Source organism: Rossellomorea sp. NS-SX7 (assembly GCF_052828565.1).
Map to the genome: position 1 here is coordinate 55,001 of NZ_CM128249.1, position 115,343 is coordinate 170,343.

Genomic DNA, 115,343 nt, shown 5'->3' on the forward strand with positions numbered 1-115,343 from the left:
GTTATGAAGGGCGCACGGTGGATGCCTTGGCACTAGGAGCCGATGAAGGACGGGACTAACACCGATATGCTTCGGGGAGCTGTAAGTGAGCTTTGATCCGGAGATTTCCGAATGGGGGAACCCATTGTTCGTAATGGAACAATATCCATATTTGAATACATAGAGTATGGAAGGCAGACCCAGGGAACTGAAACATCTAAGTACCTGGAGGAAGAGAAAGCAAATGCGATTCCCTGAGTAGCGGCGAGCGAAACGGGATGTAGCCCAAACCAAGAGGCTTGCCTCTTGGGGTTGTAGGACACTCTATACGGAGTTACAAAGGAACGGAGTAGACGAAGAAGTCTGGAAAGGCTCGTCAAAGAAGGTAACAACCCTGTAGTTGAAACTTCGTTCCCTCTTGAGTGGATCCTGAGTACGGCGGGACACGTGAAATCCCGTCGGAAGCTGGGAGGACCATCTCCCAAGGCTAAATACTACCTAGTGACCGATAGTGAACCAGTACCGTGAGGGAAAGGTGAAAAGCACCCCGGAAGGGGAGTGAAAGAGAACCTGAAACCGTGTGCCTACAAGTAGTCAGAGCCCGTTAACGGGTGATGGCGTGCCTTTTGTAGAATGAACCGGCGAGTTACGATCCCATGCAAGGTTAAGTCGATGAGACGGAGCCGCAGCGAAAGCGAGTCTGAATAGGGCGAATGAGTATGTGGTCGTAGACCCGAAACCAGGTGATCTACCCATGTCCAGGATGAAGTCCAGGTAACACTGGATGGAGGTCCGAACCCACGCACGTTGAAAAGTGCGGGGATGAGGTGTGGGTAGCGGAGAAATTCCAATCGAACTTGGAGATAGCTGGTTCTCTCCGAAATAGCTTTAGGGCTAGCCTCATGTGTAAGAGTCTTGGAGGTAGAGCACTGTTTGGACTAGGGGCCCTCATCGGGTTACCGAATTCAGACAAACTCCGAATGCCAAAGACTTATCCATGGGAGTCAGACTGCGAGTGATAAGATCCGTAGTCGAAAGGGAAACAGCCCAGACCACCAGCTAAGGTCCCAAAGTATACGTTAAGTGGAAAAGGATGTGGAGTTGCTTAGACAACCAGGATGTTGGCTTAGAAGCAGCCACCATTTAAAGAGTGCGTAATAGCTCACTGGTCGAGTGACTCTGCGCCGAAAATGTACCGGGGCTAAACGTATCACCGAAGCTGTGGATTGACACCTCTAGGTGTCAGTGGTAGGAGAGCGTTCTAAGGACAGTGAAGTCAGACCGTAAGGACTGGTGGAGTGCTTAGAAGTGAGAATGCCGGTATGAGTAGCGAAAGATGGGTGAGAATCCCATCCACCGAATGCCTAAGGTTTCCTGAGGAAGGCTCGTCCGCTCAGGGTTAGTCGGGACCTAAGTCGAGGCCGATAGGCGTAGACGATGGACAACAGGTTGATATTCCTGTACCACCTCTTTTCCGTTTGAGCAATGGGGGGACGCAGGAGGATAGGGTAAGCGCACTGCGGATATGTGCGTCTAAGCAGTTAGGCTGATGATGAGGCAAATCCCATCATCGCGAAGGCTGAGCTGTGATAGCGAGCGAATTATAGTAGCGAAGTTCCTGATTCCACACTGCCAAGAAAAGCCTCTAGCGAGGAAAAAGGTGCCCGTACCGCAAACCGACACAGGTAGGCGAGGAGAGAATCCTAAGGTGAGCGAGAGAACTCTCGTTAAGGAACTCGGCAAAATGACCCCGTAACTTCGGGAGAAGGGGTGCTCTTTGAGGTGCATAGCCTCGAAGAGCCGCAGTGAATAGGCCCAGGCGACTGTTTAGCAAAAACACAGGTCTCTGCGAAGCCGTAAGGCGAAGTATAGGGGCTGACGCCTGCCCGGTGCTGGAAGGTTAAGAGGAGTGCTTAGCGCAAGCGAAGGTGCGAATCGAAGCCCCAGTAAACGGCGGCCGTAACTATAACGGTCCTAAGGTAGCGAAATTCCTTGTCGGGTAAGTTCCGACCCGCACGAAAGGCGTAACGATCTGGGCACTGTCTCAACGAGAGACTCGGTGAAATTATAGTACCTGTGAAGATGCAGGTTACCCGCGACAGGACGGAAAGACCCCGTGGAGCTTTACTGTAGCCTGATATTGAATTTTGGTACAGCTTGTACAGGATAGGTAGGAGCCTTGGAAACCGGAGCGCCAGCTTCGGTGGAGGCGTTGGTGGGATACTACCCTGGCTGTATTGAAATTCTAACCCGCGCCCCTTATCGGGGTGGGAGACAGTGTCAGGTGGGCAGTTTGACTGGGGCGGTCGCCTCCTAAAGAGTAACGGAGGCGCCCAAAGGTTCCCTCAGAATGGTTGGAAATCATTCGCAGAGTGTAAAGGCACAAGGGAGCTTGACTGCGAGACCTACAAGTCGAGCAGGGACGAAAGTCGGGCTTAGTGATCCGGTGGTTCCGCATGGAAGGGCCATCGCTCAACGGATAAAAGCTACCCCGGGGATAACAGGCTTATCTCCCCCAAGAGTCCACATCGACGGGGAGGTTTGGCACCTCGATGTCGGCTCATCGCATCCTGGGGCTGTAGTCGGTCCCAAGGGTTGGGCTGTTCGCCCATTAAAGCGGTACGCGAGCTGGGTTCAGAACGTCGTGAGACAGTTCGGTCCCTATCCGTCGTGGGCGCAGGAAATTTGAGAGGAGCTGTCCTTAGTACGAGAGGACCGGGATGGACGCACCGCTGGTGTACCAGTTGTCTTGCCAAAGGCATCGCTGGGTAGCTATGTGCGGAAGGGATAAGTGCTGAAAGCATCTAAGCATGAAGCCCCCCTCGAGATGAGATTTCCCATCACTTTATGTGAGTAAGATCCCTAGAAGATGACTAGGTAGATAGGTCAGAGGTGGAAGCATGGTGACATGTGGAGCTGACTGATACTAATCGATCGAGGACTTAACCACAAAGAGTCATTTTTAAATGAACACAAGCGGCAATACCGGTAATCTTGACATCAATCCTTTATCTAGTTTTGAAGGAACAACCCTTCAATTGAATATTCGTCTGGTGATTATGGCGAAGAGGTCACACCCGTTCCCATGCCGAACACGGAAGTTAAGCTCTTCAGCGCCGATGGTAGTTGGGGGCTCTCCCCCTGTGAGAGTAGGACGTCGCCAGGCAAATAGGAAAGAGCAGCTCTTAGGAGTTGCTTTTTTTGTTTGTGTTTTTGTTTGTGAAAGTAAAGGGTGGATTTCGGATAGGGAGTGGTTTTGAAAAATTAAGAGTAAGATTTGAAAAATTATCTGGTTTTTTGAAAAAATATGACCCGGAATTGAAAAAATAATCATCAGTTTTGAAAAAAGTCTCCTCATTGCCAAATGACACAACTTCGAACGATTCCCGAATCAGTGTATCTTCATCATTTCATTGAAAATCATCAAACTTTTCCCTTTTTAAACTCTTTAATTTGTCTCTTTTTAATAAAAACCCTCGTTCTTGAAAAAAAGCAAGTCATGTTTTTCTTAATATATTAGTATTTTATTCAAATTTCAAGAAATTGAATACAGGTTGGAGGCCATAACGGTTATTATCGAATATCGAGTTTATATCAGCGAAAACAACGAATGTATTATCGAAAATCTAACTTTTATCGCCGAAATTGAAAATCCTTTTTAAAACGCAATAGGATATGATCAACTCCGCATCCTTATTCTCGCAAACCAGCATTTATTATCAAAACCAAGACGTTTATTATCAAAAATCCCAAAATATTATCAAAACCGAAGCTTTTATTATCAAAAACCCAAATATATTATCAAAAACCTATTCCGCCTCATTATCCGGACGCCTGCCCCAATGTCTCCACCAACCAATTCAGAACCATCCATCATCGTAACCCCCGTACCTTATCCCGTTCCACACCAAACAAATAAGCCACCGGAACATAACCATTCCAGTGGCTTCTCATTTTCTAAGGATTAATAACGCCTAATCGTCAAACAGCCTTCAAATAATTCCACACCATATTCGTGAATTTGTGTGCGTGGGATTCATGATCTGTCTCATTGAATAATTGCTGAAAAGGTTTTAAGAGCGGTTTAAGGACACTTTTTCGGATGCGTTCTCGCTGCAGTTCGTTTGTGATGGCATCGAATAGGTCCTGCTGCTCCTCGTTGAATGAACAGTGCTTTTGAAGTCGGTCTGCAAGATCAAGAACATCAGATTTCGTCACAGTGCGTTTGTCTATGTTGGATTGCAGCAGGTCTATTGCAGAATGACTCAGCATCGACGTACCATTTTTCAACATGAACGGAATGATCAGTTCGATATATGACAGGACAACTTCGACCAGCCGCTCTAAGGGATAGGAGCTGTTCGTCACCTTCATGGTAAATAATAAATATTGAAGCATGCCATAAAACAGTACGGTACCCTCAAATGCAACTTCCCTGATTTCATCCCCCATGACTTCGATGAAACGGCTGGACAGCCATTCCATTTCAATCATCCGGTGCTGCATCACCAGTTTCTTCAGGTCAGCTTCATTTGAATACAAGATGGCCTCGAAAAGGACATTTAGATTCCGTTCTTTATTCAGCTTTATTATGATGGTGATTTGTTCGATCAAAACATTTCGGTCCTTTGCGTCCTTGCCGATTTGCATCGCGACTCTCTGCTGGCTAGCGTCATAACGCAAGTACTCTAGTATATCTGCAATACAATCATTTTTAGAAGAGAAATAATTATAGAACGTCCCTTTTGATATGTTTGCTTTTTCAATGATTTCCTGGATTGAAGTCTGCTGGAAACCTTTCTCTATAAATAATGATAATGCGATGTCTGCCACTTTTCTTTTTCGATTATTCATACCTTCCTCCAGTCTTCTCTCTATAGTGTAGTATAGTTTTCTTGGACTGGAAATACAATATTTTTATACTACCAGTATAAATGTGTTGATTTATTTGAACTATGGGTATAAAATAATTCGAGTGACAAAATAAATATTAAAAACATAAAGGGATGAGGGTATGGACTCAGCATTACAAGATAAAAAACCGCCATATTTAATGTTGGCGATTCTTTTCATTGGAGCTTTCGTCGCATTTTTAAATAACTCGTTATTAAATGTAGCTTTGCCATCGATTATGATGGATTTGGAAATAGCGGATTACTCAACGGTACAATGGCTTGCTACCGGCTATATGCTTGTGAGCGGGGTGTTGATCCCGGCATCGGCATTTTTGATCACGCGCTTTTCGAATCGTCATTTAGTCATTACTTCTCTCGCTATTTTCACATTGGGTACTGCATTGGCTGCCTTTGCACCGAATTTCGGTTTGCTGCTTACAGGACGCATGGTTCAGGCTGCAGGTTCCTCTGTCATGGGGCCGCTTCTGATGAACGTGATGTTAGTCAGCTTTCCACGTGAAAAGCGCGGAGCAGCGATGGGTGTCTTCGGGTTGGTCATGATCACTGCACCTGCGATTGGACCTACACTATCCGGATACATTGTAGAACATCACGACTGGCGTTTATTATTTGAAATGATATTGCCGCTGGCTGTCATGAGTTTATTATTGGCCATTTGGAAATTCAGAAATGTAATGGAACAAAACAAAGAGGCAACTCTTGATATGTTGTCACTTGTTCTTTCCTGCATCGGTTTTGGTGGGTTGTTATATGGATGCTCCACTGCAAGTTCCGACGGCTGGACGGATGTGATTGTACTATCCACATTGATAGTGGGAGGAATTGCACTAGCTGCATTCATCATCCGTCAATTCAAGATTGAAGAGCCGTTATTGGATCTGCAGGTGTATAAGTATCCGATGTTTGCACTGGCATCCGTGATTGCGATTGTCAATGCAGTCGCTATGTTCTCAGGAATGATTTTGACACCGGCATATGTTCAAAGTGTTCGAGGCATTTCACCATTGGATTCCGGACTGATGATGCTTCCGGGAGCGATCATCATGGGGATCATGTCGCCGATCACTGGTAAATTATTTGATCGATTCGGTCCGCGTCTTTTATCACTGACCGGCCTGGCCATTACAGCCATTTCAACTTACATGCTGGCTCATCTGCAATTGGATACCAGTTATGCACATATCATCATGATCTATACGCTGCGTTTATTCGGTATGTCGATGGTCATGATGCCGATCATGACGAATGGGTTGAATCAATTGCCTAATCGTTTGAATCCGCACGGAACGGCGGTTAATAATACAGCTCAACAAGTATCAGGGTCTATCGGTACAGCAATCCTGATCACGATCATGAACACTGTTGCCAAAACAGAGGGTGAAAGCTTGATGAGCGGTGTCGATCCTGCAACCTTAACGGAGGCATCGACGGCTGCTTTGACACAGCAATCGCTGCTGGCTGGGATTCAATATTCATTCTACGTAGCACTTGGAATCAATATTGTAGCATTGATCTTGGCGCTCTTCGTTAAACGCGTGGATACAAGTGAAGATGCAGTCAAAAAAATCGAAGGCCAACACAAGCCTGCATCCAAACCAGCAACAGTTTAATAAGTAAATGAAATGAGGTTCAACGACAGTGATGAGATTTCATCATAAAAGTCGTTGAACCTTTTTTAACATGCTCGATTAAAATTTGTTATTGTTTTAACTGGTTCCCGCTGTTGATTGGAGTGGAAGACGAAGACTCCTAACAGAAAAGCGGAAGGGCTTTGAATAGAGGCGGTTCGGCTTATGACATGTGCCTAAGCCCTGGAGCTGGACAGTTCCTCGTTCAATTCTAAAGCGAAGTCTTCCACGGAGATCAACAGCGGAGTTGAAAACAAAAAAATAGACAAAAGCTACAGCTAAGCTTTTGTCACCAAATAAAGAAATTTAGAATGAGCCTCATTTTATAAAGATTCTTACACGAAAGGAAGTGGCGTTTCCTTTCGACGAGGAGTGAAATCTTTATTCATAAGCAAGTCTAATGATAACCGGTCAAAAAGTGAAAACTATTAGAGTAAGATTAGAATTTGATGAGAAAATTCGCAGCAGGATTGAATAAAGTATGTTTTCTGCCTGCTGAATTAGGAAAAAACATTGATAGGAATGATTTTTCTAAAAATTGTCACTTACGGCACGGGGATTATTTTGCGTTGGATGGTTCAACTTTTATCATTTTTTTAGTAGAATTAATACTTAATTTGGGTATGTGTGGCAGAGGAGGAATGACGAATTGTTAGAAAATAGTGTAATGATGGTACTGATCATTTTAGTGATAAATATTGTGTACGTGTCGTTTTTCACGATACGGATGATTTTGACTCTTAAGGGCTATCGGTATTTTGCAGCATTCGTGAGTACGTTTGAGGTAGTCATTTATGTGGTCGGGCTTGGGCTTGTCCTGGACAACTTAAATGAAATACAGAACTTGATTGCGTATGCGGTCGGGTATGGTATAGGTGTCGTTGTCGGGATGAAGATTGAAGAGAAGCTTGCATTGGGGTATATTACGGTTAATGTGATCACCAAAGAATATGATAAATCCCTGCCTGATGAACTTCGTTCGAAAGGATATGGTGTGACGAACTGGGAAGCGAATGGCCTGGAAGGGAATCGGATGGCCCTTCAGATCCTGACTCCAAGGAAATACGAGATGAAGCTGTATGCGACGATTAAAGAGCTGGACCCTAAAGCGTTCATCATTGCGTATGAGCCAAAGACGATCCACGGCGGGTTCTGGGTGAAGACTGTCCGAAATATACGTAAAGGAAAAATCAAAGTATGAGCAAAAAAAAGCTGTTATTTGAAGTACAGGAACACGAATCAATCGGTGATTGTCTGGACCGTATGAAGGAAGCGGGGTATATGCCGGTCAGAAGGATGGAGAAGCCTGTTTTTGAAGAGAAAAAGGACGGAGGGAAAACGGATGTTGTCCCTGTAAGACAGACAATTGTGTTCGAAGGAAAGAAAATAGAAGAGTGAATTTGGTAAAAACCGAACATTAATTTTCAGACATTTAAAATCGTTCGATTATTCGTTGACAGTGCCGTGAAATAGCGGTATGATGAAGACAAATGAATCGAATACCCTCATATAATAATGGGAATATGGCCCGTAAGTTTCTACCTGGCTGCCGTAAACGGCCGGACTATGAGGGGAAGTGACTGTCTGGATACAGAATCGTCATTAGACCCTGGCTAAAAGGGCTGATTCTGTACGGTTAAAATACCCAGATCAATTGCTTTCTCTCATGTAGTAGAGATCAATTGATCTGGGTATTTTTTTGTGGGAAATTACTAGTGGAGGTGCCTGTGACGATGATATCGGTCATTATGGGAAGTACGTCAGATTGGGAAACGATGAAACACGCATGTGACATGCTGGAGGAGCTTGAAATTCCGTATGAAAAGCGGGTCGTATCGGCTCACAGAACACCTGATTATATGTTTGAATATGCGGAGTCTGCAAGGGATAAGGGAATAAAAGTCATCATTGCAGGAGCGGGCGGTGCGGCCCATCTCCCAGGTATGGTGGCGGCGAAAACGACACTGCCGGTCATTGGGGTCCCGGTCCAATCGAAGGCGCTGAATGGGATGGATTCACTCCTTTCCATCGTACAGATGCCAGGAGGGGTGCCGGTAGCAACGGTTGCCATTGGAAAAGCAGGAGCAACTAATGCAGGCCTTCTTGCAGCACAGATCCTTTCCATCGAGGATAAAGAATTGGCACTTACGCTTGAGAATAGACGGGAAGCCTTAAGGGAAAAAGTGTTGGAAAGCGGTGATGACCTTGTTTAAGAAAATGATTCTGCCGGGACAGACAATCGGGATCATCGGCGGCGGCCAGCTTGGCCGGATGATGGCTCTCGCAGCAAAGCATAACGGGTTCAGGATTGCCGTATTGGATCCCTCCCCGGAATCACCTTGTGCACAGGTGGCAGACTTGGTGATCACCGCTCCATTTGATCAGTATGAGGCGCTTGACCGCCTGGCTGATGCATCGGATGTGATTACATACGAGTTTGAGAATATCGATTACGAAGCATTGAAATGGCTTTCTGGCAGGGCTTATCTGCCTCAGGGAGCTGAACTGATCCGTATCACACAGGACCGCATCACAGAAAAGGAAGCCCTCACATTGGCTGGCGTCGAAGTGGCACCCTATGCTGTGATTAAACAGGAAGAAGACATCTATGATAATATAGAAAAGCTTGGCTATCCAGCGGTATTAAAGACATCGAGGGGCGGATATGACGGCAAAGGGCAGTTCGTGATCAGGAGAGTGGAAGAAGTAAGCGAAGCGGCTGTGCTTTTAGAAAATGGACCATGTGTCCTTGAGAAATGGATCCCTTTTGAAAAAGAGTTATCAGTGATCGTGACCAGGAATCCTGACGGACAGCAGACGCATTTTCCAGTAGTGGAAAATATCCATGTGGATAACATCCTGCATGAAACGATTGCTCCGGCTCGCATCGCTGATGACATTTCACGGAAAGCGGTTCATATGGCTGAGAAAATCAGCGAGACACTTGATCTGGTGGGGACGCTTGCCATTGAAATGTTCCTTGCGGAAGACGGGTCCATCTATATCAATGAATTGGCACCGAGACCGCATAATTCAGGGCATTACTCAATCGAAGCGTGCGATTCCTCTCAGTTCGCCCAGCATATCAAAGCAATTTGCAATTGGCCGCTTGTTCAGCCTTCCTTATTAAAGAACGCTGTGATGGTTAACCTATTAGGTGAGCATATAGAACCTATAATGAAAGCTATTCCAAATCAACCTGACTGGTTTGTTCATCTGTATGGCAAAGATGTGCCGAAGGTGAAAAGGAAGATGGGGCATGTCACGATTTTGACGGATGACGTTGAGGAGACGCTTTCGGCTGTGAACGATGCCGGGGTTTGGAAGGTGCAGGAAAAGATCGGAGGACGAATGAAATGATTGAACGTTATACACGCCCTGAAATGGGAGCGATTTGGACAGAGGAAAACAGGTTTCAGGCTTGGCTTGAAGTAGAAATACTGGCATGTGAAGCATGGGCTGAGATCGGCGATATTCCAAAAGAAGATGTTGCCAAGATTCGTGAAAACGCAGGTTTCGATGTCAATCGCATCAAAGAAATCGAAGAAGAGACTCGCCATGACGTTGTTGCTTTTACCAGAGCCGTTTCTGAAACGCTAGGAGAAGAAAGAAAATGGGTCCATTACGGACTGACATCGACAGACGTGGTCGACACGGCTCTTTCTTATCAACTGAAACAGGCGAATAAGATTATCCTGAATGATCTTGAACGATTCGTAGAGATTTTGAAAAATAAAGCGATCGAGCATAAGCATACGGTCATGATGGGGAGAACGCATGGTGTCCATGCTGAGCCGACGACTTTCGGTTTGAAGCTTGCCCTTTGGTATGAAGAGATGAAGCGTAACGTTGAGCGTTTCAAAGCGGCTGCGGATGGAGTGGAATTCGGTAAGATTTCCGGCGCGGTCGGAACATATGCAAATATCGATCCATTCGTTGAAAAGTATGTGTGTGAAAAGCTTGGCATCAAGCCGGCACCGGTTTCCACCCAGACGCTTCAGCGTGACCGCCACGCTCACTATATGGGCACACTTGCGCTGATTGCGACATCAATTGAGAAGTTTGCAGTGGAAGTGCGCGGACTTCAAAAGAGTGAAACGCGTGAAGTGGAAGAGTTCTTTGCAAAAGGTCAAAAAGGATCGTCTGCAATGCCTCATAAGCGCAACCCGATCGGTTCCGAGAACATGACGGGGATGGCGCGTGTGATCAGAGGGTACATGATGACCGCTTACGAAAATGTGCCATTATGGCATGAGCGTGATATCTCTCATTCTTCAGCAGAACGCGTGATTCTGCCGGATGCGACGATCGCCCTTAATTACATGCTGAACCGCTTCGGTAATATCGTGAAGAATTTGACGGTATTCCCTGAGAACATGAAGCGCAACATGGATCGTACGCTCGGGTTGATCTACTCGCAGCGCGTCCTTCTTGCCTTGATCGATAAAGGCATGGCGCGAGAGGAAGCATATGACACGGTGCAGCCGAAGGCAATGGAAGCATGGGAGAAACAGGTTCCGTTCCGTTCGCTGATCGAGGAAGAAGGTACGATCACATCCAAGCTTTCTCCAGCGGAAATCGATGACTGCTTCGATTACAACTACCACCTGCAGCATGTCGATACGATTTTTGAACGCTGTGGATTGGTGGAATAGGTACTTCGACAACTAGATAGGGAAGGGATTTTTTAGGGATCCCTCCTTTTTTTATCCTGATATAGACTGAAGATTGCCAATTTTGACATAACAGGGGGATTTCACATGGAAAAAGGGACGCTTTTATACGAAGGAAAAGCGAAGCAGATTTATTCCACCAGTGATGAAGAAGTCGTTTGGATTCAGTACAAGAATTCCGCCACTGCTTTTAACGGGGAGAAGAAAGCGGATATCGACGGCAAAGGGGTTTTAAATAATAAGATTTCGAGTCTGCTATTTTCAAAGCTTGCAGAAAAGGGCATCGAGAGTCATTTCATCAAGCAGCTGTCCGACCATGAACAGCTGGTGAAGCGGGTCGATATCATCCCTCTCGAAGTTGTAGTGAGGAATGTGATCGCGGGAAGTCTTTCCAAGCGCCTTGGCATTGAAGAAGGGACCGAGATGCCGAAGCCGGTCATCGAGTTCTATTATAAAAATGATGACCTTGGGGATCCGCTGATTACGGATGATCACATAGATTACTTGAAGATTGCTTCAAGGGAAGAACGTGACGTGTTAAGGGAGATGGCACTTCAAGTAAACGAAGTCCTTCAAGGAATCTTTAAAGATGCAGGTGTCATTTTAGTAGACTTCAAGCTTGAATTTGGTAAGGACCTTGACGGTAAGATCCTGCTCGGTGATGAAATTTCACCGGATACATGCCGCCTGTGGGACGCGGAGACGAAGCAAAAGCTTGATAAAGATGTGTTCAGAAGAGAGTTAGGCAGTTTAACAGAAGTATATTCAATCATATTAGAACGCTTAGGGGGAAATCATCTATGTACAAAGTAAAAGTTTACATCACATTAAGGGAAAGTGTATTGGATCCACAGGGAAGTGCTGTTAAACAGGCGCTGCATTCAATGGAGTTCAAGGCTGTTGAAGATGTGCGCGTCGGAAAGTATATGGAGCTTACTCTTCCGTCCACGGTCGAGAATGTCGAAGCTGCTGTTGAAGAAATGTGCCACCGCCTATTGGCAAACCCTGTCATCGAGGATTATCGATACGAGATCGAGGAGAGTGTGACTCAATGAAATTTGCGGTGATTGTATTTCCTGGTTCTAACTGTGACATTGATATGTATCATGCGATCAAGGATGAAATCGGAGAAGAAGTAGACTACGTTTGGCATGATGACCTTTCTCTTGAGAACTATGATGCCGTTCTGCTGCCTGGTGGATTCTCTTACGGGGATTACCTCCGCTCTGGAGCGATTGCACGCTTCTCAAACGTCATGAAAGAAGTCGTGAAAGCGGCAGAAGAAGGCAAGCCTGTATTGGGTGTCTGCAACGGGTTTCAGATTCTGCTGGAAACGGGATTATTGCCAGGGGCGATGCGCCGGAATGACAGCTTGAAGTTCATCTGCAAGACCGTTCCTCTAACGGTTGAGAACAATGAAACAATGTTTACAAGCAGCTATGAAAAAGGAGCGGAAATTCAAATTCCGATTGCTCATGGAGAAGGGAATTATTTCTGTGATGAAGACACGCTTGATAGCCTGAAGGAGAACAATCAGATTGTGTTCACCTACAGCGGGGAAAATCCGAACGGAAGCGTGGCGGATATTGCGGGAATCACGAATGAGCGCGGAAATGTCCTCGGGATGATGCCTCACCCGGAACGTGCGATGGACACTTTATTAGGTAGTGAAGACGGGAAGAAACTTTTTCAATCGATTGTCAAACACTGGAGGGAAAAACATGTCGTTAATGCTTGAACCAACCCCATCAAAGGTGAAAGAAGAACAGCTTTATCGTGAAATGGGATTAACAGACGAAGAATTTTCAATGGTGGAAAACATCCTGGGAAGAACACCTAACTACACGGAGACCGGACTTTTCTCGGTCATGTGGTCAGAACACTGCAGCTATAAAAATTCCAAGCCTGTCCTCAAGAAATTCCCGGTAACAGGCGAGCGTGTTCTTCAAGGACCTGGAGAAGGAGCTGGGATTGTTGATATTGGCGATGATCAGGCAGTGGTGTTCAAAATCGAAAGTCATAACCACCCTTCAGCGATTGAACCTTATCAAGGAGCGGCGACGGGTGTTGGGGGCATTATACGTGATGTATTCTCGATGGGAGCGAGACCTATTGCACTCCTCAACTCTTTACGCTTTGGAGAGCTGGATTCTCCTCGTGTTCAGTATCTATTTAAAGAAGTAGTCGCGGGAATCGCGGGCTACGGCAACTGCATCGGCATTCCGACGGTCGGAGGGGAAGTGCAATTCGATGCTTCGTACGAAGGCAACCCTCTCGTCAACGCAATGTGTGTCGGATTGATCGATCATAAGGATATTAAAAAAGGCCAGGCGCATGGTGTAGGAAACACGGTCATGTATGTGGGAGCGAAAACCGGCCGTGACGGAATCCATGGCGCAACATTTGCTTCAGAAGAATTGAACGAAGGTTCTGAAGAGAAACGCCCTGCCGTTCAGGTTGGAGATCCATTTATGGAGAAGCTTCTTTTGGAAGCGTGTATGGAGCTTGTCCAAAACGATGCGCTCGTCGGGATTCAGGATATGGGGGCGGCCGGCTTGACCAGCTCGTCTGCGGAGATGGCTTCTAAAGCTGGTTCCGGGATTGAAATGAATCTTGATCTTGTCCCTCAGCGTGAAAGAGGCATGACAGCCTATGAAATGATGCTTTCGGAATCACAGGAGCGCATGCTGATCGTCGTTGAAAAAGGCCGTGAGCAGGAGATTGTTGATCTATTTTCAAAGTATGACCTAGAAGCGGTTTCGATCGGGAAGGTGACCGATGACAAGCGACTTCGTCTTCTTCATAAAGGGGAAGTGGTTGCGGATGTACCTGTCGATGCCCTTGCCGAGGAAGCACCTGTTTACCATAAACCATCTAAGGAAGCGGCTTACTATAAGGAATTTCAAGCAATGGAAACTCCGGTGCCGCAAGTAGAAGATTATAAAGAAACGCTGCTTGCTTTATTGCAGCAGCCGACGATTGCGAGTAAAGAATGGGTGTATGACCAATACGATCATCAAGTCAGAACGAGCACGGTTGTCAGCCCAGGATCGGATGCAGCGGTCGTCCGTGTGCGCGGGACGAGAAAGGCGCTTGCTATGACGACGGATTGCAACTCTCGCTATCTCTACTTGGACCCTGAAGTCGGCGGGAAGATCGCAGTAGCGGAAGCAGCCCGTAATATTGTTTGTTCTGGTGGTATCCCGCTAGCGATCACTGACTGCCTGAACTTCGGTAATCCTGAAAAGCCTGAAATCTTCTGGCAGATCGAGAAGTCTGTGGACGGAATGAGTGAAGCGTGCCGTGAGCTTTCCACACCGGTCATCGGAGGAAACGTGTCGCTTTATAATGAATCGATGGGTACGGCTGTTTATCCGACACCTGTTGTAGGGATGGTTGGACTTGTGGAAGACCTTGATCATATTACGACCCAAAGCTTCAAGGAAGCAGGAGATCTTATTTATCTCATCGGAGAGACACGCGCTGAATTTGGAGGAAGTGAACTTCAGAAGTTGACGGAAGGAAAGATCTTCGGTCAGGCTCCAGCCATCGACTTGAAAGCTGAGCTTCGCCGTCAAATGCAGCTGCTGGAAGCCATTCAAAAAGGACTCGTTGCTTCTGCTCATGACATCGCAGAGGGTGGCCTTGCCGTTGCTCTTGCAGAGTCGACATTCGGTACAAGAGGATTGGGAGCGGAAATATTTGTGAACGGCGACTGCCATATTTCCGAATTGTTCAGTGAAACGCAATCACGCTTCCTGGTTTCTGTAAAACCAGAACATCGTGAAGAGTTTGAAAGACTGGTAGGAGAAGCAAAGACAGTCGGAGCGGTAAAAAAAGACGGAGAGATTACGATCGCATCCCGTCAAGGTGACATTCTTATACAGGCGACTGCTGATGAGCTGGAGTCAGCCTGGAGAGGAGCGATTCCATGCTTGCTGAAATCAAAGGCTTAAATGAAGAATGCGGCGTGTTCGGGATTTGGGGACACCCGAACGCCGCCCAAATCACATACTACGGCCTTCACAGTCTGCAGCATCGCGGACAGGAAGGCACCGGGATCGTCGTATCGGATGGGGATACGCTGCGCGGTCATAAAGGGGAAGGTCTTGTTACGGAGGTTTTCCAAGAAGGTTCGATTGAAAAGCTGACAGGGTACGGTGCAATCGGGCACGTTCGATATGCGACTGCCGGGGGCGGAGGATATGAAAATGTCCAGCCCCTCCTGTTCAACTCGCAAAGCGGCGGGCTTGCTCTTGCGCACAATGGAAACCTGGTCAATGCGAACGCCTTGAAGCATCAGCTTGAGGGACAGGGGAGTATTTTTCAAACAACCTCGGATACGGAAGTGTTGGCTCACTTGATTAAAAGAAGCGGTTATTATCAATTGAAGGACCGTGTCAAGAACGCGTTGACGATGTTAAAAGGGGCATATGCGTTTCTTGTCATGACAGAAACGGAGATGATGGTGGCACTGGATCCGCATGGACTGCGTCCGTTATCCCTTGCTAAACTTGGCGATGCATATTGTGTGGCATCTGAAACCTGCGCCTTTGATATCGTGGGCGCTGAATTCGTCCGTGATATCGAACCGGGGGAGCTTGTGATCATCAATGATGAGGGAATCACTTCGGAACGGTTCAGTTCTTCAAATGGAAATGCAATGTGCACGATGGAATATGTGTATTTCTCAAGACCGGACAGCAATATCCAGGGAGTCAATGTCCATTCAGCCCGTAAACGGATGGGGATGGAACTTGCATATGAAGCCCCGATCGAAGCGGATGTTGTGACAGGCGTGCCTGACTCAAGTATTTCAAGTGCGATCGGTTACGCGGAGGCATCTGGTATTCCTTATGAGATGGGACTCATTAAGAATCGTTATGTCGGACGTACGTTCATTCAACCTTCTCAATCACTGCGTGAACAGGGTGTGAAGATGAAGCTTTCACCGGTGAGAGGTGTAGTTGAAGGGAAGCGCGTCGTAATGGTGGATGACTCCATCGTCCGAGGTACAACGAGCAAGAGGATTGTCAGCATGTTGAAGGAAGCTGGAGCAAAGGAAGTACATGTATGCATCAGTTCCCCTCCTATTAAAAACCCATGCTTCTATGGAATTGATACGTCTACTCATGAAGAATTGATTGCGTCTTCTAATTCAGTGGAAGAAATGCGGGAAATCATCGGAGCGGACTCATTGACGTTTTTAAGTACAGAGGGTGTATTGAAAGCGATCGGGCGCAGCGATGCGTCGGAAAACCGCGGGCAGTGCCTTGCCTGTTTCACCGGGAAGTATCCGACGGAAATTTACCCGGATACACTTCATCCTCATGAAAAAGAGCTTGTGAAATAGGGGGAGATCGAGATGGCAAATGCGTATCGCCAGGCAGGCGTGGATATAGAAGCAGGATATGAATCGGTCGAACGGATCAAAAAGCATGTGAAACGGACGGCACGAGAAGGCGTACTAGGGCAGCTGGGAAGCTTCGGCGGTATGTTCGACCTATCACAGCTTGGTTTAAAAGAACCGGTCCTTGTGTCGGGGACGGATGGAGTCGGCACTAAACTGAAACTTGCGTTTATGGCAGATCGGCACGACACAATCGGCATCGACTGTGTTGCGATGTGCGTGAATGATATTGTCGTTCAAGGAGCTGAGCCGCTTTATTTCTTAGATTATATAGCGACCGGAAAGGCTCATCCGGCGAAGATAGAAGGTATTGTAAAAGGGATTGCGGACGGATGTGAAATGGCAGGCTGCGCACTGATCGGCGGCGAAACGGCCGAGATGCCGGGGATGTATACAGATGAAGAATATGATATCGCCGGATTTGCAGTGGGAGCGTGTGAAAAGAAAGAAATTGTAACAGGAGAGAACATTTCTGAAGGAAATATGTTAATCGGCCTGGGTTCGAGTGGTATACACAGTAATGGATACTCTTTAGTGCGTAAGATCTTTTTTGTAGATCATTCTTTCTCTTTAGAAGAATCTTTACCGGAATTGAAAACCACACTAAGGGAAGCGCTGCTTACACCGACCAGGATTTATGTGAAACCGGTACTGGCTGTTCTGAAACAGTATCGTATCAATGGAATGTCGCATATAACCGGCGGGGGATTCATCGAGAACATTCCACGGATGATGCCTGCTGGACTTGGTGCTGTCATCGAGGAGGGCAGCTGGGATGTACCGGATATATTCGCGGCCCTCAAGCAGTACGGAGGAATTCCTCAGGAAGAAATGTACAATATCTTCAATATGGGAATCGGTTTTGTGCTTGCAGTGGAAGAGAGTGACGCGGAAGACATTGTCGGATTCCTGAAAGAACAGGGTGAAGCGGCCTGCATCATCGGTAAGGTTTCTAAAGGTGAAGGAGTACAATTCGTACAAAAACCGAGTCAGTAATGGAGGCTTAGTCATGAGACAGATTGCCATTTTTGCCTCAGGAAGCGGAAGTAATTTTCAAGCATTGGTAGATGCTGTTCAAGCGGGTACGCTGAAGGCCAATATCAAGCTTTTGGTGTGTGACCAGCCTGGCGCCTTTGTCATCCACAGGGCGCAGTCGGCAGGCATCCCTGCTTTTGTATTCCGGGCAAAAGACTATGAAAACAAACAAGCATTTGAACGTGAAATTCTGCATCAGCTCGAACTTGCAGGAGTGGATTTTATCGTGCTGGCAGGCTATATGAGGCTGATCGGCCCTACACTCCTTGAAAGCTACGGGGGAAGAATTGTGAATATACACCCTTCTCTCCTGCCTGCTTTTCCTGGCAAAGATGCCATCGGACAGGCACTTGAAGCCGGAGTGAAAATCTCAGGGGTGACCGTTCATTATGTGGATGCTGGGATGGACACAGGGGAAATCATAGCTCAGGAGATCGTCCGCATCACAACAGGGGAAACGCGGCAGTCACTCCAGGAAAAAATTCAACATGTCGAACACTATCTATACCCGACAACCTTGAACCACCTCTTCCTTACCACAGGCTACTGATCGATAACGAAAATCATGTTGCTTTATCATGGTAGTGTGATAAAGTGGTGAGGGACGGGCCTTGAATGAGGCGGATAAATAGTGACTAGTCAGAGGAGGAGCCATATGAAGAAGAGAGCGTTAATCAGTGTTTCAGATAAAAGTGGAATCGTGGAATTCGCACAGGAATTAAAGGAATTGGGGTACGAAATCATTTCTACAGGGGGAACCAAACAGCTTCTCCTTCAACATGATGTTGAAGTCATGGGAGTGGAGGATGTAACAGGCTTCCCGGAAATCCTCGAAGGCCGTGTGAAGACACTTCACCCTTCCATTCATGGAGGACTGCTTGCGAAACGGGGCGAAGAATCCCACCGCAGGCAGCTTGAAGAACAAGGGATCGAAGGGATCGATCTTGTCTGCGTCAATCTATATCCTTTTCAGCAAACAATCGCTAAGCCGAACGTGAGCGTTGATGAAGCGATTGAGAATATCGATATCGGCGGACCGACGATGCTGCGTGCAGCGGCCAAGAACCACGCGTATGTGACGGTTGTCGTCGACGCACTTGACTACGATCAGGTCATTGCCGAATTAAAGCTGAACGGAGAAGTATCCCATGAAAACCGCCGGAAGCTTGCTGCGAAAGTGTTCCGCCATACAGCAGCGTATGACGCGCATATCGCAGGGTACTTGACAGAAGTATCGGGAGAAGAGAACCCTGAACGACTGACGATGACATATGAACTGAAACAAAGCTTGCGTTATGGGGAGAACCCTCACCAAAAGGCTTCTTTTTATCGTGCGCCGCTGGGATCTGAATTTTCAGTCGCGATGGCAAGGCAGCTGCATGGGAAAGAGCTTTCCTATAATAATATCAACGATGCAAATGCAGCACTGCAGATCGTAAAGGAATTCACTGAGCCGGCAGCCGTCGCTGTCAAGCATATGAACCCGTGCGGAGTCGGTGTGGGTGAAACCATTCATGAGGCATTCTCGAAAGCTTATGAAGCGGACTCGACTTCCATCTTTGGCGGCATCATCGCATTGAACCGCGTTGTGGACGCCGAGACGGCGAAGCAGCTTCATGAAATCTTCCTGGAGATCGTCATCGCACCATCTTTCAGTGATGAAGCGTTCGAGATCCTTTCTAGTAAAAAGAACATCCGGTTATTGACGGTTCCATTCGAATCGACAAATAAGCTGGAGGAGAAAATCACCACTGTCGAAGGCGGGCTACTCGTACAATCAGATGATACCTTCACACTGAAGGATGCAGATGTAAGAGTCGTCACCAAGCGAGAGCCTACAACTGAAGAATGGGCCAGCATGGAACTTGGCTGGAAGGTCGTTAAGCATGTGAAATCAAATGCGATCGTGCTGACCGATGCCCAGATGACCGTCGGGGTGGGAGCAGGACAGATGAACCGCGTCGGTGCAGCCAAGATTGCGATAGAGCAGGCGGGAGAAAGAGCAGTTGGATCCAGCATGGCTTCAGACGCTTTCTTCCCGATGGATGATACCGTGGAAGCGGCAGCCAAAGCCGGCGTCACAGCCATCATCCAGCCGGGTGGATCGATCCGTGATGAAGATTCAATCAAAAAAGCGGATGAATATGGAATAACAATGGTGTTTACCGGGGTTCGTCATTTTAAACATTAGGATTATTTAGTGGTGCCAGGCACGGATGGGGGTTTTTGTGCCAGGCACAAAAGGTGTAGTTTGTGCCAGGCACAGATTCGGGGTTTTGAGCCAGGCTTAATTTGGTCGAATTGAGCCAGACCCCTGCCGAATCCACCCGCTGAACTGCGGTGTACCAGATACATATATGAAGGTGTGTACCAGGTACAGGGCTCACAGAATGTACCAGGTACACCAACTCTCATTTGTACCAGGTACAACCACCACGATTTATACCAGGCACCATCCATCCAAACAACATTTCCATCCCCTCTTCCGCTCCAGCGGGAGAGGGGATCACTCATAATAAGGAGGCTTTTCTATGAAGGTACTTGTAATCGGGCGCGGCGGCCGTGAGCATGCCATCGCCAGGAAGCTGGCTGAGAGCGAAAGTGTATCAAAGGTATTCTGTGCACCGGGAAATCCGGGGATAGCGGAGGTCGCTGAATGCATCCCTGTACAAGAAACAGACTTTAACGCACTCATTTCCCTTGCGAAGGAGAAGGAAATAGACTACACGTTCGTCGGACCTGAAAATCCTTTGCTTGAGGGGATCGTAGATAAGTTTCAAGCAGAAGGGTTAAAGATATTCGGACCTTCAAAGGACGCAGCCATCATTGAAGGAAGCAAATCCTTTACAAAGGATCTGATGAAAAAATACGACATTCCGACAGCTGCATATGAAGTGTTTACAGACATTGAAGCGGCTTCCGCATATATCAAAAAAGCAGGGGCCCCGATCGTCATCAAAGCAGACGGACTGGCAGCAGGAAAAGGCGTGGTTGTTGCGCAGACTGAAGAAGAGGCACTGCAGGCGCTGGAAGAAATGCTCCTTGATAAAAAATTCGGGGACGCTTCTGTGAAAGTGGTCGTCGAAGAGTGCTTAGTAGGTGAAGAATTCTCCCTGATGGCGTTTGTGCAGGGAGAGAATGTGTATCCGATGGTCATCGCTCAGGATCATAAGCGTGCATTCGATGGAGATCAAGGTCCGAACACAGGAGGTATGGGTGCCTATTCACCGGTCCCTCATATTTCAGATGAGATCGTGAAAGAAGCCATATCAACCGTGCTTTACCCTACAGCAAAAGCGATGGTTAAGGAAAATCGTTCATTTACGGGTATTCTTTATGCGGGGCTCATGCTGACGACGGATGGTCCGAAGGTGATTGAATTCAATGCGCGTTTTGGCGATCCGGAAACTCAGGTGGTACTTCCGCGTTTGAAGTCTGATCTGGGGCTGATTATTAGAGATCTGCTGGAAGGTCAGGAGGTCAACCTGGAATGGAAGGAAGAAGCGGTTCTTGGAGTTGTGCTGGCTTCAGACGGATATCCTGATGGATATAAAAAAGGCATCAGCCTGCCTGATTTCCAAAATCTAAAGCAAGATACACTCATCTATCATGCCGGAACAGCCCGCAATGAAGAAGGGGAACTGGTGACAGACGGAGGCAGGGTACTCTTGGTAGCTGCAGAAGCAGACACAGTGGAAGCGGCCTATCAAACGGTTTATGAAGAATTAAACAAACTCGGATTGGAAGGTCTCTTTTACAGAAGGGATATCGGGAAAAAGGCTATCGAACACGTCTCTTCCTAGTTCTGCGGATATATACAAAAGCAATCGCAATGATTCCGCCGATCAGCGAAAACAACACGTAAGACATATCGGTCAAATATTCCCAAAACATAACACGCATCTCCTTTGAATGATAATGTAACACGTTAATGTGACGAGGGACGGGCCTTTATCTTGGTAAAGGACGTCCCTCTCTGATTAGATTTGTGTGAACCCCTGGTTATCGAAGTTGCTCGTTTTGCTCGATGATGTACCAAGGTCACCGTTCAGCGCTTCCTGGACTTCTTTATTGGTCAGCTCTTCCGGGTTGAAGTCGGCATCTTTTTTTGTTGAAGTTGATTCAGGTTTATTTTTATTGGAATCGAAGCTATCGAAGTTCCCACTTTCATTTTTCTTTTTGTCTGATTTCAACATGTCTTTCACATTGAACATGTCCATTGCTTTAAAGTTTCCTAAGCCTTTGAATTTCTTGTCTCCATCACTATCCCCGCTCCTATCAAAAAGGTCGGTAACAGGGCAGTACCGAAGGATTCCTTCGCCCACTTTCATGGCTCCGATCATCGCCATTACAAGGTACGAATCTCTCCATGGACGCTTAACAAGCTTGGATGTGGCCCAAGCGAGAATCGTGAAGCCCACCGTAATGCGGATTAAAGCATTGATGATCCCGATGTTTGATGATACTTTCATTTGTAAACTCCTCCTTAATAGAAAATTCACATAATTGTTGTAAACCTTTAATGCGTTAAAAGACAAAATATGTTAACATGAATGAAAGCCCTTTCTTTTTGAAAGAAACTCACAATTGTGAGTACGTCGGGCATAATTCAAAGGTTTTATCTGCCAACATACATGTAAAGAAAGACTAAATAAAACAGACAATACCATTCCACCAGAGGAGTGTTCGCCTTGGAACAGCGCTACAGATGGAAGAATAAACAACTGCGGGAACACGTACAGGTTCTCGACGGAGAGCGATCTCCAACCATCCTTTTGAAAAATGCAACATACCTGCATTCAACATTGAAGAAATGGGTGCAGGGTCATATCTGGGTGTACGAAGACCGTATCGTATACACTGGTGACCGGCTCCCGGATCTCATGGGGGAATGTGAGATTGTAGATTGCACATCACAATATCTTGTCCCCGGATATATAGAACCGCATGTGCATCCTTTTCAGCTTTATAATCCCCAATCTTTTTCCAAGTATGCATCCCAAACAGGTACAACTACATTTGTGAATGATAATCTCATGATGTTTTTGCAGCTGGATAAAAAGAAAGCGTTTTCTTTGTTGGGGGAATTTAATTCACTGCCATATTCAATGTTCTGGTGGACACGCTTTGATTCACAAACCGAAATGGCAAATGAAGATACCATATTCTCGAACGGAGAAGTGAAATCATGGCTGGAACATGAGGCGGTTGTACAGGGAGGGGAATTGACCGCCTGGCCGCGGCTCCTGGAAGGCGATGATCTTATTCTGCATTGGGTGCAGGAAGCCAAAAGAATGGGGAAAATCGTCGAGGGGCATCTCCCTGGAGCTTCTGATAAAACGATCGCCAAGCTCGGGCTGCTTGGAATCGACGGCGATCATGAATCGATGACAGGGGAAGATGTTTATAAGAGGCTGATTCAAGGCTTGACGGTAACACTACGTCACTCGTCCATCCGTCCAGATCTGCCAGTCCTTTTGGAAGGTCTTCAAGAAAAGGGAATTGAGAATTATGATTCCATCCTTTTGACAACAGATGGTTCCACACCTGCTTTCCATGAAGAAGGTGTCTTGAATGTGCTGATTAAAATGATCATCGATAAAGGCATTTCACCGGTCGAAGCATACAATATGGCCAGTTACAATGCCGCAAATTATTATAACCTTACACACCTGCACGGAATGATTGCCACCGGGAGAGTCGCCAACATAAATTTCCTGAGAAGTAAGGAGGATCCGACTCCGGTATCGGTGCTGTCCAAAGGAAAATGGGTGTTGAAAAACAATCAGCAGGTTGATCATGATGAGACGATCCATTGGGAGGAAAATGGCTTCAGTCCCCTTTCTCTGGAATGGGATGTAACGCATGACGATCTACAGTTTTCCATGCCTTTTGGAATCGAAATGGTCAATGATGTCATTACCAAGCCGTATTCAATCAATATTAATCCGTCCACTGATGAGCTTCCGACAGACCATGACCAATCTTTCCTGATGCTCCTGGACCGAAATGGAAAGTGGAGAATCAGCACAATGCTGAAAGGGTTCTCGGATAGAGTGAAGGGGTTTGCATCTTCCTACTCCAATACGGGGGACATAATCTTGATTGGAAAAAGCAAATCAGATATGATTGCTGCTTTTAATCGGATGAAAGAAATAGGCGGAGGCATCGTCCTGACTGAGAATGGCGAAGTGCTGCACGAAATTCCTCTCCCGCTGAGCGGCCTTCTTTCGAAAAAAGATATGCCGGAACTGATTGAAGAAGAGAAAATCATGAAAGCATTGTTGTCGGAACGAGGGTATAAATTTGCCGATCCCATTTACACACTGCTCTTCTTGCAATCGACTCACTTACCTTATATAAGGGTGACACAAAAAGGAATCTATGATGTAATGAAGAAAACGGTACTCTTTCCAACGATAATGCGTTAAAATATGAAAGTATACACAGAACATTTAGGGGTGTTACGTTTTTATGCTTAAAAAGCCACTTATTATTTTGCTAAGTGCACTGACCCTTGCAGCATGCAGTTCAGATAAAGAAGAATCAGGAAAGAATCCTGTGAAAGAAGAGAATGCTGCGCCCGTGGCGAAAGAAAATGTCGAGAATGTCATGAAGTTTCAATCACCTCTTACCGGTGAAGAATTGAAAGAAGAATCGACGGATCGTCCGGTTGCTGTCATGGTGAATAATCACCCGAAGGCAAGACCGCAGTCAGGTCTTTCCAAAGCGGATATTGTTTATGAAGTGCTGGCAGAAGGGGATGTGACAAGGTTCCTTGCCATCTTTCAAAGCAGGCAGCCTGAAAAAATCGGGCCGGTACGGAGTGCAAGGGATTATTATATCGATCTCGCAAAAGGATACGACAGCCTTTATATCGCCCACGGCTACAGTCCCGACGCAAAGGAGAAGCTGGACAACGGGGAAATCGATCACTTAAATGGCATCAGGTACGATGGTACGCTATTCAAGCGAGCTGAATTCCGGAAGGCTCCTCATAATTCATATATCACTTTTAAAAATATCCAAAAAGGCGCAGAAGAGAATGATTTCTCAATGGATACGCCCCCGCAATCGTTAAACTTTTTATCGAAGGAAGAATCGGTGACTGGAGAAAGCGCAAATTCAATCATGATTTCTTACTTTAATAACCCGCTGTTTGACGTCGTCTATGAATATAACCAGGACAAGGGCAAATATGAGCGTTACTCAAACGGAGAACAAACAATAGATTATGATACTGAAGATCCCGTGCTGCTCGAGAACATCCTGATTGCAGAAACACCTCACAGGATCATCGACAGTGCTGGCAGGCGCGATATCGACTTACAATCAGGCGGCAGCGCTTACCTCATACAGGATGGGAAACTCCGTGAAGTACAGTGGCAAAACGTAGAGGGAAGAATCCTTCCGTTTGAAAACGGCAAGCAGATCCCGCTGAGAAAAGGTGCTACTTGGATCAACATCATACCGAGCTCTCCTGGATTGTCAGGATCAGTCTCGTATCAAGAATAGAGAAGGAAAAGGAGACTATTTATGCAAATAAACAAACTAAGAGGGAAAGAACTGGATCAGCTTTTTAACGCCATTCTTTCTCTGCAGGATATGGAAGAATGCTATCGTTTCTTTGATGATTTATGTACAATCAATGAAATTCAGTCCCTTGCCCAAAGACTTGAAGTCGCCCGCATGCTTCAGGAAGGAAAAACGTACCATAAAATCGAAACTGAAACCGGAGCAAGCACCGCCACGATCTCCCGTGTCAAACGCTGCTTGAACTACGGAAACGATGCGTATCAGCTTGTTCTTGACCGTGTACACGATAAAGAGGAAAAATAATTGGTGAGCCGTTATCTTTAGGGATAGCGGTTTTTATTTTTGTCTTTCCATCAACCAAAATCAAATTTCAATTTTTAACAAAAGACGAGGTAATGCGACTCCCTTCTGCACATGATATAATACGTTAGATGGATGTATGAATGGAGGAACGATCAATGTATGATGTCCAAAAGTGGAGCCATGTGTTTAAGCTGGATCCCAATAAACACATAGATGATGAAGAGCTCGAAGCTGTATGCGAATCAGGGACGGATGCAATCATTGTAGGGGGAACGGACGGTGTAACCCTCGAAAAGGTTCTTGATTTGATGGCGCGTGTAAGACGCTATACAGTTCCTTGTATTCTGGAGGTTTCAAATTTGGAGTCGATTACTCCAGGGTTTGATCTGTACTTTATACCAATGGTGATGAACAGCTCGAATACCGACTGGGTTACGGGCCTTCACCATCAGGCGGTAAAGGAATATGGGGAAATTATGAATTGGGATGAAATCCTTGTTGAAGGTTATTGTATATTGAATAGTGAATGCAAAGCGGCGAAGGTGACAGAAGCGAATTCGGATCTGGCAAGCGAGGATGTCGCTGCATACGCCATGATGGCGGAGAAAATGTTTAACCTTCCGATTTTTTATATGGAGTACAGTGGTACATATGGGGACGTGGAGACAGTGAAGGAAGTTAAAGAGTCACTTGAGAAAACGACCCTATTCTATGGAGGCGGCATCGAAACACCTGAGCAGGCGAAGGAAATGGCCGATGTATCAGACGTGATTGTCGTTGGAAATATTGTATATGAAGATCTTAAAGAGGCTCTTAAGACAGTAAAAGCCGTCAAGGGATAAGATTACTGCTGGAGGTTCCATCCTCCTTGAGATATAATAGAAGAAAAATATAGAACGTATGTTCGTTATGGTGGTGAGAGTGTTATGCAATTTTTGACAGATCGATTATTGAATGGAATGAATCCGGAACAGGCAGAGGCTGTGAAGGCAACAGAGGGTCCACTATTGATCATGGCTGGTGCAGGATCCGGTAAGACAAGAGTGCTGACGCACCGGATTGCGTATCTTATGGTGGAAAAAGGAGTGAATCCTTACAATATCCTGGCGATTACTTTTACGAATAAAGCAGCCCGTGAGATGAAGGATCGTATCAATAACATCGTCGGCGGCGCATCTGAAAATATTTGGATTTCGACGTTCCACAGTATGTGTGTGCGTATCCTCCGACGGGACATCGACCGCATCGGGATGAACCGTAATTTTACGATTTTGGATTCGACGGATCAACAGTCCGTAATCAAATCCATTCTGAAAGATAAAAACATCGACCCAAAGAAATTCGATGCACGTTCCATCCTCGGGTCCATCAGTTCAGCGAAGAATGAACTGACCACTCCAGAAGAGTTCTCCAAAACAGCTGGCGGGTATTATGACCAGGTGGTATCTGATGTCTATACAGAATATCAGAAGCGTCTCCGCAAGAATCAGGCACTCGACTTCGATGACTTGATCATGACGACGATTCAGCTGTTTCAAAGGGTTCCGGAAGTCCTGGAATTCTATCAGCGTAAATTCCAATACATCCACGTGGATGAGTATCAGGATACGAACAGAGCTCAGTATATGCTCGTTAAATTACTCGCTTCACGCTTTCAGAACCTTTGCGTGGTGGGGGATTCCGATCAATCCATTTATCGCTGGCGCGGAGCGGATATTGCCAATATCCTTTCGTTTGAAAAAGATTACCCGCGTGCCAATGTCATTCTTCTTGAGCAGAATTACCGTTCGACGAAGCGTATTTTACAAGCAGCGAACGAAGTGATCCAAAAGAACTCAAACCGGAAACCGAAGAACCTGTGGACAGAGAATCACGAAGGGGAAAAGATTTCTTATTACAGGGCGGATTCCGAGCAAACGGAAGCTCAGTTTGTAACCGGCAAGATCAAGGAGATGGTGGATAGCGGGAAACGCAAATACTCTGACTTCGCCATCCTGTATCGTACGAATGCCCAGTCACGTGTAATGGAGGAAGTCCTTCTCAAATCGAATATTGAATACAGCATTGTCGGCGGCATCAAGTTCTACGACAGAAAAGAGATCAAGGATATCCTTGCTTATCTGCGTCTGATTGCCAATCCTGATGATGATATCAGCCTGCAGCGTGTGATCAATGTACCGAAACGAGGAGTCGGTGCGACCTCGGTTGATAAGATCGCACGTTACGCAGCGGATCATGACATTTCCATGTTCTCTGCACTGGAGGAAGCTGATTTTATCGGCCTGAGCCCGAAAATCACAAAAGCTGTGATTGAATTCAAAGAGATGATCAAAGGCTATACAGGAATGCAAGAGTACTTATCTGTTACCGAACTGGTAGAAGAAATCCTTGAAAAATCCGGCTACACCGATATGTTAAAGGCGGAAAAATCCATTGAGTCCCAGAGCAGACTGGAAAACTTGGATGAGTTCCTGTCTGTCACGAAAAGCTTTGAACAATCGAATGACGATAAGAGTCTTGTTGCATTCCTGACAGACCTGGCGCTCGTTGCCGATATCGATAAGCTGGATGATGATGATCAGCCGAAGGATTCGGTCATCCTGATGACCCTTCATGCCGCGAAAGGTCTTGAATTTCCTGTTGTATTCCTGATGGGGATGGAGGAAGGTGTATTCCCTCACAGCCGTTCACTGATGGAAGAAGACGAAATGGAAGAAGAACGCCGCCTTGCATATGTAGGGATCACGCGTGCAGAAGAAGAGCTTTATATGACTAATGCTCAAATGAGGACCCTGTTCGGTCAGACGAAAATGAACCCTGTATCAAGGTTCATCAGTGAAATCCCTGCCGACCTGCTTGATGATGTGATGGCTGAGAGCAAGAGCCAAAGCAAAAGTCCATTCTCTTCATTCGGCGGCAGATCAACCGGAAGCGGTCCTTCCCGTCCTGCCCCAAGGAAGCCTGTCACCCGTCCTGTCGTACAAAAGACAACCGCCGGCGAAGCGGTATCCTGGCAAGTAGGAGACAAGGCGTCCCACAAAAAATGGGGAACCGGTACCGTCGTAAGTGTCAAAGGCTCCGGAGACAGCGTCGAACTCGACATCGCCTTCCCAAGCCCAACAGGAATCAAACGCCTGTTGGCCAAGTTTGCACCGATAGAAAAAGCATAATAAAGCTTTATTAAAGGTATATTGTTAGGTTTTAAGGTGCTTCCAGCTGTTGATTGGAGTGGAAGACGAAGACTCCTGCGGGAGAAGTGGCCAATGTGAGACCCCGCAGGCGAAGCCGAGGAGGCTCACGGGTCACCCGCGGAAAGCGAAGTCTTCCACGGAAATCAACAGCGGCGTATAAGGGAGCAGTTTTAAAAGTTAAACAAACGTTTGATTAACAACAAAAAACGTCGATAAATCAACGATCACAGAGTTAAACACTTGTTTAATAAGCGTGAAGATAAGCAAGAAAGGGTTGTTAGAATGGATCAACAATCGGCTGAAAAACGTGTACAGGAACTGCATGAAATATTGAATCATTATAATTATGAATATCATGTCCTTGATAAACCTTCAGTGCCGGATTCCGAATATGATCAGCTGCTGCGGGAGCTGATCGATCTCGAGGATCAGTATCCTGATTTACAAACTGCCGACTCACCTTCTCAAAGAGTCGGGGGAACGGTGCTTGATGCATTTGAAAAGGTGGAGCACCGCAGTCAAATGCTGAGTTTGGGGAATGCATTCAATGAACAGGACCTCCGGGATTTTGACCGTCGTGTCCGTCAGGCAGTCGGGGACGATTTTTCCTATGTCTGTGAACTGAAGATTGACGGGCTGGCGGTTTCCCTTCGTTATGAAAAGGGAGTATTCGTTCAAGGTGCCACACGCGGGGATGGTTCGATCGGGGAGGATATTACATCCAACCTGAAGACGATCCGTTCGATCCCATTAAAGATCAAAGAACCTCTTTCGTTTGAAGTGCGCGGGGAAGCTTTCATGCCGAAGGGTTCGTTTGAAGCCTTGAATAAAGTGAAAGAGCAAAAAGGGGAAGAACCGTTCGCGAATCCGCGTAACGCAGCTGCAGGTTCATTGCGTCAGCTGGATCCTAAGATAGCCGCTTCACGAAATCTTGATATCTATCTGTATGCCCTGGCTGACATCGGTGATACAGGCATAGACTCTCATAGTGAAGGTCTAAATCAGTTGGACAAGCTTGGATTTAAGACCAACCCTGAACGAAAGCGCTGTGCTGACATAGAGGAAGTACTGGAATATGTGGAAAGCTGGACGGAAAGACGTCCGGATCTTTCGTATGATATCGATGGGATTGTCATCAAAGTAGATTCATTGGAGCAGCAGAAAGCACTTGGGACAACTGCGAAAAGTCCGCGATGGGCGATTGCTTTTAAGTTTCCTGCAGAAGAAGTGGTTACGGTCTTGAAAGAAATCGAACTGAGTGTAGGGCGCACCGGAGTGGTGACCCCAACGGCTATCCTTGAACCTGTAAGGGTTGCAGGTACAACCGTTCAGCGTGCTTCCCTGCACAACGAGGATCTCATCAGGGAAAAAGATATCAAAATCGGTGATCACGTAGTCATTAAAAAAGCAGGGGATATCATCCCTGAAGTGGTAAACGTCTTAGAGGAAAAAAGAACAGGCGATGAACAGGAATTCAATATGCCCACGCATTGTCCGGAATGTGAAAGTGAGCTTGTAAGGCTTGAGGGAGAGGTGGCACTTCGCTGTATCAATCCTAAGTGTCCTGCCCAAATCCGTGAAGGCCTCATTCACTTTGTCTCGAGAAATGCGATGAATATTGATGGGCTTGGTGAAAAGGTCATCAGTCAGCTGTTCAGGGAACAATTGATTGTAGATGTGGCAGATCTTTATAAATTGGAAAGGGACCAGCTTCTTCAGCTCGAGCGAATGGGTGAGAAATCGGTGGATAACCTTCTCCAGGCAATCGAGACTTCTAAAAAGAATTCACTGGAGAAATTACTGTTCGGTTTGGGGATCCGTCACGTAGGGGCGAAAGCAGCCAAGACCCTTGCCCAGGAATTCGGCTCAATGGATAAGTTGATGGAGGTTTCAAAAGAAGAACTGACCAACATCAATGAAATCGGTGAGAAAATGGCCGATGCAATCGTGGCTTATTTTGAAAATGATGAAGTGAAAGAGCTTGTCAAAGAGCTTAAAGATGTTGGAGTCAACTTGGAATATAAAGGTCCTAAACCTGTATCGGTAAGTGAATCGGATTCTTACTTTGCAGGGAAGACCATTGTGCTGACGGGGAAAATCGAACAATTGAGCCGTAACGAAGCGAAAGAGAAAATTGAAATGCTCGGCGGTAAAGTGACAGGGAGTGTAAGCAAGAAAACGGATCTTGTCATAGCCGGAGAAGACGCAGGCTCAAAGCTTGCAAAAGCAAACGAGCTCGATATAGAAGTTTGGGATGAGGATAAGCTGATGGAAGAACTTAACCGATAAGAGGTGTAGATAGTAATGAAAAAAAGGTTATCGGCAGCATTAACCGCCTTGTTGATACTTGGCGGCTGTGCGCCGACGTTTGAAAAGCAGGATCAAGTCGTTCAGGAAAATCAGGATAGTGAATCGAAGAAGGCGATCATTCCTAACTTTCAAATTTCAAACGATTATTATAAGACCATGCTTCCTTATGATACAAGTAAAACACGCGGGATCGTCGTGAATGACCTTGGCTCAAGATACGATATCAACGAAATAGAAAATGGTTTGCTGCGTGTTGCCCAAAAACGTTTTTCAACCAATGATTACTTTTTCAAAGAAGGACAGTTCTTAACCAAGAAGACGATCGACAGCTGGCTTCAGCGGAAATTCACAAGTGAACAGCTTGCCGAAAAAAAGCTGAAGGAAAGCGAAAACCTTGGGTTGAATCCAGTTCAAACACAAGGAAGCAATGCACCGATCTATTTAGCTCATATTGTTGAACATAATTATTTGATAAAGAAAGATGATGACAACAAAGTGCAGCTTGGAGGAGTGGTCATCGCCCTTTCATTGAATTCCGTCAATTATGAAACCAACCTCTCCACTGGAACGAGAACGGTCAAGAACATCAGCAATGAAGTTCTTAAGGAGCAGGGAGCAAAGATGGCTGATGAGGTGCTGAAAAGAATGCGTCAGAGAGAGGATCTTCGAAACATTCCCATCATGATCGCACTATACAAGCAAGCGCCAAAGCAGCAGGTGGTACCGGGCCAGTTTTTTGCCTATACAACAGTGGAAGCGGGATCCGGAACGATTCAAAATTGGGAAGGGATGAATGAGAAGTACTACATCTTCCCATCCCCGGAAGCAGCTTCGGATCATCCGGAAGATAATAAGATATTTCAGGACCTGAAGAAGGAAATAGAAGGGTATTTCCCTGTGTTCACAGGCGTAACCGGCGAAGCACTTTATCAGAATCAAAAGCTGACCGACTTGAACATGGAAGTAGCGCTCACCTTCAATGGTAAAACAGAAACAATCGGTTTTGCTCAATATCTATCCAATTTGATTGGAAAGAACATGCCCGAGAGCTGGAATGTGGAATTACGCATTAATTCTTCATACGGACCGGAGGCGCTGGTCGTGAAGAAAAAAGGAAGTAAAGAAACGTATTTGCACATATACGAATGATGGTGTCAGACCATCAAAAACCGGTCCTGTTCATAAACAGGACCGGTTTTTGTGTGCTTTACGGAATTACAGCGGTGTTCAAGATTCATATTAAATGACCTCATACATATTTTAAGTCTTTTGGTACAAACTAAAAGAGCTAACGTTAATTAAATTCCGGAATATGACACAGTTTTGTCAAAGAAGGCAATTTAATTTTATAAATTTTTATGAATGAATATAGCTATTTAAGCGCTTTCATAAAAATATATGCAAAATAAGTGAATAAAAATGCATGTAGGTCAATATATTCAGAAAATTTCGCATGTATTTTACTGAAATGTATGTTAGCATTAATAACGTTGTGAACTTGTTACGGAAACATCGCTTCGCAGAAGAAACTTTTTCAAACTTTTTTGAGTGAATAAGTTTACAACCTGTATGCATAGGGTAAAGGACTGTTGGACTTCATTTGAATAAGGTCTTTTAGCATGAATCAAAAGTCGGATTAAGCACCTGACAAACATCTATACAAATTTATCGAAAGGGGAATGCTAACAATACAATGGATATAGCTACTTTAGTCACGTTTATCGTATATTTAGTTGGTATGCTTGCAATTGGTATTATTTCTTACAGATTAACAAGTAACTTATCGGATTACGTTCTTGGAGGACGTAGTTTAGGACCGGGGGTAGCAGCATTGAGTGCTGGTGCATCCGATATGAGTTCATGGTTATTGCTTGGACTTCCTGGTCTCGCTTATGCAGTTGGATTAGGTTCCATTTGGTTGAGTATTGGGTTAGTAATTGGTGCTTATTTAAACTGGAGATTCGTTGCTTCAAGACTTCGCGCATACACGGAAGTTGCAGACGATTCAATCACGGTTCCTGATTACTTTGAAAATCGTTTCAAAGATGGATCTCGCCTGCTTCGTGTAATTTCAGCAGTGATCATCCTGGTATTCTTTACCTTCTATACATCGTCCGGTCTTGTGGGCGGAGCGTTATTATTCCAGGAAACGTTTGGAATGACTTACAACACAGCATTATGGATTGGTGCCATTGTAATCATCTCTTACACTTTCCTTGGAGGATTCTTGGCGGTAAGTTGGACTGACTTTGTTCAAGGGATTCTGATGTTCCTTGCATTGATCATTACTCCGATTGTTGCGATTGCAGAGCTTGGCGGCTGGAATGCGACTGTGGATGCTGTACGTTCAGTCGACCCTGCAAATCTTGATACAATGAATACGATGACAGTAATGGGTGTCATTTCATTACTTGCATGGGGTCTTGGTTACTTTGGCCAGCCTCACATCATCACACGCTTTATGGCATTGCGTTCAACAAAGGATGTACCGAAGGCACGCTGGATCGGTATGAGTTGGATGACGATTGCCATGATCGGGGCAGTCATTACCGGTTTCACTGGTATTGCCTACTTCGCAGATGCTCCACTGATTGCTGGAGATGTTGATAATTCCGAGAAAGTATTCATCTTCTTTACAGATGTCCTGTTCAACCCATGGGTATCAGGTATTCTTTTAGCGGCAATCCTGTCTGCTATCATGAGTACGATTGACTCCCAGCTGCTTGTATCTTCAAGTGCTCTAGCGGAAGATTTCTACAAAGCAATCATCCGTAAGAATGCTTCTGATAAAGAGCTTGTATGGGTAGGACGTATCGGAGTGCTTCTGATCGCATTCATCGCCATTCTGCTTGCAATGCAAGGGAACCCGGCAAATGGAGGCGGAACGAAGATCCTTGATCTTGTAAGTTATGCATGGGGTGGATTCGGTGCCGCATTCGGACCACTCATCCTTCTGTCTCTATACTGGAAAGGCATGACACGCAACGGTGCCCTTGCCGGTATGATCACAGGTGCGGTTACAGTCGTTGTGTGGAAGCAGCTGACAGTAGCAGAAGTGATTCCTTTCAGTCTTTATGAAATCGTTCCAGGATTCATCCTGGCTACGCTGGCAATCATCATCTTCAGTAAGGTTGGACCACAGCCAAGTGAAGAAATCAAAGCTGAATTTGATGAAGCTGTAGCAAAAGATATCGTAAAATAAATATGTAATGGCCTGCCATCATCGCTCGATACGCGATGGTGGCAGGCTTTTTTTGTGGTTAATGAAGTCTCTGCAAGGGTCTGCAAAATTTGTCGAAGGAAAAATAATAAAAAAAGGTTCCATCTCAAAACACTCTGTTATATAATACAAACAGGTTAAATAATCTGTATTATAACAAAGTGGATTTTGTTACATGCAACTAGGAGTTATATATACGGAAATCCACTGAAACGCTTGATATCAAAGCAAAAGAAGAGATTGAATCAAGTCGATGAAGAAACTCAGCTCTTAATAAAATGCTGTCATTGTGGACAGATTGGAGACTAGTTTCAGGGCCGGTGAACACGGCTGTTACAATACAGATTCATCGAACGATTTGACCTTGTATTTCACAGTATCTCATTTAGAAAAGAACCTTGATGAAAGATCATCACGAACACGCCTGAACATGTCAATCAACTTATCCAACACAGAAACCACTTCAAGAATTCCTCACCATTACCGGGTGCAGCATATGCAGACGGACACAACCTGTATCCAAACGCCAAAGCATACTTACGTTTTGACTAACCTACTAAAAATGAAAAGGGAGAGATATTCAATGACAAAAAACAGTGTGAAAGAACGCGCAAATGCATTACAGGAAAGCTGGGAACTGGACGAAAGATGGCGCGGAGTTACCAGACCTTATTCCGCAGAAGATGTTATCCGATTAAGAGGCTCCATTGATATCGAGCACACTTTAGCGAGACGCGGTTCTGAGAAGCTGTGGAATTTACTGCACGAAGAAGATTATATCAATGCTCTGGGAGCTTTAACGGGAAATCAAGCTGTCCAGCAAGTTAGAGCAGGGCTCAAGGCCATATACTTAAGCGGATGGCAGGTTGCTGCAGACGCCAATCTGTCTGGTCAGATGTATCCAGATCAAAGCTTGTATCCTGCAAACTCTGTCCCATCTGTTGTAAAGCGTATCAATCAGGCACTCCAACGTGCCGATCAGGTTCACTATGTGGAGGGAGACGAATCGATTGATTGGTTTGTTCCGATCGTCGCGGATGCAGAAGCAGGATTCGGCGGACAGCTGAACGTGTTCGAATTGATGAAAGGGATGATTGAATCGGGGGCATCTGCTGTTCACTTTGAAGATCAGCTTTCTTCGGAGAAAAAATGCGGTCACTTGGGCGGGAAAGTTCTGCTTCCTACTCAAACCTCTGTGAAGAATTTGATCTCAGCACGTCTTGCAGCGGATGTGATGGGCGTCCCTACGTTGATTGTTGCACGTACAGATGCCAATGCTGCGGATTTGATCACGAGTGATGTCGATTCATATGACGCTCCATTTATCACTGGTGATCGCACTCCTGAGGGCTTCTTCCGTACAAAGGCCGGCCTGGACCAGGCAATCGCGAGAGGCCTGGCTTATGCGCCATATGCTGACCTTGTATGGTGCGAAACATCAGAACCAAGCCTTGAGGAAGCGCGTCAATTTGCAGAAGCCATCCACAAGGAACACCCAGGGAAACTTCTCGCGTATAACTGTTCTCCATCCTTCAACTGGAAGAAGAAGCTTGATGATGAAACAATTGCGAAGTTCCAAATCGAGTTGGGCAAAATGGGCTATAAATTCCAATTTGTAACACTTGCGGGCTTCCATGCACTGAATCACAGCATGTTCGAACTGGCAAGAGGTTATAAAGATCGTGGAATGGCCGCTTACTCTGAGCTTCAGCAGGCGGAATTTGCGAGTGAAGTACACGGCTACTCTGCGACAAGACATCAGCGTGAGGTGGGAACCGGCTACTTCGATGAGGTATCCATGGTGATCTCAGGCGGTACTTCATCCACGACGGCTCTGAAAGGATCGACTGAAGCGGAACAATTTTAATTTTACAAAAATATAAAAAGATATACGCCCGTCCCTCGATGCTTTAAAGCGCTGAGGAACGGGCTTTTTATTTTAGAAAAAAGATTGGTAGTTAAAATTTAATAAATATACTATTGATTTTATGTTTATGCAGTCATATAATAAGACCTAATTTAAATCTATTGTGAGTGGTGAATGATTAATGAATGTTGGTATCGTTGGTTCTACTGGTTACGGTGGTGTCGAACTTCACCGCCTCCTGTCGAATCATCCCTCTATAGACACGTGTATTTTATATTCATCAACATTGAATGGAAATTCATATGTTGAACAATATCCCCATCTTATCGGCTTATCGAATGAAAGTGTGCGCGCCATCGAACTTGATGAAATGAAGCAGCTGGATGCCGTATTCCTGGCTGTGCCTGCGGGGATTTCCAAAGAGATGACAGCAAAGCTTTTGGGTGGTAAGGCAAAAATCATTGATCTTTCCGGCGACTTGCGATTGCAAGATCCAAAGGAATATGAGGAATGGTATAAGGGAGGAGCTGCTGACCTTTCCGTTTTAGGCAAAGCGGTATACGGGCTGACAGAATGCAATCAGGGTGCCATTAAAGAAGCTGACCTCATCGCTAACCCGGGCTGCTTCCCTACAGCGACCCTGTTGGCGCTCGCGCCGCTGGTCCAGCAAAAGCTACTGCATCCCGACTCATTGATTATCGATGCCAAGACGGGTCTATCGGGAGCCGGACGGAAGCCTTCGCTATCCAGTCATTTTTCTGAAACACAGGAAAATCTTCGGATCTACAAGGTTCATGAGCATCAGCATACCCCGGAGATCGAACAGCAGCTGAAACGTTGGAACCCTGAATCGACGCCTGTGACCTTTACGACTCACCTTATTCCTATGACGCGCGGCATCATGACAACCATCTATGGTGAACTTGTAAATGAACAAACGACAGAGGAGCTCAATGAGCTTTATCAAACCTTTTACAGCGCCAGTCCCTTTGTGAGGATCCGGCCAACTGGTCAATACCCAAGTACAAAGGAAGTGTTCGGCACTAACTTTTGCGATATTGCTATAAAAGTAGATTGTAGGACGGGCAGAGTGACAATCGTTTCCGTCATCGATAATTTGATCAAAGGCGCAGCCGGCCAGGCTGTACAAAATATGAACCTGATGTTCGGTCTGGAAGAAACGACCGGGCTTCGATTTTATCCAATCTATCCATAGGCTGCATTAAAAGGAGGAGAGAGAAATGAGTGTCATGGAGAAAAAAGAAGTTCAGAAGGTTGCAGGAGGGAGTATATTATCCCCTGAAGGCTTCAAAGCAGGCGGCATCCATATCGGCCTGCGCTATGAAAAGAAGGATTTTGGAGTGATTTACAGTGAAACTCCTGCCCAGAGTGCAGCGGTTTACACAAAAAGTCATTTTCAGGCAGCTCCTCTTAAAGTGACACAGGAAAGCATGGCAGCCGGCGGCATCCTCCAGGCAGTTGTGTGCAACAGTGCGATTGCCAATGCCTGCACCGGTGAACAGGGATTGAAAGATGCATTGAAAACAAGAGAGCTGGTTGCAGCGCGCTTCAGGCTGCCAGAGGAGTATGTTGCGGTTGCCTCGACAGGAGTGATCGGTGAATGCCTCCCGATGGAAAAAATGGAGCATGGATGCAGTGAAATTGCAGTCCACAGTGATTACAACAGTGCAAAATCGTTTCAGAAGGCGATCTTGACCACAGACACTGTTGAAAAGGCAAGCTGTGTCGAGGTAGTGATTGATGGGAACACCGTCACGATTGGTGGTGCTGCCAAGGGCTCTGGGATGATCCATCCGAATATGGGTACGATGCTCGGTTTTATCACGACGGATGCCAACATTTCCTCCCCTGTTTTACAAAGTGCGTTGAAGAAAGCGGTCAATACTTCCTTTAATCAAATAACTGTGGATGGTGAAACTTCTACGAATGATATGGTCATTGTGATGGCAAACGGAAGGGCTGAGAACAAGCCGTTGAATGAAAATCATCCTGATTGGGTTCATTTTCAGGAGGGGCTCACTCTTTTATGCGAAGACCTGGCAAAACAAATCGCCCGTGACGGGGAGGGTGCGACAAAGCTTATAGAGGTTGGGGTGAAAGGCGCCAATTCCACTGAAGATGCCAACATCATAGCCAAGAAAATAGTCGGATCGAATCTCGTCAAGACAGCCATTTACGGTGCTGATCCTAACTGGGGGAGAATCGTCGGTGCAATGGGTCACAGTGATGTAACCCTAGAGCCAGAAACATGTGACATTTACATTGGCGCGGAACTTGTCTTCTCGAATGGAACACCTCAGGCTTTCAATGAGCAGAGTGTAAGCGAATATATGAATAACGAAGAACATGTGGTCATCAACGTTCTTTTGCAGGATGGAGTTGGAGAAGGCAAAGCTTGGGGGTGCGATTTAACATATGACTATGTCAAAATCAATGCCAGCTATCGAACGTGAGATGCTCGTCATCAAACTGGGGGGAAGCATCCTTTACAGACTTTCCCCGCAATTTTTTGAAAGTCTGGCCGGAATGATGAAGGAGTACAACACGGTGATTGTGCATGGCGGCGGACCTGAAATTACGAATATGCTTGAAAAGCTGAATATAGAAACGACCTTTATTAACGGACAGCGCAAGACGACGGAACCGGTCTTGGAGGTGGCGGAAATGATCTTAAAAGGGAAAGTGAACAGCTACCTCACCAACCAATTGAATCATCATGGTTTGAAAGCGGTCGGGCTGTGCGGGTATGACGCCAATTTATTAAAAGCCGCTCTCATTGATGAAGAGTCACTTGGGTTGGTCGGTGAAATTGAAGAGGTGGAGAACGACTTGATAACGGGCATGACTTCAGCAGGGTATCTCCCGGTCATTGCGCCTCTTGCCGTTACAGCAGAAGGGACAAAAGTGAATGTGAATGCTGACCTTGCGGCTGCATCGATCGCGAAGGCGGCAGGGGCAGGGAAGCTTCTATACGTAACCGATGTACCCGGCGTCCTTCTGGAAGGCGAAATGATTCCGGAGGCAACAGCAGGAGAGGTCAATCATTTGATTGAGTCCGGTGTGATTTCGGGAGGGATGATTCCGAAGGTGAAATCAGCGCTATCCGTGTTATCGCCGAGCATGAAAGAAGTGATGATTGTCGGAGGGCAGCAGGCGATCTTCCAAGACGGAAACATTCTAGGTACAAAAATTACCGATAAAGGAGCGGTTGCAGCCTCATGAGTTGTTTATTCCCTACGTATAATCGATTGGATATAGAATTGGTTTCGGGTAAAGGGACCAAGGTGAAAGATTCAAATGGAAAGACGTACCTTGACTTTATTGCCGGCATTGCCGTCTGCAATCTCGGGCACTCCCCGGCGTCAGTCAAAAAGGCTGTGGAAGAACAGCTGGATAAACTATGGCATGTGTCCAATCTGTTTCAGATTTCCCTGCAGGAAGAAGCCGCCAAGCTTCTGGCAGGAGCCAGCGGATTGGATGCCGTCTTCTTTTGCAACAGCGGAGCGGAAGCAAACGAAGCCGCGATCAAATTGGCAAAGAAGCATACAGGAAAAACAAAGATTCTTACCTTCAGACAATCTTTCCACGGGCGTACGTTCGCAACCATGAGCGCGACCGGCCAGGAGAAGATCCACAGCGGATTCGGCCCGCTGGTTCCGGCTTTTGAATACTTGCCGTATAACGATGTTGAGGCGGTCAGGGAAATTGAAGCTGATGACATTGCTGGGATCATGCTGGAAGTGATTCAAGGGGAAGGCGGAGTGAACCCAGGGACTGAAACGTTTTTGAAAGAAGTGGAGAAAAAGTGCAGGGAACTGGGTGCCCTCTTGATCATCGATGAAGTGCAAACAGGGATCGGCCGTACAGGAGCACCTTTTGCCTATCAACACCACGGTTTACATCCCGATATTGTGACTGCCGCCAAAGGACTCGGAAGCGGCTTTCCGGTCGGAGCGATGATCGGCAGGGAAGAGCTCATTTCGACCTTTTCACCAGGCACCCACGGTTCCACGTTCGGAGGTAATCCCCTCGCGATGGCTGCGGTGAAAGCGACTCTCGAAACGATTATGGATGATTCTTTTTTATGTGAAGTGAAAAGGAAATCGAAATTATTCATCCAGTCTCTTAAAGATAAGTTGGAGTCACTCCCGCAAGTAAATGAAGTGAAGGGAGAAGGCTTCATGATCGGGATACAATTGGAGGGTGAAGCGAAGGAGTCCATTGAACGGCTGAGGGAAAACGGACTGCTGACACTGCCTGCGGGACCCGATGTCATCCGTCTGCTGCCTCCATTGACAGTTACGGAAACGGAACTTAAGGAAGCACTTACGATATTGGAACAGTCCATAAACCTGCAAGAGGCAGAAGCATCCCGCTAGATTTTTTTAATCAAGAATGTATAAAAATACCTAATTAATAATAAAAATTCATTCCAAGGAGGGATTGGTCATGACCGGCTACTTAAGTTTAGAAAACGGGACAGTTTTCAAAGGAGAACTGTGCTCGGTCCGCAAAAGCCCCGTTGCAGGAGAGATTGTCTTTTTTACAGGTATGACGGGCTATCAGGAGGTTCTCACTGATCCTTCCTATAAAGATCAAATCGTTGTCTTCACCTATCCGCTGATCGGACAGTACGGAATCAATGAGGGTGATTCAGAAAGTGCCGTGCCGCAGGTGAAAGGGGTGATCATGCTCCATTGTCCGGACGTTTATTCCCATTATCAAGCGACTTCTTCCCTTAAAGAGTATCTCCACAAATGGGAGATTCCTTATATGACCGGGGTCGATACCCGGCAGGTGGTCAAAACGATCAGGGAACTGGGGAGTCAGAATGCATGTATAAGCATGACACCTGAGATTCCTCCGTCTCATAAGCTTCAAGGCCAGATTGAACAAGTGGCCTCTGAAGAATTACACCATTATGGAAAGGGGGATATCCATGTTGCACTGCTTGATTTCGGGGTGAAAAAATCGATCATCACGAGTCTTGTAAAAATGAACTGCGCGGTCACTGTCGTCCCTTACGACCGCATCGGATTGCTTCAAACCTTGAAGGCTGATGCACTCGTCATTTCGAATGGTCCCGGGGACCCGAAAGAAATGGCAGATATTCTGCCGCAGCTGAAAGAGCATATTCTTTCACTGCCGACACTGGGGATCTGTCTCGGTCATCAATTGATTGCCCTTGCACTTGGGGGCAATACTCGAAAGCTCCTATTCGGGCACCGGGGAGCGAATCATCCAGTCATTGATCACGGAACGGGCCAGGTTTACCTGACCTCTCAAAACCACAACTATGTAGTAGAGGATGAAAGCTTGTATGGCACGAACCTCAAACCGCGGTTTTTCAACGTGAACGACGGTTCGGTAGAAGGGCTGCAGCATGAGACGAAACCGATTCTTTCCGTACAATTCCATCCCGAAGCAAGACCGGGTCCTGAGGATGCATCATACATCTTTGAAGAATTCTATCAATCCATCAAACAACCAGGGAGAGAGAAGATTTATGCCTAAAGATTCAAGTATACAGAAGGTCCTTGTGATAGGATCAGGTCCGATCATCATAGGGCAGGCAGCAGAATTCGATTACTCCGGTACCCAAGGCTGTCTGGCCCTTAAGGAAGAAGGGTATGAAGTGATCCTTGTGAACCATAATCCGGCTACCATCATGACCGACTCCGAAAATGCCGACAAGGTCTACTGTGAGCCCCTTACGGTTAAAACGGTCACTTCCATCATTGAAAAAGAGAGTCCTGATGGGCTGGTCGCCAATCTCGGCGGTCAGACGGCCCTCAACCTTGCAGTGGAGCTTCATGAAAAAGGGATACTGGAGAAATATGGCGTGAAGCTGCTCGGAACCTCGGTGGATTCCATCCAGAAGGGGGAAGACCGTGAAAAGTTCCGTACCCTTATGAACGAGCTGGGTCACCCTGTCGCAGAGAGTGAAATCGTGGAGGATCTTGAAGCTGCACTGGCTTTCGCGGAAAAGATCCCGCTTCCGATCATTGTCCGTCCTGCTTATACCTTAGGAGGCAGAGGCGGGGGAATCGCTTCAACAAAAGAGGAGTACGTCAAGTTTGTGCAAACCGGACTGAAAGCAAGTCCGATCAATCAGATCCTTGTGGAAAAAAGCATTGCCGGCTTCAAGGAGATCGAGTATGAAGTGATGAGAGATTCGAAAGGAAATTGTATATCGGTGTGTAACATGGAAAACTTCGACCCTGTAGGTGTCCACACGGGTGATTCCATTGTCGTGGCCCCATCCCAGACCCTTAGGGATCAGGAGTTTCATATGCTCCGTACAGCGGCTTTTGACATCATCAATGCGCTTGAGGTAGTGGGAGGCTGCAATATACAGTTTGCTTTAGACCCTGACAGCAACCAATACTATGTCATTGAAGTCAATCCGCGGGTCAGCCGCTCATCGGCACTCGCATCGAAGGCGACCGGCTACCCAATAGCGAAGGTCGCCGTCAAGCTTGCCATCGGCTTTACATTGAATGAAATCATCAATCCGCTGACGAGAACGACTTACGCGAGCTTTGAACCTGCCCTTGATTATGTCGTCGTCAAGTTTCCGCGCTGGCCGTTCGATAAGTTCCCGGAAGGAAATCGCCGACTCGGGACCAAAATGAAAGCGACCGGAGAAGTCATGGCCATCGAACGCACGTTGGAAGCGGCTTTTCAAAAAGCGATTCAATCCTTGGATGTTGGAGCAGAAGGCCTTTCACTTAAAGAAGAGATGTCTTCTTTTACAGACGAAGACTTGCTGGAGGCAATCGAAACGCCGACAGACCTTCGCTTCTTTCAGCTTGTTGAGCTAATGAGAAGAGGGTATGGAATGGAAGACCTTCATGCCAGAACAGAAATCGACTTTCTGTTCCTGTCCCTCTTGCAAAATCTTTTAGCAATCGAGGGAAAACTGAAAGAAGGTCCTTTAAATGAAGAGCTGTTGCTGCAGGCCAAGAAATGTAGATTCGAAGATTGTGAAATTGCGAGACTGTCATGCATTGATGAATATGAAGTCACCGCGTTGAGGAAGGCTCTTGGAATCAAACCAAGCTTTAAAATGGTCGATACATGCGCCGGCGAATTCGAAGCCATCACCAATTATGCATATTCCACCTACTACGGAGAAAATGAAATCCAGCCGCTCGAGGGAGGAAAGAAAGCGCTCATCATCGGGTCGGGCCCAATCAGAATCGGCCAGGGAGTGGAATTCGATTACAGCGCGGTTAAAGCGAACCAACGATTGCAGAAGCACGGATACAAAACGATCATCGTCAATAATAACCCTGAAACGGTCAGTACTGACTATGAAACAGCAGATCGCCTGTATTTCGAGCCGGTCACATTGGAGAGCGTCTTAGCGATCATTGAACATGAAGGAATCGATACCGTCCTGGTTCAATTCGGAGGGCAGACGGCATTGAATCTAGCACCGCTCTTGGAAGAGAGAGGGGTTAACCTTCTCGGAATCACCTCTGACACCATTGATGCTGCAGAAGACCGTGACCGATTCTATCAATTGCTTGATGAGCTATCGGTTCCCCGAGTGAAGGGGGATATCTGCCATAGTAAAACAGAGGCCCTTGAGGTAGCGGAGAATTTACACTTTCCGATTCTATGCCGTCCGTCTTATGTCATCGGCGGTAAAGGAATGGTGAAATTGGAAACCCTGAGTGAACTTCAGGCGTGGCTTCAAGGAGCAGATGACGACTACTTCCCGATTCTCGTGGATGAATTCAAAACGGGCGGAGAAGCTGAAATCGATCTGGTCGCAGATGGGGAAAACGCCTATATTCCAGGAATAATGGAACATATCGAACGAGCAGGTGTGCATTCAGGTGACAGCATGGCTATTTTCCCTGCCCAATCACTGTCTATAAAAGTAAAGAAAGCCATTGAAGAATATGCGGGAAAAGTGGTCTCTGCGCTGAATTATACAGGCATCATGAATATCCAGTTCCTTCTGCAGGGAGAAGAGGTATTTATCTTAGAAGTCAATCCGCGGGCCAGCCGGACTGTCCCGATCATCAGCAAGGTCATCGGTTTCTCATTGATCGATATGGCAACAGACCTTTTATGTGATGAAAACCTCACAATTGATTCGTTCATGGCACCTTCGGCTGATGAGTTGAAGATTGTGGCGGTTAAATATCCGGTATTCTCTTCTCATGCACTGCCTGAGCTTGACCATATCTTGGGAGCGAATATGAAATCGACCGGGGAAGGCATGTGTCTCGGGCGTACGGTCGAAGAAGCTCTGTTTAAGGTATTTGAACCTTGGCATGATCACATGCAGAGCGGAGGCACTATGTTCATTGATGGAGAGGTTGGCAATCTTCAAACCTATCAAACTTCGGGAGAAGCTGGATTTAGCGAGTGGGTGGATTCTCAATCTGCCGCAGTCTACTTCAATAACCAGGATAGTGAAGAAATGAAGAAGAAGCGCATACAAGCATTGGAAGCGGGAATCGCCGTCATCACGGAAAAAGAGACCCTGCTTGCTTTTATAAAGAGTATGGAGGCAGCCGATGTCGCTCCGATTCCATTGGCGAAACCTAAAATGATGCAAGGAGTGAAGTGAACATGACGAAATCAAATGCAGTCCTGTCCCCATTCAAGAAGATTTCACTAAAAGGAAGAGACTTACTGACGTGGCTGGACTACACAACAGAAGAGGTGCATGAGCTCCTGTCACTGGCAGAGCATCTGAAAAAGAACCCGGTCTCTAAGAAACTTGAAGGCAAAACCCTTGGAATGATCTTCGAGAAATCATCGACAAGAACCCGAGTATCCTTTGAAGCAGGCATGCTGCAGATGGGAGGGCATGCGATTTACTTGAACTCCCGTGATATCCAGCTTGGAAGAGGTGAGTCGATCGCTGATACAGCAAAAGTCCTTTCTTCATATCTGGATGCCATCATGATCCGTACATTTGAACATGAAAAGGTCGCCGAGCTCGCTGAACATGCAAGCGTGCCTGTCATCAACGGCTTATGCGATACCTATCATCCCTGTCAGGCGCTGGCGGACGTACTGACCATCTATGAATTGAAAGGTCAGCTCGCCGGATTGAAGGTTGTCTATATAGGGGACGGAAATAATGTCGCCCACTCCTTCATGATCCTTTGTGCCAAGCTTGGGATGGATGTCGTTGTTTCCTGTCCTAAAGGATATGAACCTGTTCAGGAAGTGATCGATGCCACTGTTGGACTGGCTAAAGCGAGCGGCGGAAGTTTTACACTCACTTATAATCCCGTGGAAGCCGCTGCTGGAGCAGATATCGTCTATACTGACGTCTGGGCCAGCATGGGTCAGGAAGAAGAGACGGCCGAACGCCTTCAGATATTTGAACCTTATCAGGTAAATGAAGAACTGCTGTCACATTCCTCGGACGATGTGAAATTCCTGCACTGCCTCCCTGCTCACCGCGGGGAAGAGGTGACAGCAGAAGTCATCGACGGAGGGAAGTCGGCTGTATTTCAGCAGGCGGAGAATCGACTGCATGTGCAGAAGGCGATTCTGTTGTCGGTGCTTTAAACATAATGAACAAACCGTTCCATTCGGTGGAGCGGTTTTTTTATGGAGTTATTTCTTAATGTGGCTCAGGTGTACATGTTATTTACTGTTATAATGGGTACATGTAATAATTTACCTGTTTGTGGAAGGGGGGATGAAAGTGATGGAACTCTTTTTATTCATGTTTTCAATTACTGCTGTCATCATACTATACCGTAAATCAGATAAAGAAGAGCCATACTTATTCTTGAAGCTTTTGGGATATACCATCCTTGGAGCATTCATGTTGGAAATAAACAGCGTGAAGCTTCCCCTTGGATTCGTTGTGTTCCTTTTGTTTTTTCGCGACATTCCAACCAATGCTTGGGGGAAAAAACGAGCGGCTTACCTGGGGCTTGCCATCTTTATGTTGTCCGTGATCATACCGTTTGTCGCGAAGGAATGGTATGAACGGCCGAGGACCGTGACGCTGCAGCAGACCAACTTTTACGAAGGCAGTCTGTTGGAAGAATGGAAGAATATCAAGAAGGAACTCGATGTGCAGAATGTGTATGGGGTAAAGTTGACCAATTTTAGAGTGGTCATCGATAAACAAGGGAATTATGAACGATTGGATTTATCGATGATCGATGAATCTCACCCATATACTGTCTTTTATTGGATACGTCTTTCAGAGGACGGAGAAGCGGTGAAGGTGAAAAGAAGCAGATACGAAGCGGAACAATGGAGAACATCACCTCATACAGAGGTTGATTTTGTCTTGACACAATTTGATCTCATAACAGAATCAATGTTGAAAGATGACCGTATGAACTACTATGAGTTGAACTCGGATGGACAACGAATGGGCTATGCCGTAAGGGACCGGGAGAACTTCCGAGTCGACACCGCAGGGAAAAAGGAACTTCAAAACAGCGAGCTTCCGGTTGATGGAATCGTAGTCGATGTATGCGGAACGGATGGAGCCATCGATGAACACGGGACGATTTTCGAATGTGATAAGAATGAACATTATCTCTTTGATGTGATGGAACGGGAAGTGGAATTGAATTCAGGGACCGTTCTGGAAGCTGCAAGGAAGATTTCTCCGCAGATAGACCAGTGGCTGACGGAACACGTCGGAGAGTATATTGGAAGTGAAAAAGATGGAGAGTTCATTCTGAGGATGGATGGCAAGGAAAAGCCGGTATCTGAACAGGAATATATAAAAGCATTAAAAGAAACACCGGTTGTCGAAGTCAAAGAAGAAGGCGAAAATAAGTGGAATGTGAAGGTAGAGAACCCTTATGGGGAGGCACCTCATGTGATGGAATTTGAATTAATAAGGGAAGGGCCGGAAGTTTTGGGGCTTCAATTCCGGTAATGAGGATCGATTGTTTTGGTGAGGAAAAAGCCGGCTGGAATTTTGTGTGCGGAAATCAACAGCTGCGAATATATGAGTCTGCAAAAAAAGTTCCTGCATGCCTCAGCCCGTTTCGTTTGTCTGTAAGTGTTTGCATAAGAGAAAATGGGAGAGAATAAGGAAAGCGAAACAATTGAGCGGACGCTGTCATATAGTGTAGGGAAAATCAGCATAAACTCGGAGGTGCCGGAAGTGAGTAAGCCAACGATTGATGATTACTTGGAAAATGGGATGTACGGTCAGAAACAGACGAAACCTGATGAACGGCGGAAATTTCTGGGGAGCTTGCGGGAACGGATCGTCATTGCCCTGACGCAGAATCAGGTGAGGGAGAAGAAGGTTTACCAGGAGGTCGAGCAAAGCCTCAAGGAACACTCGGGTGCCAAGCTTCTCTTGAATGGAAATATGAACTATAACTATCTTACGAAGTATATTAAACTTGCCAATCAGCATGGGGTATCCTTCTCTATGGTGACGAATAAAGAATCCCAAACCGATATCGGGCTGCTGCTTGCATACGACCACGCAATCAATAAAGACGAGATTTATGTCAAAAAGCAGTCAGATAAACCGGTTACTAAAGCTAAACCCAAAAAGAAGAACCTGTTTTCTTCTATTAAAGATAAGCTCTTTTAATGAAGAAATGTTCTAAACCGTTCCGCTGTCATGTTAGGATGAGCATGTGGTGGGGCGGTTTTTTATTAATGGAAGTATAAAAAACTGCCGCTTTAAAAAAGAAACCTATTCACAAACCCCAATCCAACAGTCATTCATGAACCTGCTCCTCCATCATGTTTACCTGCTGCAATCCACTTCATCCAGTCCTCGCCTATTGCTTTAACACCGCGAATTTTGGTATTATCAATAGTATTGTTAGTGTTCGAAATTATATGGAGGTGAAGAGGATGTCTAGAATTTCTGAAGATCAGGTGAAGCATGTTGCGCACCTTGCACGACTAGCCATCACGGAGGACGAAGCGAAAAAGTTTACAAGTCAATTAGATGCGATTATCGGGTTTGCCGAGCAGCTGAATGAATTAGATACAGAGAATGTGGAAGCGACAAGCCATGTTCTTGATATGAAGAATGTTATGCGTGAAGATAAGCCGGTAGAAGGGCTTCCGCGTGAAGAAGTGTTGAAGAACGCACCAGACAAACAGGATGGACAAGTACGCGTTCCATCGATTTTGGACTAAGGAGGGCAACTAATGTCATTATTTGATCATACATTATCAGAGCTTCATGAACTTTTACATAAAAAAGAAGTGTCTGTTTCAGATCTTGTCGACGAATCATACAAGCGAATCGATTCTGTCGAAGATAAAGTTAAAGCATTTCTAACTTTGGATGAAGAAAATGCACGTGCGAAAGCGAAAGAAATGGATGCTAAGCTTGGGACGGATGAATCGAAAGGTCTTCTTTTCGGAATGCCGATCGGAATCAAGGATAATATCGTCACAAAAGGTCTTCGTACGACATGTGCTAGTAAGATCCTTGAAAATTTCAACCCAATCTATGATGCAACGGTCATCAACAAATTACATAGTGCCGATACAATCACAATCGGAAAATTGAATATGGATGAGTTTGCCATGGGTTCATCGACTGAAAACTCAGGCTTCCAGAAAACAAGCAATCCTTGGAATCTTGAAACGGTTCCTGGCGGATCTTCAGGTGGTTCTGCAGCTGCGGTTGCGGCTGGGGAAGTTCCATTTTCACTTGGTTCCGATACAGGCGGATCAATCCGTCAGCCGGCATCGTTCACGGGTACTGTAGGTTTGAAACCTACTTACGGACGTGTATCTCGTTTCGGACTTGTGGCATTTGCATCTTCACTTGATCAAATCGGACCGATCACACGCAACGTAGAAGACAATGCTTATTTATTGCAGGCAATTGCAGGTCTTGATCCGAACGATTCCACTTCAGCGAACGTTGAAGTACCTAACTATGCAGAAGCATTGACGGGCGATATCAAAGGTCTGAAAATCGCTGTACCGAAGGAGTACCTGGGCGAAGGTGTAGGCGAAGAAGCTCGCCAATCTGTTCTTGCTTCTCTTAAAGTATTGGAGAGCCTCGGAGCAACTTGGGAAGAAGTTTCACTTCCGCACTCCAAATATGGCGTATCCACTTATTACCTATTGGCATCTTCTGAAGCGTCTGCAAACCTTGCGCGTTTTGACGGTGTCCGCTACGGCTACCGCTCGCCGAACGCCGACAATCTTCTTGATCTTTACAAGAAGACGCGTGCCGAAGGTTTCGGTGACGAGGTAAAGCGCCGTATCATGCTTGGTACGTTCGCACTCAGCTCGGGTTATTATGATGCTTATTATAAAAAAGCACAGCAGGCCCGCACGCTGATCAAGAAAGACTTTGAAGATGTATTTGCAAAATATGATGTCATTGTTGGACCGACAACACCTACTCCTGCGTTCAAAATCGGTGAAAAGATCGATGATCCACTTACAATGTACGCAAATGATATCCTGACGATCCCGGTTAACCTTGCAGGTGTACCAGGAATTTCTGTTCCAAACGGTTTCTCTTCAAACGGACTCCCGCTTGGACTGCAAATCATCGGGAAGCACTTTGATGAAAGCACAATCTACCGCGTAGCACATGCATTCGAGCAGGCTACAGACTTTCATAAGAAAAAACCACAACTGTAAGGGGTGAAATCAATGAACTTTGAACCAGTAATCGGACTAGAAGTCCACGTAGAATTAAAGACCGACAGTAAAATGTTCTCGCCTGCTCCGAACCACTTCGGTGCAGAGCCGAACACCAATACAAACGTGATCGACCTTGGATATCCTGGCGTACTTCCGGTGGTGAACAAGCGTGCCATCGAATTCGGTATGAAAGCGGCCATGGCATTGAACTGTGAAATCGCACAGGATACGAAGTTTGACCGTAAGAACTATTTCTACCCGGATAACCCGAAAGCATACCAAATTTCTCAATTCGACAAGCCGATCGGTGAAAACGGCTGGATCGAGATCGAAGTGAATGGCGAGAAGAAACGCATCGGCATCACCCGCCTTCACCTTGAGGAGGATGCAGGTAAGCTGACGCACTCAGGCGACGGTTATTCCCTTGTCGACTACAACCGTCAGGGAACTCCTCTGATCGAGATCGTTTCAGAGCCGGACATCCGCACGCCGGAAGAAGCGTATGCGTATCTTGAAAAACTGAAATCCATCATCCAATACACAGGTGTTTCCGACTGTAAGATGGAAGAAGGATCCCTGCGCTGTGACGCGAACATTTCCCTTCGTCCAATCGGACAGGAGAAGTTCGGTACGAAGGCTGAGCTTAAGAACTTAAACTCCTTCAACTTTGTTAAAAAAGGGTTGGAATACGAAATCGTACGTCAGGAAAAAGTCCTTTTATCCGGCGGGCTGATCCAACAGGAAACACTCCGTTTCGACGAATCGACAGGTAAAACGATCCTGATGCGCGTTAAAGAAGGATCGGATGATTACCGTTACTTCCCAGAGCCTGATCTTTTGAACCTGCACATCGACCAAGAGTGGATGGACCGTATCCGCGCGGAAATCCCTGAACTTCCTGATGCGCGTAAACAGCGCTATGTGGAAGAATTGGGACTGCCTGCATACGATGCGATGGTACTGACATTAACAAAAGAAATGTCCGATTTCTTCGAAGAAACGGTAAGTGAAGGGGCAGAAGCGAAGCTGGCATCCAACTGGCTGATGGGTGAAGTATCGGCTTACATGAACGCACAGCAAAAGGAACTTCATGATCTTAAACTGACTCCTGCAGGTCTTGCCGGCATGATTCAGCTGATCGAAAAAGGAACGATTTCTTCCAAGATTGCCAAGAAGGTATTCAAAGAGCTTGTTGAAAACGGTGGAGATCCTGAACAGATCGTAAAAGATAAAGGTCTTGTTCAAATCTCTGACGAAGGAGCCCTTCTGAAGATCGTCACTGAAACACTGGATAACAATCCACAATCGATCGAAGACTTCAAAAACGGTAAAGACCGTGCGATCGGATTCCTGGTCGGTCAAATCATGAAAGCAACCAAAGGGCAGGCGAACCCGCCGCTCGTAAACAAACTGCTTCAACAGGAAATTCAAAAACGCTAAATTTCATCATTTCAAGGCCCGTCCCTCGCTGCTTTAAAGCGGCAGAGAGGCGGGTCTTTTTTGTGTGGAATTAGATGGAAATTATAAAAGAGTGGTAAAAACACTCTTCGTTTTATTCAAATTTTCCTAAAATGGGTACTTTTAAGGGTTTTTATGTAGGTATTTAGGCACAGAGTTGAGAAAGTTAATAAACGGGTATTTAGACTCATTCGGTGGATGGCGGGCTTGTACTATAGTTTTATCTACAGTTTGAAAAGTTAGAAAATTCTTAAAAAGAGGTGTTGTAATTGAAGAAAAAAGTCGTAGCATTAAGTTTAACAGCAGGTTTGATGATGGGGCCGGTATTCTCAGCGGATGCATTGGGTGCTCCTGACCTGAGCCAGAAAGTGAATTTCAATGAAAAAATCGGGGCTCCGCAATTCATTTCAGGGAAGCTGACGAAGCCTTCTGCCAACTCGCCTGAAAAAATCGTAATGGATTATTTCAATCAAAAACAGGACGTGTTCAAGTTCAAGGGAGATGCGAATCTTTCTTTCAAAGTGGTAGAAAAGAAGAAAGATAATCTTGGATATACATATCTTCGCGTTCAGCAAATGTATAAAGGGACTCCTGTATATGGTGCCGTATTGACAGCCCATGTAAACAAGGAGGGAGTATTAACTGCGGTATCCGGTGCACCGGTTCCGAATCTTGCAGATAAGAAAACTCTTAAAGCAGCGAAAAACGTATCGAAGCAAGATGCGGTAACGGCGGGTGAAAAAGACCTGGTCGCAGAGCTTGGAAGTGAGCCGTCTTATGAATATGCGCCTAAATCAAAATCCGTTATCTATGTAAAAGATGGAAGTGCCCATCAAGCCTATCTTGTAAACTATAATTTCCTGGATCCAAAGCCGGGCAACTGGAATTACTTCATTGATGCGGCGAGCGGAGAGATCTTGGATAAAGTAAATGAGATTCATGAAGCAAACGGAAAAGCCGGTAAACCGGGCGGACCGGGTGCAGTCGGATCTGATACGGTCGGCTCCGGAACAGGGGTACTTGGTGACACGAAGTCATTAAATACGTATCTTTCATCCTCCACATATTATTTACAGGATAATACGAGAGGAGGCGGGGTCTTTACGTATGATGCCAGTAACCGCCAGCGTTTACCGGGATCCCTTTGGGCAGATGCCGACAACCAGTTCCATGCAAGCTATGATGCAGCGGCAGTCGATGCTCATTACTATGCAGGTCAAACATATGATTATTATTTAGATACTCATAACCGTAACAGCTATGATGGCAACGGTGCGGCTTTGGAATCCACGGTCCACTACGGAAGAAGCTACAATAACGCATTCTGGAACGGCCAGCAAATGGTATACGGTGATGGGGACGGCTCGACATTCGCTCCACTATCTGGAGGCCTTGACGTCGTGGCGCATGAATTGACTCATGCCGTGACAGATACAACGGCGGATCTAATCTATCAAAACGAGTCTGGAGCGATCAATGAATCGATGTCGGATATATTTGGAACGCTGCTTGAATACCATACAGGTAATAATCCAGATTGGGAGATCGGGGAAGATATTTACACACCGGGACAAAGCGGGGATGCACTGCGCTCCATGTCAGATCCAACGAAATACAATGATCCGGATCACTATTCCGTAAGATATACCGGCACAGGCGATAATGGCGGTGTCCATATCAACAGCGGTATCGGAAACAAAGCGGCTTATCTATTGAGCCAGGGAGGCACTCACTATGGCGTGAGTGTGACGGGTATCGGAACAGATAAAGTTGGTGACATCTACTACCGTGCATTGACTCAATACCTGACTCCATCTTCTACATTCAGCCAGCTTCGTTCAGCTGCAGTCCAATCGGCGACTGACCTTTACGGTTCTGGAAGTGCTGAAGTGGCAAGTGTAAATGTTGCATTTGATGCAGTCGGTGTTTATTAATCCATTGTTTGTTTAGTTGAGAGGAGGGCTTCGGCTCTCCTTTTATGTTTGTGGAAGGATAATCTAAATCACATCGCTTATCCCTGCATCCTATACCGGGCAAAAATAAAAACCAAGTACAATATACTTGGCGTGCGAATTCACCTATTCAGTTCAACCCATGACGGACGGAATAAACAATCAGAAAATCTTCCAAACTCATCTCAAAACAGCACCTGGTTATGCCTGTTTCCTGCCTTTTTCCAAGATCTTTTTTGCCATTCGATAGTACATATCTGCTTCTGCCTTTGAATCAGCGCTTTTTAGCTGCATCATATAGTTTTGGAATCGAAGTTTGTCGACAGACGAGACTTTCATCACAATTTTTCTCATTTTGGCTCTCCTTTGGTGGACAAATTTGCGTCCAATTATCTATTCTGAATATTCTGTAAATAATATATAATAATAGTAAATGATTCCAGAGGGTGGATAGAATGTCCTTAATTGAAGTGATCTTGTTGCCAATGTTGATGGGCGGTATCGGGGGCTTAGGACATATTCTGATTTTCAAAAATGGTCATTTCACCTTTCCAAGAAAGTTTATCGATGACCAGGGTGAGAAGCACTACCTTTTTGGCTCAACCAAGGATATTATCATAGGCGTTCTAGCAGGTTACCTCTCTGTACTTCCAGTCATTGACACGATCCCGATGTGGTATACGATTTACATTAGTTTATTATCCGGAATCGGGGGAAGTTCCGTCATTACCAGAAAAATTGAACAGAATTTAGCTAACACGAAAGCATCCTATATCCAAGAGCTATCACAATATCAGCTCGAATTGACCTCTAAGGGAGGATCTTCAAATCACAATGAGGTGAAACCTGTTGGCAAAGTGGAAGAAAAAGAGAATCAAGGTTGAACTGCCGCCTGAAGATTATGAGAAAGCGAATCTTTATATGAAAAGACTGAAGGAGGCGGACAGTGTAATCGAGCTGAACTACTACTATAAAAAAGTGGCAGAGATAATAGAGAGTTCCAGACATTTTGAAGATGGTTCAATTGAAAAATAATCCTATAACCATATACATTAACCAAAAAGAAGAGGATTAAACTGACTTTTGAGTCAGCTTTTTTTGTGAGAGTATGTTTTTCGTTTTTCTGTAAAGAACGTAGATTCTATAAGGACAATAGTTTAAAAACACCCTATTCCCCACTGGATCTTTCTTAGAATAGCCTAACGGCTATTCTTTTTTTATTGTATCAGCTATCATTTAGTGTTGATTCATATGGAGTGAATACGGGGAGATGACTGCTTTATCGTGGACATTTACATGTCAGCCGTTAAAGCACCTAACTTAATTTTATTGATTAAGTGATCTTTCAAGAGAACTGCTTTCTTATATTATATTCCTACAGGCATATTCGTACAATTGAAATTTTTAAAGATATCTCACACGGAAATCAACAGCGATGTTCAGCTAAAGGAATCAGCGTAAATAGATATTACTTGTGGAATTAAGTAAACATGAATAAGATATAGAGAGAAAATGAGAAAGAGTATGTGTTATTTTTATAGATATGCACCTTGAGGAGGAGTATAAATGAACTTGCAAGATTGGTTCGACAAAGGGATGTCACCAAGTGAATATTTAGAATATATGAAAACTCACAAAGAAAATACATTGTCTATCTTAAATAAATTTACGATTCCCGGCGAAGACAAAGAGGTACTGGCAGCCCTTGCCGGTCAATCTCTACGTGTAATCGTGCTCACGGAAGATTGGTGCGGCGATGCAATGCTGAATATTCCAATCCTGCTGAAGGTCGCTGAAGAGGCTGAAATGGATGTGAAGATGATTCTCCGCGATCAGAATTTGGAACTCATGGATCAATACCTCACCAACGGTACATCAAGGGCGATCCCGATCTTTATATTCATTGATGAGCATGGTGAAGAGAAGACTGTATGGGGTCCGAGAGCACCCATGGTGAAAAAAATCGTCGATGATGAGAGAGCGAAATTGCCGCCGAAGGATCATGAACAATTTCCAGAGAAGCAAAAAGAAATGATTGAACGCTTAACAGCCCAATACATCAAGGATAAAAACATCTGGGACGAAGTTTATGAAAGTCTTAAGACAACCCTGGTTCAGAAAGTATTGATGTAAAAAGAAGCACAAAAGCCGAGGAGAACCTGTTCTCCCGGCTTTTTTTCTGGAAGGACATCTGAACGCTTCAATTCCTCATGAAGAAACAGGAAGAATTATTTATGCTTTTATTAAGCCTGTGGGTTCCCGTTATAATAGGTATGGTATAAAGTGCCCTGCTGGTTGGAACTTTTTCCCGGTTCACGAAAGACGTAATTCACGGTACTATGGTATAGGATGAGGAGTTGAAGCATCATGATTCACCAAAAAACAAATACGATTGTCATTGAATCACTGGATAAATTTCCCCATAAAATTCACATTAAATTGGGAGACATCCTTCGTGAAAGAGGATTGACACAAGGTGATTTACATCGCTTGACAGGTTTACGGGTAGCGACGATCAATGAACTAGTTAATTTCAAGAAAAAATCATTAACAGTTGCTCACCTTGTTTCTATAATGATCGCTCTTCGCATCACCGATATTCGTGATCTTATTGAAATCGAATTCGATGAAGAGGTACAAGCCTACTTTAAAGATGAAAACGAGCGAATGAAGAACGGGTTCACTCCAGACCTGACGAAAACAGCAGAGACGAACGTAAAGCGCATCGCAGCTGGAGTCAAAAACTAAATCACCAACATATTTCAAGGCCATCTCTAATGGGCCTTTTTTTCTTGTCTTCTTATTGAGGGACGGTCCTTTATCGCGCTAAAGGCCCGTCCCTCACTGCATTAAAGTAAAAGTGAAGATGACATGAAAACGTAACGTGATTTGGAAGGAATTTGGTTTATGATAGGAGAAGAAGTATGAAAGGCAGGATACCGTAGTTTTTGGTTGAATCCATACCTTTACGGGATTATCATAATATACATAGCTTGGAGTAGAAAGAGTGATAGGATGAACGCTGTAGAAAAGTACGTTAACTACTTGAACATGGAAGTTGAGCAGCCTACGATAAATTATTTACAACGATTGATTCAACAGCATCTTATTCGAATCCCATATGAAACCTTCAGTAAATTTTATTATTTCTCAAAAGGGGGCTCCTATGTCCCTTCTCTTGAAGATTTTACAGAACATTTGTATTCAAAGGGCTGGGGAGGAACATGCTTCACCCTGAATATCAATTTCGGAAGGCTTTTAAAAGAATTAGGCTTCGATTGCCGATTTGTAAGGGTGAAGCCGGGGCATCTTGGCCTGATGATCAAGATTGATGGCAAAAACCTGTACGTAGATGTTGGTTACGGTTCACCCATCATGAAACCGGTTGATCTGGAATCCAGACATAAACATCTTCTGCACGGGTTCGGTGAAGAAATCATCTTCACTCAACGAGATCAGTATGAGTTCGAGGTGGATCGCCGTTCAAATGGAAAATCCTTCGTGAAGAAACTGATCGAGTGGGTGCCGCTTGAAGAAGAAGATCTACTAAAGGATATTGAAGCATCCTATGAGGATACAGATGATAATATCACGATGAGACGCATCACAGCCGTGCGTTTTCAGGGAAATCAATGCTATTTTCTCCGCAACCATACGCTGAAGGTCATGACATACCGCAACATCCGTGAATATCAAATGAAGGACCTGGACAAGTGGAGAGAAATGATTCAGGAAGTATATCATTTCGACGGCAGTTCCCTTCAGGACTCCCTGCAATTCCTTGAACACCGCAATATCAAGCTGTTTTCATAAGCCACCTTGAATGATCCGTTCATTCACGGTGGCTTTTTTGTTGTTTTGGGGACATACTTTCCTTCCTAAGGACTACTCTAATCACGGTTTAAGTATCATAAAAATAAAGAGAAGGACTCCCAATGAGGAGGCAAGATAGAATCGTCGATAAATGCTTATCAGTGCAGTTTGAATCTCTTCTGGCGGAGCACCTGTGAGCTCAAGATTTTCTGGACGCTCGAGCCATTCATTCACTTTTTTCGTCGGAGGCGTGATAAAGCCGATTACGATGATTTGAATGAGAATATAGAGAATCAAGGAGCCAAGCAGCCAAATTTGAGTGAATGAGCCGTAATCTCCCACTAGAACAAGGGCGATTCCTGTCAAGACAGCAATACTTCCGCCTATTTTGGGGAAGAATTCTAATAACTTGCTGTATTTCATCGCGATGCGCAGTTCACCTACATCCTTATCCGGCCTCGTCAAAAGGTGCGCGAAGAACGTGGGGCCGACACCGATGATGGCAGAAAGCACGTGAATCAGAATCAATACCTTCATAAATGACCTCCATTACTAGATATTATGCAATCTCTTATTAGTACGATAGTTGGAGAGTTTTTATGAAAGACTCTTTTCTAAAAGATGCGGATCGGGAGGTTAAAATGCTCACAGACTGCCAGCGCAAAGCGAAGTCTTGCACGGGAACGGGCAGCGGTGGATTTCGCATCAGTTACTCGAGGTACTCATAAAGTCATAAAACCTTCTTTATTTTCCTATATTTTTATTAGATTTTTTTCCGGAAAAGAGTTATGATATGGAGCGGTAGATGCTAAGTATGAATGACGGCATCTATTTGTTATTTTATAAAGCAGGACGCAGCACAGCGTTATTGCAAGTGAAGACTTATTTTTATATGATGTTAAAAGATGGAATTTGAACATAATCTCCGAGATCAGGCAATTTAAAATAAAGATTAGGATGATGGGGTATGAAACGCGCAAGAATTATATATAATCCTACTTCAGGCCGGGAGCTCTTTAAAAAGCATCTTGCCGAGGTATTAATTAAACTGGAACAGGCTGGTTACGAAACATCTGTTCACGCTACGATCTGTGAAGGCGATGCGACGGAAGCCGCCCGAATCGCTGTTGAACGTAAATACGATATCGTCGTCGCTGCAGGCGGGGACGGGACGTTGAATGAAGTGGTAAATGGCCTGGCAGAACAGGAATACCGTCCGAAACTTGGAATCGTGCCGATGGGAACGACCAATGATTTTGCAAGGGCACTCCATATTCCGAGAGACATCGGACAGGCAATCGATGTCATCACAAAAGGTGAAACCATTCCTGTGGACATCGGACGCATGAATGACCGTTATTTCATCAATATTGCCGGCGGCGGCCGAATCACTGAGCTGACATATGAGGTCCCAAGCAAACTCAAGACCATGATCGGACAGCTTGCTTATTATTTAAAAGGCATTGAAATGCTGCCATCCATCAAGCCGACAGATGTCAGGATCGAGTATGATGGAAAGCTCTTTGAAGGAGAAGCGATGTTGTTCTTGATCGGACTCACCAATTCGGTCGGCGGCTTTGAGAAGCTCGCACCGGATGCGTCCATCAACGACGGTTTGTTCTCACTATTGATCCTGAAGAAAACGAATCTCGCTGAATTTATCCGCATTGCTTCACTTGCTGTGCGGGGTGAGCACGTGAAAGACCCGAACGTCATTTACACGCAGGCGAACCGGATCAAGATTCAAGCCAAAGAAAAAGTGCAGCTGAACGTGGACGGTGAACTCGGAGGCGTCCTTCCTGCAGAATTTGAAAACTTATACCGCCACCTTGACGTATTTGTCCCTCTGGACAAGATCCGTCCAGAGGATAAGGCGCTTTAATTGTTTGTGAAAAGGAATGCCCATAATGATTGCGGCGTTCCTTTTTTTGTGTGCTGGTAATTTGTTTGATTTCATATGGGCTGGTGTAAAATTTTGGTAAGTGACGGAATTAATTTTAAAACTCGAAGATTATCGGGTGAAACTGGAAGATTTCCAGTGGAAACTAAAAGATTATCGTGGAAAACTCGAAGATTATCACCCAAAAACGAAAGAATCAAGACCAAAGTCAGCATCACAATCCACTGCCGGGTCAAAAAAACGGCCTCCCGGTACGCATCCGGGAGGCGGTTTTCATCAAATTTCTATCGAACCAATATAAACACTAAAAATGCCAGCGGGAATCCAACCAGAAAGCCCCACCCGATCTGCTGTTTATGGCGGAAGGGCACCATTCTGACGATGAATGAAAGGATATGTGCGATAATCACAAATACAAATGCCCATATCAGCTGACCGACAACAAATACGAATAAATAAGACAGTACAGATTGTTTGTTTAATACAAGTGATATCCCGAACCCAAAAGTCAGGGTTAGAAAGGTGAGCCCCATCAAGATATAAGGGAGCCACCAGCGGCGTGATTTTAATGCGAAAAGCACACCGAGAAACACATTCCCTACCAGGATCAGGTTTACTAAGATGTCTGGATTCATATGATCAACCTTCTTTTTTTATTGTTCTTTTTTAAACTTTATTTTAAGAAAAATATGCGTGCGGGCTTGCCGGTCCATAGATCGTTCAACCCGTAGAAACCGTGAGTAAAAGCAACATTTACAAAAAGGTCCACGTTCCCTTTATCCTTACCCATTTCACTTCAAACAAGGTAAGTTTTTACATTATCCACGGCTTCTTTCTCTTAAAATATCTTTCTATACTAGCAACTCTCTACAATCCATTTCAAGCGATAACATGAAGCTTCCAGAAATAGTTAGGAGTGATTGTTTCCCTGAGACCACCGTTGTGTTAAAGTGAGAAAAAAAGAATGTCGGAAAGCAATAGTCAAGGGAGGAGTGGATTTCATGTATATCGTACATTCAACATTCGTCGTTCCGGATGATAAGGCGGAAGAAGTCATATCAATCTATCATTCACGTTCCGGGCTGGTGGATGAAGCAGAGGGGTTTCAGCGATTCCTGCTGCTTCAAAATGAAAAGAAGCCCGGCGAAATCACCGTCCATATGGAGTGGGATACGAAGGAGCATTTCATGACATGGATACAAAGTGAGGACTACAAGCGGATTCATGAGCTTGAAAAAAAGTATCCTGATCAGGAACTCGCATCGATCATCCCATCGATTGATAAATATAAGGTGGTGGCTTACTGATGGAAAATAAGTATAAGTCTGTGATTGAACGTGCGGTTATGAAACTTTATGAACGCTATCCTGAACTGCAGGAAAGATTCGGGGAAATGGGAAAGCAGAAATGTTATGAAGATAATGTCCACCATTTTAATTACCTCCAAACGACAGCTGCGGCAGGGGATGAAAAGGTCTTTATCGACTATGCACTATGGCTGAATAATGTGTTGATCAGCAGAGGCATGAAATCCGATCATCTGATCGATAACTTTGTATGCATCCTTGAAGCCTTGGAAGAGAGTGACAGCGAGGAAGCCGACAGTTTTCAGGATTATCTGAATGCCGGTATCAGGGCCATCCGTGAGAATGATTTGGCACAGCAGCTGCAAAAAGGATAAATGGGAAAAAACATCGAAAACGGAATGTGTTCGGTGTTTTCTTTTTTTAAAATAAGTAATCTCGAGAATTGTCCAGCTTCAGGGCTAAGAGGTACATGTCACAAGTCAAACCGGCCATGAAGGCAAAGAGCGCCTTCGTGCCTGATTCGCCTTATATCACCCGCCTCCGCTTTAAGATGGATTTCAACATGTATATCCCATTATGGTACAATCAGTAGAGTCTTAAATAGGAATCAGAAAAGGAAGATCACTATGAGTAAAAAAGCACCTGTTCAAAAGAATGATTATATAGATGACGCTTATTTCGAGGATTTGACGCATGACGGCAACGGAGTGACGAAGGTAGACGGTTATCCCTTATTCGTTCCCGATGCCCTCCCCGGTGAAGAAGGCAAGGTGAAGGTCGTAAAACCAAGCAAGGGCTACGGGTTTGGCCGATTGGTGGAACGAACGAAGGAAAGTCCATATCGCCAGGAGCCGCCTTGCCCGATTTACAAGGAATGCGGAGGCTGCCAGATCCAGCATATGACGTATGAAGGCCAGCTGCAGGCGAAAGAGAAGAATGTCCGCGACGTGATGCAGCGTATCGGTAAACTTCATGACGTCAAGGTCCATGAAGTGCTTGGGATGGAGGAGCCGTGGCGCTACCGGAATAAGGCACAGGTACCGGTCGGGGAAAAAGACGGCCGATTTGTGGCAGGTTTCTATCAGAAGCGCAGCCATGAAATCATCGATATGGATAAATGCATCATTCAATATGAAAAAAATGATGAAGTGATCCAGCATGTAAAAAACATCTGCCAAGAGCTCGGTATCTCTCCATACGAAGAAAAGAAACATAAAGGGACACTCCGCCATATCATGACCCGCACAGCGTACACGACAGGTGAGGTCATGGTCGTTCTTGTGACGAGAACAAATGAGCTTCCTCATAAGGATAAAATTGTTGAAGAACTCGTCAAGAACATTGAAGGGTTGAAGTCCATCGTCCATAATGTGAACGGTAAAAAGACGAATGTGATCATGGGTGACACGACCCGCGCTTTATGGGGGGAGGAAGTCATTCACGATATGATCGGCGAAGTGAAGTTCGCGATTTCTGCACGATCCTTTTATCAAGTCAACCCTGAACAGACGAAGGTATTGTATGAGAAAGCGTTGGAGTATGCTGATCTGGGAGGAGAAGAAACGGTGATCGACGCGTATTGCGGAATCGGCACCATCTCGCTCTTCCTTGCCCAAAAAGCGAAGAAAGTGTACGGCGTTGAAATCGTTCCGCAGGCGATTTCGGATGCCAAACAGAATGCCGCACTAAACAATATGACAAACGTTGAATTCAAAGCAGGTCCTGCTGAAGTCGTCATACCGGATTGGTACGAAGAAGGAATCAGCGCGGATGTACTCGTCGTCGACCCGCCGAGGAAAGGATGCGATGAAGCACTTCTTAACACCATTTTAGCCATGAAGCCAAAGAAAGTTGTCTATGTATCCTGCAACCCTGCAACCCTGGCGCGCGACCTTCGTATCCTCGAAGACGGCGGCTATAAAACAACGGAAATCCAGCCGGTGGACATGTTCCCGCAGACGATGCACTGTGAGGCAGTCGCGAAAATTGAGCTGGTTCAATAAATCATAGTCGAGGCGAAGCATATGTATCTCACCATTACAGAAACAGCAGAGTACTTGTCCCTGCCCGAATCATATATAGAAGCAATGATCCATGAGAATAAAATAAGGGCGGTCCATGATGGAGAACAATATTTGATCTATCGCGAACAATTCAACCAGCACCTCGCGCAAATGGAAAAAGCAAAGAAACAGCTGGCCGAATATCTGAGCGAGCCGATTCCGGAAGATCCGGACGTGAAGGATGAGGATTGATAATCAGTATTAATCCAACAATAGAAGAAAACCAATTGAAAGTTAGTTTTACGGTTTGGAAAAGGTATCTTTTAGTCGGATAAAAGTGGAAAAGGTATTGTAGAGACTGGTTCCACTTAAAAATATTGAGGCAGGAGCCAGGAAAAACAGGATCAATTTAAGGAATTGCGCCGGAATTAGGATTATTGCGCCAGTTTTTAAATTATTGAGCCACTTGTCGAATTTTCTCTAACGGCAACAAAATCAGAACCCACCCAAAATAACCAGAACAGGAGAATCCCATGAACGGACAGCAGCGAGCAAATATCAAACCGGGACTTCAAGTTGAAATCGTCCTGAAAAAAGACCAGCGCAGCGGTAAGCTGACACAGGGAGTCGTGAAAGACATACTGACGAACTCGGCCAATCATCCTCACGGAATCAAAGTGAGACTCCAAGACGGTCAAGTTGGAAGAGTGAAAAACATACTATCATAAAAAAAGAAGGATGGTCCTTTAGTCAATTAAAGGAGCATCCTTCTTTTTTTGCATCCAAGTACAATCACATTAAAAGCCCCAAACTCCCTGAAGAGTTTGGGGCTCCGACACAACTCCTATTTAAAACAGCTTCGGCAATTCATTTATCATCGTATAAACACCCATATAAGACATGGCAACTACAATGAGAAGGCCGAATACAGTCATCCAGATCGGATGTTTGTAGTCTCCGACGATTTTTTTCTTGTGTGCTGCCAGAAGCATGACGCCAAGTGCGATCGGGAGGATCAATCCGTTCAAAGCACCGACAAGGATCATGACGGCAACAGGTTTTCCGATCGAAATAAATACGATTGTCGATATGACGATGAATCCGATGATCAGCCACTTATGGTATTTTTCCAACACCGGGCTGAATGTGCGGATGAAGGAAACGGAGGTGTATGCTGCACCGACTACGGATGTAACGGCCGCAGACCACATGACGATTCCGAACATTTTATAACCGATGTTTCCGGCAGCAAGATTGAAGACGGATGCCGGAGGGTTTGAAGGGTCGATTTGCAGACCCTGTGCGACGATTCCAAGTGAAGCAAGGAATAAAAAGATACGCATGAGCGACGCGATCCCGATGGCAGAAACAGAGCTCTTCGTAATTTCTGGAAGTGCTTTTTTTCCGGTGATGCCTGCTTCCAGTAACCGGTGTCCGCCCGCGAATGTGATGTAGCCGCCGACCGTACCGCCTACAAGCGTGATGATAGCCATGAAGTCAATCGAATCCGGCATGAATGTTTTCGTGACCGCTTCTCCCACAGGAGGACTTGAAGTGAACATCACATAAAGCGTAAGCAGGATCATTAAAAATCCGAGAATCTGTGCAAACTTGTCCATCAATCTGCCTGCTTCTTTAAAAAGGAAGATTCCGACAGCGACAAGGCCGCTGAAAAGAGCCCCCATCTCGGGAGAAACCCCGAATAAGACATTTGTTCCTAGACCGGCTCCGGCGATGTTTCCGATATTAAATGCGAGACCGCCGGCGACGATTAGAAATGCTAAGAAATATCCCAGTCCGGGCAGGATGTCATTGGCGATGTCCTGTGCCCTTTTTTCAGATATGGCGATGATCCTCCAAATATTTAACTGAGCACCGATATCAATAATGATGGAAATGAGGATGACAAACCCGAAGCTTGCCGCCAATTGTTCCGTGAAGACAGTCGTCTGGGTCAGGAACCCCGGCCCGATTGCCGAGGTGGCCATTAAAAAGGCTGCGCCCAGAAGCACGCTGATATTTGATTTTTTCATGTGTTTCTCTCCTTTGCTGTAGGTTCTAAGGTCGTCTATTTAATTTTCAATGCAATCCCTTGCTTCAGATGGCGCAGCTGCTTTTCCAAGTCTACAAGGAGCTTCTGTGCCTCCTCAAGGGTTATGCGTGTAAAGGAAAGCTCTTCACCCGGTTTGGTCTGGGCGATAAGAGGGAGGTCGATTGAAGCGATCTGACCAATACGTGGATATCCTCCCGTTGTTTGCCTGTCTGCTAAAAGAATAATAGGATTGCCATCCGAAGGCACCTGAATGGTTCCAAAGGCCACTGCTTCGGAAATCATATTGCGGTCTTGCTCAAGGGCAAGCGGTGCCCCATCCAATCGATAGCCCATGCGGTCTGATTGCGGGGATACCTTGAATGGTTCTTTAAAGAACGCCTTTCTGCTTTCTTCCGTGAAAAGATCGTACTCCGGTCCTTCCACCACTCTTATAGCCTTTTGAGGCTGATGTATGGAAATGAACTCGGAGGATATCGACCAGTCGATTTCCGTATATGGCCTGTCCTCCAAATAAGGAGTCAAATACTCCACCATGTCTTTGGAATCCTCAAGAAGCTCACCAGAATGAAGCATATCTCCTTCTTTTAAGCCGCGGCCGTCACAGCCGCCGATTTCTGCCCGCAAATAGGTGGAACGGCTGTTCATGACTGCTGGTACATCGACCCCGCCTGCAATGGCAAGGTAAGAACGTGCGCCGCTTTTGCATCTCCCGAATTTTAAGGTTGAGCCCTTCTTAACGAGAACGGATTGCCATAATGGAACAGGCTGTCCGTCTATGGAAGGGGACAAGTCGCCTCCGCAAATGGAAATGAGCGAGGTCTCCTGAAATTGGAGTACCGGCCCGGTCAGGGTCATCTCAATCACTGCATTGTTCTCATCATTCCCCACAAGCCAGTTGGAAATTCGGTGCGCAATCGGGTCCATACTGCCGCTGACGATGACGCCGTATCGTTGAAATCCATATCTTCCGAGGTCCTGTACGGTAGAAAGGAGGCCAGGTTTTACAACTTTTATCATGCTTTTCCCTCCATTTCTTTAAATTCATTTTCTGAAATCGGAACGAATTTAATGTGGTCTCCTGCTTGAAGAAGACTGGGGGTATCTTCATCCGGCTGGAATAATGAAAGGGGGGTCCGGCCGATGAGCTGCCATCCTCCAGGTGTTTCAATCGGGTAAACGCCTGTCTGATTACCGGCTATTCCCACCGAACCTGCCGGGATTTTCAATCGCGGTGAGTTTCTTCTTGGCGTGGCTAAATCGGGATCCAAACCTCCCACATAAGGGAAGCCCGGGGCAAATCCGATCATATATACAAGATAGTCACCTTTTGTATGCTTGGAAATGACCTCTTCCATCGTAAGCCCATGGATGTGTGCCACCTCTTCTAAATCAGGGCCGTATTCTCCCCCGTAGCATACAGGGATTTCTATGACTCTGGCAGAAGCAGAAACATGTTCGAAGTCGTCAGAAAGTAAATCTGATAAGATGGAACATACTCCCTCGTAAGGAAGTTCGGCATTTCTTTCCTGTAAAACGGTCATCGGATCATAATAAAGGGTGACCGTCGTAAAAGCTGGAATTAGATCGACGAGCCACTTTTGAGGATTTTTTTCTAAAAATGATGTCACTTTCTTTACTTTTTCGTGAGTGTCAATTTCAATTGCATCTCCCAATTGAATGACGACTGCACTGTCACCTAATGGACGCAAAGAGTAGTTCAAGTTGTTTCCTCCTTATTGGCAAATGTATATTTATGTCAATTTATAAATAAAAATTCAAATATAAATAGCATGTGTAATTTTTCTGAACTTTTGGTCATGTTGTCTATTATAGTATAAATCGAGAACTTTTCAACGCGGGTTTTCTTATAGATAAGTAATTCATGAGGATCAGAATGTATATCATAAGTCAGGTCAGGTGCATACAGACTGATCATTTTGGCATATTTCACATGGAACCGGGAAGAAATCGGGATTGAATTTTTTGTAAGAAAATAGCAGGAATCTCTGAGCCGAAATCATATATCTTTTACCTGGAATGTGCTATTATTTAGTAATTCGAAATAAATTTGGGCTATTCCCGAGAATAGATGAATAATAGAAAGGGGGATTTCCTGTGACGAAAATAAAAGAACCTCTATGGACAAGGTCTTTTATCATGTTAATGGTAGGAAATCTTTTTGTATTTATGTCGTTTCAAATGCTGATCCCGACATTGCCTCCATATATAAAGTCCCTTGGTGCGTCAGGCCTGGAAATAGGTCTGGTAACAACTTTGTTTTCCATCGGAGCTGTATTGAGCAGGCCGTTCATCGGTTTCATGCTGGAGTACAAGGACCGTAAACCACTGGTCGTCATCGGAGTGGTGTCATTGCTTCTTATCACGGTGGTCTATCCATTGTCCTCCATTGTCGTGATCTTCCTGCTGTTCCGGTTTGTACACGGGCTTGCCTGGGGATGGTCAACAACCGTCAATGGTACCGCTGCAGTGGATGTCGTACCGAAATCCCGCCTCGGTGAAGGGATGGGCTATTACGGATTGTCGATCACCATCGGAATGATCATCGCTCCCAGTCTTGGAATCTATTTATTCCAGGTGACCACATTCACGAATCTGATCATCACGTCCAGTGTCCTTGGGGCGATTGCCATCATCCTGCTGGCACTCGTTCGTTATCAGACACCGGAAATCGTGAAAGAAACAAAGAAGGAGGACCTGAAGTTCTCTTACGTGGGTTCACTGATTGAAAAATCAAGCTGGTTTCCTGCGTTCATCACCATCATGGTCACATTCGGATACGGATCTATCGTCACGTTCATCGTGATCTTCGGGGAAGAACGCGGAATACAGCATATCTTCTTGTTTTATTTGTTCAATGCCATCATGGCCTCCCTGTCAAGACCGGTAGCCGGGAAGTGGTTTGACGACCACGGGCCAAAAGGACTTGTCCTTTTCTGTATCTCGATCACATTTGTCGGTATGTGGGCCTTATCCTTTGCTCATTCCGATGCTCTGATCATCGTCTTCTCGGGCATTCTGTTCGGAGTAGGCTTTGGTTCACTGATCCCGACCCTTCAATCATGGACATTGTCCATGACCCCGGATAACCGAAGGGGAGTGGCGAACGGAATGTTCTTCTCGTCCATTGACCTTGGTATCGGATTAAGCGGCCTCGTATTCGGTGTACTGGCGCAGTTTGTAGAAATCGGAATCCTGTTCCAAATCTCAAGCTTCTTCCTGCTCCTTGCATTTGTAGTGGCAGTAATGGAAGGACGGAAGCAGCAAAAGCGGAGACGGCTTGGTCAGGCCCGACAAGCATAAGATGAATGGGTCGTGAAGGCGTTCTTTGCCTTCTCGGCCCATTTAGCTTATGACCTCGAGGGGCTAGGCGCTGGAGCTGGATGAGACAAAAGCGGAGACGGCTTGGTCAGGCCCGACAAGCATAAGGCGAGCCGGCAAAAAAGGCGCACTATGCCTTTTATGCCGGCTTGACTTATGACCTCGAGGTCCTAGCCGTCGGAGCTGGATGAGACAAAAGCGGAGACGGCTTGGTCAGGCCCGACAAGCATAAATTCAACTCTATAGTTTACACCTCCAAAAAAGGTGGTAAATATTTAGGACTATCTATTCTCCATAAGGGTGTAGCCTTTTGGTAATGGATAGTCCTTTCTTGTGTAATGAATGTAAGTCGAACGAATCACGGCAAAAAGAATCAATTAGAAAATGAAAACGAAATGAAATTTTATCCTTGTGAAATTCTGATAGAATGATAGCCATAGACTAGTCTGTGAGTCCCTTTTTAAAGAGGGGTCACATATAACGGAGGACATTATGATAGAAGAAAAGTTATTGATGGAGAAGTCATTTTATGAAACTTTTTTAATAGAAAATGAATCAACCCTTCATCCTATAGAAGTGCTGGGTGCAGCATTTGTGGAAGAGCAGCAGAATGAGCCATATGATTTATCGTACATCCGCTATGCGCAGGGGGAGGTTTATTTTCACAGCAAAGATTTTGAAGCGGCTATTTTTAAATGGGAGAGCATCTTGAATGAGCTCGAGCCCTGGGCTAAGAAAAATATTGCCGATTCCTACTATGCCCTCGGCATGCTTTCTTCCGCGGAGGATGTGTACACCGGTATCTCAACGGAAGATACCGTGCTGACGATGGAGATTTCCCTTCAGCTGTTCCACCTTTACATAGAGAGAAACAAGCTGAAGTCAGCGTACCGCATCATTGAGAAGGCGCTGAATATCGATCCGGACTATCCGCTTGTAGCCCAGCTTGCCAAATCCTTCTACGAAGAACAGCAGGACTATAAGAACGCTGTCGGGCTTGGTGTGAAAGAGTCGATCAGGACCGGGGATCAGGTGTGGTTCCGTTCCCTGCTGGAGTATGCAGAAATGGGCTATACATCTGAATTCACGCCGAACTATTTTTACGATGTGTTGATCACCGTTTATGAGAAGGATCGCCAGTTATTCAGAGAGCTGGTGCAGAGCTTATGGGAGTCGTACAGAGTTGTGCCTGCCACTCATATTGAATGGATGACCACGGTGAATACCATCTTTGAATATGTGGAAACAGAGCCAGGTGAACGCTGGGAGGATATCTCATCCCAATTCCAGAATGCCTATCTTCATTTCCTTGAAAAAGGCTATCTTGTAAAAGAAATTGAAGGCATCATGCCGGATCTCTTGACCAACTGGCTGAAAATCAGTAAACAGGAGCAGCCGCTCTTTGCGTCTGCGGCTGTGATGGCATGGAATGATGTATTTTCCTATTCCATTGACCCAGTGATTGTCGAAGAGGCGGAGAACCTGCTTCTTCAAGGAGAATATCCGGCATTCAAAATGGAAGAGACGATTCTTCTTTTAAATAAAATTATTGACTGGTCAGAGAAAAATGAGGCACCTGTTTCCTATAAATCCAGGTGGATCGCTGAACAGCTCTTGGACACAAGCCAGCAGTATCTTGTGGTTGCAGGCAGCGAATCCAGCGGCAAATCGTCCTTTGTGCACTCCGTACTTGGTGAGAGTGTGGGAGAGGCTGAACATTCGACCGTTGTATACAGGTACCATCGTGATCAGGTAGAGGTAACGGAGGTCCATGACCGCGGTGCAGAGAAAGTGGAGAGTATTGCAGACTTTGAAGAGCTGATGGAAAGGGAAGCATTTGTGGAGTACAAACTGCCATCTGAATTCCTTCAGAAAAATGGCAGTGCGTTGATCGACGTTCAGGCGAACAGCCAGGGACTGAAAGACCTCACGTCATTCTATCCTGCTGCCGATGGACTTCTTTACGTACTGAATGCAGATTCGCCTTTCAATGCTGAAGATCGCAAGACACTGAGAGCGTTAAAGGAAATCGGCCAGCCCGTAAATGTTCATTTCCTGCTGAACAAAATGGATAAGATCGATCATGCCGGACGTTCTGAAGAAATCATCGACTCAGTCCAGGTGAAAGCCAGAGAATGGTTCCCGGATGCTGAAGTCCTCCCGTATTCATCGCTTGAAGCGGTACATCTTCAGCAAAGCGGAGTGGAAGCTTTCTTGAAAAATCATTACTTCCTTAACCCGGGCACGCTGAAATCCGAGCGAAGAGTAAAGCTTTTCTACCTGGTTAGAAAAACGTTGAAGGACTTGTTCGCTCAGCGAAAGAATCAGGAACACGAGTTAAAAGATACAATCGAGAAAAATAAAGATATCCTTGTCCGCTTAAACGGCTTCCATACCTACTTGGAAGATATGCAGAATGACAAGACAAAAGCGATAAAAGATTCGTTCCGTAAAAAGAAAGAAGAGATGAAAAAAGAAGTGCAGAAGAAAATCCCTCAAATATTGAGTGGATGCTCAGAGCTGATTACGGAAGAAAGTGACTTCAGACAAATACACACTGAATTAAACGAAGCCATGAACGAAAGAATCCAAACGTATATTCAAGAAGACCTCATGCCTCGCTACGTGGTTTTATTAGAAAATTGGCTTCAGTCCTCCAGGCAGGAACTGCAGGATGGGCAGGACTACCTAAATGAGATGAGCGGAACCTTTAATGAACTATTCGGTAAAGATCGGGTCGTCCTCGAGTGTGACTTCCAGGTGATCGATGACTGGAGAAGGGATGTAGGCAGGATGGGAAGCAGGGCACAAATCGATAAGGAAAATATCCTTCTCAGATTCAAGCCTGGTCAATTCCTGTTGAAGAGTGCCGGCAAACTGTTCGGAGGCATCCCTCAGAACAAGAATCTGCTTTATAGCCAGTACAAACGATATTTGGAAAACGAGGATTACTCCGAAACTGCCGCGTCCGTCGTGAACAAGTTCTTCGTTCAATTCGACTTGTTTGAGAAATCTTTGGATCAGGATGTGAAATCCTTCTTTGCAGAGCCATTCAATCAGCTCGATCTTACGATAAAAGAGACGGAAGCAGAAGTTGCTGCAGATGAAGAAACGTTGAAGAAAATGAAGGAACATCCGGAACGCTATTTCGATCCGATTACGCTGTTTGAAGTGAAACTGCTTCACGATGAGTATAGGATGCAGGCTGGAGCCGGAAGTACGCGTCCGTCGTACTGATAAAAATGGGATAAGAGCCGATTCACTTTGGGTGAATCGGCTTTTTTATTGTTTCAGGCTCTTGTAGAGAGAGAAGTTGGGTATGGTGTTGATTGGATAATATTGGTAAGTGACGGAATTATTCCTGAAACTCGAAGATTATCCCGCGGAACTCGAAGATTACTGCCCGAAATTGAAAGAAAAAGTCCAGTTTGCGAAAGATTACAGTACAAAACTAAAAGATTAACGCCAATTAACGCCGATCAGTGCCGATTAACACGCTGATCAACGCCGATCAACGCCGATCAACCCCGAAAACCAATATAAAAAAACCCCGGAGCAGCCATCGCTCCGGGGTCACGCCACAATTCATCGAATCAAGCGGACTTCTTCAATAATATATTCAGCTGCTTCCTCGCCCGGTGATACCGGGTTTTGACCGTGGCAGGATTAAGATTAAGCCTTCGGGCAATTTCCTTATCGCTGAGACCTTGGATCGCCTTTAATCGGAGGACTTCCTGCTGCGTCGCAGGAAGCATCCCGATTCTTTCTTCAATCTCTTCTTCCAAAAGGTGAAAGTCCACCTCCGATTCTACCATTCTGGCTGCACATGAGATGAATGGAGAATCATAGGTTTCCTGATCGTCGACCAGTTCCTCCCTGCGCTTCGATTCCTTTCGGATGAAGTCAATGGCTGTCCGGTTGGCGATCGATGAAAGCCACCCCTGGATCTTTCTGAAGTCAATCAGGGTATCCCATTTCCGGTAGGCTTTCATGAACGTTTCCTGGACGATGTCTTCTGAAAGCTGCGCGTCCTTCGTCAATTTATAGGCGATGTGATAGATCAGTCGATTAAATTGAATATACACATCTTCGAATGACGGAGATTCAATGTGAATGAGTTTGGCACTCAATGGATATCACCTCAATTCTTTCTTCATACATTATTCAAAAGCTTGCTTTACAAAGGAAGGTGCGTCTTCTTGGGTCAGCCCCATTACCTCGACATGTGACTGCCCTTTGTATTTGATACCCACTAAATATGGATTTCTCTGTCTGTCGTAGCTGAGGTTCTCCAGTGTTTCATTCAGCTTTTCTTTTTCATTTATCTCCAGACCCGTTCCCTGTTCCTTCAGGGCAGGGAAGATGTCGCCGGGATAATCTGCTTTCATCAATTCACGGGTATGTTCTTTTTTATCGATGACATAGATCCAATCGATATCATCGGCTGTCACTTTTATTTTCTCCAGGTAGCCTTTATCGCGAAGCCATTGTTCAAATTCATCATACGTATTGCGTACGCTGATGCCTGTTCTCTGGTTATTGGATATCAGAACTTCAACGGAGAACGTACTCAGCCTGTTCTGATCTTCGAAGCTCTCATTGTAAATTTCCTTCTTTAATAGATCGATCGCCTCTTTGATCTCTTCCGGATCGACAATGGTGACGGTCTTTCCAGCGGTATATTCCTGGTGAAGCGTCAACTTATCGATCTTCTGTTCATCGATGTGGAAAATGTCGTTCGTCGCTTCTTTGTATTCCCTGGTTTCGTATAAAGCCGAGTAGTACTCTTCAAGATCACCTTGCTCGATTTCATAGCTTCGGACAAGTGTGCTTCCGTCTTCTAATTTATAGTAAAAGAAGGCAGGCATTCTGTCGTATCCCGTTGACGTTTCCCCTTTTTCAATGATGGCTTGGTGCAGATTCCGGACAGCTTTGATCGAATCTTCTTCTTTCAGCATCGGATCGCGCTTTATCTCGTGGGCGAATCCGTCCTCGCTGATGGTGCCTGTCATTGAATCATTGTTGAATAAGTCATAATAGCTGTAGCCGACATAGGCTTCCTTGATAATGTTTGCTTCTGGCACTTTCTTTTCATACTGAAAGAGGTCGAATTGAAACAGGAGGGAAGCGGCGCCAATCACCAGCAGATAAACAACGTATCCTTTCCAGTGGTGAAAGACTCTCCAGTGCTTTTGTAAAATCATTTCGGCTACATAATAACCAAAAAGTGCTCCAACGACGTATCCGAACCACATCCAATATCCCTGTCCCTGCACTTCAGTGAAGTACATTCCGCCGACAAGCATAGTGCAAAAGGTCACACTGTATTTAAAAATCGGCTGAAGCAGCTTGAATGTAATCGGCTGCGATGCTGTTTCAATCTTTCTATTTTTATAGAGAGCCAGAGCAAGAAAATAGAAGAGAATCGTCAGTATGGCATAGATCAACGCATCCCATCCTGAAATCATCTTATTTTCAAGCATGGCGGCTTTGACGATCGGGGAGTACTCTTCAATCTTGATTGTGTAATAGTAATCCGTCGGAAACCCGAACAAGAGCTGCTTCAGGCTGAAGGTAACCAATAAGAACATTCCTGCCGGCAATAACAGGATGATGTAGGTCAGCACACCTTGAACTGCTGAAAGGCCAGTGACCATGGCGATGAACGTTCCACTCAAGAAGAAGAGGAAGGACATCAGCAGTGTAATCCCTGCCCACACAAAGATGTCTGCTGCATCAATGTAAAGATTCAGATCAGTAATCCAATAGAGTACTAGAAGAAAGATCGTATTAAGTACGATTGGAATCAGCAGGATTCCGAGTCCGGTCAGCAAAGCGTGATGGAAAATCTTATCCCGTTTGATCGGCAGACTGTGAATGAAATCGGCCGGCTGTTTAACGTGCAAGTAGCGGAATAGAAACACTGCCAGCAAAACCGGTATGAGGAACAGCAGCCCCATTTGAATCGGATATTGCATTTTGAAAAGATTTTCATAGATATTGTTGTAGTATGTGAGATTGGGATTCGTCAATTTTCCCAGGATATCAATCGGAAGTGCAAACAAGAGCCCGATAAAATAAACGATTCCCAGCCAGCCTACACTCCGCAGGCTTTGCATGATCAGTTCCTTATTAATCCAAGATGTTCTGGATGGCATATCCAACATCCCCCATTTCATAGATAAAGATTTCTTCCAGTGTCAGCGGCAGTAAGTCGAAAATGACAGGATGATAGGAACGGATATGGCGTTCGACATCTTCATGTTCACCGCGCACGATGCATAACAGCACACTGCCCCTTGTTTCTTTATGAAGGACGTCCATTTTGTTGAAGAGTCCGTCGGGTACGTCCCCTTTAAACGCGAGTTGAATCTTATGGATGCCTGATTTCAGGTCATCGAGTTCCTTTTCGAGCAGGAACCTGCCCTGATGCAGGATGGCGATGTGATCGCAGATATCCTCGACTTCCCGCAGATTGTGGGATGAGATCAGAATCGTCATGTCCCTTTCTGCGACTTCTGTAATCAGCACATTCTTTAATTTTTTCCTGACAACGGGATCAAGTCCGTCAATCGGTTCGTCCAGCACAAGTACCTCGGGCTTTGCTGATAAGGCCAGTATAAACGAGGCTTGACGCTGCACCCCTTTTGAGTACTTATGAAGCTTTTTGTTCGGGTCGATTTCAAACAATGCCGTGAGCTGATGATAATTTTCCTCGTCCCAGCGGCTGTAGGTATTCTTATAGAATTGAGCCATCTGCTTCAATGTATAATGAGTGAAAAAGAATGGCTGGTCTGGAAGGAAGACGACTTTCTCTTTGATTCCGGTCATTTCAAAAACCGGATCTCCATCAAGTGTGATTTCTCCTTGATCTGCCTTTAAAATCCCTGCAATCGTGCGCAGCAAGGTGGTCTTGCCTGCCCCGTTCGAACCAAGAAGGCCGTAGATGGATCCTTTCTGGATGGAAAACGATATATTATGAATAATTTCTGTTCTGTCAAACGCTTTACTTACGCCTTTAATTTCTATCATCAGCTTGATTCCCCCCAACTGATGCCTCGATTTCAACAATCATTTCTTTTAAATCTTCAGCGGTTATCCCCAAATAAAGAGCCTCTGATAAAAGTTTTGATAATTCTTCTTTCACTTTCATGATTTTCTCCGCATTTTGAATGTGACTTGAAGGATTGACAAAGCTACCTCTCCCTTTCACTGAATAGATATATCCTTGAGATTCAAGTTCTCTATAAGCTTTCTGGATCGTGTTTGGATTGATCGTCAGCTGCTGAGCCAATGTCCGTACGGAAGGCAACTGCTCATCAGGCTTCAGCACTTCATTGATCATCAGTTCTTTCAGCTTTTCCACCAACTGTTCGTAAATGGGCTTCCGACTTCTTAAATCAAGTTCAAACATATCCACCCTCCCAACTGTATACAGTGTACTATGTGTCTTAATACAGTTAAAGTATATAACATGTTCTTCCATTTTAGAAGAGCTTTTTGGAAAAAATTTTATGATTTTTTTTAACGCCGCTGATTTCGTTGCAAGACTTCGCTTTCCGCAGGCGGTCGAGTGGGTCAATCAACTTCATTCTCTACACGAATGTTCACACCCTTTGCTGCTTGGGGGCCGTCAAATAGTATATGAAGGTTCATCTTCCAAATAAGGTAATTTATGTTAGCATTATTACTAACTATACAGAAAAGAGGGGGACATCATGGAGGAGAATAATCAGCCGATTTTATCGATTAAAGACCTTAATAAGAGCTACGGGGCAAAAAATGTTTTGAGAGGAATCAATTTAGATATTTATAAGGGTCAAATCATTGGATACATAGGGCCGAACGGAGCGGGTAAGAGTACGACCGTGAAGATCATCCTTGGCCTTGAAGAAGGGTACTCCGGTCAGGTGCAGCTATTTGGAAAGGATATATCGACCCAATCGGCTGCGTATAAAAAGAGAATTGGTTATGTGCCTGAAATGGCCGACCTTTATGATAACTTAACGGCAGAAGAGTATTTGACGTTCATTGGTGAACTGTATGGGTCCGGCACGGAAGCGGCGGGGACAAAGGCGGAGAAATTGATGGATCTCTTCGGATTGACGGAAGTCTATCATTCTCGCATTGCATCTTATTCCAAGGGGATGAAACAGAAGATCCTGATCATATCGAGTCTTCTTCATAATCCTGATATCCTCTTTTTTGATGAGCCGATCAACGGGCTCGATGCAAATTCGGTCATGGTCTTTAAGGAGCTTCTCGCTCAATTGGCCGCTCAGGGAAAAACGATCTTCTATTCATCCCACATCATGGATGTCGTAGAAAAGATCAGCAGCAGAATCGTTCTTTTGCATAATGGAATGATAGTGGCGGATGGCAGTTTCGAAGAATTGAAGAATACGAACAGTGAAGGGACGCTGGAAGAAATCTTCAACCAATTGACAGGTTTCAATGAGCATAAGGAAACGGCACAGAAAATCGTGTCGGTTGTTGAAGGGGTGTAGGGGATGAAGGAATTTCGCACACTGCTTTTCCTGGATTGGTTCCGGGTCATTTTTGAAAAAATGGGGTTCGATTACCGGATTCTTCGGAGAATCCTGCAAGTGAAATTCACAATGGATCAGCGCAGGGTCCCTACCGTATTTCAGCAGCAGGGCAAGAAAGCGAAAGAATCAAAAGATGAAAATCGTTTTATAAAGTCGCTTTGGATCTATGCGCTCTTTGGCTTGTTTATCATCCCGTTTGTTTTAACGGGGGAAGAGTATATTTTTCAGGTGAGCATCACGTTTGCTGTCATCATGTTCATCATCATGACTTCGATGATTTCCGATTTTTCGGTCGTCATCCTGGATTTAAGAGATAACTCGATCCTTTTCACAAAACCGGTGGAGAAAAAGACCATCAGTCTGGCGAGAACCATTCACGTTTGTGTGTACCTGTTTTTCCTGACAGGGGCACTTACAGCGATTCCGCTTGCAGTGGCACTGATCAACCAGGGATTCTGGTTCTTCCTGTTGTTTCTGACCGGGATTGTCCTGACAGATATCATCATTGTCGTATTCACGGCCTTACTCTATTACCTGATCTTAAAATACTTTGATGGTGAAAAATTAAAGGACATCATCAACTATGTTCAAATCGGTCTGTCAATTGGCTTGGCAGTGGGATATCAGGTCGTTGCCAGGTCCTTCGAGTTTGTTGATCTTCAGGTAGTTTTCACACCGCAGTGGTGGCAGGTGTTCTTTCCGCCTATGTGGTTCGGCGCCTTATTTGAATGGGTCTTGAACGGGGAAGGCGGGAGACTCATCGTCCTGATGTCATGGCTAGCGATTCTCATGCCATTCATCGCGTTAGCTGTCTATGTCAAAATCCTTCCTTCCTTTGAACGGAACCTTCAAAAGCTCAATTCACATGCGGGAAAGAAAAGGAAGGCATCGGGCAGATTGGGGAAGCGCATTACGAACCTAATCTGCTATAGCAGGGAAGAACGTGCCTTTTATCAGTTTGCTCAGTATATGATGAAGAATGAACGGGACTTTAAGTTGAAAGTGTACCCTGGACTCGGTTTTGCCATCATTCTGCCGTTCATCTTTATCTTCAATCAATTGATGGTCACTTCCTTTGAAGAATTGCCTTCAAGCATGGTGTACCTATCCATATATGCAAGTCTGATCGTCATCCCGACAGTCGTCATGCAGCTTGGCTATTCCGGGAAGTATAAGGGAGCATGGATTTATAGAGTGGCACCATTAGAAAGTCATGTCCCGATTTATAAAGGGACGCTGAAAGCGTTCCTTGCGAAGCTGTTCCTGCCGCTTTATGCAGTCTTAGGTGCATGCTTTCTGTTCCTCTTTGGGATGAAAATGCTGCCGGAACTGATGGTTGTGCTTGTCAGTGCGTTTATCTACACCGTCATCTGTTTTAAATTATTGAATGACGGCCTACCTTTTTCCGAAAGCTTTGACGGGGTGAAGCAAAGCGATGGCTGGAAGGTCCTGCCGTTTTATATCATCATCGGTGCATTTATCGGTTTGCACTTCTTATCACTGAAGGTCAATTATGGGGTTTATGGCTACCTGGTCATGCTGATCATCGTGAACCTTATTGTTTGGAGAGTTTCATTCAGGGATTAAATCCAATAAACCAAATTCTTCTAATCAAAGCTATAATTGAAAAATAACGATCTAAAGGAGTCAATTATGAAAATTGGACTGGTCCGTCATTTTAAAGTGAAGAGGGGATATCCGAATTCAATCGTGTCATCAGAGGAATTAATGCAATGGGTGGAAGAATACGAGGCTTCTGATGTGGAGGAGAATGAGGTGGATCTTAGCGGGGGCGAGTGGAAATCCTGTTATTCCAGTGATATAAGCAGAGCTCAAGTGACGGCTCGAAAGGTGTTTGATGGGAACATCATCTTCCAGGAAGAGTTAAGGGAGATACCTTTATCGCCGCTCTTTCCATCCCGTATGAAGCTTCCGTTGTTCATTCATTTAATGGCCATCCGTTTGGCGTGGTGGTTCAATCATCCATCCCAGTCAGTAAGCAAAAGGGATGTGCTCAACAAGATTGAAAGAATCGTAGACAGGGTCATCTCAGAGAATCAGGACGTGCTGATTGTCGGGCATGGCGGGGTGATGATGTTTATGAGGAAGGAATTGATCAGGCGCGGGTTTTCGGGTCCTTCTTTCAAGAGGCCTGAAAATGGGAAGGTGTACATTTTTGAAGCAGAAAAAGGATGATCCCGTGTATCATCCTTTCCTCAGTCTTCTGTAATGAAATGTCAGTTCTGTACCAATAATAAAATCTTTCCTTCATCAAGTTTTTCCTCGTACTGATCGGCTTCCTCTTTTGAAAAGCCCATTTCCTGTAACTGATTGCGGAGTTCGTCTCCTTTGCTGAGGATCATGTTTCCTACAGCCGTACCGACCCCTGTTTCCTTCATGCCGATTTCATTGGCATCGGCATTGTCGGCTACGCGCTCTGTACGATCATCATCATGTGATAACACATACAGATTCTTTTTGTCTATGCCTTGAGAAGATAACTTTTCCACTTCTGAAATTAATTCCTTATCATTATAGAATTCTCTGACAGTCGGTTTCATGTGAATCTCCTCCAATATCGTTTTCTAATACAGTCGTTCTTTTCCCGTTATATGAAAAATTAAACATAAAGGATTCTTGGAGGGAGAAACGGGAATACATAACATTATAAGCACTTGCAGAATAGGAAAGGGGATTGAAAGTGAAAGAACACCATACTCTGGAAGCTATTAAACATACGATTGAAGAAGAAAGAATGGTTCTCTTATATATCTCAAGGCCAAATTGTTCGGTGTGCCATGCTTTACTGCCCCAAGTAGAGGAAGTCTTGAAAAAGTATCCCGGCGTTTCGGCCGTTCACGCGGATGCCGATGAAATACCTGCAATCGCGGGAGAGTACTCGATTTTTACGGTACCCGTAATCATCGTCTTTGTAGAAGGGAAAGAAATGATGAGGAAAGCACGATTCGTCCCGATCGATGAATTGAACAGCGGATTGTCAAGACTGGTTACGATGCTTGAGGATTAAACAAACGTTTGATTAAGAACTCTGAAGGCTTATGGTGAAAGGGTTTTTAGAGTTAAACGATTGTTTAAAAGGCTGCAGGATAACATCGATTTGGGACGAAAGCTGTCATCTTGGCAGCTCTTTTTGGCGGGCAGAAAATAATAGGGAAGAGAGTGTTGGCATATATACCACGATCATGGCGGCTGATGGAGTGCAGGATTTATACCTGATTAGTAAAAATATTTGAAAAAACTCTTTTAAAAAAAAGCTCTTTTGTCATGTCCTAGTGAATAGGTATATAATAGAGATAATATACGGAATATTCTGATTGATATCCGGGAAAGGAGAGGAATTGATGCTGAGGCTGTCCAGAGCAAGTAAAGTAATCATTTCGATCGCCGCCATTATACTATTTATTGCCGCCAATCAGATTACGACTGTTCAACACCTTACTGCACGCGCTGCCACAAAGCTGTATGTAGGCTGGAAGTACAACCATCTGGATCTCAAATACGAGGACGTGGAGTTTTCTCCGCAATTCGGGGATTACTCTGTTGCTTACAAAGATAAAGAAGGCAGAGTCTATGGTTTCATGGTTGCCCCCAAGTCAATGCCGGTCATCATCCTGCACGACCCGCTTAATGAAAGTCCCTGATCCGTCACCTTCAATTTCATGCCCGCAATTCTTTTACTATCTTACATTTTCGTGTATAATATGTTCTGAAATGATAATTTAATAAACGTGACCACAAGGGGAGCGATAAGCTGAGATTGAACGGCACTGCCTGTTCTGACCCTTTGAACCTGTTAGTTAGTACTAGCGTAGGAATGTGGAAGATAGATAGGATCACTATGTCTATTTGAATTTGCTGACTCTCCCTTATGGTTTCGTTTACAAAAAAAGGGGAGATTTTTTTATGAAATCTTTACGTTTAGTAGTATTGATTGAAGCTGCATTGATGGCCGCTTTTGCGATTATCCTTGATTTGCTTCCGTCGATCGATCTGTCACCGAGTATCTCGATTTCGTTCTCGATGGTGCCGATTTTCATTTTGGCGTTCCGCAGAGGATTTAAAGCAAGCCTATTGGCCGGATTTGTGTGGGGAGTGCTGCAAGTAGCGCTCGGCAATGCATGGATCGTCACGCCAGTACAAATGATCATCGAGTACTTTATTGCATTTACCTTCATTGGATTTGCAGGTCTCTTTGTTCAACGCATCCAGCAATCATTGCGTTCCGAGAATAAAACCAAACTGTATATATGGATTGTCGTGGCAACGGTTGCCGGAAGTTTTGCCCGTTATTTCTGGCATTTCATCGCGGGCTTCATCTTCTTCAAAGAGTATGCTCCGGAAGGCATGTCGCCGGTTCTATTCTCACTTTTTGCAAACGGGGTAACGATGCTCGGTTCCGCATTATTATGTTCGGTCGTTCTGGTTCCTTTAATTGCGACTGCCCCACGGTTAGTCAGGCAGGGTGTTTCAGTAGGGAATGACCAGCGGAAAGCTTCATGATTATATAAAATAAGCCGATTCCTCCGGGAGTCGGTTTTTTTGTGGGGAAAAATGGATGTGAATTCAGTTGATGCAGATTGTCATTGTAAAAGAGGGACGATGGGAATGCGATATTTGTGGGAATTTGAAGAATGGCAGATATACTGAGAATTTGGCAGATAAAATAAATAAACGGCAGATAAAAATAAAAAATGGACGATAAATCGAAATATCGGCAGATAAATCAAAAAAATGGCAGATAAAATTAAGGTCGGGGCGATTAACTATCCAGGCCCACCTACACCAACGCTCTTATCCACCCCCCGCATAGGTCAAACAATCGCTCATATCCCCTCAACCATCCACAAATCAAAATTAATTCCCACTCCTCATTGCTTACAGGCACGTTTTTCCTATAAACTAGACCTATTCAAAAAACGATAGTACGGAGAGGTTCAAATGGAAGCTAAAATGATACGAAGGTATGACATAATGGAAGTTTGCCTATTGGCCGGTAAGATCATGCTCCAGAGCGGGGCAGAGACGTATCGGGTGGAGGATACGATGATGAGGATAGCGGCTTCCTATGGCATTAAAGAATCGCACAGCTATGTGACGCCGACAGGGATCATCTTTTCCATCGAAACAGATGAACCGACGAAGACCAAGTTGATCCGCATCAATGAGCGGTCGACGGATCTTGAGAAGGTCACACTGGTGAACGGCATTTCAAGGAAAATCAGCCAGGGCCAATATAGCCTGGAGGAGGCATACAGTGAGCTTGAAAAGCTCGAGGAAGCGGATCACTCTTATCCCTTTTTGATTCAAGTGCTTGCTGCGTCGATAGCGAGCGGATGTTTTCTCATTATGTTCCTGGGCATCTGGGAGGATTTCATACCCGCCTTTATTACAGGCGGAATCGGGTATATGAGTGTGGTTTATTTACATCGCCTCGTTCCGATCAAATTCTTTGCTGAGTTCCTTGCGTCTTTCATCATCGGAATCCTGTCGTTCGGCTTTGTGTATTTCGGAGCCGGGCAGGAGCTGGATAAAATCATCATTGGTTCTGTCATGCCGCTCGTCCCTGGACTGCTCATTACAAACGCTGTCCGCGACCTGATGGCGGGTCACCTGGTTTCGGGATTGTCAAAAGGAGCGGAAGCATTTTTGACTGCTTTTGCAATCGGGACCGGCATCGCGGTTGTATTTACCCTGATTTAAAGCTGTTTACCAATAGATTTTACTTTAATGACAATAAGGGCGCACACGTGCTCTTTTCGAACTGGACCTTAATCCGGCAGCCAACGGGATATACTTATGCAAAATTATAAATGTAAAGGAGTGAATAGGGAGTGTTGATCATTGAACATTTAATTACCAGCTTCATCGCTGCGGCTGCATTCGGCATCATTTTTAATGCTCCGAAAGGGTCCCTATTCAAATGCGGGATTGTCGGGATGCTGGGGTGGATCATCTATATGATCATGTTTTTAAATGAAACGGATGCCGTGCTCGCCACTTTACTGGCATCTTTTGTCGTAGCGGTCATCAGCCAGATTTTTGCCAAAATGTACAAAACGCCGGTCATCATCTTCAGTGTAGCGGGGATCATTCCGCTCGTGCCCGGCGGCCTTGCCTACGATGCCATGAGGAACTTTGTACAGAACGACTATAACGCAGCAATCAACCTGGCAGCGAAAGCGTTCATGATCTCAGGATCCATCGCTGTCGGGCTCATCTTCTCAGAAGTCATCAATCAAATCATACGCAATGCGAGACTCAATGCGAGTGCACGCCGAATGAGATAAATGGAAAAGACAGATCCAGAAGACGGGATCTGTCTTTTTTGTGCGGGCAAGGACTCGTCTCCTTTTATGAGAAGTCTGTAACTTTCTTCCATCCCATCCGTCTAATGTGAAAATAGACCAAAAAAGGTGGGTCAAACCTATGAAAAAGCGTCTCATTATCCTTGCAGGAATTGTGTTGTGTGCTGCTTTCGGACTGTTTCTATATCTGCAGAAACCGGTAGTCATGGCAGAGGGAAGTCTGGACGGCAAGCTTATTGTGATGAATGAAAACACATGGAATCTTCAATTTTCTGAGCCGGTCAGAGAGAGTACGGTCAATAACAAGACTGTCGTTGTGAAAGATTCAGATGGTCATCCAGTGGAAGTCTCCTTCGAACTTAGCGACGATCGTAAAACACTGTTTGTTCATCCTCCTGCCGGCGGGTATCCGGAAGAACCCAGGCATTTTACGATTTCCATCAATTCCGGTGTCAAAACGAATCTGGGGTTCGCCTATGGAGGGGATACGAAGTTGACCTTTGCCGTCACAGAAGATATCCCTTCCATTGCCTCTAAGGAAGAGTTGACCCGCTATTTTCAAACCATCATAAAGAGACAGAAATTAGAGCAGAAACATGCAGAATTCAGCCTATTTGGGAACAGCGAAGCTGAATCAACAGAAGATAAAGCCGCATCAGGTGGTGCAGAAGGCTCCGGGTATTCGGAGACAAACAATCAGGTCCATGGTGTAGATGAAGGAGATATCGTCAAAACGGATGGGACCTATATGTACCAAGTGGTGAATCAGAAGCTTGTCATTTCACAAGCTGTTCCGGCCGACAAAATGAACATTGTCTCCCAAGTGACATTTGAAGAAAACGTCCAGCCCCAGCATTTATTCTTAGAAAAAGACAAGGTAGTGGTCATCGGGAACAGCTGGTCACATGAAGCGGTAGAAGCTGCTGAAAAAATCATGCCGCGCCCGATAAATGGCTCCACAGTCGCAATGATTTATGACATCTCCAATAAAGAGAAGCCTTCGCTTGTAAGAAAGGCGGCCGTAGAAGGGCATTATATGACCTCCCGAAAAATAGAAGGCACCCTTTATTTTGTATCCAATTTATATCCAGATTATTGGCTTGCTGACAAGACCCCTGATATAGACTTGAGGCCAAGGGTGATGGACAGTCTGGAAGGGGAAGAAGCCAAAGCGGTTTCGGCAGGCAGCATCAAGTTTTTTCCACAGTCGCCGCAGCCGAATTTCACCTTGATCGCAGCGCTCGACATAAATAATCCAAAAGCTGAATTTAACGTCCAGACGTATTTAGGGAGCGGAAATGGACTTTACATGTCAAAAGACAATTTATATATAGCCGTAGAGAAGATAAAAGACCCAACTAGATGGGAAGTAGCAAGTACGGAAGTGTATAAGTTTGGAGTGAAGGACTCACATATCAAGTATAAGGCCTCGGGGGAAGTGCCGGGAAGGATACTGAATCAGTTTTCCATGGATGAGCATGAAGGATATTTCCGGATCGCAACGACTGATGGCGAGGTGTGGAATGACGATAAACCTTCATCGAACGCACTCTATATCTTGGACGAAAACATGAAGAAAACGGGTGAAGTCACGAACCTTGCGAAAGGGGAAAGGATCTATTCGGTGAGATTCATGGGTGATAAAGCGTATATTGTCACTTTCAAACAAGTGGATCCCTTGTTTGTCATCGACACAGCTGATCCGGAACAGCCGAAGGTACTTGGAGAATTAAAAATCCCGGGATTCAGTACGTACCTCCATCCAATCGATGAAAACCATTTAATAGGGTTCGGGTTCGATACCAAAATCATGGATGACGGGAAATCCTTTAACGGGGAACCCCGGATCATCAGGAGTGGTATGAAGATATCATTATTTGATATTACTGATTTTCATCATCCTAAGGAAGCGGATACTGAAATCATCGGCGGGACGGGAACCCATTCTTATCTGCTGGAAGACCATAAAGCGTTATTCCATGAACCTTCACGCCATTTATATGGATTCCCAATTTCGGTTTACCATGACAAAGAGGGAAGTGAGTATGAACAGGTATTCGATTATCAAGGGGCACTTCTTTATGAGATAACCCCTGAGAAAGGGATTGAACGAAAGGCGAAGCTGGCAGAAGACGATCAGGGCCAAAAAGACATCTATGAAAACTGGGAGGATAACATTCAGCGCCTTCTCTATATAAATGATTATGTATACACTTTATCCAATAGTAAAATTGACGCGTATTCATTGGATGATTTTAAAAAGGAAAGTTCATTGCTTATTCAGTGATTCATTCTTAGTAAAGCCTTCAAATAATTGATTTGGAGGCTTTCTCTATGTGATGAACGGAATCATATGCCATAAACCCTGTAAAACGTTTCACGTGGAACCTTGCCGCCTAACCGCCACCCAACCTTTCTCCGGCAAGCATACCAACAAATCACTTAAATCATTTCACCCCAAAAAGAAGTCACTTAACTACCGCCCATCATAAAAAAGCGATATCATTATACATATATACATATGATAAAGAACGACGGCGTGAGGGGTGTGTTTCTTTGAGGGTTTTTGGTTTTTTAAAGCCTTACCGGCTGGCGATGGGGATTGCTTGGACGTTGATGCTTGTGGAGCTCACGGTAGAGCTTTTGAATCCTTTATTCATGGCGAAAATCATTGATCAGGGGATCATGAAGGGAGATTTGGATGTGGTTCTCCTTTGGGGCGGAATCATGGTGGGAATGTCCTTTCTTTCTTTTATTTCCGGTATCACGAATTCTTTTTTTGCTGCCCATACGAGCCAGGGGTTCGGTTATGACGTTCGGGAAAGTCTATATAAGAAAATCCAGTCGTTTTCGTTTGCCAGTTTTAATAAGCTGCCGGCTTCGTCACTCATCACAAGGATGACGAATGACGTGAGACAGCTGCAGAATACGATTTTCATGAGCTTGAGGATCATGTTGAGGGCTCCCTTGCTTGTGATCGGATCCACGATCATGGCGTTGATTGTGAATGTGAAGCTTGCGCTGGTGTTGATCATTGTGATCCCGATTCTGTGGATGTTTTTATTATGGGTGCTTAAGCGAGGCTGGAGTTTATTTGAAAAGGTGCAGAAACGCCTTGACCGGGTGAATGAAGTGATGAAAGAAAATCTTTCGGGCATCCGGTTGATCAAGGCCTATACAAGAGGAGAGTATGAAGAAAAACGATTTCATGGCGCCAATGAAGAACTGAAGGACAAAACGGTGAGCGCACTGAGGTTTATGGAAATCATCATGCCCCTGTTGATGCTCGTGATGAACCTGGCCGTATTGATCGTACTTTGGTCGGGGAGTATAGAGGTGACTGCCGGCGGTGCCCAAGTGGGTGAAGTCGTAGCGATCGTGACCTATGCGACGAGGATTTCGTCCGTGTTTTCCATCTTTTCATTTATCATCACAAGTTTTTCAAGAGCCCGTGCTTCGGCCGATCGTGTCGAAGAGGTGCTCAATACGGAAGTCGATTTAAAAGATGGAGCTGAAGCCGAGCCTGAAAACAAAGTCAACAGAGGGGAAATAACGTTTGACGGTGTCTCTTTTCAATACCCGGAAACAAGGGGCAGGGTTCTTCAAGATGTCTCTTTTCACGTGAAAGCAGGAGAGACAATTTCTGTTTTAGGGGCGACTGGTTCAGGGAAGTCCACTTTATTTCAGCTGATTCCGAGACTCTATGACACAACGGAAGGACAAATAAAGATAGACGGTCATTCCGTACGGTCGATCACTCTCGAGAACTTGAGAAAAGCAATCGGGTATGTTCCTCAGGAGGCGATCCTGTTTTCGGGGTCAGTGAGGGAAAACCTTTTATGGGGAAAAGAAGAAGCTTCTGAAGAGGATATGATCCAAGCGGCGAAGGATGCTCAAATCCATGACACCATTGAACATTTGAAGGATGGCTATGACACAGTGCTTGGTCAAAAGGGAGTAAACCTTTCCGGAGGCCAGAAACAGAGGCTGTCGATTGCAAGGGCACTGATCAGGAGACCGAAAATACTGCTTCTGGACGACAGCACCAGTGCACTGGATTTGAAAACGGAAGCGAAACTGCTCGATGCAATCAAGAAGTATGAATGTACGGTCATCATCATTACACAAAAAATCAGCACATCGATGGAATCGGATACCATCCTGCTGCTGGAGGATGGAGTGGTCATCGGGAACGGATCCCATGAAACCCTTCTGAATGAGTCACCTTTATATCAACGGATTTACCAATCTCAATTCGGGGAGGTGTATCATGTCTAGGCATGTCAGGAAGAAACTTGGAAAGGACGACAAGGCAAGGGATACACAAAGTACACTGAAGAGATTATGGACGTATCTTTCAAAAATGAAAGGCTTGCTCTATCTGGTCATCATGATGGTCCTCATCAGTTCTGCGGCATCGCTTCTCGGTCCATTCTTAGTAGGTATGGCGATCGATGAATACATTGTCACGAAAGAAGCCTCAGGGATCATCGGGCTTCTCGGGGGCCTGGTCGTTGTTTATATCCTACACTCGATATCCGTCTGGTATCAGAACTATTGGATGATCGGAGTTGCGCAGGACACCGTCTACCGCTTGAGGAAAGACTTGTTCCACAGGCTGCACCTTCTGTCGATCCCCTTTTTTGATAAGAGAAAGCATGGGGAGCTGATGAGCAGGGTCACCAATGATATCGATAATGTCAGTAATACCTTGAACAGTTCATTCATCCAGATCATCTCCAGTGTCCTGACGCTCGTTGGGACGGCTGCGGTCATGCTGTGGCTGAGTCCACTCCTGACTTTGATTACCCTGACGATTGTCCCGCTGATGGTGCTTGGCATGAAGTGGATCACGAAAAGGACGGGTCCGTTGTTCAAACAATATCAGCATCATATCGGCGAGTTGAATGGTTATATCGAAGAAACGATATCCGGACATAGCATCATTAAAACATTCTCGCGTGAAGAGACTGCGATAGAAGAATTCCAGGGAAAAAATAAAAAATTACGTACGGCAGCCTATTGGGCCGATACGTATTCCGGGTTCATCCCGAAATTGATGAATATGTTGAACAATCTCAGCTTTGCAGTGATAGCCGGTGTCGGCGGGATCTTTGCACTCAATGACATGGTCACCATAGGGGTGATTGTCATTTTCGCAGAATATGCCCGGCAGTTTACACGACCGCTCAATGAACTTGCCAATCAATACAATACATTGTTATCCGCCATTGCAGGGGCTGAACGTGTATTCCTAATCATTGATGAAGAGGAAGAAGCGAAGGATGAAGGGAAGGCAAAAGAAATAAAGGCATTGAACGGAAAAATTGACTTTCAGAAAGTATCCTTTTCCTACGGGAAAAGTGATTCGACTCTTCAGGATGTCTCTTTTTCAATCAGTCCCGGGGAAACAGTGGCGCTTGTCGGTCCGACCGGTGCAGGGAAGACGACGATTACGAATTTATTGTCGCGTTTTTATGAACTGGACGAAGGAAGGATTTTGATAGACGGACAGGATATCGGGACCATTACGCGTAAAAGCCTCCGGCGGCAGTTGGGATTTGTGCTTCAGGATACCTTCCTCTTTCAGGGCAGCATCCTGGAGAATATCCGTTATGGAAGGCTTACTGCAACCGACGAAGAAGTGATTGAGGCAGCCAAGTTGGCCAATGCCCATTCCTTTATCGGGAAATTGCCACAGGGTTATGAAACCGTACTTAGGCAGGATGGCAGCGGAATCAGTCAGGGACAGAAACAACTATTATCGATTGCGCGCGCCATCCTTTCCGATCCATCCATCTTGATCCTGGATGAAGCGACCTCTAGCATCGACACAATCACCGAACTGAAGATCCAAGATGCTCTGAAACATTTAATGGAGGACCGTACGTCTGTTGTGGTCGCCCACAGGCTCAATACGATCCGTCAGGCTGATCAAATACTTGTTCTGGATCAGGGGAAAATCATCGAAAAAGGCACACATGAAGAACTCCTGAAGCAGAAAGGCTTTTATCACGGGCTCTATCACAGTCAACTGAAGGAAAGTGGATAAAAAGAAGGCCCGCCCTTCACTGCTTTAACGCAGCGAGGGACGGGCCTTCGCATATAATGGACAAAGCCCCCAAAAGCGTCGGCGCTTTTGAGGGCTTTTAACTAGTGTGAGGGGCCGACCATCCTGTCAGTACTCCCTCTATAATGCCTTTTATCGGACAAGGCATGCTAGTAACTTGCAACATCACAAGTAATATATTTATTTTCCTTAAACGTATTCAGATAATAAACAGCCGCGGGCAATTCCTTGAGTCGTTTGATGAACCTAAACGACGTAAGCCCTACCTCTCTTACATCCTTACGGCTCCGAAGCCGATCCAGTGTGAATAAGTTACATATCAAAACAGAATAGAATTACAGATTATCTGCTCTAATCGTTTTAATTATGTCACAAGTTAACAATGATTAAATATATCATGAAGAATTTTATTTGTCAACTTTATAATTCAAGTGTGTGTGGCGACCCTTCGTCGTCATTCATCAGCCGGATCGTATCAGGCGTAATTTTCAGCACGATATAATCTGGATCATCTTTGCCGTCAAACCATTTCTCCATATGATCATTCCACAGTTTTTCCTTATATTCCCTGGATTCTTCGATCGATGCTTTCCCCTGGATTTCTACGAACGTATCCCCATACCCTTCACCTTCGTACCCGAGAAGGATGTGGACATTCGGATTATCAGCGATTTCTTCTGTTTTATGGGTTTCTTTGCTTGTAGGCGTAAAAAGAGTCAGATCATCATTGAAAAAGGTCATATAGCGGGAATGAGGTTTGTTCCCTTTCACTGTTGCGAGCGTCCCCACCTTGCTTTCCTCTAGAACCTTTAAAATTTGCTGCTTTAGTTCTGTCTGGGTCATCCTTGCCATCTCCTTATTCTGGTATAACCATACTATTCCTTAACAAAAGTAGAAATAAACATATGGATGTGTAAAGTTGGAGCGTGCTTGGGTATAAAGGAATTAAAAGGATGACGCCCGTCCCAGACTGCATGAACGCTTCACAGCAGCGAGGTGCGGGCCTCTCGAAAAGGATGATGAATATGCTGCCGGAAGATTTGGTTGAACGCTGCAAAAAAAGGATGGAGCCCTATCATTGCGAAGGATTCGTATATGGAAGAGGCCCCAGGAATCCAGAAATCATGATTGTGGGGGAAGCCCCGGGTGAGACTGAAATACATAATGGCATCCCGTTCAGCGGAAGGGCGGGGAAGGTATTGAATGAGTTTTTTGATTACCTCGGGGTCTCAAGAGAAGATATTTATTTTACGTCGTCAGTCAGGAGCAGACCTTACAAAATCGTTCCAAAAAAAGCCGGGCCGAATGGGGAGATCATTGAAAAGAAATACAATCGTGCGCCTAATATGAAGGAGCAGATTGCCCACGCGCCCATTATCGATTATGAAATCCGGCATATTAACCCAAAGCAGATCGTGACACTGGGAAACATAGGCCTTCAACGATTATTAGGTAAAAAATATACGATTTCAGAAATACACGGCAGGCTGATCCAATCACCCGTCAGGCAGCTGAAGGATATGGAAACGAATGAATGGACGCTGAGTGAAAAGGAATACTCCATTTTTCCGACCTTTCATCCCGCGTCCATCTTTTATAATCGATCCCTGCTTGAAAAGGTTTATGAAGATTTGGATGAGCTGAAGGAAATCTTGAAAAGAAAGAATAAAGGGCTTAAACCATAAAAACGGTTTAGCCCTTTTTCATTGGCCGCTTCAGCCGACAGGTACTTCGAATAACTAATAAGTCTGTCACTTCTTATTCAAATTCTCCTGAGCCATCCTCACTAATTCCTTAACCATATTACCGCCCATCCTGCCGCCGATCTTTCCGGCTTGTTCAGATGTCAGTTTCCCATTATACCCTTTATCAAGCGGGATTCCCTGTTCCCTTGCAGCTTCAAACTTTGCTTCTTTTGGATCATTCACTCCGGAAACCCTTGCTTTCAGCTGGTCCATTGCTTCACGGGCTTCTGGTACTAAAAGTTTTCGTCTCGACATATTCACTCCTCCTTTTTATCTTTAGGTTGCCCCAAAAATTTTTTTATACAGGCCGGGTCTTGTCAAATAAGGATTTTTACGTATAACGGCTTTTCCACGGATAAAAAAAGATTGTCTAATTTGTGTCAAATAAAATATAATTCTTAATAGTTAGATAATTTTTAGGAGAAAAGGGGGAAACACTGTGGAAGAATTTGTAGGCAAATTGGTGGGCATTCTCTGGTCACCCGTCATGATTTACTTTTGTTTAGGTGTAGGTCTTTTATTTTCTATCTTAACAAGGTTTTTACAGGTGCGACTCATTAAGGACATGGTAGTGCAGATGTTCAGGGGGAGCAGCTCTAAATCAGGGGTATCCTCATTCCAGTCCCTGGCACTTTCGCTGTCAGGCCGTGTAGGAACGGGGAATATCGCAGGAACAGCAACTGCCATCGCGTTCGGTGGACCGGGTGCGGTATTCTGGATGTGGACCATCGCATTTATCGGGGCGAGCAGTGCCTTTATCGAATCAACCCTGGCACAGATTTACAAAGTAAAGCAAGATGGCGAGTACCGAGGGGGGCCGGCTTATTATATCGAAAAAGGGATCGGCTGGAAATGGTATGCGGTATTATTCTCGTTGGCCACTCTGCTTGCAATCGGTGTGTTAATGCCGGGGATTCAATCGAATTCCATCGCGCTTGGGCTTGAGAATGCATTTGGTCTCAATACGTCTGTGACAGGTATCGGACTAGTGGTTCTTCTTGCCGTGATCATCTTCGGGGGAGTCAAGAGAATTGCCGGAGTAGCTTCCTATGTCGTTCCTTTCATGGCAATTGCGTATATCCTTTTGGCTTTAGTAATCGTTGGGATGAACATTGGAGAGATTCCTGCTGTCATTTCACTTATTTTCAGCAGCGCATTTGGTGCCGACGCAGCATTCGGTGGAATCATCGGAAGCGCGATTGCTTGGGGTGTAAAACGTGGGGTTTACTCCAACGAAGCTGGTCAAGGTACAGGACCTCACCATGCAGCGGCAGCTGAAGTTTCCCACCCTGCGAAACAAGGTTTGGTGCAGGCATCTTCGGTTTATATTGATACGTTGCTAGTATGTTCTGCTACGGCATTCATGATTCTATTCACTGGTGCTTACAATGTAGAAAAACCTGATGGAACACCGATCGTTACGAACTTGGAAGGTGTGGAGGCGGGTCCTGCTTATACACAGGCTGCGATTGAATCGGTCATTCCGGGATTCGGTGCTGGATTCGTAGCAGTTGCCTTATTCTTCTTTGCTTTTACAACGATCATGGCGTACTACTATATGGCTGAAACCAATGTGGCGTATTTATTAAAAGGCAAGAACGCCAAACCGGCCATTTTCGTGCTTAAATTTGTCCTGCTTGGAGTCACGTTCTACGGAGCTGTCAAAGAAGCTGCTCTTGCCTGGGCTCTTGGGGACATCGGTCTTGGAATCATGGTATGGCTGAACTTGATTGCCATCCTGATCCTTGCTAAACCTGCTCTTCTTGCTCTGAAAGATTACGAAGAACAGAAGAAACAGGGTCTTGATCCAGTCTTCAACTCCACAAAACTTGGTATCAAAAACGCTGAGTATTGGGAACAGGAATATAAAGTAGAAAAAGAAGAAAGTGCTTCTTAAATAAGGAAAAGAACCTGCTGCATGCTATTCGACGCAGCAGGTTTTTTGTGTATAAAAACAATCCAGTCGGTCTCTATGCGAAAAACAGCATACATAAGAATGGTTTTAAGGAAGAATAAACGATAGATAACATAATAATATCGGAATGAATCTTAATCTATTCTGATTGGTTTAGTCGGACAAAATCTTTGAGTCGTAAAAAAAGATTGATTATCATAGAAGTAAGTGACTGTTGATCGAAGGAGGATCCAAATGGATTTATATGAACCATATCTTCAAAATGAACGTCAGCGGAAATTGCTTGAATCAACAGGGAAGCTCGCAGATTCGTTCTCAAAACGTGCTGAAAGGTTTGATCGGGAAGAAGCGTTCCCTTTTGAAAATTTCTCTGATTTAAAGAAAGCGGGTTATGTGTCATTATCTGTACCGAAGGAATATGGGGGGGAAGAGATCAGCTTGTATGAACTTGTGATGCTTCAGGAGAGACTGGCCACAGGTGATGCAGCGACTTCACTATCGATTGGATGGCATTTAGGCGGGTTGATGGAACTTACAGAAAATCGTCCATGGAAGGAAGAAGAATTCAAAAGCCTCTGCACCAAAATCGTGGAAGATCATGCGCTGTTGAACCGGGCGGCAACAGAACCGGCTACAGGAAGCCCGACACGCGGAGGACTCCCTGAAACAAAAGCAGTGAAATCCGGTGAGGGATGGGTATTAACAGGCCGTAAAACATTCACTTCGATGGCTAAAGCGTTGGATTATTCTTTAGTATCGGCACGGATAGGGGATTCAGGAGAGAAGGGATTCTTTTTGGTTGACCATTCCCTGGAGGGAGTAACGATTGAAGAGACGTGGGATACCATTTCGATGAAAGGGACCGGGAGTGATGACCTCGTCCTTCATGATGTCTCTCTTCCTGCCAGGGCCTTAGTCGAACGTGACAGCGACAAAGCTGACACCGTGGATGAACTTCCAAAAGCCTGGCTCCTGCATATTCCCGCCTGCTATATTGGTGTGGCGATTGCCGCCAGGAATGAAGCCATCCGATTCGCTAAGGAGTATTCACCTAACAGCCTGCCGGGGCCAATAAAGGATGTTCCAGAGGTCCAAAGGAAAATCGGAGAAATCGAATTGGAGCTTTTTAAAGCAAGGCAGATTCTTTACTCAACTGCCGATCGATGGGTGAAAGAACCGGATAAACGGGCAGGAATGGCAGCGGAACTGGCTTCTGTAAAGCATATCGTAACGAACAGCGCTTTTCAGATTGTGGACACTGCCATGAGGATCGTCGGTGCAAGAAGTCTGTTCAGGTCAAACCCGATGCAGCGTTACTACCGGGATGTGAGAGCCGGCCTCCATAATCCCCCGATGGATGACATGGTCATATCCATGCTTGCAGGGAGAGCGTTAAAAGAATAAGTAATACGAAGAAAAGGCTCGCTTGGGGGAGAAAGAACCCTAGCGAGCCTTTTACGTTTGTAATGTTTTTTCCAGGACGTTTTCATGCTGCTTATCAAGTACATGCAGTTCATTTAATTCTTCTAACAAATCATGAATTGATAGCAGTTCGTAAAGCAAAACAGTCTCGCATGAAAAATGATGCCTAATTGATTGGAAGGGCTTGCTGTGCAGGTCATCGTGTTCTTCCCAGAATTCTTGAAGCAGATCCTTCATCAGGATGAAATGCCCCTCCTGCATGTCGTAAGAAGGATGATGCAGGATGGCCTTAAGAGACTGAACAGCCTGAAGAATCTTATCCTTCTCTTGTTGAGTGAAAGATTCGTTTTGGACCGGGAGATAAATGAGATTACCGATATGAAAATGGATTTGCCTCAAAAGGTTGAGCTTCTTGAATTGATAATGGTGGTTCCGCAGCTCTTTGCGGCTTGAGCGGTGAAGCTTCATTTCCTCTTTCTCATACTCACAAAGGATATTCGTTTTATCAATTTCACGCGTGATGTCATTAAAGATCAATTTCGTTTCACGATGTAAAGAGTGGCTATGAAGGACTTCAATTCCTCTTTTTTCTAATAAATTGCCTGTCTTCACATATAAGTCATGGATATTCCTGCTGATTATCGGGGAATATTTCGGTGGCAAGATCCAGAGATTCACCAAGGTGGAAACAATCAGCCCCAAACTGGTCGTTCCGAGTCTAGTGAAGAATGTTGCTATGTAATGGTCATGAATCGTCGGAATCATGGCGATTCCAGTCAACGTGGCAACAAGTATTCCGGCATCCAGACGCAGCTTATGACAGGTTATGATCGTCAGAATCGCAACGAGAGCGTACGTAATTGCGTGATCTCCCAGTAAAGGAGAGATGATTACAGCAAATAAGGCACCGAGTGCAGATGCAGGAAATCGTATAAACGCTTTTTTAATTGAATCGGCTGCAGTCGGCTCTATTGTCACAATGGCCGTAATGACTGCAAACATGGCCGGCCAATTTAACAGTTCGCAGACAAAAGCCGTCAGAAAAACCGCGATCCCGGTCTTAGCGATCCTTCCACCCGCAAACCTGAACTTTTTAAGGAAATTCATAGACTACTACCCTTTCTGGAAAATATCTCTTTTTTACATTATAAAGAAAATGAATGGGAAAAGAAAAACGGTTGAAAAAATATACGGTAGGAAACCTGAGTGACCTGAGTGGAGTAAGGCATCGGAAGTGTTGAGCGGAATACGGCTGCGGTGTTCAATAGTGCCAAACCAAAAAAGAACTGCTCTCAAGGAACAGTTCTTATATATGAAATTATCTAAGAGGTAACGGCCGTAATGAAACACGGATCGTCCGGGGCATTAAATTTTGATTCTGAGCCTCTTTCAAAAACCTGAACATTTGTTTCCCGGCAACAGAGTTTGCCGAGTGAATTGTAATGGAATCAGCGAACAATTGATGTTTAACCATGTAATGTACAAGCATGAGTCCATTTCTCGTTTTGCATTCCAAGTCATGATCCAATGAAAGATGAGAGATAGCATATCTCTCGAGCAGGTCGATACATTCATCAATGTCTTTCGCTAGAATGTAACCTTGGGGACAGTGTCGATAATCATCTAAAAACACATTTACTGTCATCATTATTCTACTTTCGTTGATTTGACTTACCTTCACCCTAACAGACTATTGGGGAATCTTATATAGGTACAAAGTACTATTGGATGTGCAATGTTATTGTACAAGTATGATAAATGACTTGTATACGCTCAAGAATCTGTTGAAGTCTGAGCACATACATACTTTTAATAGAAACCATGAACCACCGGCACCGACCCATTTCACTTATTCTCCAGCAGGTCCAAAAGAAGGTCGGGACGGTCCGTTATGATTCCGTCAGCACCAGCATGAATCAATCGTTTCATCGTTTGTTGATCATTCACTGTCCAATAATGAACAGGTAGATTTAAGCGATGAGCACCGTCGATCAGCCGCGGATCCGTTAAGTCAACTTCTCCTTTTAGCAGCGGCAGCTGAAATGCGTCAACTTTCGGTTTGTAAAGATTCCTTAAGAAAAGCTTGTGCAGAATAACAAATTTCTTCACCTCTTGTGTTCCGCCCTGGACAGCAACACGACCTTCAGATCGTTTCAGGAAACGATCGATGATGGTCTGATCGAAAGATGCGATGAGGATGTTATTCTCCATACCATATTCCTCAATCAGTTCCATCAATTCATTAATGATTTCATCCAATCTTTCACGCGGATTGTCATCTTTGATTTCGATGTTTATTTTCATTTGAGGAAAACGCTGAAATACTTCTTCAAGCGTAGGGATATAAACACCCCGTCCCCGATATGGATATTCCCCGCCGGCATCCTGAAACGCATAGCCTGCGTCTAACCGCTGCAGTTCCTTTAATGAGTAATCAGCCACATATCCCGTCCCGTCCGTAGTGGCATCAACCGTAGGATCATGAATGGTCACCAGATGTCCGTCCCTGGTGATATGTATATCTGTTTCAATTACATCAACGCCAAGATCTTCAGCATTTTGAAAGGCTTCAATTGTATTACCCGGCGCCAGAAGCTTGCCTCCTTGGTGGGCAATCACAAGCGGTTTGTTTTGTCCGTTTTCAAAGAATGGATGGGGTTGTCCCTGGTCTGGCGGCAGGAAGTAGGCAAGGCTGAAGAAAGCTCCTGTAAAAAGGATAAGTGAAATCAACAATAATGGTTTGGTCCGCTTTGGTTGGGAGTGGCTGGGTTTAAGGTAGTTCATTGACAGTCATCCTTTATCAGAGTAGTTCGGGTGAATTCTTCTTCCTTAATATGTATTATGCGAGGGGACAGGACATGAATGGTTTTCGGATTAATTTTTTCACTCTGTTAAACAGAGTAGGTGACGTCCACTTTTTCGCGTAAAAGAACGGTCACCGCAGAACATTCCTAAATGAAAGTGAGAGAATGATAAGTAATTGTGACTATTCTAAGGAGTTTTTTCTCTTTGGAGTAAAATAATTACTTTTAAGAGAAACTTTTATTGTTTTTAAGCGTAATATATATTACTCTATAAAGTAAGGAGGCGCTTTCATATGCAAGATAATTTATCATTGAATGTTTCATTGCTTCGCCGCCGGGTCCCTAATTTGACCACTGCCGCAAAAGCAGTAGGCCTGAGACCCGCAACAGTTTCAAATCTTTGTACCGGTAAAATATCGGTCGGACGCGCAGAAGTGAGAACGTTGGTCACTTTGGCTAATCTCGCCAATTGTTCTCTGGATGAATTAATTATTCAAGGAGGAAGATTACGTATGATTGAAACGGGAATTAAATCAATTGATTTATTTGCTCCAATAGTGAAAGGCGGAATCAACGGGTTTGTTGCAAGAGCACAGGTCGGCCAATTGGTCGTATTGGCGGAAATCACTCAAAATTTAAAAGAAAAGGGTTTCGAAACCATCTTGCTGACACCGGATCAGGAATTCATAGGGTTGAGTGATCTTGAAGGCTTTGTGGATGCGAAGGTGCATTCAATCGAGGATGCATTCGCTGAAGTTTCTTTAAGGGATGAAAAAGAAAAGGTCATATTACAGGTGGACCGCTCATTTGTGGTTTCCGGAGATCTCTATGAAATGAGAGAGCGATTTGAAGCGGGGGGCTTCCCTGATATAACCACGATATTATTCGATCCGAGCGGGACGGCAGTGGATGAAGATGATCCTTATGGCCCTCTGGATACGATGTGTTATTTCGATATCGACTTGGCAAGCCGCGGAATCTATCCCGCAATCCATCCAGTTCAGTCCACCTCTTTATTAGTGGAGGAAGAAAGTCTGGAAGATAGCCATACGTCTGCAAATCGCAAAGCGAAAAAACTGCTGAGGCGCTATAAAGAGATTCGGGTCTTATTAAATTCTCTCGGAAAAGATAAAATACCTGAAGCGGATCTTGAGCTTTACACCATTGGGGAAAGACTAGAAGCGTATCTCAGTCAGCCGTTTCATGTTGCAGAAGAATTCACACGCCTCAAAGGGGAACGGGTTTCCGTACAGGACAGCATTAAAGATATCGAAAAAATCCTTTCTGGGGATTACAACCACTTAAAACCAGCCGAATTAAAGTTTAAGGGTAAAGTAAGCTGATAACTTAAAAGGTAGGGGACTATTCTTTCGATAGACAAAGATAGTCCCTGTTTAAACGCCCTGGAAAGGCGTTTTTTTTGCTCATTTGTAATAGGAACAAGCTCCTAAGGAAACGACTTTTTCATTTATATGTCGACAAAAAAGAGGATTACCATCGGCGAATGTCGTATGAGTATAGTACTGATTCTAAATAATTGTTCCTGGGAGTTTAATCAATGATTATTGAGAAATTATTACTGCATGTATTGATTATTTTAGCTCCAATATTGATTCAGACCTCTTTATTAGAACAACATCGATTAGGGAAGTCACCTGTTTTTATCGGGATTCTGCATGGTATTGCAGCTTTTACTTGTATGATTTTTGCCTATGAAAGTTTTGGTCTGTTTTGGGATTTTCGCTATATCCCTTTGGTTTTGTCCATGCTTTATGGCGGGAGGAAATCAGGCCTGATCGTCATTGTATTTATATTGGCAGCAAGGATCCTCAACGGCGGGGATGCCCTCTTGTTTGGCTTTGTCAGTGTATTTTTAGCCGGGATCCTGCCTTTTCTCATATCAAATAAATTCTGGACCTATCCCCCGAAGAAAAGAATCTCCTTTGCTGTACTCCTCGGGTTCTGGCCAGCCTTTGTCATGCTTGGAATCCTGATAACATTTGCACTTATGCGCGGGGTGCCGATGACCGGGAATACCGAAATGTTGACCTATGTCCTGATATTCGGCGGAATCCAGGTCCTGGGCGTGGGGCTGGCCGCGCGCTTGAATGAATGGATGATCGAAAAAAGTATGATGAGAGAAGAAATCATAAAATCAGAAAAACTTAACACAATCGGGGAACTGGCTGCATCGATTGCGCATGAAGTGAGAAATCCATTAACAGTCGTAAAAGGGTTCCTTCAGTTAATGAAAAAGCAGGTAAAAGGCGACCATCATGAATACCTTACCATCGTGCTTGGTGAACTTGGAAGGGCAGAAGAAATCATCAATGATTACCTGAACTTTGCGAAACCTGAGTTTGAAAAAGTGGAAAAGGTAAATGTACGTGAGGTCCTGGCTGATGTGACGATGTTGATGAATGCATATGCGCTAAAAGATGGTGTCTTCCTAGAAGGCAGCTTTAAAGAAAATGGTTATATACATACTGATCGAAACAAACTTAAACAGGCGTTTGTAAATGTCATCAAAAACGCGATTGAAGCTACACCCGCCCAGGGCAGGGTCAATGTAAGCATGGAAGTGAAGAGAGGTCGGGGCATCATTACCATCCAAGACACTGGTATAGGGATGACAAAGGATGAACTTTCCCGTATTGGAACCCTTTTTTATACTACGAAAGCTCGTGGAACGGGCCTGGGGACAAGTGTGTTCAAAAGAATCATCGAGGCATTGGACGGAGACGTGCACTACGATAGTAAAGTCAATGAAGGTACTTGCGTCACCATTCACCTGCCAATCCAGAAAGAAACGTCGGATGAAGGATTACAAGAGAATGTGATGTAGGGGAAAACACTTAGAGGGGCTAGGTGTTTTTTTATGTTTTATGAAGGCGGGTTTATGATCGTCCAGCTCCGGCGGCTTAGAGGCTCGAGGTCATAAGATGGGAATACCAAAAAGGCAAAAAGCGCCTTTCCGGTATTCCCACCTTATGCTTGTCGGGTCTGGTCGAGCCGCCTCCGCTTTTAAGAAGCCCATTTACCGTACATATGTTCCATGATAGGATAGAAGAAATGAATGATGAATCCGAGGGTGCAGGCGACGATGACGGTTCCGATGCCGACCGCTCCATGAAAGACCATGGCAAGTGTGATGGCTATTGCCTCGTTGAGCAGACGGGCATTGCGAAGGTTGAGGCCAAAGCGCATGTGAATCGCGATCATGAACGTATCCATCGGGCTTGAGGGGAGTTTGGCCTGCATATAAATGGCGATGCCGATGCCGAGGATCAATATACCTGTGATGACGAAAGAAAGCTGCTGGATGAAGCTGGTGGGCTCCAGGTGTAAAAGGCCGTTCGTAATCCAGAAGTCCACCATCATCCCGATGATGAATATGGATAAAGCCGCCAGCCATTGAATCCGTTCTCTCAGTAATATCGCATTGATGACGATGAGTATGCAGCCATTAATGAAGATGCATGTCCCGATACTGAGATGAAATAAGTAAGACTCCCCTACGGCCAGTGCATCCCATGGAGCTGCTCCCAGGTTTCCTTTAATGATGAGAGAGACTCCGAAAGAAAGACATATGAGTCCGATGCAGTAAAAGGCGAATCTTACTTTCATTCTATTATCCTCCGTTCGATTCAGAAATTAGTCTACTATCAACGATATGAGTTGTCCCAACAAGTTAGAAGTATTTTTTAGTGAAGGTCGTGGTGAGACTTTGTGGAAAAAGTGAAGGTGTCTGTCAGGGAACTGGTTGAATTCGTTTATAAAGAAGGAAGCATCGACTTGAAATTCCAAGCCCGTTCTTCGATGACGATCGGAACGAGGCTGCATCAGCTCTTGCAAAAAGGTTATAAAGAGGGGGATGAAAAAGAGGTATTCCTGAAGGGGGAAATCGTATCCGGGGAAATCTCATTCGTCTTGGAAGGACGCTGCGACGGGATTCTATATGATGATGAGAACGTAAAGATTGATGAAATCAAATCCACTGCAAAAAACCTGTCTGATATCGATAAAGGTGCGCGTGTTCACTGGGCCCAGGCTGAGTGCTATGCTTATCTGCTGGCAAAAGAGAAAAAACTGGACTTCATCGATGTGCAGCTGACTTATATTCAAATTGACACAGAACAAGTGAAGGTTCTTGAAAAAACGTACTCCATCATAGACCTGGAAGACATCGTACGAAGCACACTTCTTGCCTTTACCCCTTTTGCCAAGGTGATCCTGAAAAATCGAAAAGAATTCCAGGATAGCATTTCTAAAGTTTCATTCCCGTACCCGTCTTTCAGAAAAGGGCAGAAGCAGCTTGCCGGTGCGGTCTATAAAACCATCACCGAAGAAAAATCACTTTATGCGAATGCACCTACCGGCACTGGAAAGACCATATCCACCCTTTTTCCGGCGTTGAAAGGAATGAGAGGTGAAGGTCCGGAGAAGTGGTTCTATCTTACGGCAAAAACGATCACGAGAACGGTGGCTGAGGAGACATTGGGGCTGCTCGAAGAACAAGGTCTCCATCAAACCTCGGTCACGATCACGGCAAAAGATAAAATCTGTTTCAAAGACGAAACCAACTGTCAAAAAGAGTATTGTGAGTATGCAAATGGCTATTATGATCGTATTAACGGGGCCCTTATCGATATCCTCAGCCATGAAACAGTTATGACCCGGGAGGTTATCGAACGATATGCAGTGAAACATAGGGTATGTCCCTTCGAATTTTCGATTGACCTCTCCTATTTAGTCGACGGAGTGATCTGCGATTATAACTATGTCTTCGACCCGAAAGTCTCCTTAAAGAGATTAGGTGAGGAAAGCAAAAAAAAGACGGTGTTATTGATTGATGAAGCGCATAATCTGGTCAACAGGGGAAGAGAGATGTTTTCAGCTTCATTAACCAAATCCTCTTTCCTGGAGGTGAAAAATCTTCAAGGAGCGCATGATGCTCTAAAAAAGAGCATCAACGCTGTTAACAAGCATTTCCTTTCAATGAAAAAAGAAATGACTGGCCAAGGGGAATGGAAAACAGAAAATAATCAGGAACTTACAGCGGTAATTGAAGCTTTTGTAGAAACCGCCGAGAAATGTCTGGGTGAGCAGGGGCAAGAGTGGTCACAGAGCTTCCTGCAATTATATTTTGATTCCCTGCACTTTGTCCGAATATCCAGGCTCTACTCAGACGAGCACCGATTCGTCCTTGATTCATCCGGAAAGGAATTGACTGTGAGACTCTTTTGCATCGATCCTTCCAGGTTGTTAGCCGGTGTGACGAAGCCCTATCATTCCTCCATCTTCTTTTCAGCCACCCTGCATCCATTTTCGTATTACTACCAGCAGTTGGGAGGAAGTGAAGGGGACTATCGATTCCTGATTCCTTCCCCTTTCGAAAAAGAACAATGGAAGGTGGAAGTCCAACCTATATCCACTCGTTTCAAGGATAGAGCACGGACATTGCCGCGGATCGTCCAATCGATTGCCGATGCTTTCACAAATAATCCAGGTCATTTCCTTGTGTTCTTTTCTTCATACGCTTATATGAGGGAAGCATATGATGAGTTGATGGAGCATTCACTGGAAGCCGATTATCTCATACAGGAAGCGAATATGAAGGAAGAAGAAAGAGAAGCATTTCTCCAATGCTTTCAGGCTGATGCGGAAAGACGTGTGCTTGGACTGGCCGTGTTGGGAGGGATTTTTTCTGAAGGGATCGATTTGAAAGGAGACCGATTGAATGGTGTCGTCATAGTCGGTGTCGGACTGCCGCAACCGGGATTGGAACAGGAAATGATGAAAGAATTCTACGAAGAGAACGGTAAGAATGGGTTTGATTATGCGTATGTATATCCTGGTCTGAACAAGGTGTTTCAATCAGGTGGAAGGCTGATCCGCTCAGAAGGCGATACAGGTGTTTTACGATTGATAGATGACCGATATTTAACTCAGAAGTATAGAGCGCTGCTGCCTGATGAATGGACGCCATTTAACGTCATAAAGTAAAACAAATATAAAAAAGACCGCTCATAGCGGTCTTTTTTAGGTTAGTTGAAAGAAGGATCTTTTAACAGACGGTCGAATTCCTCAAGGTGATGCGTTTCATCCGCAATCATGTCCTCTAGCTTGATGACAAGCTCAGTCAATCCAAGTTCATCAGCCTGTTCTTTACGTTTTTTATAGCGTTCGATTGTATCTGCTTCCGCTTTACGGCCTTCTTCAAGCATTTCCTTCACGTCGTCTGTCTGCTTGACAGGGGCAGGAGTCGTTGTTGGCTCTCCGCCTAACGTTTTTATTTTTTCTGCTAAGTATAAAGCGTGCCCCTGCTCATCAGGAATTTCCTCTTCGAAGAAAGGCTTCAATATTTGACGATATAAACCGCTGACTACCGCAGCGTAGTTAGTATACAGAATAACTGCCGCATATTCATTTGCTAAATCTTCATTTAAACCATCGATTAATTCTTTTTTCTTTGCATCCATTATGTTACCACCCTTTTGATTAGTTGTTTATATAGACTATTTACCCACGTGAGCTTGTGAGTAAACATATCCAATTGGATTTGAACACTCTTCGTTATTTTGTCTTGAATGAGCGTTTCTAAACATGTTTGGTTTAATATCTTAGAACGTTCCTTTCCGCTGCAGGCATTTGCTTTCCGCGGGGAGGAAGTCGAGCCTCCTCGTCGCTGGCGCTCCTGCGGGGTCTCGACCTTTCCTCTATTTCCCGTCGGAGTCAAACACCTTCTGCTCCAATCCACTCTGGGCTTTATGTCAGTGCCGAGAACAATCATTCAATTTTCCTCCAATAAATATCTAGTTTTAATTAATGAAATATTTCCTCTGGATAATGAACCTAGCTATCCAATAAAGGTCTTGTCCAGCAACAGCGGCAATATTAACGCAAAAAATCTTCAGAAGTTTGATGAATATCTTTTTCGCGGAAGGAAAATCCTAATGTTAGAAATATGAAAGCGGAGGCGGGCGTCCGCCGGAGCTTGATAAAAATTGGAGGTAGTTTGAGATGGGAAGAAGAATTGGTGTTGAAGAATCATTACAAAATGTTGTTCAGGCATTACGTGAAAAAGGACATGATGTTGTAGAGCTTAAGCAGGAAACAGATGCACAAGGGTGTGACTGCTGCGTTGTAACAGGAATCGACTCAAACGTGATGGGCATCCAGAATGCAGCCACACAAGGGTCTGTCATCGAAGCAAGCGGACTAAGCGCGGATGAAGTATGTCAGCAGGTTGAAAGCAGACTTCAATAGTTCTACGAATAATGATAATTCTTACAACAAACAGGACCGCCAACCGGCGGTCCTGTTTTGGGGTTCAAGAAATTTCACTTCGAAGATTGTCCAGCTGCAGGGCTTAGAGGCACATGTCATAAGCCAAACCGGCCAAGAAGGCAAAGAACGCCTTCCAGTCCGGTTCGTCTTATGCCACCCGCCTCTGAACGAAGCCCTTCCGCCTTTCTATTGTCCAGCTCCGGCGGCTAGCCCCTCGAGGTCATAAGCTAAATGGTTCAAGAAGGCAAAAAACGCCTTCCCGGCCCATTCATCTTATGCTTGTCGGGGCTGGGTAAGCCGCCTCTGCTTTTCTTATCCAATATGAGCCAAGGGCTGATTCCGTATATGTTCCTTCAAGAGGTCAGGGGCGGTCAAATACAGCAGGCCGTTCCCTTCAAGCGTTTTTGGAAAGTTCAGTGGAACGGTCCTTTTTATCAGCTGGGCATATATTTCTGATTCAGATAAGTCCCGTGCAAAGGACTCCTGCTCAAACTGTTTGATAAGGGCAAGGGCACCGGACACGTGTGGAGCTGCCATGGATGTTCCGCTGAGCTTGGCGAATTTGTCACCAGGGATGGTGGATAATATTTTTTCACCGGGTGCAACCAGGTCTACTTCGTTGTTCGAATTGGTGAAGTAGGAAGAATTTCTTTGAAGGTCGATCGAACCGACTGAGATGACCTCATTATAAGAGGCAGGATATGAGAATTCGTCTGTCGAGCTGTTGGAATCTCCTTCATTTCCAGCTGCACATACGACTAAAATGTTGGCATCGACAGCTCTTTGGATCACTTTATGCAAAGGTTCATAATCGGAAGGTCCTCCTAGTGACATGGAGATGATATCTGCGCCTTGGTCGATTGCGTACTGGATGCCGTTAACAATCCAATCGTATTTCCCGCTTCCACGGCTTCCTGCCAGGACCTTTATGACAAGCAGCTCAGCAAGAGGAGCGACGCCGATCACGCCCTGACCATCTTCATTCGCAGCGATCGTACCTGCCACATGCGTTCCGTGACCGCTGTAGTCTGTCACATTATCCTCTGCACCTCCGTCATCATCCGTGAAATTTCGATAACCTTTTACCTTGCCTTTCAGGTCCGGATGGTTTACATCACAACCTGTATCAAGAACCGCAACCGTTATTCCATTTCCTTTATAACCATTTTTCCATAGGCTTGGAGCTTGGATTAAATCAATGCCTTTGGGAATTTCATTCGTATCAGCCACCATTTCATCCATGAAATATGGAATTAACCTGATTTCACCTTGCATATCAATCCCTCCTGAAAATGGTATTTTACATTGAGGAAAAATCTGAAGTTTCAGAAAATATAACATTTTTCGGACGAGATTTCCAGTGTATTTTGTAATAGGAAAATTAAACCATCGGTTGTTTCGTATGGATATACCCTGCTGATCCCAAAAATTTAAACAAACGTTTGTTTAATTCTGAAACGGTTGATACCAATGGCCCGGAGGAGTTTAAACAAACGTTTGAATGAATTGGTATGAACGTCTATTTTCTTTCATAAAGTGGTTATGAAGGACACAGTGAAGGAGGAGGCACGATGAATTATTACCAATACGGCTATCCTGCCTATTCATACTATCCTTATAGAAATATGCCAGCGATGGCTTATGCCATGATCCAGGGAGGACCGCTCGCTCCCAAGTTGAACGGATATGTCTTCTTTCGGGAAGTCCCGAATGGAGTAGAAGTATTCATAGAGGTGCATGGGCTTCCGCAGTATCAAAAGGGAAGCGGGGATAAAAAGCCTGTCGGGCCGCATGGATTTCACCTTCATGAAAAAGGAGTATGTGAAGTCGGAGATAAGGAAGAACCTTTTCAATCTGCAGGCGGGCATTGGAATCCAGATAATCAGCCGCACGGCAATCACGCGGGCGATTTTCCGGTCCTGTTCTCCAACGACGGCTACACCAAAATGTCTTTCTTTACGAACAGATTCAAAGTGGAGGATGTCATCGGGAAGGGAGTCATCATCCATCAGAATCCAGATGATTATAGATCCCAGCCTTCCGGAGATGCGGGGAAGCGGCTGGCTTGCGGTGTGATCATGAAGTATGGGATGTAAATGAAAAACGCGGACCTCTCAGATGGAGGTCCGCGTTTTCTTTCTACAAGATTCCAAGCACATCAAGCATGACGGCAATGATCAATATCGGAGCGATGAAACGGATGAGGAAATACCATGTTTCAAATAATCCTCTCTTTAATCCGCTCCCGCGCTTCAGCTCTTCAAAAAGAGCCGTCTTCTTCATCTTGATCGGGATGAATAAGGCTATAAGCAGGGAACCGATCGGCAGCAGTACATTGCTCACTGTAAAATCAGCCAAATCGAAAATCGTTTTTCCGAAAATGATGACATCGCCGAGTACCCCATAAGATAATGCAGAAGGAACACCGAAAGCGAAAATAGCCAGTCCGATGATCCACGACCATTTCTTGCGTCGTGCAGGATCCCCTTTTGAAATGACGGAAACGATGATTTCCAGCATCGAAAAGGCGGATGTCAGAGCTGCAAACAAGAACAATATTAGAAATGCGATAAAGAACAGCATTCCGAATGGCAGCTGATTAAAGATGGTCGGCAGAACATTGAATAATAGGACAGGCCCTGCACCAGGCTCAAGTCCGAATGAGAACACTGCCGGAAAAACGGCAAGTCCAGCCAGAAGAACGATAAAGATGTTCATCGCTACAATGGAGCCGGCTGAGCGGGGAAGGCTTTGATCCTTCGGCAGGTAAGAGCTGTAGGTCACCATGACCGAAACCCCGACGCTCAGTGTGAAAAAGGATTGTCCCATCGCTTCCAATATCGTTTGCGATGTTACTTTTGAAAAATCGGGCTCAAGCAGGAATATGATCCCTTCCATTGCGCCGTCAAGTGTCACTGCCCTGAGGACAAGAATGATGAATAGCACAAAAAGTGCAGGCATCATGATTTTACTTGCCCGTTCGATTCCCTCCTGAACCCCTTTGGCAACGACAAGGATCGTCATCAGGATAAAGAGGAATTGAAAAAATACGCTCAAGCCCGGATTTGAAATCGTAGCTCCGAAAAGCTCTCCGTATTGCTCGGAGGTGAGTCCGCTCATCTGACCTGTCACCGCTTTGTATAAATAAACGACGATCCACCCTCCAACGACACTGTAGAAGGATAAAAGGATGAAGGATGTAATCATCCCAAGTATGCCCACCCAGTGCCATTTGGTGCCGGGGGCTATTTTTTTGTACGAATCAACCGCATTGCTTTGGGCTGTCCGCCCGATCGAGAATTCTGCAAGCAGTAATGGAAGTCCGAGTAGTAAAGTAAATAGAATAAAGATCAGGAAAAATGCTCCGCCTCCATTTTGACCTGCGGTATAAGGGAATTTCCAGATGGCCCCCAGTCCGATTGCAGAACCGGCTGCTGCCAGGATAAAACCAAGTTTTGATGACCATTGTTCACGTTGACTCATATTCAATCTCCTTTCTGTTTGTATTTTTTCCGCTTTAAACATAAAAAAATCGCCCCTACAATTTGTAGGGACGATTGAATATCGCGGTACCACCCTAGTTATGAGAAAATGTTCTCACCACTCGAATAAAATAACGGCTGCGCCGTCTTTTGATCACGTCAAAAGAAGCTCCAGAATCGAAATTCGCTAAAGCATTTATGTACCGATTCGCACCATCCATCGGCTCTCTTAAACAGGGAAATGTTCGCTACTAGTTTCCTTCAAAGCTTGTTCAATATTAGGTTATTCAAGTTTTATCATGAAACGAAACGACTTGTCAATAAATTTCGAAAATACAAATATTGTATTCTTTCGGTGAAACGCTTGCAAAACCAGTCATCACGTAAATTGTTTCCGTTCACTTTCTCTTGTAAAATAAAAAGAATGAGTAAGAAAATATGAACGGAAAAGGTGTTTGTAATGAAACATATCATTGTCATCGGCGCTGGCATTCTCGGCGCATCAACAGCCTATCATCTCAGTAAAAAAGGGGCAAGGGTTACACTCATAGACAGACAGGACCGCGGTCAGGCAACAGAAGCGGCAGCAGGTATCGTATGTCCATGGCTGTCCCAAAGGCGAAATAAGGTGTGGTACCGCCTTGTAAAAGGCGGAGCGAAGTACTATCCTCAATTGATAGAAGAGTTGGAAGCACTTGGTGAAACCGAAACCGGTTATCGGCGGGTAGGGGCCATCAGCCTTCACACCGACGATCAGAAGCTCGACAAGATGATTGAACGAGCGGTGAAGCGGCGAGGGGATGCTCCTGAAATGGGAGACATAACGAAGTTGACTGCAGCGGAAACGAAAGAACGATTTCCTCTTCTGGCAGAAGATTTTGCATCTGTACATGTCAGCGGAGCGGCAAGGGTGGACGGAAGGGCCCTGCGAAATGCTCTTATAAGCGCTGCTGAAAAAAATGGCGCGGACTTCCGATACGGAGATGCCAAAATCTTAGTGGCAAATGACCTTGTAACCGGAGTGAGGATAGGAGAAGAAATCATTCAATCCGATACAGTCATCGTCACGGCAGGGGTTTGGGCGAAGGAATTGTTCAGGGAGGCGGGCATTGATTTTAAAGTGTCTTCACAAAAAGCACAGATCCTTCACTTGGAAGTGCCGCAGGCGGACAGCAGCCAGTGGCCGGTTGTCATACCGCCTGGCAGCCAATACCTTCTTGGCTTTCCCGGCGGAAAAGTGGTTGCAGGAGCTACCCATGAAGATGAAGCAGGCTTTGACTTCAGGGTGACAGCCGGAGGTGTATATGAAGTCCTCCACAAAGCGATCGAAGTCGCCCCGGGCATCGAAAACAGTACGGTTGCAGAGACAAGAGTGGGCTTCCGTCCGTTCACTCCAGGGTTCCTGCCTGTATTCGGAGCGGTCCCGGGCCTCGACGGGGCATTCACTGCCAACGGCCTCGGGGCTTCCGGCTTGACGGCAGGGCCGTATCTTGGCTCCGAACTTGCCAAGCTGGTGATGGGGGAAGAAACGGAACTTGACCCTTCAGATTATTGTGTAGCGGATGCCATTGGATGATCCGACAATCACATTGTGCAAGTAACGATTTTCCTCTATCTTCTATAAGCCATGACCTTTATAATAGAGAGAGTGTGTGTTAAGAAAACCATTAGTTTATATAGAAAAGGTGTAATCATATATGAGTTTATTATCTGTTAAGAACCTGACCCACGGTTTCGGTGACCGTGCAATTTTCAACGATGTCTCTTTCCGCTTGCTGAAGGGGGAGCACATCGGCTTAATCGGGGCAAATGGTGAAGGGAAATCAACCTTCATGAACATCATCACGGGTAAGCTAGAGCCGGATGAAGGAAAAGTGGAATGGGCAAAGCGCATCCGCATCGGTTATCTTGATCAGCATGCCCAGCTGAAGCAGGGTATGACGATCCGTGATGTATTGAAGACGGCGTTTCAGTACCTGTTTGACATGGAAGCTGAAATGAACGAACTATTTGGAAAAATGGGGGATGCGTCCCCGGAAGAGCTTGAAGAACTGCTTGAGGAGACGGGCACCCTTCAAGACGCATTGACGAATAATGACTTCTATATCATCGATGCGAAGGTGGAAGAAATCGGGCGCGGGCTTGGCCTCGATGATATCGGTTTGGACAAGGATGTCCACGACTTGAGCGGAGGACAAAGAACAAAGGTCCTGCTGGCTAAGCTTTTACTCGAAAAGCCGGACATTTTACTTCTGGATGAGCCGACCAACTACCTTGATGAACAGCATATCGAATGGTTGAAGAGATATCTTCAGGAATATGAAAATGCGTTTATCCTGATCTCGCATGATATCCCATTCTTGAATAGCGTCATCAATCTGATCTACCATATGGAAAATCAGGAATTGAACCGCTATGCCGGGGATTACCACGAATTCAAAAAAGTCCACGAGATGAAGAAGCAGCAGCTTGAAGCCGCTTATAAAAAGCAGCAGCAGGAAATGAAGGATCTGAAGGATTTCGTGGCGCGCAACAAAGCACGGGTCTCCACACGTAACATGGCCATGTCCCGTCAGAAAAAACTGGATAAAATGGACGTCATCGAATTGGCAGCCGAAAAGCCGAAGCCTGAATTCAATTTCAAAATGGCGAGAACGGCCGGCCGTGTCATTTTTGAAACGAAGGACCTTGTCATCGGCTATGATACACCGCTTTCTAAGCCGCTCAATTTAAAAATGGAACGCGGACAGAAGATTGCCCTATCAGGTGCAAACGGAATCGGGAAGACAACCTTACTAAGAAGTATTTTAGGAGAAATCCGTCCGATCTCGGGTTCAGTCGAACTAGGGGATTACCTGCATATCGGCTACTTCGAACAGGAAATCAAAACCCAGAACTACAACACCTGTATCGAGGAAGTGTGGAATGAGTTCCCGTCCTTCAATCAGGCTGAAGTGCGTGCGGCCCTTGCAAAATGCGGCCTGACGACAAAGCACATCGAAAGCAAGGTCGAAGTGCTGAGCGGCGGGGAAAAAGCGAAGGTCCGCCTATGTAAGTTGATGAATAAAGAAAGCAACGTTCTCGTCTTTGACGAGCCGACCAACCATCTGGACGTCGAAGCGAAAGAAGAGTTGAAGCGCGCGTTGAAGGAATACAAAGGCACTGTTCTATTGATCAGCCACGAACCTGAATTTTATAATGATGTGGCGACTGAAGTGTGGAACTGTGAATCTTGGACGACGAAATTGTTTTAATAATATATGTAAAGTGCTCCCTTTGAGAAGGGGGCACTTTTTGTTATGGAGAAGAGGAGGGAGTGCCGGATTTTGTCGGGAAATCAGTAGTTCGCCCTTATTTTTCAGATGTCGCACATATATCAGCAACATCCCAAGAATCAGTTCAATCGACAACATCATTTAATCCTAGGTTGACTCTTAACCGGCTCAGCATGTTGTGTGTTTTAAATTTTCTGAAAATATATTGACAATTTCCCGTAAAGACGTTATCTTTTGAGTAGTTGAATATAACACATATTTTAATATACGGTTAAATAACGTTATATAAATATAGATTTATATAATGCTGATGTAAAAGGGGGCATAGATATTGATTTTGCATGAGATTGAAACCGCAAGTCGAGATCAAATGGAAAGCCTTCAACTAGAACGACTTCAAAAAACAGCCAGCTTAGTTTACCACTCCGTACCTTTTTACCGAAATCACTTCGAACAAAGAAACCTGCATCCAGACGATATCCGATCTTTAGAAGACTTAAAAATGTTACCGCTTACAACAAAGAAGGACTTGCGTGATCACTATCCATTTGGAATGTTCGCAGTGGAGCAGGAGGAGATGGTGAGAGTCCACGCTTCTTCCGGTACGAGCGGTAAGCCTACGGTCGTCGGCTACACCCAAAACGACATTGATATGTGGGGGGATATTGTAGCCAGGGCAATCGCGATGGCTGGAGGAAAACCAGGAAGCGTATTACACAATGCATATGGATATGGATTGTTCACCGGTGGACTTGGTCTTCACTACGGCAGTGAAAAACTCGGGATGATCACTGTGCCTGTATCGGGCGGCAATATCGATAGACAGATCACCCTGATTGAGGACTTTAAGCCTTCCGTTATATGCGGAACGCCTTCTTATGTGCTGAACCTGGCAGAGACGATTGAAGCCCAGGGTAAAGACCCGGCTTCACTTTCATTAGAGGTTGGGATTTTCGGTGCAGAACCGTGGTCCAATAAGATGAAGCAGACACTCGAGGAGATCCTTGGTATAAAAGCCTGCGATATTTATGGATTGAGCGAAGTAATCGGTCCCGGTGTTGGCATGGAATGCCCTGAAGCGCAGGACGGGCTTCATATAGCAGAGGATCATTTTCTTGTGGAAGTCATTCATCCCGACACTTTGGAACAGGTGCCTGATGGGGAAACGGGTGAACTGGTATTTACCAGCTTGACGAAAGAAGCGTTCCCGATCATCCGGTACAGGACGGGTGACATTGCTTCGATTCAGCATGGCACATGCTCTTGCGGCAGAACGACCGTCAAGATGTCGAGAGTGAAGGGACGGGCGGACGACATGCTGATCATCAGGGGTGTGAATGTTTTCCCTTCAGAAATGGAGCATCATCTCCTTGAGCTGAAAGAACTCGCTCCACATTATCAGGTGCACCTAAAGAAAAAGGGAGCCCTGGATACAGTAGAGCTTCAAGTTGAAATCAGTTCGGATTTCTTCGCCGGAATTTCGGGTAATATCGAGCATGATAAAGTCCGTGAATTAACATCGAAAGTAAAAAGGGTAATGAAGAACGGATGCCTTGTATCCATGGATGTAAACGTCAGGGCGCCCAAGGAAATACCGCGATCGGAAGGAAAGGCCATTCGAATCGTCGATCTTCGGGAAGAAGCGATTCTCCCATAAAAAATTTTGTCCAATAAACCTATTACATGTTAGTCAATCTTCGTGAAAACAGTGTGATAAAGGAGGCAGTGCAATGAGTCTGCAGATGACAGAAGAAGAGCATATGGCACGCTTTATGAAGAAAATCGAAAATGATGAAAAGATCGAGGCCGATGATTGGATGCCGGATGAATATCGGAATGCGTTGATCAAATTGATTTCGATGCACGGGATCAGTGAAATCATGGGTGCGCTCCCGGAAAAGGAATGGGTCCCGAAAGCCCCATCCCTTCGCAGGAAACTCGGCATCATGGCCAAGGTTCAAGATGAGATGGGCCATGGCCAGCTCCTGCTCCGCGTGGCAGAAGACCTGATGAAGCCTTATGGAAAAACAAGGGAACATATCATGAGGGATTTATTTTCAGGAGATTTGAAGTTTCATAATGTTTTCCACATGGAAGCCCCGACATGGGGGGATGCAGGATTGATCGGCTGGCTCGTGGATGGTGCTGCCATCATCTCGCAGACAAATATGCTGGGGGCATCGTATGGTCCTTATGCACGTGCACTGAAAAGGATCTGTGCGGAAGAAGTCTTCCACGCACAGCATGGTGAAGCGATCATCATGGCACTCGCAGAAGGAACAGATGAGCAAAAAGCTCTCGTACAGGATGCAATCAACCGTTGGTGGGAAGCACTTCTGATGTTTTTCGGACCGGCTGATGCAAAAACAACCGGCTCCTCGAAACAGGATATCACCATTAAATATAAAATCAGGACCAAAACAAATGAACAGCTCCGTCAGGACTTCTTCACCAAATATGTACCGCGGATGCTGTCTTTGGGACTCACGCTTCCTGATGAGACCATGTATTACGACGAAGAACAGGAGCTTTGGGTCTATAAACAGCCAGATTGGAGCCGCTTCAAAGAAATCATCCGCAATAACGGACCGAAATCAAAGGAACGCCTTCGCCTCCGGGAATTATCCTATGACAACAATGCCTGGGTACGCGAAGCACTGAGTCCAAGCGGGAGAGTCAGTTAGAAGGGAATGAGGGAGATGTCTGACAAGGGCCAGAATTTTTATCAGGAGTTTGAAGTGTTCAGCAAACGGTCGGACGGGGCGCCGATGCAGCATCAATTCAGTCTGCTTGCCCCGAATCATGAATTGGCGATGGTGATGGCTCAGGAGAATTTCATGAGGAGGGAACCGGTAGCGGATGTTTGGGTCGTAAAACGGTCGGATCTCAGAATGATGACGCCTGAAGAGAGAGAAAGTGTGAAGCGTCTGGATAATAAGGATTACCGGAATGCAAAAGGATATGGCTACCTTAAGAAAAAGTGGCGGCAATATGAACAGGAAATGCTTGATGAGAAAGAAATCATGTCCTGGGGAGAGTTGGTGAAAAAGAAATGATCGTGAAAAGTCCTGATGACATCCCGAATAAAGAGTATAAAGAAACATTGTTGAACCTGCTCTATCAGCTGGCGGATGATGATTTCATCCTTGCGTATCGCGGTTCTGAGTGGCTGGGACTTGCCCCCCACATTGAGGAAGACGTTGCATTCTCTTCCATAAATCAGGACACGATGGGCCACGCCACCATGTATTATCAACTGCTTGAAGAGCTTGGCGAAGGCAGTCAGGATTCACTTGCTCATGCCCGTCCGTCAAATCAAAGAAGAAACGCGATTCTTTTGGAGGAAGTGAATGGACCGGGAGATTATTTGACAGAACCCCGATACGATTGGGCTTTTGCCGTGGTCAGGCACTATTTTTACAGTGTTGCGAAAAAGGTACGCATCGATTCATTGAAAAACTCTTCATACGAACCATTGGCACAGCTCGCCATCAAGATTAATACGGAACTATACTATCATCTGCTTCACTGGAAGACGTGGTTCCTGCAGCTGGTAATCGCCGGCGGGGAAGCTGCAGTCCGTATGAGGGAAGCGATAGAAAGAGTGCTCGATGAATTCCAGGGTGTTCTTACATTGGGTCCGGCAGGCAAAGAAATGGCCGTCATGGGGCTGATTGAAGGAGAAGAGAATCTCATAAAGCGCTGGGAACTTTCCCTGCAGCCAGTCTTCCAATCTGCGAATCTGGCATTTCCTCCGAAAACAGGCATGAAAAAAGGTGATGGCCGCAAAGGAGAGCATACAGCAGACCTGGATCAAGCATTGTCTACTCTTAGTGAAGTATACAACTCAGATCCAGCAGCAACCTGGTAAAGGATGATCAGAAATGACAGAAACGGTTTGGAATGTCCTTCACTCTGTGAAGGATCCAGAAATTGATTCAATAAGTATCGTAGATTTGGGAATGGTGAATAGAATTATAGAGGGAGAAGGACGGGTCACGATTGAATTGCTTCCTACATTCATGGGCTGTCCCGCACTCGACATCATTAAATCGAATGTGTTGAAAGCATGTAAAGAGCAGTTGGGAACAGGGGAAGTGGATGTGAAATTCGTATATACCACACCCTGGACGTCCAGCCGGTTAACGGAAAAAGGCCGAGAAAGCCTCAAGGAATTCGGCATCGCGCCGCCGCCGAGGGACTTCACCGGAGAAGAAGACTGGCAGATTCACTGCCCATACTGTGATTCTCCATACACATCAATGGAGAACCTCTTCGGCCCAACCGCCTGCAGGAGCATCCTCTACTGCAAGCAATGCAAAAACCCGTTCGAGGCAATGAAGCCTATATCTACCATGGTGTAAGAAAAGCGGAGGCGGCGTATTCAGCTCATAAAAAAGTTTGGTTAAGCTGAATTTTTAACCGGATCCAGCAGTTGATTGGAGTGGAAGACGTAGACTCCTGCGGGAGAAGTGGCCAATGTGAGACCCCGCAGGCGAAGCCGAGGAGGCTCACGGGTCACCCGCGGAAAGCGAAGTCTTCCACGGAAATCAACTGCGGTATTGAAAATTCCAACTAAAAAACAAAATTTAAGGAGAGATTCCAAATGGTAAAACTAATCGCATTATACAAACACCCTGAAAACAAGGAGCAATTCGACGAGCACTACTTCAACACCCATGCCCCGATCACAGCGAAAATCCCGGGCCTGAAAGAAATGAAGGTTACAAGAATCACAGGTTCGCCAATGGGCGGAGAAGGCAAGTACTACTTAATGTGTGAGATGTACTATGAAAGCCATGAAGCACTGAAAGCAGGACTCAAATCAGATGAAGGAAAAGCTTCAGGGAAAGACCTGATGGGCTTTGCTGCTGAACTGGTCACACTCATGATTGGTGAAGAAGTGAATGAGTAAGCACGAATACATTGTGGTCAGCGAAAGGGACGGGCTC

General features: G+C 45.3%; 101 protein-coding genes, 2 rRNA genes, 2 riboswitches and 1 other annotated feature (2 of these 106 running past the window's edge). Of the genes, 80 read left to right on the forward strand and 23 right to left on the reverse strand.

Translation table 11 applies throughout. The features are described 5' to 3' along the window. Together ACUXV2_RS00280 and rrf are read left to right on the forward strand one after the other, a co-directional pair. Nucleotides 1-2,929: ribosomal RNA gene (locus tag ACUXV2_RS00280) — 23S ribosomal RNA — on the forward strand (it extends 6 nt beyond the left edge of the window). 99 nt (nucleotides 2,930-3,028) lie between these two features. After that, nucleotides 3,029-3,145, forward strand: a 5S ribosomal RNA gene (gene rrf / locus ACUXV2_RS00285). 815 nt (nucleotides 3,146-3,960) lie between these two features. Here the strand turns inward: rrf and ACUXV2_RS00290 are convergent. Next, nucleotides 3,961-4,833 (reverse strand): TetR/AcrR family transcriptional regulator, encoded by an 873-nt coding sequence (locus tag ACUXV2_RS00290; protein WP_446245078.1) that lies wholly within the window; start codon nucleotides 4,831-4,833, stop codon nucleotides 3,961-3,963. Between the two features lie 160 nt (nucleotides 4,834-4,993). On the opposite strand from ACUXV2_RS00290, the gene ACUXV2_RS00295 reads away from it, so the two are divergent. From ACUXV2_RS00295 to purD, 15 genes are all read left to right on the forward strand, one after another. Continuing rightward, nucleotides 4,994-6,505, forward strand: a complete 1,512-nt coding sequence (locus ACUXV2_RS00295) for a DHA2 family efflux MFS transporter permease subunit (protein WP_446245079.1) — start codon at nucleotides 4,994-4,996, stop codon at nucleotides 6,503-6,505. A gap of 688 nt (nucleotides 6,506-7,193) precedes the next feature. Then, nucleotides 7,194-7,724, forward strand: a complete 531-nt coding sequence (locus ACUXV2_RS00300) for a DUF2179 domain-containing protein (RefSeq protein WP_446246970.1) — start codon at nucleotides 7,194-7,196, stop codon at nucleotides 7,722-7,724. Beyond that, complete coding sequence (locus tag ACUXV2_RS00305; RefSeq protein WP_446245080.1) at nucleotides 7,721-7,921, forward strand: NETI motif-containing protein; 201 nt, start codon at nucleotides 7,721-7,723, stop codon at nucleotides 7,919-7,921. Before ACUXV2_RS00300 ends, ACUXV2_RS00305 begins: the two co-directional genes overlap by 4 nt. Nucleotides 7,922-8,008: 87 nt before the next feature. Beyond that, nucleotides 8,009-8,110, forward strand: a riboswitch (purine riboswitch). Nucleotides 8,111-8,256: 146 nt separating this feature from the next. Further along, a complete protein-coding gene (purE, locus tag ACUXV2_RS00310; protein ID WP_446246971.1) occupies nucleotides 8,257-8,736 on the forward strand; it encodes a 5-(carboxyamino)imidazole ribonucleotide mutase in 480 nt (159 codons plus the stop codon). Further along, the gene (purK, locus tag ACUXV2_RS00315; protein ID WP_446245081.1) at nucleotides 8,723-9,883 is read left to right on the forward strand and encodes a 5-(carboxyamino)imidazole ribonucleotide synthase; all 1,161 of its coding nucleotides are present in this window, start codon (nucleotides 8,723-8,725) and stop codon (nucleotides 9,881-9,883) included. The genes purE and purK overlap by 14 nt, the downstream gene beginning before the upstream one ends. Further along, nucleotides 9,880-11,178: an adenylosuccinate lyase gene (gene purB, locus ACUXV2_RS00320; RefSeq protein WP_446245082.1), complete on the forward strand. Its 1,299-nt coding sequence runs from the start codon at nucleotides 9,880-9,882 to the stop codon at nucleotides 11,176-11,178. Before purK ends, purB begins: the two co-directional genes overlap by 4 nt. Before the next feature lie 105 nt (nucleotides 11,179-11,283). Beyond that, nucleotides 11,284-12,009, forward strand: coding sequence for a phosphoribosylaminoimidazolesuccinocarboxamide synthase (gene purC / locus ACUXV2_RS00325; protein WP_446245083.1), 726 nt, complete (start codon nucleotides 11,284-11,286; stop codon nucleotides 12,007-12,009). Then, nucleotides 11,997-12,251, forward strand: a complete 255-nt coding sequence (gene purS / locus ACUXV2_RS00330) for a phosphoribosylformylglycinamidine synthase subunit PurS (RefSeq protein WP_446245084.1) — start codon at nucleotides 11,997-11,999, stop codon at nucleotides 12,249-12,251. Before purC ends, purS begins: the two co-directional genes overlap by 13 nt. Further along, nucleotides 12,248-12,934: a phosphoribosylformylglycinamidine synthase subunit PurQ gene (purQ, locus tag ACUXV2_RS00335; RefSeq protein WP_446245085.1), complete on the forward strand. Its 687-nt coding sequence runs from the start codon at nucleotides 12,248-12,250 to the stop codon at nucleotides 12,932-12,934. Before purS ends, purQ begins: the two co-directional genes overlap by 4 nt. After that, nucleotides 12,918-15,152, forward strand: a complete 2,235-nt coding sequence (gene purL, locus ACUXV2_RS00340) for a phosphoribosylformylglycinamidine synthase subunit PurL (RefSeq protein WP_446245086.1) — start codon at nucleotides 12,918-12,920, stop codon at nucleotides 15,150-15,152. The genes purQ and purL overlap by 17 nt, the downstream gene beginning before the upstream one ends. Further along, nucleotides 15,128-16,549 carry an amidophosphoribosyltransferase gene (gene purF / locus ACUXV2_RS00345; protein WP_446245087.1) on the forward strand — a complete coding sequence of 474 codons (1,422 nt, stop codon included), beginning with the start codon at nucleotides 15,128-15,130 and terminating at the stop codon, nucleotides 16,547-16,549. Before purL ends, purF begins: the two co-directional genes overlap by 25 nt. A gap of 12 nt (nucleotides 16,550-16,561) precedes the next feature. Continuing rightward, nucleotides 16,562-17,602: a phosphoribosylformylglycinamidine cyclo-ligase gene (gene purM / locus ACUXV2_RS00350; RefSeq protein WP_446245088.1), complete on the forward strand. Its 1,041-nt coding sequence runs from the start codon at nucleotides 16,562-16,564 to the stop codon at nucleotides 17,600-17,602. A 13-nt stretch (nucleotides 17,603-17,615) separates the two neighbouring features. Continuing rightward, a complete protein-coding gene (gene purN / locus ACUXV2_RS00355; RefSeq protein ID WP_446245089.1) occupies nucleotides 17,616-18,191 on the forward strand; it encodes a phosphoribosylglycinamide formyltransferase in 576 nt (191 codons plus the stop codon). 105 nt (nucleotides 18,192-18,296) lie between these two features. Continuing rightward, nucleotides 18,297-19,832, forward strand: a complete 1,536-nt coding sequence (gene purH / locus ACUXV2_RS00360; RefSeq protein ID WP_446245090.1) for a bifunctional phosphoribosylaminoimidazolecarboxamide formyltransferase/IMP cyclohydrolase — start codon at nucleotides 18,297-18,299, stop codon at nucleotides 19,830-19,832. 340 nt (nucleotides 19,833-20,172) lie between these two features. Next, nucleotides 20,173-21,444, forward strand: a complete 1,272-nt coding sequence (purD, locus tag ACUXV2_RS00365) for a phosphoribosylamine--glycine ligase (RefSeq protein ID WP_446245091.1) — start codon at nucleotides 20,173-20,175, stop codon at nucleotides 21,442-21,444. On the opposite strand, the gene ACUXV2_RS00370 is transcribed toward purD, so the two are convergent. After that, nucleotides 21,422-21,535, reverse strand: a complete 114-nt coding sequence (locus ACUXV2_RS00370) for an EYxxD motif small membrane protein (protein WP_446245092.1) — start codon at nucleotides 21,533-21,535, stop codon at nucleotides 21,422-21,424. The two genes, purD and ACUXV2_RS00370, sit on opposite strands and share 23 nt — an antisense overlap. Nucleotides 21,536-21,621: 86 nt before the next feature. Continuing rightward, complete coding sequence (locus tag ACUXV2_RS00375; RefSeq protein ID WP_446245093.1) at nucleotides 21,622-22,113, reverse strand: YgaP family membrane protein; 492 nt, start codon at nucleotides 22,111-22,113, stop codon at nucleotides 21,622-21,624. A gap of 219 nt (nucleotides 22,114-22,332) precedes the next feature. On the opposite strand from ACUXV2_RS00375, the gene ACUXV2_RS00380 reads away from it, so the two are divergent. From ACUXV2_RS00380 to ACUXV2_RS00485, 22 genes are all read left to right on the forward strand, one after another. Further along, nucleotides 22,333-24,072, forward strand: a complete 1,740-nt coding sequence (locus tag ACUXV2_RS00380) for an adenine deaminase C-terminal domain-containing protein (protein ID WP_446245094.1) — start codon at nucleotides 22,333-22,335, stop codon at nucleotides 24,070-24,072. Nucleotides 24,073-24,115: 43 nt separating this feature from the next. Beyond that, entirely contained in the window at nucleotides 24,116-25,156 is a 1,041-nt protein-coding gene (locus ACUXV2_RS00385) for a DUF3048 domain-containing protein (protein ID WP_446245095.1), read from the forward strand. A gap of 21 nt (nucleotides 25,157-25,177) precedes the next feature. Further along, on the forward strand, nucleotides 25,178-25,480 hold the full coding sequence (locus tag ACUXV2_RS00390; protein ID WP_446245096.1) for a YerC/YecD family TrpR-related protein: 303 nt from the start codon (nucleotides 25,178-25,180) through the stop codon (nucleotides 25,478-25,480). A 155-nt stretch (nucleotides 25,481-25,635) separates the two neighbouring features. Then, a complete protein-coding gene (locus ACUXV2_RS00395; RefSeq protein WP_446245097.1) occupies nucleotides 25,636-26,322 on the forward strand; it encodes a heptaprenylglyceryl phosphate synthase in 687 nt (228 codons plus the stop codon). Nucleotides 26,323-26,406: 84 nt separating this feature from the next. Then, the gene (pcrA, locus tag ACUXV2_RS00400) at nucleotides 26,407-28,650 is read left to right on the forward strand and encodes a DNA helicase PcrA (RefSeq protein WP_446245098.1); all 2,244 of its coding nucleotides are present in this window, start codon (nucleotides 26,407-26,409) and stop codon (nucleotides 28,648-28,650) included. A gap of 303 nt (nucleotides 28,651-28,953) precedes the next feature. Beyond that, complete coding sequence (gene ligA, locus ACUXV2_RS00405) at nucleotides 28,954-30,960, forward strand: NAD-dependent DNA ligase LigA (RefSeq protein WP_446245099.1); 2,007 nt, start codon at nucleotides 28,954-28,956, stop codon at nucleotides 30,958-30,960. Between the two features lie 15 nt (nucleotides 30,961-30,975). After that, nucleotides 30,976-32,130 (forward strand): CamS family sex pheromone protein, encoded by a 1,155-nt coding sequence (locus ACUXV2_RS00410; protein WP_446245100.1) that lies wholly within the window; start codon nucleotides 30,976-30,978, stop codon nucleotides 32,128-32,130. 544 nt (nucleotides 32,131-32,674) lie between these two features. Then, nucleotides 32,675-34,183 carry a sodium/proline symporter PutP gene (putP, locus tag ACUXV2_RS00415; protein ID WP_446245101.1) on the forward strand — a complete coding sequence of 503 codons (1,509 nt, stop codon included), beginning with the start codon at nucleotides 32,675-32,677 and terminating at the stop codon, nucleotides 34,181-34,183. 601 nt (nucleotides 34,184-34,784) lie between these two features. Continuing rightward, entirely contained in the window at nucleotides 34,785-36,068 is a 1,284-nt protein-coding gene (aceA, locus tag ACUXV2_RS00420) for an isocitrate lyase (RefSeq protein ID WP_446245102.1), read from the forward strand. 181 nt (nucleotides 36,069-36,249) lie between these two features. Beyond that, nucleotides 36,250-37,284, forward strand: coding sequence for an N-acetyl-gamma-glutamyl-phosphate reductase (gene argC, locus ACUXV2_RS00425; protein WP_446245103.1), 1,035 nt, complete (start codon nucleotides 36,250-36,252; stop codon nucleotides 37,282-37,284). A gap of 25 nt (nucleotides 37,285-37,309) precedes the next feature. Beyond that, nucleotides 37,310-38,542: a bifunctional ornithine acetyltransferase/N-acetylglutamate synthase gene (gene argJ, locus ACUXV2_RS00430; protein ID WP_446245104.1), complete on the forward strand. Its 1,233-nt coding sequence runs from the start codon at nucleotides 37,310-37,312 to the stop codon at nucleotides 38,540-38,542. Next, nucleotides 38,505-39,311 (forward strand): acetylglutamate kinase, encoded by an 807-nt coding sequence (gene argB, locus ACUXV2_RS00435; RefSeq protein ID WP_446245105.1) that lies wholly within the window; start codon nucleotides 38,505-38,507, stop codon nucleotides 39,309-39,311. The genes argJ and argB overlap by 38 nt, the downstream gene beginning before the upstream one ends. Next, nucleotides 39,308-40,468 (forward strand): acetylornithine transaminase, encoded by a 1,161-nt coding sequence (locus tag ACUXV2_RS00440; RefSeq protein WP_446245106.1) that lies wholly within the window; start codon nucleotides 39,308-39,310, stop codon nucleotides 40,466-40,468. Before argB ends, ACUXV2_RS00440 begins: the two co-directional genes overlap by 4 nt. Before the next feature lie 70 nt (nucleotides 40,469-40,538). Further along, nucleotides 40,539-41,603, forward strand: coding sequence for a carbamoyl phosphate synthase small subunit (locus tag ACUXV2_RS00445; protein WP_446245107.1), 1,065 nt, complete (start codon nucleotides 40,539-40,541; stop codon nucleotides 41,601-41,603). After that, nucleotides 41,596-44,679, forward strand: a complete 3,084-nt coding sequence (locus ACUXV2_RS00450; RefSeq protein ID WP_446245108.1) for a carbamoyl phosphate synthase large subunit — start codon at nucleotides 41,596-41,598, stop codon at nucleotides 44,677-44,679. Before ACUXV2_RS00445 ends, ACUXV2_RS00450 begins: the two co-directional genes overlap by 8 nt. A 2-nt stretch (nucleotides 44,680-44,681) precedes the next feature. Beyond that, nucleotides 44,682-45,635, forward strand: coding sequence for an ornithine carbamoyltransferase (gene argF / locus ACUXV2_RS00455; RefSeq protein WP_446245109.1), 954 nt, complete (start codon nucleotides 44,682-44,684; stop codon nucleotides 45,633-45,635). Nucleotides 45,636-45,774: 139 nt separating this feature from the next. Continuing rightward, nucleotides 45,775-46,977 carry a hypothetical protein gene (locus tag ACUXV2_RS00460; RefSeq protein ID WP_446245110.1) on the forward strand — a complete coding sequence of 401 codons (1,203 nt, stop codon included), beginning with the start codon at nucleotides 45,775-45,777 and terminating at the stop codon, nucleotides 46,975-46,977. Nucleotides 46,978-47,208: 231 nt separating this feature from the next. Further along, the gene (locus ACUXV2_RS00465; protein WP_446245111.1) at nucleotides 47,209-47,652 is read left to right on the forward strand and encodes a YueI family protein; all 444 of its coding nucleotides are present in this window, start codon (nucleotides 47,209-47,211) and stop codon (nucleotides 47,650-47,652) included. Between the two features lie 269 nt (nucleotides 47,653-47,921). Further along, nucleotides 47,922-48,212 carry an Asp-tRNA(Asn)/Glu-tRNA(Gln) amidotransferase subunit GatC gene (gene gatC, locus ACUXV2_RS00470; protein WP_334218296.1) on the forward strand — a complete coding sequence of 97 codons (291 nt, stop codon included), beginning with the start codon at nucleotides 47,922-47,924 and terminating at the stop codon, nucleotides 48,210-48,212. A 12-nt stretch (nucleotides 48,213-48,224) separates the two neighbouring features. After that, nucleotides 48,225-49,685 carry an Asp-tRNA(Asn)/Glu-tRNA(Gln) amidotransferase subunit GatA gene (gatA, locus tag ACUXV2_RS00475; protein WP_446245112.1) on the forward strand — a complete coding sequence of 487 codons (1,461 nt, stop codon included), beginning with the start codon at nucleotides 48,225-48,227 and terminating at the stop codon, nucleotides 49,683-49,685. Between the two features lie 12 nt (nucleotides 49,686-49,697). After that, entirely contained in the window at nucleotides 49,698-51,128 is a 1,431-nt protein-coding gene (gatB, locus tag ACUXV2_RS00480) for an Asp-tRNA(Asn)/Glu-tRNA(Gln) amidotransferase subunit GatB (protein WP_446245113.1), read from the forward strand. Between the two features lie 287 nt (nucleotides 51,129-51,415). Then, nucleotides 51,416-53,080 carry a M4 family metallopeptidase gene (locus ACUXV2_RS00485; protein WP_446245114.1) on the forward strand — a complete coding sequence of 555 codons (1,665 nt, stop codon included), beginning with the start codon at nucleotides 51,416-51,418 and terminating at the stop codon, nucleotides 53,078-53,080. Nucleotides 53,081-53,299: 219 nt separating this feature from the next. Here ACUXV2_RS00485 and ACUXV2_RS00490 read toward each other — a convergent pair whose 3' ends face one another. Continuing rightward, a complete protein-coding gene (locus ACUXV2_RS00490; RefSeq protein ID WP_446245115.1) occupies nucleotides 53,300-53,452 on the reverse strand; it encodes a hypothetical protein in 153 nt (50 codons plus the stop codon). A gap of 101 nt (nucleotides 53,453-53,553) precedes the next feature. On the opposite strand from ACUXV2_RS00490, the gene ACUXV2_RS00495 reads away from it, so the two are divergent. The 5 genes from ACUXV2_RS00495 (at nucleotide 53,554) to ACUXV2_RS00515 (ending at nucleotide 56,911) form a co-directional block, all read left to right on the forward strand. Beyond that, nucleotides 53,554-53,982 carry a DUF4257 domain-containing protein gene (locus ACUXV2_RS00495; RefSeq protein WP_446245116.1) on the forward strand — a complete coding sequence of 143 codons (429 nt, stop codon included), beginning with the start codon at nucleotides 53,554-53,556 and terminating at the stop codon, nucleotides 53,980-53,982. Next, on the forward strand, nucleotides 53,948-54,133 hold the full coding sequence (locus ACUXV2_RS00500) for a hypothetical protein (RefSeq protein WP_446245117.1): 186 nt from the start codon (nucleotides 53,948-53,950) through the stop codon (nucleotides 54,131-54,133). The genes ACUXV2_RS00495 and ACUXV2_RS00500 overlap by 35 nt, the downstream gene beginning before the upstream one ends. 531 nt (nucleotides 54,134-54,664) lie before the next feature. Next, nucleotides 54,665-55,231 (forward strand): thioredoxin family protein, encoded by a 567-nt coding sequence (locus ACUXV2_RS00505; RefSeq protein WP_446245118.1) that lies wholly within the window; start codon nucleotides 54,665-54,667, stop codon nucleotides 55,229-55,231. Nucleotides 55,232-55,465: 234 nt separating this feature from the next. Next, on the forward strand, nucleotides 55,466-55,846 hold the full coding sequence (locus tag ACUXV2_RS00510; RefSeq protein WP_446245119.1) for a helix-turn-helix domain-containing protein: 381 nt from the start codon (nucleotides 55,466-55,468) through the stop codon (nucleotides 55,844-55,846). Nucleotides 55,847-56,113: 267 nt separating this feature from the next. Beyond that, entirely contained in the window at nucleotides 56,114-56,911 is a 798-nt protein-coding gene (locus tag ACUXV2_RS00515; protein WP_446245120.1) for an arylamine N-acetyltransferase, read from the forward strand. An 81-nt stretch (nucleotides 56,912-56,992) separates the two neighbouring features. Here the strand turns inward: ACUXV2_RS00515 and ACUXV2_RS00520 are convergent, their stop codons facing one another. Next, complete coding sequence (locus tag ACUXV2_RS00520) at nucleotides 56,993-57,448, reverse strand: DUF2269 family protein (RefSeq protein WP_446245121.1); 456 nt, start codon at nucleotides 57,446-57,448, stop codon at nucleotides 56,993-56,995. Nucleotides 57,449-57,878: 430 nt separating this feature from the next. Here ACUXV2_RS00520 and ACUXV2_RS00525 point away from each other — a divergent pair, with 430 nt between their 5' ends. Continuing rightward, nucleotides 57,879-58,793 carry a diacylglycerol kinase gene (locus ACUXV2_RS00525; protein WP_446245122.1) on the forward strand — a complete coding sequence of 305 codons (915 nt, stop codon included), beginning with the start codon at nucleotides 57,879-57,881 and terminating at the stop codon, nucleotides 58,791-58,793. A gap of 302 nt (nucleotides 58,794-59,095) precedes the next feature. Here ACUXV2_RS00525 and ACUXV2_RS00530 read toward each other — a convergent pair whose 3' ends face one another. Continuing rightward, nucleotides 59,096-59,446, reverse strand: coding sequence for a hypothetical protein (locus ACUXV2_RS00530; protein WP_446245123.1), 351 nt, complete (start codon nucleotides 59,444-59,446; stop codon nucleotides 59,096-59,098). A gap of 366 nt (nucleotides 59,447-59,812) precedes the next feature. On the opposite strand from ACUXV2_RS00530, the gene ACUXV2_RS00535 reads away from it, so the two are divergent. From ACUXV2_RS00535 to ACUXV2_RS00555, 5 genes are all read left to right on the forward strand, one after another. Beyond that, nucleotides 59,813-60,118 carry an antibiotic biosynthesis monooxygenase family protein gene (locus ACUXV2_RS00535; protein WP_446245124.1) on the forward strand — a complete coding sequence of 102 codons (306 nt, stop codon included), beginning with the start codon at nucleotides 59,813-59,815 and terminating at the stop codon, nucleotides 60,116-60,118. Next, entirely contained in the window at nucleotides 60,118-60,492 is a 375-nt protein-coding gene (locus tag ACUXV2_RS00540; protein WP_446245125.1) for a hypothetical protein, read from the forward strand. Before ACUXV2_RS00535 ends, ACUXV2_RS00540 begins: the two co-directional genes overlap by 1 nt. Before the next feature lie 252 nt (nucleotides 60,493-60,744). Beyond that, on the forward strand, nucleotides 60,745-62,121 hold the full coding sequence (gene rlmD, locus ACUXV2_RS00545) for a 23S rRNA (uracil(1939)-C(5))-methyltransferase RlmD (RefSeq protein WP_446245126.1): 1,377 nt from the start codon (nucleotides 60,745-60,747) through the stop codon (nucleotides 62,119-62,121). A gap of 21 nt (nucleotides 62,122-62,142) precedes the next feature. After that, nucleotides 62,143-62,373 carry a helix-turn-helix domain-containing protein gene (locus ACUXV2_RS00550; protein ID WP_446245127.1) on the forward strand — a complete coding sequence of 77 codons (231 nt, stop codon included), beginning with the start codon at nucleotides 62,143-62,145 and terminating at the stop codon, nucleotides 62,371-62,373. A gap of 281 nt (nucleotides 62,374-62,654) precedes the next feature. Continuing rightward, complete coding sequence (locus ACUXV2_RS00555) at nucleotides 62,655-62,849, forward strand: YwbE family protein (RefSeq protein ID WP_446245128.1); 195 nt, start codon at nucleotides 62,655-62,657, stop codon at nucleotides 62,847-62,849. A gap of 120 nt (nucleotides 62,850-62,969) precedes the next feature. On the opposite strand, the gene ACUXV2_RS00560 is transcribed toward ACUXV2_RS00555, so the two are convergent. The 3 genes from ACUXV2_RS00560 to pxpB are packed head-to-tail and all read right to left on the reverse strand — an operon-like array spanning nucleotide 62,970 to nucleotide 65,895. After that, nucleotides 62,970-64,154, reverse strand: coding sequence for an NRAMP family divalent metal transporter (locus ACUXV2_RS00560; protein ID WP_446245129.1), 1,185 nt, complete (start codon nucleotides 64,152-64,154; stop codon nucleotides 62,970-62,972). Between the two features lie 35 nt (nucleotides 64,155-64,189). Further along, on the reverse strand, nucleotides 64,190-65,191 hold the full coding sequence (locus ACUXV2_RS00565; RefSeq protein ID WP_446245130.1) for a 5-oxoprolinase subunit C family protein: 1,002 nt from the start codon (nucleotides 65,189-65,191) through the stop codon (nucleotides 64,190-64,192). Then, a complete protein-coding gene (pxpB, locus tag ACUXV2_RS00570) occupies nucleotides 65,188-65,895 on the reverse strand; it encodes a 5-oxoprolinase subunit PxpB (protein WP_446245131.1) in 708 nt (235 codons plus the stop codon). The genes ACUXV2_RS00565 and pxpB overlap by 4 nt, the downstream gene beginning before the upstream one ends. A gap of 436 nt (nucleotides 65,896-66,331) precedes the next feature. Between pxpB and ACUXV2_RS00575 the strand changes: the two genes are divergently transcribed. Together ACUXV2_RS00575 and ACUXV2_RS00580 are read left to right on the forward strand one after the other, a co-directional pair. Further along, entirely contained in the window at nucleotides 66,332-67,495 is a 1,164-nt protein-coding gene (locus ACUXV2_RS00575; protein WP_446246972.1) for an MFS transporter, read from the forward strand. 510 nt (nucleotides 67,496-68,005) lie between these two features. Beyond that, the gene (locus tag ACUXV2_RS00580; protein WP_446245132.1) at nucleotides 68,006-70,750 is read left to right on the forward strand and encodes a GTP-binding protein; all 2,745 of its coding nucleotides are present in this window, start codon (nucleotides 68,006-68,008) and stop codon (nucleotides 70,748-70,750) included. 356 nt (nucleotides 70,751-71,106) lie between these two features. Here ACUXV2_RS00580 and ACUXV2_RS00585 read toward each other — a convergent pair whose 3' ends face one another. The 4 genes from ACUXV2_RS00585 to ACUXV2_RS00600 are packed head-to-tail and all read right to left on the reverse strand — an operon-like array spanning nucleotide 71,107 to nucleotide 74,927. Continuing rightward, entirely contained in the window at nucleotides 71,107-71,643 is a 537-nt protein-coding gene (locus ACUXV2_RS00585; protein WP_446245133.1) for an RNA polymerase sigma factor, read from the reverse strand. A gap of 30 nt (nucleotides 71,644-71,673) precedes the next feature. Next, complete coding sequence (locus ACUXV2_RS00590; RefSeq protein WP_446245134.1) at nucleotides 71,674-73,671, reverse strand: DUF6449 domain-containing protein; 1,998 nt, start codon at nucleotides 73,669-73,671, stop codon at nucleotides 71,674-71,676. Beyond that, complete coding sequence (locus ACUXV2_RS00595; protein WP_446245135.1) at nucleotides 73,646-74,545, reverse strand: ABC transporter ATP-binding protein; 900 nt, start codon at nucleotides 74,543-74,545, stop codon at nucleotides 73,646-73,648. Before ACUXV2_RS00595 ends, ACUXV2_RS00590 begins: the two co-directional genes overlap by 26 nt. Then, on the reverse strand, nucleotides 74,532-74,927 hold the full coding sequence (locus tag ACUXV2_RS00600) for a GntR family transcriptional regulator (RefSeq protein WP_341985553.1): 396 nt from the start codon (nucleotides 74,925-74,927) through the stop codon (nucleotides 74,532-74,534). Before ACUXV2_RS00600 ends, ACUXV2_RS00595 begins: the two co-directional genes overlap by 14 nt. Nucleotides 74,928-75,231: 304 nt before the next feature. Here ACUXV2_RS00600 and ACUXV2_RS00605 point away from each other — a divergent pair, with 304 nt between their 5' ends. The 3 genes from ACUXV2_RS00605 (at nucleotide 75,232) to ACUXV2_RS00615 (ending at nucleotide 78,258) form a co-directional block, all read left to right on the forward strand. Next, the gene (locus ACUXV2_RS00605) at nucleotides 75,232-76,020 is read left to right on the forward strand and encodes an ABC transporter ATP-binding protein (protein WP_446245136.1); all 789 of its coding nucleotides are present in this window, start codon (nucleotides 75,232-75,234) and stop codon (nucleotides 76,018-76,020) included. A gap of 3 nt (nucleotides 76,021-76,023) precedes the next feature. Next, nucleotides 76,024-77,649, forward strand: coding sequence for a hypothetical protein (locus tag ACUXV2_RS00610; RefSeq protein WP_446245137.1), 1,626 nt, complete (start codon nucleotides 76,024-76,026; stop codon nucleotides 77,647-77,649). Nucleotides 77,650-77,715: 66 nt separating this feature from the next. Continuing rightward, nucleotides 77,716-78,258 (forward strand): histidine phosphatase family protein, encoded by a 543-nt coding sequence (locus tag ACUXV2_RS00615; RefSeq protein ID WP_446245138.1) that lies wholly within the window; start codon nucleotides 77,716-77,718, stop codon nucleotides 78,256-78,258. 41 nt (nucleotides 78,259-78,299) lie between these two features. Here ACUXV2_RS00615 and ACUXV2_RS00620 read toward each other — a convergent pair whose 3' ends face one another. Beyond that, nucleotides 78,300-78,623 carry a general stress protein gene (locus tag ACUXV2_RS00620; protein WP_446245139.1) on the reverse strand — a complete coding sequence of 108 codons (324 nt, stop codon included), beginning with the start codon at nucleotides 78,621-78,623 and terminating at the stop codon, nucleotides 78,300-78,302. A gap of 140 nt (nucleotides 78,624-78,763) precedes the next feature. Between ACUXV2_RS00620 and ACUXV2_RS00625 the strand changes: the two genes are divergently transcribed. From ACUXV2_RS00625 to ACUXV2_RS00660, 8 genes are all read left to right on the forward strand, one after another. Then, nucleotides 78,764-79,090, forward strand: coding sequence for a thioredoxin family protein (locus ACUXV2_RS00625; RefSeq protein ID WP_446245140.1), 327 nt, complete (start codon nucleotides 78,764-78,766; stop codon nucleotides 79,088-79,090). 334 nt (nucleotides 79,091-79,424) lie between these two features. Continuing rightward, nucleotides 79,425-79,724 carry a hypothetical protein gene (locus ACUXV2_RS00630; protein ID WP_446245141.1) on the forward strand — a complete coding sequence of 100 codons (300 nt, stop codon included), beginning with the start codon at nucleotides 79,425-79,427 and terminating at the stop codon, nucleotides 79,722-79,724. A gap of 86 nt (nucleotides 79,725-79,810) precedes the next feature. Beyond that, nucleotides 79,811-79,915, forward strand: a riboswitch (TPP riboswitch). Nucleotides 79,916-79,986: 71 nt separating this feature from the next. Continuing rightward, nucleotides 79,987-80,583: an energy-coupled thiamine transporter ThiT gene (gene thiT / locus ACUXV2_RS00635; RefSeq protein ID WP_446245142.1), complete on the forward strand. Its 597-nt coding sequence runs from the start codon at nucleotides 79,987-79,989 to the stop codon at nucleotides 80,581-80,583. A gap of 438 nt (nucleotides 80,584-81,021) precedes the next feature. Continuing rightward, on the forward strand, nucleotides 81,022-81,783 hold the full coding sequence (locus ACUXV2_RS00640; protein WP_446245143.1) for a threonine/serine exporter family protein: 762 nt from the start codon (nucleotides 81,022-81,024) through the stop codon (nucleotides 81,781-81,783). 131 nt (nucleotides 81,784-81,914) lie between these two features. Next, nucleotides 81,915-82,370, forward strand: coding sequence for a threonine/serine exporter family protein (locus tag ACUXV2_RS00645; RefSeq protein ID WP_446245144.1), 456 nt, complete (start codon nucleotides 81,915-81,917; stop codon nucleotides 82,368-82,370). Nucleotides 82,371-82,509: 139 nt separating this feature from the next. Further along, on the forward strand, nucleotides 82,510-84,675 hold the full coding sequence (locus ACUXV2_RS00650; protein ID WP_446245145.1) for a beta-propeller domain-containing protein: 2,166 nt from the start codon (nucleotides 82,510-82,512) through the stop codon (nucleotides 84,673-84,675). Between the two features lie 308 nt (nucleotides 84,676-84,983). Continuing rightward, nucleotides 84,984-86,666 (forward strand): ABC transporter ATP-binding protein, encoded by a 1,683-nt coding sequence (locus ACUXV2_RS00655; RefSeq protein WP_446246973.1) that lies wholly within the window; start codon nucleotides 84,984-84,986, stop codon nucleotides 86,664-86,666. Beyond that, nucleotides 86,659-88,440, forward strand: a complete 1,782-nt coding sequence (locus ACUXV2_RS00660) for an ABC transporter ATP-binding protein (protein WP_446245146.1) — start codon at nucleotides 86,659-86,661, stop codon at nucleotides 88,438-88,440. The genes ACUXV2_RS00655 and ACUXV2_RS00660 overlap by 8 nt, the downstream gene beginning before the upstream one ends. Nucleotides 88,441-88,878: 438 nt before the next feature. Here ACUXV2_RS00660 and ACUXV2_RS00665 read toward each other — a convergent pair whose 3' ends face one another. Further along, nucleotides 88,879-89,301, reverse strand: a complete 423-nt coding sequence (locus ACUXV2_RS00665) for a pyridoxamine 5'-phosphate oxidase family protein (protein ID WP_446245147.1) — start codon at nucleotides 89,299-89,301, stop codon at nucleotides 88,879-88,881. A 176-nt stretch (nucleotides 89,302-89,477) separates the two neighbouring features. Here ACUXV2_RS00665 and ACUXV2_RS00670 point away from each other — a divergent pair, with 176 nt between their 5' ends. Continuing rightward, nucleotides 89,478-90,143 (forward strand): uracil-DNA glycosylase, encoded by a 666-nt coding sequence (locus ACUXV2_RS00670; RefSeq protein WP_446246974.1) that lies wholly within the window; start codon nucleotides 89,478-89,480, stop codon nucleotides 90,141-90,143. A gap of 66 nt (nucleotides 90,144-90,209) precedes the next feature. Here the strand turns inward: ACUXV2_RS00670 and ACUXV2_RS00675 are convergent, their stop codons facing one another. Next, nucleotides 90,210-90,458, reverse strand: coding sequence for an alpha/beta-type small acid-soluble spore protein (locus tag ACUXV2_RS00675; RefSeq protein ID WP_446245148.1), 249 nt, complete (start codon nucleotides 90,456-90,458; stop codon nucleotides 90,210-90,212). Between the two features lie 184 nt (nucleotides 90,459-90,642). On the opposite strand from ACUXV2_RS00675, the gene ACUXV2_RS00680 reads away from it, so the two are divergent. Then, nucleotides 90,643-92,100, forward strand: a complete 1,458-nt coding sequence (locus ACUXV2_RS00680) for an alanine/glycine:cation symporter family protein (protein ID WP_446245149.1) — start codon at nucleotides 90,643-90,645, stop codon at nucleotides 92,098-92,100. 252 nt (nucleotides 92,101-92,352) lie between these two features. After that, on the forward strand, nucleotides 92,353-93,522 hold the full coding sequence (locus ACUXV2_RS00685) for an acyl-CoA dehydrogenase family protein (protein WP_446245150.1): 1,170 nt from the start codon (nucleotides 92,353-92,355) through the stop codon (nucleotides 93,520-93,522). Between the two features lie 51 nt (nucleotides 93,523-93,573). On the opposite strand, the gene ACUXV2_RS00690 is transcribed toward ACUXV2_RS00685, so the two are convergent. From ACUXV2_RS00690 to ACUXV2_RS00700, 3 genes are all read right to left on the reverse strand, one after another. After that, nucleotides 93,574-94,647, reverse strand: a complete 1,074-nt coding sequence (locus ACUXV2_RS00690; protein WP_446245151.1) for an aromatic acid exporter family protein — start codon at nucleotides 94,645-94,647, stop codon at nucleotides 93,574-93,576. Nucleotides 94,648-94,858: 211 nt separating this feature from the next. Next, complete coding sequence (locus ACUXV2_RS00695) at nucleotides 94,859-95,185, reverse strand: cyclic-phosphate processing receiver domain-containing protein (protein WP_446245152.1); 327 nt, start codon at nucleotides 95,183-95,185, stop codon at nucleotides 94,859-94,861. Nucleotides 95,186-95,385: 200 nt separating this feature from the next. Beyond that, nucleotides 95,386-96,324: a glycerophosphodiester phosphodiesterase gene (locus ACUXV2_RS00700; protein WP_446245153.1), complete on the reverse strand. Its 939-nt coding sequence runs from the start codon at nucleotides 96,322-96,324 to the stop codon at nucleotides 95,386-95,388. 313 nt (nucleotides 96,325-96,637) lie between these two features. On the opposite strand from ACUXV2_RS00700, the gene ACUXV2_RS00705 reads away from it, so the two are divergent. Both ACUXV2_RS00705 and ACUXV2_RS00710 read left to right on the forward strand, forming a co-directional pair. Further along, nucleotides 96,638-97,687: a hypothetical protein gene (locus tag ACUXV2_RS00705; protein ID WP_446245154.1), complete on the forward strand. Its 1,050-nt coding sequence runs from the start codon at nucleotides 96,638-96,640 to the stop codon at nucleotides 97,685-97,687. A gap of 215 nt (nucleotides 97,688-97,902) precedes the next feature. Next, nucleotides 97,903-99,189 carry an ATP-binding protein gene (locus tag ACUXV2_RS00710; protein WP_446245155.1) on the forward strand — a complete coding sequence of 429 codons (1,287 nt, stop codon included), beginning with the start codon at nucleotides 97,903-97,905 and terminating at the stop codon, nucleotides 99,187-99,189. A gap of 179 nt (nucleotides 99,190-99,368) precedes the next feature. On the opposite strand, the gene ACUXV2_RS00715 is transcribed toward ACUXV2_RS00710, so the two are convergent. Then, nucleotides 99,369-99,971, reverse strand: a complete 603-nt coding sequence (locus tag ACUXV2_RS00715; RefSeq protein ID WP_446245156.1) for a YczE/YyaS/YitT family protein — start codon at nucleotides 99,969-99,971, stop codon at nucleotides 99,369-99,371. Nucleotides 99,972-100,073: 102 nt separating this feature from the next. Here ACUXV2_RS00715 and ACUXV2_RS00720 point away from each other — a divergent pair, with 102 nt between their 5' ends. Beyond that, a complete protein-coding gene (locus tag ACUXV2_RS00720) occupies nucleotides 100,074-102,350 on the forward strand; it encodes a helicase C-terminal domain-containing protein (RefSeq protein ID WP_446245157.1) in 2,277 nt (758 codons plus the stop codon). Nucleotides 102,351-102,391: 41 nt separating this feature from the next. On the opposite strand, the gene ACUXV2_RS00725 is transcribed toward ACUXV2_RS00720, so the two are convergent. Beyond that, complete coding sequence (locus ACUXV2_RS00725) at nucleotides 102,392-102,826, reverse strand: ferritin-like domain-containing protein (protein ID WP_446245158.1); 435 nt, start codon at nucleotides 102,824-102,826, stop codon at nucleotides 102,392-102,394. Between the two features lie 541 nt (nucleotides 102,827-103,367). On the opposite strand from ACUXV2_RS00725, the gene ACUXV2_RS00730 reads away from it, so the two are divergent. After that, nucleotides 103,368-103,613 carry a YkuS family protein gene (locus ACUXV2_RS00730; RefSeq protein ID WP_446245159.1) on the forward strand — a complete coding sequence of 82 codons (246 nt, stop codon included), beginning with the start codon at nucleotides 103,368-103,370 and terminating at the stop codon, nucleotides 103,611-103,613. Nucleotides 103,614-103,946: 333 nt separating this feature from the next. Here the strand turns inward: ACUXV2_RS00730 and ACUXV2_RS00735 are convergent, their stop codons facing one another. Continuing rightward, the gene (locus ACUXV2_RS00735; protein ID WP_446245160.1) at nucleotides 103,947-104,909 is read right to left on the reverse strand and encodes a S8 family peptidase; all 963 of its coding nucleotides are present in this window, start codon (nucleotides 104,907-104,909) and stop codon (nucleotides 103,947-103,949) included. 296 nt (nucleotides 104,910-105,205) lie between these two features. On the opposite strand from ACUXV2_RS00735, the gene ACUXV2_RS00740 reads away from it, so the two are divergent. Beyond that, nucleotides 105,206-105,730, forward strand: coding sequence for a superoxide dismutase family protein (locus tag ACUXV2_RS00740; protein ID WP_446245161.1), 525 nt, complete (start codon nucleotides 105,206-105,208; stop codon nucleotides 105,728-105,730). A 43-nt stretch (nucleotides 105,731-105,773) separates the two neighbouring features. Here ACUXV2_RS00740 and ACUXV2_RS00745 read toward each other — a convergent pair whose 3' ends face one another. Continuing rightward, nucleotides 105,774-107,117, reverse strand: a complete 1,344-nt coding sequence (locus tag ACUXV2_RS00745; RefSeq protein WP_446245162.1) for a sodium-dependent transporter — start codon at nucleotides 107,115-107,117, stop codon at nucleotides 105,774-105,776. A 63-nt stretch (nucleotides 107,118-107,180) separates the two neighbouring features. Next, nucleotides 107,181-107,390, reverse strand: a binding site (T-box leader). 186 nt (nucleotides 107,391-107,576) lie between these two features. Here ACUXV2_RS00745 and ACUXV2_RS00750 point away from each other — a divergent pair. From ACUXV2_RS00750 to ACUXV2_RS00790, 9 genes are all read left to right on the forward strand, one after another. Next, complete coding sequence (locus ACUXV2_RS00750; protein ID WP_446245163.1) at nucleotides 107,577-108,692, forward strand: NAD(P)/FAD-dependent oxidoreductase; 1,116 nt, start codon at nucleotides 107,577-107,579, stop codon at nucleotides 108,690-108,692. 121 nt (nucleotides 108,693-108,813) lie between these two features. Further along, complete coding sequence (locus tag ACUXV2_RS00755; RefSeq protein ID WP_446245164.1) at nucleotides 108,814-110,370, forward strand: ABC-F family ATP-binding cassette domain-containing protein; 1,557 nt, start codon at nucleotides 108,814-108,816, stop codon at nucleotides 110,368-110,370. Between the two features lie 352 nt (nucleotides 110,371-110,722). Beyond that, nucleotides 110,723-112,048 (forward strand): phenylacetate--CoA ligase family protein, encoded by a 1,326-nt coding sequence (locus ACUXV2_RS00760; RefSeq protein ID WP_446245165.1) that lies wholly within the window; start codon nucleotides 110,723-110,725, stop codon nucleotides 112,046-112,048. Between the two features lie 73 nt (nucleotides 112,049-112,121). Next, nucleotides 112,122-113,075 carry a 1,2-phenylacetyl-CoA epoxidase subunit PaaA gene (paaA, locus tag ACUXV2_RS00765; protein ID WP_446245166.1) on the forward strand — a complete coding sequence of 318 codons (954 nt, stop codon included), beginning with the start codon at nucleotides 112,122-112,124 and terminating at the stop codon, nucleotides 113,073-113,075. A gap of 15 nt (nucleotides 113,076-113,090) precedes the next feature. Next, a complete protein-coding gene (gene paaB / locus ACUXV2_RS00770) occupies nucleotides 113,091-113,447 on the forward strand; it encodes a 1,2-phenylacetyl-CoA epoxidase subunit PaaB (protein ID WP_446245167.1) in 357 nt (118 codons plus the stop codon). Then, entirely contained in the window at nucleotides 113,444-114,262 is an 819-nt protein-coding gene (gene paaC / locus ACUXV2_RS00775) for a 1,2-phenylacetyl-CoA epoxidase subunit PaaC (protein ID WP_446245168.1), read from the forward strand. The genes paaB and paaC overlap by 4 nt, the downstream gene beginning before the upstream one ends. A gap of 13 nt (nucleotides 114,263-114,275) precedes the next feature. Continuing rightward, nucleotides 114,276-114,755 (forward strand): 1,2-phenylacetyl-CoA epoxidase subunit PaaD, encoded by a 480-nt coding sequence (paaD, locus tag ACUXV2_RS00780; RefSeq protein ID WP_446245169.1) that lies wholly within the window; start codon nucleotides 114,276-114,278, stop codon nucleotides 114,753-114,755. Between the two features lie 242 nt (nucleotides 114,756-114,997). Then, nucleotides 114,998-115,306 carry an EthD family reductase gene (locus tag ACUXV2_RS00785; protein WP_172248888.1) on the forward strand — a complete coding sequence of 103 codons (309 nt, stop codon included), beginning with the start codon at nucleotides 114,998-115,000 and terminating at the stop codon, nucleotides 115,304-115,306. Next, nucleotides 115,299-115,343: the 5' end (the start) of an enoyl-CoA hydratase/isomerase family protein gene (locus ACUXV2_RS00790; protein WP_446245170.1), read on the forward strand. 732 nt of this gene lie beyond the right edge of the window; only the first 45 of its 777 coding nucleotides appear in the window; the start codon lies at nucleotides 115,299-115,301; its stop codon lies beyond the right edge, outside the window. The genes ACUXV2_RS00785 and ACUXV2_RS00790 overlap by 8 nt, the downstream gene beginning before the upstream one ends.

Bases quoted from the DNA above. Each gene is read 5' to 3' on its own strand.
- purL (WP_446245086.1), top strand. From the start codon at position 12,918: ATGTCGTTAATGCTTGAACCAACCCCATCAAAGGTGAAAGAAGAACAG.
- pcrA (WP_446245098.1), top strand. From the start codon at position 26,407: ATGCAATTTTTGACAGATCGATTATTGAATGGAATGAATCCGGAACAG.
- ACUXV2_RS00730 (WP_446245159.1), top strand. From the start codon at position 103,368: ATGGGAAGAAGAATTGGTGTTGAAGAATCATTACAAAATGTTGTTCAG.
- ACUXV2_RS00535 (WP_446245124.1), top strand. From the start codon at position 59,813: ATGTATATCGTACATTCAACATTCGTCGTTCCGGATGATAAGGCGGAA.
- ACUXV2_RS00595 (WP_446245135.1), bottom strand. From the start codon at position 74,545: ATGATAGAAATTAAAGGCGTAAGTAAAGCGTTTGACAGAACAGAAATT.
- purC (WP_446245083.1), top strand. From the start codon at position 11,284: ATGGAAAAAGGGACGCTTTTATACGAAGGAAAAGCGAAGCAGATTTAT.
- purB (WP_446245082.1), top strand. From the start codon at position 9,880: ATGATTGAACGTTATACACGCCCTGAAATGGGAGCGATTTGGACAGAG.
- gatC (WP_334218296.1), top strand. From the start codon at position 47,922: ATGTCTAGAATTTCTGAAGATCAGGTGAAGCATGTTGCGCACCTTGCA.
- ACUXV2_RS00530 (WP_446245123.1), bottom strand. From the start codon at position 59,446: ATGAATCCAGACATCTTAGTAAACCTGATCCTGGTAGGGAATGTGTTT.
- ACUXV2_RS00745 (WP_446245162.1), bottom strand. From the start codon at position 107,117: ATGAGTCAACGTGAACAATGGTCATCAAAACTTGGTTTTATCCTGGCA.
- purM (WP_446245088.1), top strand. From the start codon at position 16,562: ATGGCAAATGCGTATCGCCAGGCAGGCGTGGATATAGAAGCAGGATAT.
- paaB (WP_446245167.1), top strand. From the start codon at position 113,091: ATGTCTGACAAGGGCCAGAATTTTTATCAGGAGTTTGAAGTGTTCAGC.
- ACUXV2_RS00525 (WP_446245122.1), top strand. From the start codon at position 57,879: ATGAAACGCGCAAGAATTATATATAATCCTACTTCAGGCCGGGAGCTC.
- ACUXV2_RS00550 (WP_446245127.1), top strand. From the start codon at position 62,143: ATGTATCTCACCATTACAGAAACAGCAGAGTACTTGTCCCTGCCCGAA.
- ACUXV2_RS00690 (WP_446245151.1), bottom strand. From the start codon at position 94,647: ATGAATTTCCTTAAAAAGTTCAGGTTTGCGGGTGGAAGGATCGCTAAG.
- ACUXV2_RS00710 (WP_446245155.1), top strand. From the start codon at position 97,903: ATGATTATTGAGAAATTATTACTGCATGTATTGATTATTTTAGCTCCA.
- ACUXV2_RS00375 (WP_446245093.1), bottom strand. From the start codon at position 22,113: ATGAAAGTATCATCAAACATCGGGATCATCAATGCTTTAATCCGCATT.
- argF (WP_446245109.1), top strand. From the start codon at position 44,682: ATGACGAAATCAAATGCAGTCCTGTCCCCATTCAAGAAGATTTCACTA.
- ACUXV2_RS00390 (WP_446245096.1), top strand. From the start codon at position 25,178: ATGCAAATAAACAAACTAAGAGGGAAAGAACTGGATCAGCTTTTTAAC.
- ACUXV2_RS00580 (WP_446245132.1), top strand. From the start codon at position 68,006: ATGATAGAAGAAAAGTTATTGATGGAGAAGTCATTTTATGAAACTTTT.
- ACUXV2_RS00715 (WP_446245156.1), bottom strand. From the start codon at position 99,971: ATGAAAGTAAGATTCGCCTTTTACTGCATCGGACTCATATGTCTTTCT.
- ACUXV2_RS00410 (WP_446245100.1), top strand. From the start codon at position 30,976: ATGAAAAAAAGGTTATCGGCAGCATTAACCGCCTTGTTGATACTTGGC.
- ACUXV2_RS00735 (WP_446245160.1), bottom strand. From the start codon at position 104,909: ATGCAAGGTGAAATCAGGTTAATTCCATATTTCATGGATGAAATGGTG.
- paaA (WP_446245166.1), top strand. From the start codon at position 112,122: ATGAGTCTGCAGATGACAGAAGAAGAGCATATGGCACGCTTTATGAAG.
- rlmD (WP_446245126.1), top strand. From the start codon at position 60,745: ATGAGTAAAAAAGCACCTGTTCAAAAGAATGATTATATAGATGACGCT.
- ACUXV2_RS00575 (WP_446246972.1), top strand. From the start codon at position 66,332: ATGTTAATGGTAGGAAATCTTTTTGTATTTATGTCGTTTCAAATGCTG.
- argC (WP_446245103.1), top strand. From the start codon at position 36,250: ATGAATGTTGGTATCGTTGGTTCTACTGGTTACGGTGGTGTCGAACTT.
- ACUXV2_RS00640 (WP_446245143.1), top strand. From the start codon at position 81,022: ATGGAAGCTAAAATGATACGAAGGTATGACATAATGGAAGTTTGCCTA.
- ACUXV2_RS00610 (WP_446245137.1), top strand. From the start codon at position 76,024: ATGAAGGAATTTCGCACACTGCTTTTCCTGGATTGGTTCCGGGTCATT.
- ACUXV2_RS00605 (WP_446245136.1), top strand. From the start codon at position 75,232: ATGGAGGAGAATAATCAGCCGATTTTATCGATTAAAGACCTTAATAAG.
- ACUXV2_RS00725 (WP_446245158.1), bottom strand. From the start codon at position 102,826: ATGGATGCAAAGAAAAAAGAATTAATCGATGGTTTAAATGAAGATTTA.
- ACUXV2_RS00440 (WP_446245106.1), top strand. From the start codon at position 39,308: ATGAGTTGTTTATTCCCTACGTATAATCGATTGGATATAGAATTGGTT.
- ACUXV2_RS00590 (WP_446245134.1), bottom strand. From the start codon at position 73,671: ATGCCATCCAGAACATCTTGGATTAATAAGGAACTGATCATGCAAAGC.
- purE (WP_446246971.1), top strand. From the start codon at position 8,257: ATGATATCGGTCATTATGGGAAGTACGTCAGATTGGGAAACGATGAAA.
- ACUXV2_RS00675 (WP_446245148.1), bottom strand. From the start codon at position 90,458: ATGTCGAGACGAAAACTTTTAGTACCAGAAGCCCGTGAAGCAATGGAC.
- ACUXV2_RS00295 (WP_446245079.1), top strand. From the start codon at position 4,994: ATGGACTCAGCATTACAAGATAAAAAACCGCCATATTTAATGTTGGCG.
- purN (WP_446245089.1), top strand. From the start codon at position 17,616: ATGAGACAGATTGCCATTTTTGCCTCAGGAAGCGGAAGTAATTTTCAA.
- aceA (WP_446245102.1), top strand. From the start codon at position 34,785: ATGACAAAAAACAGTGTGAAAGAACGCGCAAATGCATTACAGGAAAGC.
- ACUXV2_RS00560 (WP_446245129.1), bottom strand. From the start codon at position 64,154: ATGAAAAAATCAAATATCAGCGTGCTTCTGGGCGCAGCCTTTTTAATG.
- ACUXV2_RS00445 (WP_446245107.1), top strand. From the start codon at position 40,539: ATGACCGGCTACTTAAGTTTAGAAAACGGGACAGTTTTCAAAGGAGAA.
- ACUXV2_RS00655 (WP_446246973.1), top strand. From the start codon at position 84,984: ATGGGGATTGCTTGGACGTTGATGCTTGTGGAGCTCACGGTAGAGCTT.
- purK (WP_446245081.1), top strand. From the start codon at position 8,723: ATGACCTTGTTTAAGAAAATGATTCTGCCGGGACAGACAATCGGGATC.
- ACUXV2_RS00305 (WP_446245080.1), top strand. From the start codon at position 7,721: ATGAGCAAAAAAAAGCTGTTATTTGAAGTACAGGAACACGAATCAATC.
- paaD (WP_446245169.1), top strand. From the start codon at position 114,276: ATGACAGAAACGGTTTGGAATGTCCTTCACTCTGTGAAGGATCCAGAA.
- ACUXV2_RS00565 (WP_446245130.1), bottom strand. From the start codon at position 65,191: ATGATAAAAGTTGTAAAACCTGGCCTCCTTTCTACCGTACAGGACCTC.
- ACUXV2_RS00490 (WP_446245115.1), bottom strand. From the start codon at position 53,452: ATGAGAAAAATTGTGATGAAAGTCTCGTCTGTCGACAAACTTCGATTC.
- ACUXV2_RS00615 (WP_446245138.1), top strand. From the start codon at position 77,716: ATGAAAATTGGACTGGTCCGTCATTTTAAAGTGAAGAGGGGATATCCG.
- ACUXV2_RS00740 (WP_446245161.1), top strand. From the start codon at position 105,206: ATGAATTATTACCAATACGGCTATCCTGCCTATTCATACTATCCTTAT.
- ACUXV2_RS00385 (WP_446245095.1), top strand. From the start codon at position 24,116: ATGCTTAAAAAGCCACTTATTATTTTGCTAAGTGCACTGACCCTTGCA.
- purD (WP_446245091.1), top strand. From the start codon at position 20,173: ATGAAGGTACTTGTAATCGGGCGCGGCGGCCGTGAGCATGCCATCGCC.
- ACUXV2_RS00660 (WP_446245146.1), top strand. From the start codon at position 86,659: ATGTCTAGGCATGTCAGGAAGAAACTTGGAAAGGACGACAAGGCAAGG.
- ACUXV2_RS00290 (WP_446245078.1), bottom strand. From the start codon at position 4,833: ATGAATAATCGAAAAAGAAAAGTGGCAGACATCGCATTATCATTATTT.
- ACUXV2_RS00705 (WP_446245154.1), top strand. From the start codon at position 96,638: ATGCAAGATAATTTATCATTGAATGTTTCATTGCTTCGCCGCCGGGTC.
- ACUXV2_RS00685 (WP_446245150.1), top strand. From the start codon at position 92,353: ATGGATTTATATGAACCATATCTTCAAAATGAACGTCAGCGGAAATTG.
- ACUXV2_RS00665 (WP_446245147.1), bottom strand. From the start codon at position 89,301: ATGACCCAGACAGAACTAAAGCAGCAAATTTTAAAGGTTCTAGAGGAA.
- putP (WP_446245101.1), top strand. From the start codon at position 32,675: ATGGATATAGCTACTTTAGTCACGTTTATCGTATATTTAGTTGGTATG.
- ACUXV2_RS00620 (WP_446245139.1), bottom strand. From the start codon at position 78,623: ATGAAACCGACTGTCAGAGAATTCTATAATGATAAGGAATTAATTTCA.
- ACUXV2_RS00300 (WP_446246970.1), top strand. From the start codon at position 7,194: ATGGTACTGATCATTTTAGTGATAAATATTGTGTACGTGTCGTTTTTC.
- ACUXV2_RS00540 (WP_446245125.1), top strand. From the start codon at position 60,118: ATGGAAAATAAGTATAAGTCTGTGATTGAACGTGCGGTTATGAAACTT.
- ACUXV2_RS00670 (WP_446246974.1), top strand. From the start codon at position 89,478: ATGAATATGCTGCCGGAAGATTTGGTTGAACGCTGCAAAAAAAGGATG.
- paaC (WP_446245168.1), top strand. From the start codon at position 113,444: ATGATCGTGAAAAGTCCTGATGACATCCCGAATAAAGAGTATAAAGAA.
- gatA (WP_446245112.1), top strand. From the start codon at position 48,225: ATGTCATTATTTGATCATACATTATCAGAGCTTCATGAACTTTTACAT.
- ACUXV2_RS00505 (WP_446245118.1), top strand. From the start codon at position 54,665: ATGAACTTGCAAGATTGGTTCGACAAAGGGATGTCACCAAGTGAATAT.
- ACUXV2_RS00785 (WP_172248888.1), top strand. From the start codon at position 114,998: ATGGTAAAACTAATCGCATTATACAAACACCCTGAAAACAAGGAGCAA.
- ACUXV2_RS00600 (WP_341985553.1), bottom strand. From the start codon at position 74,927: ATGTTTGAACTTGATTTAAGAAGTCGGAAGCCCATTTACGAACAGTTG.
- ACUXV2_RS00395 (WP_446245097.1), top strand. From the start codon at position 25,636: ATGTATGATGTCCAAAAGTGGAGCCATGTGTTTAAGCTGGATCCCAAT.
- ACUXV2_RS00695 (WP_446245152.1), bottom strand. From the start codon at position 95,185: ATGACAGTAAATGTGTTTTTAGATGATTATCGACACTGTCCCCAAGGT.
- ACUXV2_RS00450 (WP_446245108.1), top strand. From the start codon at position 41,596: ATGCCTAAAGATTCAAGTATACAGAAGGTCCTTGTGATAGGATCAGGT.
- argJ (WP_446245104.1), top strand. From the start codon at position 37,310: ATGAGTGTCATGGAGAAAAAAGAAGTTCAGAAGGTTGCAGGAGGGAGT.
- ACUXV2_RS00495 (WP_446245116.1), top strand. From the start codon at position 53,554: ATGTCCTTAATTGAAGTGATCTTGTTGCCAATGTTGATGGGCGGTATC.
- purH (WP_446245090.1), top strand. From the start codon at position 18,297: ATGAAGAAGAGAGCGTTAATCAGTGTTTCAGATAAAAGTGGAATCGTG.
- ACUXV2_RS00515 (WP_446245120.1), top strand. From the start codon at position 56,114: ATGAACGCTGTAGAAAAGTACGTTAACTACTTGAACATGGAAGTTGAG.
- ACUXV2_RS00755 (WP_446245164.1), top strand. From the start codon at position 108,814: ATGAGTTTATTATCTGTTAAGAACCTGACCCACGGTTTCGGTGACCGT.
- argB (WP_446245105.1), top strand. From the start codon at position 38,505: ATGACTATGTCAAAATCAATGCCAGCTATCGAACGTGAGATGCTCGTC.
- ACUXV2_RS00555 (WP_446245128.1), top strand. From the start codon at position 62,655: ATGAACGGACAGCAGCGAGCAAATATCAAACCGGGACTTCAAGTTGAA.
- ligA (WP_446245099.1), top strand. From the start codon at position 28,954: ATGGATCAACAATCGGCTGAAAAACGTGTACAGGAACTGCATGAAATA.
- gatB (WP_446245113.1), top strand. From the start codon at position 49,698: ATGAACTTTGAACCAGTAATCGGACTAGAAGTCCACGTAGAATTAAAG.
- ACUXV2_RS00370 (WP_446245092.1), bottom strand. From the start codon at position 21,535: ATGTTTTGGGAATATTTGACCGATATGTCTTACGTGTTGTTTTCGCTG.
- ACUXV2_RS00630 (WP_446245141.1), top strand. From the start codon at position 79,425: ATGCTGAGGCTGTCCAGAGCAAGTAAAGTAATCATTTCGATCGCCGCC.
- thiT (WP_446245142.1), top strand. From the start codon at position 79,987: ATGAAATCTTTACGTTTAGTAGTATTGATTGAAGCTGCATTGATGGCC.
- purF (WP_446245087.1), top strand. From the start codon at position 15,128: ATGCTTGCTGAAATCAAAGGCTTAAATGAAGAATGCGGCGTGTTCGGG.
- purS (WP_446245084.1), top strand. From the start codon at position 11,997: ATGTACAAAGTAAAAGTTTACATCACATTAAGGGAAAGTGTATTGGAT.
- ACUXV2_RS00520 (WP_446245121.1), bottom strand. From the start codon at position 57,448: ATGAAGGTATTGATTCTGATTCACGTGCTTTCTGCCATCATCGGTGTC.
- ACUXV2_RS00750 (WP_446245163.1), top strand. From the start codon at position 107,577: ATGAAACATATCATTGTCATCGGCGCTGGCATTCTCGGCGCATCAACA.
- ACUXV2_RS00650 (WP_446245145.1), top strand. From the start codon at position 82,510: ATGAAAAAGCGTCTCATTATCCTTGCAGGAATTGTGTTGTGTGCTGCT.
- ACUXV2_RS00700 (WP_446245153.1), bottom strand. From the start codon at position 96,324: ATGAACTACCTTAAACCCAGCCACTCCCAACCAAAGCGGACCAAACCA.
- ACUXV2_RS00510 (WP_446245119.1), top strand. From the start codon at position 55,466: ATGATTCACCAAAAAACAAATACGATTGTCATTGAATCACTGGATAAA.
- purQ (WP_446245085.1), top strand. From the start codon at position 12,248: ATGAAATTTGCGGTGATTGTATTTCCTGGTTCTAACTGTGACATTGAT.